The organism is Desulfosporosinus acididurans (assembly GCF_001029285.1).
Classification (GTDB): Bacteria; Bacillota; Desulfitobacteriia; order Desulfitobacteriales; family Desulfitobacteriaceae; genus Desulfosporosinus; species Desulfosporosinus acididurans.
This window is the reverse complement of sequence record NZ_LDZY01000003.1, coordinates 288358-374767: the sequence shown is the minus strand read 5'-3', so window position 1 is coordinate 374767 and position 86410 is coordinate 288358. Positions and strand designations below refer to the sequence as shown.

82 protein-coding genes, 5 tRNA genes, 1 rRNA gene and 1 other RNA gene (1 of these 89 cut by a window edge) are annotated in these 86410 nt (G+C 41.9%); 4 read left to right on the top strand and 85 right to left on the bottom strand.

The window, feature by feature from the left end:
• From DEAC_RS05655 to pth, 34 genes are all read right to left on the bottom strand, one after another.
• Nucleotides 1-744 (bottom strand): 16S ribosomal RNA (locus tag DEAC_RS05655); the annotation flags it as partial.
• A gap of 584 nt (nt 745-1328) precedes the next feature.
• The gene (gene lysS, locus DEAC_RS05650; protein WP_047809078.1) at nt 1329-2819 is read right to left on the bottom strand and encodes a lysine--tRNA ligase; all 1491 of its coding nucleotides are present in this window, start codon (nt 2817-2819) and stop codon (nt 1329-1331) included.
• A gap of 249 nt (nt 2820-3068) precedes the next feature.
• On the bottom strand, nt 3069-3539 hold the full coding sequence (gene greA, locus DEAC_RS05645; protein ID WP_047809039.1) for a transcription elongation factor GreA: 471 nt from the start codon (nt 3537-3539) through the stop codon (nt 3069-3071).
• 218 nt (nt 3540-3757) lie between these two features.
• The gene (gene dusB / locus DEAC_RS05640; protein WP_047809038.1) at nt 3758-4723 is read right to left on the bottom strand and encodes a tRNA dihydrouridine synthase DusB; all 966 of its coding nucleotides are present in this window, start codon (nt 4721-4723) and stop codon (nt 3758-3760) included.
• 17 nt (nt 4724-4740) lie between these two features.
• A complete protein-coding gene (locus DEAC_RS05635; RefSeq protein WP_047809037.1) occupies nt 4741-5508 on the bottom strand; it encodes a type III pantothenate kinase in 768 nt (255 codons plus the stop codon).
• Between the two features lie 35 nt (nt 5509-5543).
• The gene (locus DEAC_RS05630; protein ID WP_047809036.1) at nt 5544-6077 is read right to left on the bottom strand and encodes a biotin transporter BioY; all 534 of its coding nucleotides are present in this window, start codon (nt 6075-6077) and stop codon (nt 5544-5546) included.
• A gap of 97 nt (nt 6078-6174) precedes the next feature.
• Nucleotides 6175-7155, bottom strand: a complete 981-nt coding sequence (locus tag DEAC_RS05625; RefSeq protein WP_047809035.1) for a biotin--[acetyl-CoA-carboxylase] ligase — start codon at nt 7153-7155, stop codon at nt 6175-6177.
• A 26-nt stretch (nt 7156-7181) separates the two neighbouring features.
• Complete coding sequence (gene panD / locus DEAC_RS05620) at nt 7182-7565, bottom strand: aspartate 1-decarboxylase (RefSeq protein ID WP_047809034.1); 384 nt, start codon at nt 7563-7565, stop codon at nt 7182-7184.
• A complete protein-coding gene (panC, locus tag DEAC_RS05615; protein WP_047809033.1) occupies nt 7558-8415 on the bottom strand; it encodes a pantoate--beta-alanine ligase in 858 nt (285 codons plus the stop codon). The genes panD and panC overlap by 8 nt, the downstream gene beginning before the upstream one ends.
• Before the next feature lie 111 nt (nt 8416-8526).
• Nucleotides 8527-9396: a Rossmann-like and DUF2520 domain-containing protein gene (locus DEAC_RS05610; RefSeq protein ID WP_047809032.1), complete on the bottom strand. Its 870-nt coding sequence runs from the start codon at nt 9394-9396 to the stop codon at nt 8527-8529.
• A 253-nt stretch (nt 9397-9649) separates the two neighbouring features.
• On the bottom strand, nt 9650-10141 hold the full coding sequence (gene folK, locus DEAC_RS05605; protein WP_047809031.1) for a 2-amino-4-hydroxy-6-hydroxymethyldihydropteridine diphosphokinase: 492 nt from the start codon (nt 10139-10141) through the stop codon (nt 9650-9652).
• A complete protein-coding gene (gene folB / locus DEAC_RS05600) occupies nt 10138-10515 on the bottom strand; it encodes a dihydroneopterin aldolase (RefSeq protein WP_047809030.1) in 378 nt (125 codons plus the stop codon). Before folB ends, folK begins: the two co-directional genes overlap by 4 nt.
• Nucleotides 10502-11716, bottom strand: a complete 1215-nt coding sequence (gene folP, locus DEAC_RS05595) for a dihydropteroate synthase (RefSeq protein WP_047809029.1) — start codon at nt 11714-11716, stop codon at nt 10502-10504. Before folP ends, folB begins: the two co-directional genes overlap by 14 nt.
• A 17-nt stretch (nt 11717-11733) precedes the next feature.
• A complete protein-coding gene (locus DEAC_RS05590) occupies nt 11734-12216 on the bottom strand; it encodes an HD domain-containing protein (protein WP_047809028.1) in 483 nt (160 codons plus the stop codon).
• 212 nt (nt 12217-12428) lie between these two features.
• Nucleotides 12429-13130: a DUF881 domain-containing protein gene (locus DEAC_RS05585; RefSeq protein ID WP_047809027.1), complete on the bottom strand. Its 702-nt coding sequence runs from the start codon at nt 13128-13130 to the stop codon at nt 12429-12431.
• On the bottom strand, nt 13130-13840 hold the full coding sequence (locus DEAC_RS05580) for a DUF881 domain-containing protein (protein WP_047809026.1): 711 nt from the start codon (nt 13838-13840) through the stop codon (nt 13130-13132). The genes DEAC_RS05585 and DEAC_RS05580 overlap by 1 nt, the downstream gene beginning before the upstream one ends.
• A gap of 92 nt (nt 13841-13932) precedes the next feature.
• Nucleotides 13933-14382 carry a nucleoside-diphosphate kinase gene (gene ndk, locus DEAC_RS05575; RefSeq protein WP_047809077.1) on the bottom strand — a complete coding sequence of 150 codons (450 nt, stop codon included), beginning with the start codon at nt 14380-14382 and terminating at the stop codon, nt 13933-13935.
• A 32-nt stretch (nt 14383-14414) separates the two neighbouring features.
• Nucleotides 14415-16319 carry an ATP-dependent zinc metalloprotease FtsH gene (ftsH, locus tag DEAC_RS05570; protein WP_047809025.1) on the bottom strand — a complete coding sequence of 635 codons (1905 nt, stop codon included), beginning with the start codon at nt 16317-16319 and terminating at the stop codon, nt 14415-14417.
• A 95-nt stretch (nt 16320-16414) separates the two neighbouring features.
• On the bottom strand, nt 16415-17827 hold the full coding sequence (tilS, locus tag DEAC_RS05565) for a tRNA lysidine(34) synthetase TilS (protein WP_047809024.1): 1413 nt from the start codon (nt 17825-17827) through the stop codon (nt 16415-16417).
• 239 nt (nt 17828-18066) lie between these two features.
• Nucleotides 18067-19827 carry a formate--tetrahydrofolate ligase gene (locus DEAC_RS05560; protein ID WP_047809023.1) on the bottom strand — a complete coding sequence of 587 codons (1761 nt, stop codon included), beginning with the start codon at nt 19825-19827 and terminating at the stop codon, nt 18067-18069.
• 159 nt (nt 19828-19986) lie between these two features.
• Nucleotides 19987-22086, bottom strand: coding sequence for a SpoIIE family protein phosphatase (locus DEAC_RS05555; protein WP_047809022.1), 2100 nt, complete (start codon nt 22084-22086; stop codon nt 19987-19989).
• A gap of 324 nt (nt 22087-22410) precedes the next feature.
• A complete protein-coding gene (locus tag DEAC_RS05550; RefSeq protein WP_047809021.1) occupies nt 22411-22800 on the bottom strand; it encodes a S1 RNA-binding domain-containing protein in 390 nt (129 codons plus the stop codon).
• A 99-nt stretch (nt 22801-22899) separates the two neighbouring features.
• Nucleotides 22900-23211, bottom strand: coding sequence for an FtsB family cell division protein (locus tag DEAC_RS05545; protein WP_047809020.1), 312 nt, complete (start codon nt 23209-23211; stop codon nt 22900-22902).
• A complete protein-coding gene (locus DEAC_RS05540) occupies nt 23186-23428 on the bottom strand; it encodes a sigma factor-like helix-turn-helix DNA-binding protein (RefSeq protein ID WP_047809019.1) in 243 nt (80 codons plus the stop codon). Before DEAC_RS05540 ends, DEAC_RS05545 begins: the two co-directional genes overlap by 26 nt.
• 148 nt (nt 23429-23576) lie before the next feature.
• Complete coding sequence (gene yabQ, locus DEAC_RS05535) at nt 23577-24071, bottom strand: spore cortex biosynthesis protein YabQ (RefSeq protein WP_047809018.1); 495 nt, start codon at nt 24069-24071, stop codon at nt 23577-23579.
• A gap of 64 nt (nt 24072-24135) precedes the next feature.
• Nucleotides 24136-24414, bottom strand: coding sequence for a sporulation protein YabP (yabP, locus tag DEAC_RS05530; protein ID WP_047809017.1), 279 nt, complete (start codon nt 24412-24414; stop codon nt 24136-24138).
• A gap of 100 nt (nt 24415-24514) precedes the next feature.
• Nucleotides 24515-24781, bottom strand: a complete 267-nt coding sequence (locus DEAC_RS05525; RefSeq protein ID WP_047809016.1) for an RNA-binding S4 domain-containing protein — start codon at nt 24779-24781, stop codon at nt 24515-24517.
• A gap of 285 nt (nt 24782-25066) precedes the next feature.
• Nucleotides 25067-25342: an HU family DNA-binding protein gene (locus DEAC_RS05520; protein WP_047809015.1), complete on the bottom strand. Its 276-nt coding sequence runs from the start codon at nt 25340-25342 to the stop codon at nt 25067-25069.
• An 83-nt stretch (nt 25343-25425) separates the two neighbouring features.
• A complete protein-coding gene (gene yabN, locus DEAC_RS05515; RefSeq protein ID WP_047809014.1) occupies nt 25426-26883 on the bottom strand; it encodes a bifunctional methyltransferase/pyrophosphohydrolase YabN in 1458 nt (485 codons plus the stop codon).
• Between the two features lie 133 nt (nt 26884-27016).
• Complete coding sequence (gene spoVT, locus DEAC_RS05510) at nt 27017-27583, bottom strand: stage V sporulation protein T (RefSeq protein ID WP_047809013.1); 567 nt, start codon at nt 27581-27583, stop codon at nt 27017-27019.
• A 158-nt stretch (nt 27584-27741) separates the two neighbouring features.
• Nucleotides 27742-28710, bottom strand: coding sequence for a peptidyl-prolyl cis-trans isomerase (locus DEAC_RS05505; protein WP_047809012.1), 969 nt, complete (start codon nt 28708-28710; stop codon nt 27742-27744).
• Between the two features lie 36 nt (nt 28711-28746).
• Complete coding sequence (mfd, locus tag DEAC_RS05500) at nt 28747-32286, bottom strand: transcription-repair coupling factor (RefSeq protein WP_047809076.1); 3540 nt, start codon at nt 32284-32286, stop codon at nt 28747-28749.
• A gap of 146 nt (nt 32287-32432) precedes the next feature.
• Nucleotides 32433-32609, bottom strand: a complete 177-nt coding sequence (locus DEAC_RS23810; protein WP_172408304.1) for a hypothetical protein — start codon at nt 32607-32609, stop codon at nt 32433-32435.
• Nucleotides 32610-32664: 55 nt separating this feature from the next.
• A complete protein-coding gene (gene pth, locus DEAC_RS05495; RefSeq protein WP_047809011.1) occupies nt 32665-33222 on the bottom strand; it encodes an aminoacyl-tRNA hydrolase in 558 nt (185 codons plus the stop codon).
• Nucleotides 33223-33315: 93 nt separating this feature from the next.
• On the opposite strand from pth, the gene DEAC_RS05490 reads away from it, so the two are divergent.
• Nucleotides 33316-34044 (top strand): PRC-barrel domain-containing protein, encoded by a 729-nt coding sequence (locus tag DEAC_RS05490; protein ID WP_047809010.1) that lies wholly within the window; start codon nt 33316-33318, stop codon nt 34042-34044.
• A gap of 20 nt (nt 34045-34064) precedes the next feature.
• Here the strand turns inward: DEAC_RS05490 and DEAC_RS05485 are convergent, their stop codons facing one another.
• From DEAC_RS05485 to DEAC_RS05450, 8 genes are all read right to left on the bottom strand, one after another.
• Nucleotides 34065-35006: a ribose-phosphate diphosphokinase gene (locus DEAC_RS05485; RefSeq protein ID WP_047809009.1), complete on the bottom strand. Its 942-nt coding sequence runs from the start codon at nt 35004-35006 to the stop codon at nt 34065-34067.
• A gap of 2 nt (nt 35007-35008) precedes the next feature.
• The gene (gene glmU, locus DEAC_RS05480; RefSeq protein WP_047809008.1) at nt 35009-36382 is read right to left on the bottom strand and encodes a bifunctional UDP-N-acetylglucosamine diphosphorylase/glucosamine-1-phosphate N-acetyltransferase GlmU; all 1374 of its coding nucleotides are present in this window, start codon (nt 36380-36382) and stop codon (nt 35009-35011) included.
• A 209-nt stretch (nt 36383-36591) separates the two neighbouring features.
• Nucleotides 36592-36846, bottom strand: coding sequence for a septation regulator SpoVG (gene spoVG / locus DEAC_RS05475; RefSeq protein WP_009617236.1), 255 nt, complete (start codon nt 36844-36846; stop codon nt 36592-36594).
• Between the two features lie 97 nt (nt 36847-36943).
• The gene (gene purR, locus DEAC_RS05470; protein ID WP_047809007.1) at nt 36944-37792 is read right to left on the bottom strand and encodes a pur operon repressor; all 849 of its coding nucleotides are present in this window, start codon (nt 37790-37792) and stop codon (nt 36944-36946) included.
• A 2-nt stretch (nt 37793-37794) separates the two neighbouring features.
• Nucleotides 37795-38490 (bottom strand): GntR family transcriptional regulator, encoded by a 696-nt coding sequence (locus tag DEAC_RS05465; RefSeq protein WP_047809006.1) that lies wholly within the window; start codon nt 38488-38490, stop codon nt 37795-37797.
• A gap of 20 nt (nt 38491-38510) precedes the next feature.
• Nucleotides 38511-39377 (bottom strand): 4-(cytidine 5'-diphospho)-2-C-methyl-D-erythritol kinase, encoded by an 867-nt coding sequence (ispE, locus tag DEAC_RS05460; protein WP_047809005.1) that lies wholly within the window; start codon nt 39375-39377, stop codon nt 38511-38513.
• 207 nt (nt 39378-39584) lie between these two features.
• The gene (gene cphA / locus DEAC_RS05455) at nt 39585-42233 is read right to left on the bottom strand and encodes a cyanophycin synthetase (protein ID WP_047809004.1); all 2649 of its coding nucleotides are present in this window, start codon (nt 42231-42233) and stop codon (nt 39585-39587) included.
• A 91-nt stretch (nt 42234-42324) separates the two neighbouring features.
• Complete coding sequence (locus DEAC_RS05450; RefSeq protein ID WP_047809003.1) at nt 42325-43125, bottom strand: cyanophycinase; 801 nt, start codon at nt 43123-43125, stop codon at nt 42325-42327.
• Nucleotides 43126-43237: 112 nt separating this feature from the next.
• Here DEAC_RS05450 and DEAC_RS05445 point away from each other — a divergent pair, with 112 nt between their 5' ends.
• Nucleotides 43238-43585: a L,D-transpeptidase gene (locus DEAC_RS05445; protein ID WP_047809002.1), complete on the top strand. Its 348-nt coding sequence runs from the start codon at nt 43238-43240 to the stop codon at nt 43583-43585.
• Between the two features lie 91 nt (nt 43586-43676).
• Here DEAC_RS05445 and yabG read toward each other — a convergent pair whose 3' ends face one another.
• Entirely contained in the window at nt 43677-44513 is an 837-nt protein-coding gene (yabG, locus tag DEAC_RS05440; RefSeq protein ID WP_047809001.1) for a sporulation peptidase YabG, read from the bottom strand.
• A 93-nt stretch (nt 44514-44606) separates the two neighbouring features.
• On the opposite strand from yabG, the gene DEAC_RS05435 reads away from it, so the two are divergent.
• On the top strand, nt 44607-45485 hold the full coding sequence (locus tag DEAC_RS05435; protein ID WP_047809000.1) for a glycosyltransferase family 2 protein: 879 nt from the start codon (nt 44607-44609) through the stop codon (nt 45483-45485).
• A gap of 10 nt (nt 45486-45495) precedes the next feature.
• Here DEAC_RS05435 and DEAC_RS05430 read toward each other — a convergent pair whose 3' ends face one another.
• The 9 genes from DEAC_RS05430 to metG form a co-directional block, all read right to left on the bottom strand.
• The gene (locus tag DEAC_RS05430; RefSeq protein ID WP_047809075.1) at nt 45496-46062 is read right to left on the bottom strand and encodes a hypothetical protein; all 567 of its coding nucleotides are present in this window, start codon (nt 46060-46062) and stop codon (nt 45496-45498) included.
• Nucleotides 46063-46359: 297 nt separating this feature from the next.
• Nucleotides 46360-47187, bottom strand: coding sequence for a 16S rRNA (adenine(1518)-N(6)/adenine(1519)-N(6))-dimethyltransferase RsmA (gene rsmA / locus DEAC_RS05425; RefSeq protein ID WP_047808999.1), 828 nt, complete (start codon nt 47185-47187; stop codon nt 46360-46362).
• Entirely contained in the window at nt 47171-47722 is a 552-nt protein-coding gene (gene rnmV / locus DEAC_RS05420; protein WP_047809074.1) for a ribonuclease M5, read from the bottom strand. The genes rsmA and rnmV overlap by 17 nt, the downstream gene beginning before the upstream one ends.
• Before the next feature lie 171 nt (nt 47723-47893).
• Entirely contained in the window at nt 47894-49066 is a 1173-nt protein-coding gene (locus tag DEAC_RS05415) for a glycosyl hydrolase family 18 protein (RefSeq protein WP_047808998.1), read from the bottom strand.
• A 110-nt stretch (nt 49067-49176) separates the two neighbouring features.
• A complete protein-coding gene (locus DEAC_RS05410) occupies nt 49177-49884 on the bottom strand; it encodes an N-acetylmuramoyl-L-alanine amidase family protein (RefSeq protein ID WP_047808997.1) in 708 nt (235 codons plus the stop codon).
• Nucleotides 49885-50102: 218 nt separating this feature from the next.
• Complete coding sequence (locus DEAC_RS05405) at nt 50103-51275, bottom strand: resuscitation-promoting factor (RefSeq protein WP_047808996.1); 1173 nt, start codon at nt 51273-51275, stop codon at nt 50103-50105.
• Between the two features lie 80 nt (nt 51276-51355).
• Entirely contained in the window at nt 51356-52354 is a 999-nt protein-coding gene (locus DEAC_RS05400) for a G5 and 3D domain-containing protein (protein ID WP_047808995.1), read from the bottom strand.
• 77 nt (nt 52355-52431) lie between these two features.
• Nucleotides 52432-53196 (bottom strand): TatD family hydrolase, encoded by a 765-nt coding sequence (locus DEAC_RS05395; RefSeq protein ID WP_047808994.1) that lies wholly within the window; start codon nt 53194-53196, stop codon nt 52432-52434.
• Nucleotides 53193-55124 carry a methionine--tRNA ligase gene (gene metG, locus DEAC_RS05390; RefSeq protein ID WP_047808993.1) on the bottom strand — a complete coding sequence of 644 codons (1932 nt, stop codon included), beginning with the start codon at nt 55122-55124 and terminating at the stop codon, nt 53193-53195. Before metG ends, DEAC_RS05395 begins: the two co-directional genes overlap by 4 nt.
• Nucleotides 55125-55338: 214 nt before the next feature.
• Here metG and DEAC_RS05385 point away from each other — a divergent pair, with 214 nt between their 5' ends.
• Nucleotides 55339-55617 carry an AbrB/MazE/SpoVT family DNA-binding domain-containing protein gene (locus DEAC_RS05385; protein WP_041276183.1) on the top strand — a complete coding sequence of 93 codons (279 nt, stop codon included), beginning with the start codon at nt 55339-55341 and terminating at the stop codon, nt 55615-55617.
• A gap of 84 nt (nt 55618-55701) precedes the next feature.
• Here DEAC_RS05385 and rsmI read toward each other — a convergent pair whose 3' ends face one another.
• From rsmI to dnaA, 33 genes are all read right to left on the bottom strand, one after another.
• Nucleotides 55702-56538 (bottom strand): 16S rRNA (cytidine(1402)-2'-O)-methyltransferase, encoded by an 837-nt coding sequence (gene rsmI, locus DEAC_RS05380; RefSeq protein ID WP_047808992.1) that lies wholly within the window; start codon nt 56536-56538, stop codon nt 55702-55704.
• Nucleotides 56539-56574: 36 nt separating this feature from the next.
• Nucleotides 56575-56880, bottom strand: a complete 306-nt coding sequence (locus tag DEAC_RS05375; protein WP_047808991.1) for an initiation-control protein YabA — start codon at nt 56878-56880, stop codon at nt 56575-56577.
• Nucleotides 56877-57689: a PSP1 domain-containing protein gene (locus tag DEAC_RS05370; RefSeq protein ID WP_047808990.1), complete on the bottom strand. Its 813-nt coding sequence runs from the start codon at nt 57687-57689 to the stop codon at nt 56877-56879. Before DEAC_RS05370 ends, DEAC_RS05375 begins: the two co-directional genes overlap by 4 nt.
• A complete protein-coding gene (locus DEAC_RS05365) occupies nt 57682-58560 on the bottom strand; it encodes a DNA polymerase (RefSeq protein ID WP_047808989.1) in 879 nt (292 codons plus the stop codon). The genes DEAC_RS05370 and DEAC_RS05365 overlap by 8 nt, the downstream gene beginning before the upstream one ends.
• A complete protein-coding gene (locus tag DEAC_RS05360; RefSeq protein ID WP_047808988.1) occupies nt 58557-59996 on the bottom strand; it encodes an aminotransferase class I/II-fold pyridoxal phosphate-dependent enzyme in 1440 nt (479 codons plus the stop codon). The genes DEAC_RS05365 and DEAC_RS05360 overlap by 4 nt, the downstream gene beginning before the upstream one ends.
• A gap of 141 nt (nt 59997-60137) precedes the next feature.
• Nucleotides 60138-60401 (bottom strand): sigma factor G inhibitor Gin, encoded by a 264-nt coding sequence (locus DEAC_RS05355; RefSeq protein WP_047808987.1) that lies wholly within the window; start codon nt 60399-60401, stop codon nt 60138-60140.
• A gap of 58 nt (nt 60402-60459) precedes the next feature.
• Complete coding sequence (locus DEAC_RS05350) at nt 60460-61668, bottom strand: Ger(x)C family spore germination protein (protein ID WP_047808986.1); 1209 nt, start codon at nt 61666-61668, stop codon at nt 60460-60462.
• Entirely contained in the window at nt 61658-62758 is a 1101-nt protein-coding gene (locus tag DEAC_RS05345; RefSeq protein WP_047808985.1) for a GerAB/ArcD/ProY family transporter, read from the bottom strand. Before DEAC_RS05345 ends, DEAC_RS05350 begins: the two co-directional genes overlap by 11 nt.
• 2 nt (nt 62759-62760) lie before the next feature.
• Complete coding sequence (locus DEAC_RS05340) at nt 62761-64335, bottom strand: spore germination protein (protein ID WP_083995913.1); 1575 nt, start codon at nt 64333-64335, stop codon at nt 62761-62763.
• Nucleotides 64336-64405: 70 nt separating this feature from the next.
• The gene (locus DEAC_RS05335; protein ID WP_047808984.1) at nt 64406-64900 is read right to left on the bottom strand and encodes a CBO0543 family protein; all 495 of its coding nucleotides are present in this window, start codon (nt 64898-64900) and stop codon (nt 64406-64408) included.
• A gap of 158 nt (nt 64901-65058) precedes the next feature.
• Nucleotides 65059-66006: a DUF2935 domain-containing protein gene (locus DEAC_RS05330; protein ID WP_047808983.1), complete on the bottom strand. Its 948-nt coding sequence runs from the start codon at nt 66004-66006 to the stop codon at nt 65059-65061.
• 151 nt (nt 66007-66157) lie between these two features.
• Nucleotides 66158-69685, bottom strand: coding sequence for a pyruvate:ferredoxin (flavodoxin) oxidoreductase (nifJ, locus tag DEAC_RS05325; RefSeq protein ID WP_047808982.1), 3528 nt, complete (start codon nt 69683-69685; stop codon nt 66158-66160).
• Between the two features lie 262 nt (nt 69686-69947).
• Nucleotides 69948-70202 carry a pro-sigmaK processing inhibitor BofA family protein gene (locus DEAC_RS05320; protein WP_047808981.1) on the bottom strand — a complete coding sequence of 85 codons (255 nt, stop codon included), beginning with the start codon at nt 70200-70202 and terminating at the stop codon, nt 69948-69950.
• Nucleotides 70203-70446: 244 nt separating this feature from the next.
• Nucleotides 70447-71043 carry a recombination mediator RecR gene (recR, locus tag DEAC_RS05315; protein ID WP_047808980.1) on the bottom strand — a complete coding sequence of 199 codons (597 nt, stop codon included), beginning with the start codon at nt 71041-71043 and terminating at the stop codon, nt 70447-70449.
• A 7-nt stretch (nt 71044-71050) separates the two neighbouring features.
• The gene (locus DEAC_RS05310; protein WP_047808979.1) at nt 71051-71395 is read right to left on the bottom strand and encodes a YbaB/EbfC family nucleoid-associated protein; all 345 of its coding nucleotides are present in this window, start codon (nt 71393-71395) and stop codon (nt 71051-71053) included.
• 42 nt (nt 71396-71437) lie between these two features.
• On the bottom strand, nt 71438-73114 hold the full coding sequence (dnaX, locus tag DEAC_RS05305) for a DNA polymerase III subunit gamma/tau (RefSeq protein WP_047808978.1): 1677 nt from the start codon (nt 73112-73114) through the stop codon (nt 71438-71440).
• Nucleotides 73115-73259: 145 nt separating this feature from the next.
• An RNA gene (gene ffs, locus DEAC_RS22600) (signal recognition particle sRNA large type) lies at nt 73260-73525 on the bottom strand.
• Between the two features lie 60 nt (nt 73526-73585).
• A tRNA-Ser gene (locus DEAC_RS05300) sits at nt 73586-73677 on the bottom strand.
• A gap of 231 nt (nt 73678-73908) precedes the next feature.
• Nucleotides 73909-74658: a stage II sporulation protein R gene (gene spoIIR / locus DEAC_RS05295; RefSeq protein WP_047809072.1), complete on the bottom strand. Its 750-nt coding sequence runs from the start codon at nt 74656-74658 to the stop codon at nt 73909-73911.
• Nucleotides 74659-74917: 259 nt separating this feature from the next.
• A tRNA-Ser gene (locus tag DEAC_RS05290) sits at nt 74918-75008 on the bottom strand.
• 102 nt (nt 75009-75110) lie between these two features.
• Complete coding sequence (gene tadA / locus DEAC_RS05285; protein ID WP_047808977.1) at nt 75111-75557, bottom strand: tRNA adenosine(34) deaminase TadA; 447 nt, start codon at nt 75555-75557, stop codon at nt 75111-75113.
• 13 nt (nt 75558-75570) lie between these two features.
• Nucleotides 75571-75648 (bottom strand) — tRNA-Arg (locus tag DEAC_RS05280).
• 118 nt (nt 75649-75766) lie between these two features.
• Nucleotides 75767-75843: transfer RNA gene (locus DEAC_RS05275), tRNA-Arg, on the bottom strand.
• Between the two features lie 78 nt (nt 75844-75921).
• Nucleotides 75922-76011, bottom strand: a tRNA-Ser gene (locus DEAC_RS05270).
• A 109-nt stretch (nt 76012-76120) separates the two neighbouring features.
• Nucleotides 76121-77386 carry a serine--tRNA ligase gene (gene serS / locus DEAC_RS05265; protein ID WP_047808976.1) on the bottom strand — a complete coding sequence of 422 codons (1266 nt, stop codon included), beginning with the start codon at nt 77384-77386 and terminating at the stop codon, nt 76121-76123.
• Nucleotides 77387-77414: 28 nt separating this feature from the next.
• Entirely contained in the window at nt 77415-78002 is a 588-nt protein-coding gene (pdxT, locus tag DEAC_RS05260; RefSeq protein ID WP_047808975.1) for a pyridoxal 5'-phosphate synthase glutaminase subunit PdxT, read from the bottom strand.
• Between the two features lie 2 nt (nt 78003-78004).
• On the bottom strand, nt 78005-78889 hold the full coding sequence (pdxS, locus tag DEAC_RS05255) for a pyridoxal 5'-phosphate synthase lyase subunit PdxS (RefSeq protein ID WP_047808974.1): 885 nt from the start codon (nt 78887-78889) through the stop codon (nt 78005-78007).
• 111 nt (nt 78890-79000) lie between these two features.
• The gene (gene gyrA, locus DEAC_RS05250; RefSeq protein WP_047808973.1) at nt 79001-81469 is read right to left on the bottom strand and encodes a DNA gyrase subunit A; all 2469 of its coding nucleotides are present in this window, start codon (nt 81467-81469) and stop codon (nt 79001-79003) included.
• A gap of 14 nt (nt 81470-81483) precedes the next feature.
• Entirely contained in the window at nt 81484-83418 is a 1935-nt protein-coding gene (gene gyrB / locus DEAC_RS05245) for a DNA topoisomerase (ATP-hydrolyzing) subunit B (RefSeq protein WP_047808972.1), read from the bottom strand.
• 148 nt (nt 83419-83566) lie between these two features.
• A complete protein-coding gene (gene remB / locus DEAC_RS05240) occupies nt 83567-83821 on the bottom strand; it encodes an extracellular matrix regulator RemB (RefSeq protein ID WP_047808971.1) in 255 nt (84 codons plus the stop codon).
• The gene (recF, locus tag DEAC_RS05235; protein ID WP_047808970.1) at nt 83822-84916 is read right to left on the bottom strand and encodes a DNA replication/repair protein RecF; all 1095 of its coding nucleotides are present in this window, start codon (nt 84914-84916) and stop codon (nt 83822-83824) included.
• 7 nt (nt 84917-84923) lie between these two features.
• Nucleotides 84924-86027, bottom strand: coding sequence for a DNA polymerase III subunit beta (dnaN, locus tag DEAC_RS05230; RefSeq protein ID WP_047808969.1), 1104 nt, complete (start codon nt 86025-86027; stop codon nt 84924-84926).
• A 253-nt stretch (nt 86028-86280) separates the two neighbouring features.
• A protein-coding gene (gene dnaA, locus DEAC_RS05225) for a chromosomal replication initiator protein DnaA (RefSeq protein WP_047808968.1) crosses the window boundary here: on the bottom strand, nt 86281-86410 show its 3' end. 1232 nt of this gene lie beyond the right edge of the window; 130 of the gene's 1362 nt are visible here — the last part of the coding sequence; its start codon lies beyond the right edge, outside the window; it ends in the stop codon at nt 86281-86283.

Here is an 86410-nt window from a genome sequence, read left to right as displayed (position 1 = left end):
GCCACTGGTGTTCCTCCACATATCTACGCATTTCACCGCTACACGTGGAATTCCACTTTCCTCTCCTGTCCTCAAGATACCCAGTTTCCGATGCACTCTCAGGGTTGAGCCCTGATCTTTCACACCGGACTTAAATACCCGCCTACGCGCCCTTTACGCCCAATAATTCCGGACAACGCTCGCCCCCTACGTATTACCGCGGCTGCTGGCACGTAGTTAGCCGGGGCTTCCTCCTTAGGTACCGTCATGTCTCCTCCATATTCCTGAAGAAACCGTTCTTCCCTAAAAACAGTACTTTACAATCCGAAGACCTTCATCATACACGCGGCGTTGCTCCGTCAGACTTTCGTCCATTGCGGAAGATTCCCCACTGCTGCCTCCCGTAGGAGTCTGGGCCGTGTCTCAGTCCCAGTGTGGCCGTTCACCCTCTCAGGCCGGCTACTGATCGTCGCCTTGGTAGGCCTTTACCCCACCAACTAGCTAATCAGACGCGGGTCCATCCATCATCGGCAGCATATTCAGAGGCCGCCTTTCCTTATACGTTGATGCCAACCTATAAGCGTATCCGGTATTAGCCCTCGTTTCCAAGGGTTGTCCCGGTTTGTTGGGTAGGTTACCCACGCGTTACTCACCCGTCCGCCACTAAGATCCTTCTAAGTAAACTTAGAATTCTCTCCGTTCGACTTGCATGTGTTAAGCACGCCGCCAGCGTTCGTCCTGAGCCAGGATCAAACTCTCCAAAAAAGTTATTTCAACTTCCTTAAAGAAGATGATGACTTGCTCATGATTCCATGATTCTTTTGAAACTCTTCCGAGTTTCTCTCATTGGCTGTCCTTGTTGTTTAGTTTTCAAAGACCAGTGTTGTAAACGAATTAGTTGTTAAAAAACATATCCCTTATCAAGCTAGATTTCAATCATACCATTAATGACTGTTAAAGTCAATATCTATTTTTAATCCATTTAGCTTGAATTTGTATTGTTTCGCTCTCTCTAATATATTGCCGAGCGAACAATGACTAATATACCATATTTGTATTAACGTTTTCAACCATAATAATTCAGTGTTTATAAGGGTTTATAGTGCTATTTATTAAATATGCTTTCATATTCTCGCAATAGGTAAGACAATCATCTTTATATGTTTCTTGCTTCTATAACCCGGATAACAATGTATCCCATGGAAAAAGAGTCCAACTTATTAGTCAGACTCTCAATCCTAACCAAGCAAAATAACTCTATGACAACGCCCATAATATGCTCTTAATAATTTGGCTTAATTCAGATACCTAACCAATTCCAGGCATCTAGAGATATCAGCAAAGGCAAATTATTCATCGCTATCCGCATCTTGAACATTCTCGTCTCGCGGACGCATGGTTGGGAAGAGGATTACATCTCGAATGGACGCAGAATCCGTTAATAACATTACTAACCGGTCAATACCAATCCCCAAACCTCCTGTCGGCGGAAGACCATATTCCAAAGCTTGCACGAAATCTTCATCCAAAATATGCGCCTCGTCATCTCCCTTGGCTCTTTCCGCAGCCTGGGCTTCAAAACGCTGCCTCTGATCGATAGGATCATTAAGCTCTGAAAAAGCATTAGCAAGCTCACGCCCAAATATAAACGCTTCAAAACGATCCGTATATTCCGGATGTATGGCATTACGCTTAGCTAAAGGAGAAATTTCAACAGGATGTCCGGTAATGAATGTTGGTTGAATCAAATTAGGTTCGACAAAGGCTTCGAAAAACTCGTTAATAATTTTTCCACGTGATGTTCCCTCGTCAACTTGAATTCCCTTTTCCTTAGCAATCTCTTGTGCCTGATCATCTGTTACGATCTCACGAAAATCAACGCCTGAATACTCAAGAATCCCCTCCAACATGGGTAGTCTGCGCCAAGGTGCTTTAAACTCAATAGCTTGCCCTTGATAAGTTATCATCGTCGTTCCATGAACCTTTTTTACAATGTAGGAGATCATCTCCTCAGTTAGTTCCATAATATCTTCAAAATTTGCATAGGCCTGGTAGAGTTCCATCATAGTAAATTCAGGATTATGTTTGATCGAAATTCCTTCATTACGAAAAGTTCGGCCAATTTCAAAGACTTTTTCAAATCCCCCGACAATAAGACGCTTTAAAGGAAGCTCCAGAGCAATTCGCAAATAAAGATCAATATCAAGGGTATTGTGATGGGTAATAAAAGGACGAGCCGCCGCTCCCCCTGGTATGCTGTGCAGAGTTGGTGTCTCAACTTCAAGAAACTCTTTCGCTTCAAGATATTCTCGCATGCAGCGAATAATTTTGCTCCGTGTCACAAAAACTTGACGAACCTCAGGATTCATGACTAAATCCAAATACCGCTGGCGGTAGCGTGTTTCTACATTAGTCAGCCCATGGAATTTTTCCGGCAGAGGCCTCATTGCCTTGGAAAGCAACTTGACATCTCGTGCATGGATCGAGATCTCCCCGCGTTTGGTGCGAAAAACCTCTCCTTCAACTCCGATAATATCCCCGACATCGAATTTGGAGATCAAATCAAAGAGATCCTGGCCTAGATCATCCTTACGCATATAAATCTGAATCCGCCCACTTAAATCTTGACTGTGGACAAAAATAACCTTTCCTTGATCTCGTTTACTCATAATTCTGCCGGCAATGCTAACCTTCTGACCTTCCAGATTTTCAAAATCATCCAGTATCTCTTGAGCTTTATGAGAACGAATATAGCGGTCTGCATAAGGTTCTAGACCTGCTTGGCGGAAAAGATCAAGCTTATCTAAACGTATTCGCCAAAGGTCGTTAGTATTATCCATCTTAATTCCTCCATCATTTACTCTTATCTTATCAATTTTACCAAATATGGACGCAGATAAACAAGAAGAATCAAGATTTTGAACGTAAAACCAACGATCATTCATCATTTTGGCCGCGTTTCCCATAATATGGCTATCTCAAGATCAACAAACAAAGTGCAGGATCTGTATTTGATTAACCATACAGAAACACTGCACTCTGAAAAAAGCCTATTTTTTCTGTCCTAATTTGCTAATGGGATTCTAATCTTACTTGATGTCGAGGATTTGATAGTGAAGAATCCCCGCAGGTACATTAACTTCCACGATAGATCCTTTTGTTTGACCCAAAACGGCTTTACCTACCGGAGACTCGTTAGAAATCTTATTCGTACCCGGATCTGCTTCTGCTGAACCAACAATATAGTACTCTTCGTCGTCTCCATAATCAACGTCTTTCAAACGTACCTTTGCACCTAAGGTTACAACATCTGTTCCTTCAACCTCATCAATAACCCGTGCATTCCTGAGCATCTTTTCCAGGGTAATAATTCGACCTTCGATAAAAGCTTGATCATTCTTAGCATCGTCGTATTCAGAGTTTTCACTAATATCACCAAAGTCAATGGCCTGCTTGATCCGCAAGGCAACTTCTCGACGCTTTACTGTTTTTGTTAGTTCTAACTCTTCCTCAAGTTTTTTGAGGCCTTCTAAGGTCAGAATGACTTCTTTTTCAGGCATAGTTTCTCGCTCCCTTTTCTCGTCCTACGCATTGTGCCATTTATAGTACCTTGCACTTTCTAACAGCTTTAGCGTACTTCATTTAAACCAGGAACTGTAAAAAATAATTCCTCAATTACATTACTCGTTATTATAAGGACCTTGCAAAATATTGTCAAGGATACCACATTCCCTCTTACCGAGCAATGTTCCCATAGTTTTTCTCTCTTCGACAAAATCTATTCCCCATTTTGTAATATTCGACTCAAGACGGTTCTCATTTCATCAGCGGATCTTGTTTGCATAATAATATCTCTGAATTGTGCCGCATTTCGTACTCCTTTGATATACCAAACAGCATGTTTTCTCATTTCGTTAAGACCAATATGTTCGCCCTTATAGCGCAACACTCGCTCAAAATGCTGCGTGGCGACCATAAGACGTTCTTCAAGGAGTGGTTCAGGTACTATTGTGCCGTGTTCAAGGAAATGCTGGGTTCGGGAAATAAGCCAGGGGTTTCCCAAAGCTCCACGGCCGATCATGACACCGTCACATCCCGTTTCCTCAATCATTTTACGCGCATCTTCCGGACAAAATATATCCCCGTTGCCAATAACAGGGATTTTAACTTCACGCTTAACGTTTTGGATCCAGGACCAATCAGCTCGTCCCGAATAGAATTGTTCTCGAGTTCGGGCGTGAAGAGTTAACATCTGAACTCCCACTGCCTCAAGACGACGAGCCATCTCCAAAGCCACAATTTCATCGTGATTCCAGCCAAGGCGAATCTTTACCGTAACCGGAATACTAACAACCTTTACGACAGCGGCCGCAATAGCTTGTGCCCGCGGCAAATCTCTTAGCAGAGCCGAGCCCTCGCCATTTTTAATGATTTTAGGAGCAGGGCATCCCATGTTTATATCAATAACATTTGCACCGGCATCTAGAGCCAAAAGAGCTGCCCGAGACATTGTTTCCGGATCTGAACCGAAAAGCTGAACAATCCTGGGCTCTGGCTCATCTCTTAAATCTAACATGCTCAACGTTTTTGAATTACGATAATTCAATGCTTTGTCGCTGATCATTTCTGTCCATACAGTTCTTCCGCCTAAGGCACATACCGTTTCGCGAAAGGCCTTATCCGTTACTCCTGCTAAAGGTGCTAAAAATACAGGAACTCCAAGGTTATAATTTCCTAGATTCATATTCATTCCTCGATAAATTATTTCTGATTCCGTTCATAAATGATTAGTAGCCCTTCGAGGGTCAGAAAAGGATCCACTGTTTCGATGGTTTCAGATTCTTGAGAAATCATCTTCGCCAACCCGCCAGTTGCTACAACTTTAGTCTCTGATCCTAATTCCTCTTTTATCCGTTTAACAATCCCATCAACTTGGCCAGTAAAACCGTAGTATATCCCTGATTGCATTCCGGAAACAGTATTTTTAGCAATTACCGAAGTGGGTTTTACCATCTCGACCCTTGGTAATTTGGATGCACGCAAGAAGAGGGCTTCAGTTGAGATTCCAATCCCCGGCGCAATAGCCCCTCCTAAATATTCACCCCGTTTGGAAACAACACAGAACGTTGTTGCTGTGCCAAAATCTACAATGACTAGGGGACCGCCATATTTGGCATAAGCTGCAACAGCGTTTACAATCCGATCAGCTCCAACTTCCCTTGGGTTATCATAAATAATCGGCATGCCTGTCTTAATCCCCGGCCCCACTACAAGCGGTTCTACGCCAAAATATTTTCGAGCAAGCGTTTCCAAGGTAGGCATAACAGGCGGGACAACGGAAGAAATGACAACAGCATTTATCTCCCTAAAGCTTAATCCACTAAAGTCAAAAAGATTTTTAATCACAACCGCATACTCATCAACAGTTCGAGATTTTTCGGTTGAAACTCTCCAATGATGCGTCAATGTCCTTTCATCATAGACCCCTAAAACAATATTTGTATTTCCTACATCGAATAGAAGAATCACACTACCACTCCTTTTCCCTAACGATTTGAGGCAGTTTAGCGCCGACGAACGATCTCTTGACCAACCCAGACTGCGAGTCCGGCCTTAATCAAATCTCCCATAAAAAGTAAAGGGACAAATCCGATCGCCAGAACACCCGCAATACTTGTTGTTTGATGCAAAACCCAATGTAAAATTACGTAAAGATAACTTAAACCAAATAAATATAAAACAATAAGACCGAAGAACACACCAGTAATCGCCCGCCAAAGACTTCCTTCACGATAAAAACGCCCCACAACATAAGCTGCCGCAACATAACCTAACAGAAAGCCAAATGTCGGTTTTAAGATATAACCTAAGCCCCCGAACGGTGCAGAAGCAAAAACGGGCAGTCCAAACAGCCCCAATACCAGATAAACGAGCATTGCCATGGCACCATATTCCGCTCCGAGAATAAGCCCCGAAAGATACACAAAAACCGGAAGTATACTAAAAGGAATCAAGGCAGGTGCCCAATGTATCAGCATACCTGTTAAGCACATTAATGCAGCAAAAACCGATGACATAGCTAATTTCCGAACATTCATAAATCTAGCCCTCCATTGTAAACTTATTTTTTATTTTGAGTTTACAATAAGAGCCGATAACTTGCAATATCTTTCTAAGTATCCGTAAGGAATCTCTCTAAAAATATGATCCCTGCTTAGACCTCAACCTAACTTCTCCGGCAGAAAACCGCTCTTCGCCCTGTTCTGTGCTCAGGAGCAATTCACCATCTTGAGAAATTCCTTTAAACACGCCCCTAAAGACCTCTTCACCACGCAAAACCCTTACTTCTTCTCCAAGACCAACCGCTCGAGCCATCCAATTAGAACGTAGGTCTTCAAAAAGATTTTCTTCCAGGGCTGTAACCTGTTTTTCTAAGTACTCTAAAATCGTGGCCGCCAACCTATTCAAATCTACCTCGTACCCTAAAATTTCCTTTAATGTTGCAGCCGTTAAAATAGAACCTAATTTTTCACTTGAAAAATTAGCATTAATGCCAATTCCTAATATTAAGGTCTGAACTCTGTTCCATTCTCCAACAACTTCCCCGAGTATTCCGGCAATCTTTTGGCCATTATAGAGAAGATCGTTGGGCCACTTAATTCCGACCCGCAATTGATATAATTCTTCTATAGCATCTACAATCGCCACACTTGCAGCAAGGGTTAGCTTTGAAGCATTGGCTAAAGTCAAATTTGGCCGGATAATTACCGACATCCATAATCCTCCCAGCGGAGACTGCCATTCCCTCTGCATTCTTCCACGTCCTGCATATTGCGACTTTGCTATAACAACCTGACCATGAATTCCTCCCTCACGTGCTAATTCCCTAGCCTTAGCATTTGTTGATTTCAGTTTGTCCTCGATAGATAGTACATGCCCAAAGGACTTGGTTTCTACCATTTGCTCAATAACCCAAGCATTTAATGAATTGGGAGTTTTACGGAGACAATATCCTTTTTTGGTATGGGCCTCTATATCAAATCCTTCTTCTTTTAGCTGTTTAATCTGCTTCCAAACTGAAGCTCTAGTGACATTAAGTTGTTGGCTGATTCTTTCACCCGATACAAACTCTCCGGGAAGAGAGACGAGAAGCTGAAGAATATCGTGACTTGCCATTCGCTTTTGCTCCCTGCTTGATCCAATTATGATTTTTGTCCATGAATTTCTTCGGACTCAATTTTAGTTGGCCGATTATTCTCATCCACAAAAACAACGTTTGGTTTGTAATTATGGGCTGTCTCATCCGTAAGTAAACAATAGGAAATAATAATTACCTGATCTCCGACCTGCACCTGTCGAGCTGCGGCACCATTGAGACAGATCACACCGGAATGCGGCTCTCCGGGAATGACATAGGTTTCAAACCTGGCACCATTATTATTATTGACAATCTGAACCTTCTCATTAGGTAAAATATTCGCTTTTTGCATCAATTCTGAGTCTATCGTCACGCTCCCCACATATTGAAGGTTAGCTTCTGTCACGATTGCTCTGTGAATTTTCGATTTCATCATCGTTCTAAACATTAGTTTCAACCTCCACGACTATATTATCAATTAAGCGCGTTGGGCCAAACTTCACCGCTAGCGCAATTAGTACTTGCCGATTGATTTCTGTAACTTCCGACAGATCCTCGGCGTCCCTGACCTCTACATAATCGATAACCCCTTGGCTGTCACGCCTAATGGCAGTGCGAATAAAATCTTCAATGTCTCGGGCTGATTGCTTTCCTCGTCGAATCAATTCTGCCGCTTCTTGAAGACTACGAGACAGTACTAAGGCTTCCTGGCGTTGTTCAGCCGATAAGAAGACATTACGCGAGCTGAGAGCTAGACCATCTTTTTCTCGAACAATAGGTACACCTCGAACTTCAATTGGAAGATTTAAATCACTAACCATTCGTCGGATAATCAAGTATTGTTGATAATCCTTTTGACCAAAAAAGGCTATATCCGGCTGGACAATATGAAACAATTTGCTGACAACAGTGGTAACTCCTCGGAAATGCCCGGGGCGATTCGCACCGCATAATACCTTATCCAATTGACCTACCTCAACAAAAGTTACCATGGGTCTGGGATACATTTCCTCCACAGATGGGTGAAAGAGTAGATCAACGCCGCACTCTTCCACTAATTGTGCATCTCTTTCTAAATCCCTCGGATAACGTGCATAATCTTCATTAGGTCCAAATTGCAGGGGATTAACAAAAATACTTACAACAACAAAAGCCCCTGTTTCTTTAGCCTTTTCAATTAAGGTTAAATGTCCTCTATGCAAGTAACCCATTGAAGGAACAAGAACGATGGTTTTCCCCCTTTGTTTTTCCTCTTTAATGATTTTACGAAGTTCTGAAATATTAGCAGTTCTAAGCATACCTATGTCCGCCTTTCCTACCTTTATAGTAAATTCGATGTGCAGTGAATTTTCAAGGAAATCTTAGCTCTGTCAATAGAGTACCAACAATTTTGGCAGTTCATATCAATTTTAATTAAATAAATGGCCTAACATTGATTTCAGCTTATTTAAATCTTCCGGAGAATAAGTCAATCCTTGTAGAGCCTTTTTGTCTTCTCCGAGCTCCAGAGCTTTTAACCCTAATTCCCTGTATATTCCCTTGAGCTTCGAGGGCATATGGTCTAAATGGCCTTGTACCACTTTAACATCGCCTCGCGCCACCGGCCCTGTCAAGGCTTGGGGGAGTCCAACCTGCTCCAGATTATAGAGAGTCCCTCGCATCAAAGGAATTAATGATGCCAAGGCTTCATTCTCTTGGAATCCGGCCTCAGCAAAAAGTTCCACAGCCAAAGAAGCCAATACTACCAGATAATTTGAAGCAACTACGGCACCTGCATGATACATAGATTTCTGGGACGCTAAGATGCGATGAGGAATCCCCCCCAGATCGTTGACAAGACCCTCACCAAACTCTTCATCATCACCTTCTATTCCAAAATGAGTCCCGGTTAAGATCTCCAAAGCCTTTTCTATGCTGGCAAAAGCCTGAAGAGGATGCAGAGAAAGACAGCGTACAGACAAATCCTCTTTGACCCTCAGAACAGTCGAAGGGAGTGAACCTGAACAGTGAACCCAAAGTTGTTCTGATTTAATCGAAGGTCTAATACTAAGGTTTTCAGCCACCGTGCGGATTAAATCATCTTGGGTAGTTATAAACAGTCCATCCGCAGTTGAGGCGAGTTCATCCAACGTAAGATGGTTTTTAGGCAAATACCGGCAGAAGCGTTCATAAGAGCTGCGACTTCGCGTGTGAACACCAATACAATAGTGACCCTTCTCCTCTAAGCGAAGTGCCAACGCAGTCCCGACAATCCCTGTTCCGATAATCCCAAACTTCATTCTTTCCCCTCCCTACTCCATTTAGACCTACTCTCTAAACTGGTTTAGCAACAATCTGTGGTGCCGCTTTACGGCGTGGGAATTTGATAGTGAAAAAAAATACCCTCACCAAGGTGAAGGCACTTTAATCTACCCTCCGTCTCGGTCCAATGATCCAAGCGGTGTTTATGCAATAGTATTAGTTTGGTAGGCATGATTCATTCGTTGACACCAAAACCACCGTACAACTCTTTCGATGTCGTCGGCTCACAGTTTAGTCTTGTTGGAGCTCCGAGTATTGCTCTTTTGGAAACACCTTTCCCTCTCCAAAAACCTTACTAATTGGTCTTCCCGAAGGTAAAATAAGATTTGGCGCGATTTCACGCAGGGGAGCCAGTACAAACTCCCGAACCTCCAGATAGGGATGAGGTAATGTTAATTCCTTCGAATCGCTAACCACATTATCATAAATTAGAAGATCAATGTCAATCGTTCTGGACCCCCAATGTTCCTTACGCACTCGTCCGAATTGCTGTTCAATTTCTTGACAGACATGGAGCAGATCCAAGGGAGGAAGAGTGGTATCCACCTCTACCACCTGATTCCAATACAGAGGCTGCTGCTCCTGGACTCCCCAAGGTTCGGTTTCATAGATTCGTGACAGTGACAGAATAGCTATGGCGGGACGCTTTAAAGCCGAAAGAGCCTCGCTAAGATAGTAGCCTCTGTCCCCAAGATTACTGCCCAATCCTAAAAATGCTCTCATGCTGTTCCTCCTGCCGGTCGCCAAATCTCCACGGAAACGTCTCGGAAAATGCCGGCAACCGGTGCTTGGGGCTTATGTACTTCTACCCGAACAGATTTGCAGTTGAACTGGGCCAAAACTGTTTGGGCAATTTTTTCAGCCAAATATTCTATCAACTGATGTTTATCATCCATCACACAAGTTTTAATAACATTGTAAACTTCACCATAATGAATAGTGTCCTGAACTTGATCTGAACTTCCTGACCGACTGAGATCCACAAAAAGATCAATGTCTATTATGAATTTCTGCCCAAGAATCTGTTCCTCAGGCAGAGCCCCATGATAGGCATAGAACTCAAGGCCTCGAAGGTGAATAGCATCATGCCCCGACATAATTAACTCCTCTCTGCCCTCGAACTATGGCATCTGCCATTTCTACAGCTCTGCGATTCTCTTGAACATCATGAACTCGTACAATGTCTACTCCGGCAGCCACTCCAAGAATGCTTGTCGCCAGCGTCCCTTCCAAACGTTCATCAACTGCTAGATCCAACGTTTTTCCGATCATGGATTTGCGAGATGTTCCCAATAGTACGGGATGACCTAAGGCCTTGAATTCTGCTAAGCGGGACATGACCTCAAGATTTTGCTCCAGGGTTTTGCCAAAGCCGATTCCCGGGTCTACGATAATTTGGTCTCCCGTTAAACCATAGGCTTCGGCTAGTCCAATACTCTGTTTTAAAAATGTCAGAATATCCCCCATTAAATGATGATAAGTTGTTTCCGTCTGATTATGCATAACAATCACAGGAGCTCTATATTCACCAACAACTCTTGCCATTTCAGGATCTTTTTGCAGGCCCCAAATATCATTAATTATATGGGCCCCGGCTTCAAGGGCCTTAGCCGCCACACTTGCTTTATAGGTATCAATGGAAAGCGGTAAATCAACACGTTCCGCTAAAGTTTTCAAAATAGGTTCCAAGCGCTTCCATTCATCTTCCTCACTAACTTCAAGATGTCCTGGCCGGGTGGATTCTGCCCCGATATCCAGAATATCCGCCCCTTCAGCGGCCATTCGTTCTGCTTGAGCGATCGCATCCTCAAGATTATTATATCTCCCCCCATCGGAAAAAGAGTCAGGCGTTATATTTAAAATTCCCATAATTAAGGTTCGTTCACCAAGTCTTAATTCTTTGCCACGGCAGTTTAATATTCTGGATTTAGGAGGTTCTAAATTGCCCAGCAATTTCCTCAAATCAGAGCCGATTTGCTTCAATCCGAAGGGTTGAGATAAAACTTTTGTCGAAAGCCTCTCAAGCTGCCGAACTGTTCCAAGCAGCATAATATCTGTCATTTCAATTTGGTTTACAATCACATTGCGATGGACCGCTGCATCTCCGCCCAAAGAGAGCATCTCTTGCTTTAGAATATGAGCCACACGCAAGGGCACTTGCTCAAGTTTAATTCCTCGTCCCAATCCTTTTCCGGCCATATGAGCAATTCCCGCAGAATCTGTGCCAATTTCTTTTAAGGCCATTTTGGCCTCTTCCAGATCATCCATGCTAACCCATCTCATGCCATAACTTTGCATATGTTGAACCCTCCAAATTAATACGTAATAAGTCTCATTACTTGATTATATTTGTGACATTCTTTTTGAGCTGGGCAATGACGGCAGTCCCTTGCCCAATTGTCAGCCAAAGCCAGAGCATTACCTAATATACTTAGACCAACTGCGCTGTGTTGGCGATGTTCACGTATCCCCTTAAGAATAATCGTAATTTCCTCTTGCTTAAACTCACAATCTTCAAGTATCGGCAATGCTAGTTCAGCACTCGCTTCGGCGTGGTCTTCTCCGCTCTGATACTCCATCCATCGTCCTATATCATGAAGAAAGGCAGCGGCATAAACTACTTCTTTAGAAAGAGCACGACTGCCTTGCTCTAAAATATAGGTATAAGCTATACGAGCAACACTTATCCCGTGATCAAAACCATGTTTACAGAACTGCCGATTTTTCTCTAACTGATCGATTGTCTCCTGATAGGTAACATAATCTCGATGATCTAAGAGCCGATTTAGGCGAGCCATCGAATGTTTTATTTTGACCCACTCCCAACCTGCAATCAAGGCAAGTGGTTATAAAGAAGGTAAGCCTTGGGAATTCACCCAAGGCCTGCTTTCACTTACTTCTATCGCCAGTAACTCACCTTGATCGAATTATTCCAATAATATTTTAAATTCGATAAACTAAGTGAATTCCCTTCTCTATAATGCCATTATTTCTCATAATACGGAAATCCTTAAGGGACTATCGGTTTTGCATATTTGAAGGTGTATGAACCTTTAAAGGAGGGAATCGTCAAGGTTTTTCGCGTAATACTTACTATCAGTCCGTTCTGTTTCAAAGTAGGTGCCTCTACTTTAGAGAAATAATCTAGAAGAGTGTCTGGATCTCCAATGGCATCCAATTCATAAGGAACTCCTTCGGCTCGGTTAATTGGAACTTGGTTGATGAGAATTGTCGAACTTCCACTGAGAACGATAGCTGTTGTACTCACAATGCGTTGTCCGTTCACACTAATTGCTTCAGCTCCGGCAAATTTCAATGTATTGACCATCCTGGTAATATCCTCAGTACTTACAGGAAAGATCGTGTTTTTGCCACGATCATCGATGCTTATTTGTATGCCTGGACCCTCAACAGCTTGTGTCCCCTCAAGAATCTGTAATTGCTTCAGTCGATCTAGCACCTGAGGATCAGTTCCTACTTTTTTGCGCGCCGTATCCAACTCTGTTAATAAATTCTGATGTTCCTTCTGAAGTTGGGCATTTTGGGCCTGGGAATTAGCTAATACTGATTTCATTTGAGTTAAACGCTCAGCACTTATTTGTTCCGCCGCAGAAACATTTTTTTGAGTGTGAGCCTGTAACGAGACGAGAAAACCTAAAGCAATAGCTACCATCGTAACAGGGAGGGCTAAACTTCTTTTCCAACGATGCATTATGTTCCCTCCTTAACTGGTTGAGCAAAGCGATACGGCTTCAGTTTTCCGGCTGGCAAAATTAAATTTTGTTCGATCTCAAGTTTACGTGTAATCCCATACTGTTGTTGAAAATCCCCCAGCCTATCCCATCCATAAAACTTGAGAGCCGCAGTGAGGTTAGTCTTATCACCAATTGCTTCAATAACATAGGGCGGCATTTGACGCGTGCCATTAATTTGAATAAAAGAGCCCCCGCAAAAGACCTCAGTATTCGTGGTTACACGCTGCCCGTTAACTGCAATAGCCTCTGCTCCACCATTCCATAGAGCATTAAAAATCTCCCGAATATACTGCTCATGAATATAATAATTGTTTAAATCATCTTGACCCTGAACTGTTCGCTTTGAATCATCAAGGGTAATTCGTAACCCCGGTCCCGAAACAGCTATTAACCCGCTATTCATTTCAGCGTCTTGAAGTTGTTGATTCGCTAAAGTCGAGGCACTTTGGCCTTGAGCATACTTCGCAAGTTCTTGCCGCAGCTTATCATTTTCCACAGAAATCTGCTGATTTTCGAGTTCGGTTTGAACTAAATTTGGTACTGCCGTTTCTTGCCCTAAAGGATCATTGCCAGCAATCCCATGCGCCTTGAGCAGCATTACAAACAGAAAACCAATCAATACAGACCCTAAACCTAGTAAGGATCGTTCCCTAATCTCCAACTGCATCTCATTGCCACCTCCAAAAAGAGAGCAAATTTTTAAAAAGGACACCCATCAGGGCGTCCCTAGTTGTATACCAAAAAGGATAAATCAAATTTTTACTCGCTTAACCAATCTTCCCCGGCTTTAGTATAGTCGACAAGCTCTTCAGGTTTAAAATAAAGGGCAATTTCACGTTCGGCACTCGCCACAGAATCCGAACCATGGATTACATTGCGGCTAATGTCCATTCCATATTTACCCCGAATTGACCCTGGATTAGCATTCGCGGGGTTTGTGGCTCCCATCAGCTCTCTTGCCAAAGCCACAACATTCTTTCCTTGCCAAACCATAGCAACAACGGGCGATGACATTATATAAGCCACGGTTGGTTCGAAAAACCCTTTGCCCTTATGTTCAGCATAATGAGCTTCAGCCAATGCACGATCTACCTGGATGAACTTCATTCCGACGAGCTTGAAGCCCTTGTCTTCTAACTTAGCAACAATTCTCCCGACCAGCCCACGTTGAACGGCATCCGGCTTCAACATCAAGAATGTTCTTTCCATACACATAATCTCCCTCCACTAATAATCTTTATTCACTCAATCTTATTTAACTCTTCTTCAAGGGTTTGTGATGGCAGATCTTCCGGTTTCTTTTCCAAATCGACCGTTGTTTCCTTTTGACCTTCAACTGCAGGCTTGTCAAATTGAGCCATTATTGCAGCAAAACTGTTTACATCTAAAGTTTCTTTTTCCATCAAAGCTTGGGCAATAGCATGAAGCTTGTCAATATTTTCCCGTATTAAAGTTTGAGCCTTCTGATAACAGTCATCAATAATACGACGAGCCTCTTTGTCTATAGCATAGGCTACTGCATCGCTGTAACTGCGATCACGAGAAATATCTCTTCCCAGAAAAACTTGTTCTTCTTTATGTCCGAAGGTTAGAGGTCCTAGTTCCTCAGACATCCCAAGTTCAGTAATCATTTTGCGGACAATACCTGTTGCGCGCTCCAAGTCGTTAGAAGCTCCCGTACTTATTTCATGCAGGATCACAGATTCAGCCACACGTCCGCCTAATAACATTGTAACCTGATCAAGCAGCTGAGATTTTGTCATATAATTGCGATCTTCTTTAGGAAGCAGGAGTGTATATCCACCGGCTCTCCCACGTGGGATTATGGACACTTTATGCAAAGGATCAGTATGAGTAAGCAGCTCTCCAAGCAATGCATGTCCGGCCTCATGATAGGAAACAAGTTTCCTTTCAAAAGCACTCATGACTCGAGTTTTCTTCTCCGGACCGGCAATAACTCGTTCGATCGACTCTTCGATCGTTTGTTGGCGAATTTGGTTTTCGCCTCTTCGTGCGGAAAGAAGAGCAGCTTCGTTAAGGAGATTTGATATATCTGCACCGGTGAAACCCGCAGTTCGACGCGCAATAACTTCCAAATCAACTTCTGTAGTAATAGGCTTGCCTTTGGCATGAACTTTTAAGATTTCTTCACGTCCTTTTACGTCTGGAGCATCGACAACAATTTGCCGATCAAAACGGCCAGGGCGTAAAAGGGCTGGGTCTAGTACATCAGCTCTATTCGTTGCCGCAATAATGATAACACCGTCATTTCCGTTAAAACCGTCCATTTCAACGAGAAGTTGGTTCAAAGTTTGTTCTCTCTCATCATGGCCGCCGCCTAAACCAGCGCCCCGCTGCCGCCCAACAGCATCTATTTCATCGATAAAAACAATGCACGGTGCACTTTTTTTAGCCTGTTCAAATAAATCACGAACTCTCGAAGCGCCGACTCCGACAAACATCTCTACAAAATCGGAACCACTTATGCTGAAAAACGGGACACCGGCTTCTCCGGAAACAGCACGAGCCAGTAATGTTTTACCAGTCCCAGGAGGGCCGAATAATAATACTCCTGTAGGAATCTTAGCCCCTAATTCGTTAAACTTCTTAGGGAACTTTAGAAACTCAACCACTTCTTGTAGTTCTTCTTTAACTTCATCAGCACCCGCTACATCAGCAAAAGTTACTTTCTTCTTGTCTTCACCGACAAGGCGAGCCTTACTTTTCCCAAACTGCATGACGCGATTACCACCGCCCTGGCTTTGCTGCATCATAAAGAAGAACAGGCCCACGATAGCGAGAGTTGGCAGAAGCGTGGATAATAGCCCGACCCACCAAGGTGACTCAGTCGGTTCGGATAAGTTAAGCGGAACTCCATGGGATAACAAATCGGAGGCAAGCTGCGGATCATCGGCGTAGCCAACCACATCATGCTTCGTCTCGTCTTTTAATGTAACCGTATACTTAATGGTATTGTTTTCAATGATACCTGAAACATCTTTAACCTGGTTATTTACTACATCTCTTTTAAATGTAGTATAGTCCATTCCCACGTCTTTGTTCACGGGAGGGGCCGACCATTTAATTAATACAATTGCCATAAGAATTATGAGCACATAAATTGTTGCGTTCTTAAAGACCTTCAAATATGGTCCTCCTCTCTAGTTGGCAAACCGCCTAATCTTACAAAGCAATTCCACATATTATACCATGCTGAATTTCCTTTTACAATGAATTCAAATTAGAACTCCCAGTTTGTGGCTATAATCATACAATATACTTTTGAAGATTGTTTCTGCGGCGGCCACAAGCCGCTCTGACGAAGACCCGGAATCCAGAGCACCTCGTCTCCAACCGCAACAAGCGGTAATTTGCTCCTCCTAAAGGCAGAAATTTTACCTTCCTGAAATACCTTTTTTAAAGCCTTGTGCCCGACACCCGGGAACCACATTTTATCGCCTTGTCGCCGTGTTCGACACATAAGCCGGCCCTGTGTTTGAATCAATAACTCTTGATCAAAGATTGCCACTTCATTATCGGAGTCTCTCAATCCTTCCTCCGCTAATTTGAACTCCTTTTCTGTTAACAGCGTAATTTCAGCCTCATAACCAGGAATTTTGATCCGCTTTCCCAATTCTAAGGAAATATCCGAAAACGAAGGTTTAGAGTCCTTCTCTATAGCCTGGACTTTATTGCAAAACCATATACCCTCTTCATTAATTTTTACAGTTAAACCCGGCAGATCTTGTTTCCATCCTGACTTGCCTTGAGAGGACATAATTCTGGTTATGTAAGCATAACTTAACCCTCTGCGTTCCCCAGTGACCATCGTCGCCGCGTATCGCAGCAGGCGCGAAAGAATCGCAGCCGGTTCATTAAAGACCGCCGGCTTTAATCCAATCGCTTGCTGTCCATTTAAAGCATATACATTCCAAGCCTTTTCCACTTGCTGAGCTAAATAATCCTCATCCCAGCGCAGAAGTTCTCCCATCCTTCCCAAGGCTTCCTGAAGCCTTGGATTATAATCTCGCTCCAATAACGGTATTAGTTCCAAGCGAATTCGATTTCGGACATAAATCGGCTGCCGATTTGTCTGATCGATGGCATAAGGTAACCCCTCTTGATCACAGTATCTAAAAATATCTGCCTTTGTAAATGTCAGCAAGGGACGAATTATGGAGTCTCTTGACGGATATATACCTGTTAAGCCAGCAGCTCCGCTTCCTCTCAGTAAGCGATAAAGAATAGTCTCAGCTTGATCGCCTAAATGATGTGCTGTTGCTAAAAGAGTGCACCCATCTTCTCGCATATCCTCCCGCCAACGAGCATACCTCCACTCTCTCGCGGCTTCTTCAAAGGATTTCCCCATGGCTTGAGCATAGCCGATAGAGTCGAAACGATGAATCCGGCAAGGAACTTCCCATCGCTCTGCCATTTCTCGAACAAGTTCCAATTCCTGGTCCGATTCTTTCCGAACCCCATGATGGATATGGGAAATAACGAGTGAAATTCCCTGAGCAGGGTCTTCCCGCATGTATCGCCAAAGTATATGCCCTAATGCCATAGAATCAGGGCCTCCTGACACAGCGACCAGCAATTTGGAATTTCTCGGAATCAGATTAGGCAATATGTAAGTACGCAATTCTTCGAACATCGTCGATTCTCCGCTCTGATCAAAAACTCCTATTAAACATTATAACCTTAACATTCTCTCCGAATAAACACAACGCCATACTTCCATAAAACGTTCATTTGACAAAAAAATATTTAATAATTATTAAGGTTTATCTCTCTACAACTTTCTGGCAGACAGATTGCAGGATGTCGAAGGAAAAGACCCCGATTTCTCGGGGCCAAATAAGTTTCAAATCTATTGAGTTATTCCCCTTTGCTTTAGAATAAACCGCTGACTTTACCTGTTTTGGTATCAACATCGATTCTTCTGTAAGCGGGGTCAGAACCTGTACCGGGCATTAAAGTGATTGTTCCTGCCATTGGGCAGAGGAATTTTGCACCGCCATATACTAAAACGTCACGAATTGGCAGCCTCCAGCCCTTGGGAACTCCTTTTAAGGCAGGATCATGGGACAAACTTAAATGAGTTTTGACCATCATCGTGGAAAAATCGGCATAGTGGGGATCCGATTCAAACTTTTTAGCCTTGGCTTCCGCTTCCGGAGACCAGTCTACACCATCGGCACCATAAACTTCCTTGGCAATAAGCTCGACACGTTGACGCAGCGGCATTTCAAGAGGATAGAGACATTTGAAATCTGACTTTTCTTGACAAGCCTCCATGACCGCGTCTGCTAATTCCAGAGCGCCATCGCCGCCTTCGAGCCAATGGTTGGAATAGGCGCAGCGTGCTCCGGCTTCTTTCACGATCTTCTTAACCAGATTGATTTCAGCTTCCGTATCCGTATAGAAGCCATTGACACAGACAACTGGCACTATGCCCGATTTTTTAACAGTCTTAAGATGATGAAGTAAATTAGCACACCCTTTTTCGACAAGTTCAAGATTTTCTTGTACATATTCTTCCGGAAGCGGGCGTCCAGGTATAACAGCAGGCCCTCCTCCATGCATTTTTAAGGCACGGATTGTCGCCACAAGGACGGAAACATTAGGTTTCAGGCCGCCCAAACGAGCCTTGACGTTCCAGAACTTTTCAAATCCAATGTCTGCTGCAAATCCACTCTCCGTAACGTGATAGTCAAACATCTTGAGACCTAAACGGTCTGCAATAATCGAAGACTGCCCAATGGCAATATTAGCAAAGGGACCGGCATGAACCATAACTGGCTGCCCCTCAGCGGAATAGCAAATCGTCGGATTTATCGTATTGCGCATCCAAGCAGTCATTGCACCGTCGACTTCCAGATCCTTAGTAGTTACAGGTTCACCCTTCTTGTTATAGGCTACAATAATATTACCAATCCGTTCTCTTAGGTCTGGAAGATCCTTGGCAATTGCTAAAATGGCCATTAACTCCGAACTTACTGCAATTCCGAATTTTGACTGCATTTGAAAGCCGTCTTTTTTCCCGCCAATCCCTATAATAATATTTCGTAACCCTTGAGCTGCGAAGTCAATAATCCAGCCCATTTCAACATTTTTGGGATCTATGTCCAGACGTTTTAAGCCTCTTTTGGCAAGTTCTTCGTCAGTGTAGTTGGCCTCATGCTGCATGCGGGCATTAAGAGCAACCATCGCCAGATTATGGGCATTCATAATATCATTTATATCACCGGTTAAACCGAGAGAAAATTCCGTCATAGGAATCAACAGGGCATTGCCGCCACCAGCAGCAGTGCCTTTAATGTTCATGGTCGGTCCTCCGGATGGTTGACGAATTGCGCCCCCAACCTTAACTCCTCGTTTCGCAAGCCCCTCAATTAACCCTAATGATGTCGTTGTCTTTCCTTCGCCAAGAGGCGTAGGAGTAATTGCTGTGACTTCAATATAATAACCATCGGACTTGTTTTTGAGACGTTCCATTACCTTCAAAAAATCAACCTTTGGCGTTTTCCCATAAGGAATTAATTCGTCCTTTTCAAGGGATAATTTTTCTACCAATTGATCAATAGTGGGCATGGTCTTTTCGGCTTCTTCGGCAATTTGCCAATCTTTGAGTTTTGTTGCATCCCAAGCCATAATAAATCCGCTCCCTTATTATAATTTTTCTTTCTGAATGACAGGCACAGAAAGCTTTACCAACTGGTATAAATCCGTTTAGCGAAATATCACAATAGTTTGATTCGACATACATTTCTGATTTCCTGCTGCACAAATAATTATACATGTAAATAATTCTCATTCATTCCAGTAATTTTTGCGGATGACAAGTACTATTCCATCATCCTCTAATTCTCCCTCAGAAAGCCGTCTAGCCTCATTACAAATCAAATCAGCCAGATCCTGGGATTTTAACGAAACAGATTGTTTCAAAATTTCCTGAATCCAGTCCGGTCCTTCTTTCAAAACATCTTGCATTCCGTCGGTGATCATCACAAGGGTTTCTCCGCCTTGCATCTCTTCATCTATGATTGGAATTTCAATTTGATTCAATATTCCCACCGGAAGGCTCGAAGAAACGAGTCTTTTTACCTCTTCAGAGGTAATGAGATAAGAAGACGCAGCTCCCGCTTTAATTAATTTTAAGTTCGATGATTCCAAATCGAGAATTGCCATATCAATAGTTACAAAACTTTCTTCAGGTGAACGCAATACCAGGATAGAGTTTAAGGCTTGAATTGAGCCTATCGGATCAAAGCCTGTAGTAAGCAACTGTTCTAGGAGAGCCAGCGCTGTTGCGCTCATTTTCGCTGCCTTCTCCCCCACTCCCATTCCATCACTTAAAATAAAAGCATGCTGGGTTCTGGAGAAAGCAATTGAAGCATAATTATCTCCGCTTAGTCCGTTGCCTGATTTTGTGAAAGAAGCAACTCCGACATCAAGAAAATTACGCCGCCGGCGTGCTAAATTCGAAGGTTTAACTACTTCCCAATTACGCTGTGTATGAAGTTCCTTAGCGAGATTCCCGATAACCTGAGAGACATTCAAAAATTGCCGCGATAAAGCCTCCTGATTGAGGACCAGACGCCGCCGCCAGGTCTCTTGGTTCTTTTGTTGTTCCAGAATAAATTGAACCCCTAACAACATTTCTTTGAGCCGGCCGCAATGACGCTTCCACTCAACCGGTAAAGATTGCAGCTTAACGTCAGGCTCATTTTCAACGAGTCCAAAGAGTTCAAAGAAAATATGATAGGTTTTATAAAATTCTCTCTTCCAGCAGACGTCAACCGTTGGACAATTGTAACAAACACGTTCAACCAAAACATTCATAAGTTCGGGGACTTCCTGCCGTGTCTCAAAAGATTCCGTTTCTGCGGCCTGATAACTTAAAGCAATTTGATCAAAGATCTCTGCCATAGCTTTTACCTTCGAAACTGTTGTTTCAACTTCAGGTATAACCTTAGGTTTCAAAAAATCCCTTTGCTGCGAAATGCCAGGCCAGAGAAAAAAAAGAAATAAGCCGACAACAGAAGAGATTAACTGGGAATAAACCGCATCCTGGCGCAGGAAGACGGTTAGCATCAACATTACAGCAATAAATGCTGTTCCAAGTCCAATTTTCCCGAACCTTCGAAAGGCTCCTGTACAGAAACCTGCCAGTCCATAAATACCGGCAGCCATTAAATTTTCATTGCTTACGGTCAGCTGTGGCAAAAAACCAAGGATAGCGCCAACACCCGCTGAAGTACCAGCTCCGTAACGTTCAGATACAAATAAGGTGAAAAAGCTCATCAACACAATGGAAAAGTTTATCTCCCTTACTTGAACCCCCTGAAGCCCACTAATAATACCAACAAGAATGATCAGCCAAGCTATTCCTTGCTCACGCTGAAATTCTCCCCTCCAAATTGCCTCTTTATGCTTCATGGCAAACCAAATAATAATTGCAAAGCCACCTGCTAAAATACTCTGAAGGGCCACTAGAAATAGGGCATAAGTGTCCGATTTGGAAAAACTTACGGTCAAAGAAGTAACTATTGCCACCATTAAACCTGTAATAAGAATCAAGTAGGTTCCCTCATGTCTTTTCTTACGAATGAAAGGCAGCAGCACGTACATAGCTGCTAAAATAACAATGATTTGAACCACAAAGGATACGTCGTTTAGTGAGGTTATACCGAGAGAAACTGTCCCCAGTACAATCCCTAATAAACCGAACAAGGACCCGCGCTCGCCAAGTAAAATGACAGCAGCACCGAAGGCAATCCCGAAGGGATGGAGGCCTAAGATAGTGCCCCGAGCTAAGCATCCGCCAAAAATAATAGGCAGAAATGTGCTTTCCAGAGAAATCCCGCTGCGCAGCCCTTGGTTAACTTTTAAGGTTGCCCACTCAGCCATAATATCACCTCTTACCTTTTTATGGTAATATTATAGCTTAAAGGATTAGCAAAGCTTGTCTACTATAGTCAGGCTTGGAAAACAACTTTCGACGTCATTCATAGATAATCTCTTCACGACTCCGCCATATGCCCACGGCCTCTTTAAAACGCCAGCATTTTCATATCTTCTTGCTGTCCCTGACTTCTAAATATAAAGAAAACTTGGCTGGCGCCAAGCCTCTGGCGCAGGCGGCAGGTTAGTTGCACTTATGCAGGAGGAAAGTATGCAACGAAGTTATACTTTCTGACAGTATAAGAAAAACCGCCTTACGGCGGTTAATTCCTAGTATCTGCTTGAGCCTCTTCCACCACGTTTGGATTCTGTGGCGCGGCGAAATTCTGTCTGACGTTCATCACTATCTTTAATAAACTTGGCCAATTTATCCTCAAAGGACACCGTTGGCGGAACTCGGCGTTCACGACTAGTATTACGAACAGTAGGATTAGCTTGTTTAATCGAGAGACCGATTTTACCCTTTTCGTCGACATGAATGACCTTTACCTTAACATGATCTTGTTCTTTTAAATAATCCCGAACATCCTTGACATAAGCATCAGCAACTTCCGAGATATGTACAAGTCCGGTTACTCTATCCGGCAATTCAATAAATGCTCCAAAGTTCGTGATCCCGGTAACGACTCCTTCAACAATACTGCCAACGTCAATGGCCATACGAAGTAAACTCCTCCTTGTGATGATCTATCTATACATAATTATATTATATGCAGTAAATTTCGTAACTGTCAAGGTTTTTAAAATCAATGTTACTTACTAATTCTTGGGAGAAATAAGGATTTCGCCATGTTTAACAAGACCTAGTTGTTCCCGGGCCAATTGTTCAACATAACTGGGAGTATTTAATTCGGCAATCTCTTCATGAAGTGACTTTTCTTGTTGCATTAGTCCTTCTTTTTGTTGAGTCAATTGATTAATCTGCTGCTCAACCGAAACATGAAGTTTCCAAAGCTGCCAGGCAGAACTGCCGACCCCCAGAAAAACAAGAAGCAAAAGGGCGATTGTTCCTAGCCGAAGATGAGGCTTTTGTCGTTTTTGCGGTTTAATCTTCTGATAAGATTTCTTCATCCCAATCTGCTCCTTCCAAACCAAGCTCTCCACTTGGTATAATGCATACGATTTCATACCCTTTACTCCGGGCACGATTTAGTAACGTGGCTACAGAGCTTGAACTAAGCTGAAGCTGCTTGGCGATGGCCTCCAAAGATTTCCCGCTTTCTTTAAGGATCACTGCTTGACGTTCACGAAAGCTAAGTTTTTCCAAGCCTCTGATTTCAATCTGCACTGCGGCACACCCTTGCTCAATAGTTATACACAGTTTGTGGATAACTTTGTGGACAAATTAATTACAAAAAAACTACAAAGGACCTACAATCAGTTACACAAATTATTATAACTACTCCTTAGAAGCGAATCAACCCCTTTGGTAATTTTTACCCATTAGTCCTAGGCGGCCATAATTGTCTCCACCACTCCTTTATAGTTATTTCCAGATTTACTAGGGGCCGATAAATAATATGTTCTCCAATACGAAAGCAAAGCAAACTAAACCAACATAAAATCGCATAGGGCGGGCGCATAAGAAGAACGAGCCCTCGAACCGGAATCATAACCCCTCCGGCGAAAAGCTTTAAAAGGGCGGCAACCAATTGGAATAGTTTGAAATATCCTTTTTTTAGAGAGTAGCTGAAAATCCTCAAATATAAGACAAGGCCCAAGAGACTGCCCCAAACATTATAAAACCTAAAGGCCAGTGCATTTGCTTTAAAAAACAATCGATAGAGGATAACCAAAGCAATAAGAGAAAAGAGGATATCTCCTGCGAACGTTACGACAGGCCCCCATTTCTGCCAACGCCTAAACGTTCGAAAAAAATCAAAGACTACACCCACCATTAATCCTGCTGCAACGACCCAAAAAAAAGCCATAAATTCCGAGATAGTCTTTCCCCTCCTCTCCTTAATCTGAGGAAAACTTTTCAAGAACCTTTACCTACCGAAAAATTTTATGCATTATACCTTGCCGAGAGTTCCCTCCGGTACTCCGATGATAAATGAGAGCACTAACATATCCTTGAATGTCGACCATACTTTCTTCAAGGTTAAGCTGTTTAATTCCCAACTGCTCCCCTTTAATGCTAAGTATCCCTAATTCCGTTTCAAGAATAATTTCTTTCGGATCAAAGGACTGAACCTTTTTCACTCCTGTCAATGCAATCATTTCTCGGTTTTCCATGACAAGGCGATGTCCCTTACCAAAACTGTCTGCCATGCCCCATCCCCCCAACACTTTTTTCTTCTTAAACCCTATTCAGTTTGACTGTCCTTTAGACATACCGAAACACTTTTAAAAACTAAAAGACAGAGCCTTTTTAACAAGACTCTGTCCTTCGTTCATCTCTGATTAATTCATAGAGGGTGTGGGCTTCGTTAGCCTTAACGCTATTGGGGGTAGCCAAAACTTTTACTTCTACGACATGATTAGCCATTTCCAGAATGATCTGGTCTCCCGGTTTAACTTCCGCAGAGGGTTTAACAATTCGTCCATTGATACTGATTTTTTCTCCTGCACAAACATCTTTGGCAACTGTGCGTCGTTTAATCAGGCGAGAAACTTTTAAGTATTTGTCAATACGCATAAGTTACTGTCAATAACCCTCCCTTTTCAAAACTCGGACCCAGTTTTCATCCAATCGTAAGACTCCCACTTCTTTAAGTGGGAGTGGGTCCCCGTACTCTGCTTCGGTGGGGGTAAAGTCCATCCTTTAGCGCGATAGCATTTGTTACGGGCTAGGCGCTTTCGGCGAAAGTGTCCACAGGACACTTTCGTCACCGAAGTCTCGATGTTCAGCTTTAGCTGAACGAGTTCACTAAAAATCAGGTTCCAGTATAACCGGAACCTGATTTCTCAAAAGTCCAAATCCTTACTTTTGGACTGCATCCTTTAGAGCTTTTCCCGCTTTAAAACCAGGCACCTTAGCGGCAGGAATGACAATTGTCTCCTTAGTTTGCGGGTTTCTTCCCGTTCTTTCAGCACGTTCTTTGACTTCAAAAGTCCCAAAGCCCACTAATTGGACTTTTTCGTTTTGTGCTAAAGATTCTTCGATCGTAGCGAAAACGGCACTTACTGCCTTTTCTGCGTCCTTCTTGGACATTTCTGCCTTCTCAGCAACTGCACTTACTAACTCAGCCTTATTCAAACTAGTCCCTCCTAAATAACTGATCTTATCTCGTAAACTATATTTCGCGATAAATAATCAATCTCCTGCTTATTCGCGTAAGATTACATTAATTTGCCGCCTTTTTCTTGTAATTTTGCCTTTTCCCAATAGGCATCCATTTCGTTAAGGGATAGTTGCTCAATTTTTTGACCTTCTTCGCGGCTTAATTCCACCATTTTAAGGAAACGCGCCTGAAACTTATGTACTGCTTCCCTTAGAACTTCCTCTGCGTCCAATTTAAGGAATCTCGATACATTGACCATTGCAAACAACAAATCCCCAAATTCCTCCCGAATACCTACTCCGGTTTTTAAGGCATTCTGCAGCTCAAGTAATTCTTCCTGAACCTTCTGGCATGGTCCCTCCAGATCACTCCAATCGAACCCTATTTTAGCCGCCCGGCGCTGCGTTGAGGAAGCCAGCATAAGAGCAGGCAACCCTTTAGGGTCACTGAAAAAGCCTCTTTCTTCCTTTGTGTCAGCCTTTTCCTCTTGTTTAATTCTATCCCATGAACGAATCACATCGTCAGCAGTTTCAAGCACTTCTTCACCGAATACGTGAGGATGCCTGCGAAGCAGTTTTTGAATAATCCCTTGTAAAACATCCTGACTTTCAAATATCTTGTTCTCTGAGGCAATTTGAGCATGAAATACAACTTGCAGTAATAAGTCTCCCAACTCTTCACATAAATTATACATATCCTCTTTTTCGATCGCCTCTAATACCTCATAGCTCTCTTCAATCAGACAAGGTTTTAAGGTTTGATGATTTTGTTCGCGATCCCAAGCACAACCATCTGGCGAACGCAAAATTTCCATGATTTGAAGTAATTTTGTCCAAGAAATAACCTCCGAACAAGGTGGCAAGACGATTGTCGTTAGGTGATCAAAGGAACCATGATCCATTTCGAAAAGAGGATGCTTGTCCACCCGCTCATTGTAAGTGCCCAGTCCCTGTACAATAAAGACATCTGCCTCATCGGGATAGGAACTCATGAGATCAAGTTTAACCTCAGAAGCAATGAGTTGATTATAAACCTGAGGAATAATGAGCCACTCTCTCCCTGTTAGTCCCGCATCTTTGAGCGCATCATAATTTCGAATAAGCATCCCTTCAATGGGATCAAAATTCAGTACCCGGAAAATCTCATCAACAAAGCTCATAGCAGGATGAACAATTACTTCATATTCTGGTCTTAAATTTTTCCAGAGCAGCTGAATAGTTTTCTCAGCTACCATAGGATGACCTGGCACGGCATAAATAACTTCCGAGTCCTTTCCTAACTCTGTTCTTAATCGTTCCGTTATCTTTTGATACACCTCTTCAAAGGTATCCTCCGAATCATAAACTTCATCAAAGGATTCTAACTGAACGCCTTCCGCCATTAATTCCTGAACACAGGGATGATGCAAAGTTCTTACAAAAACCTTCTTGGCGTTACAAAGACGGCGATAGTTTCCTAACGTTAATTGTTCAAGCCCCGAAGGGCCAAGACCAATGACATGAAGACACGAAGACATTCTTTCACCTCCTAAAGCTAGTGTAGCATAAAGTAAAATAAAGCGGGAGTACCGCTTTATTCCTACGACCAGAAATTCAATTAATATATAATTACATTCCGGAAGTATAAGAGTAACTAATTTATAGTAACGCCTATTGCTCCATTTGTTTGGCCAAAAATACTGCTGCCGTCTCTACCAATTTAATTTCTAAATCCCCCATCTTGGCATTTGGCTCTTTCGATATGATAATAACCGCTCCGATAGGGTCCCCTTGGGATATTATGGGGGCGATGACTTCACAGACTATTTTTGCTTTATCGTCTTCGTCATCGTCGCTAATTTTAGGTACATTGGTCTCACCGGAGTTCGTCAACCCGATTTGAATAGTTCTCCTTTCCTCCATGGCCTGTTCCACTGGATGATCAATTGGTTTATTTAAATACTCTTTCTTCGAAGCGCCTGCCACTGCAATAATAGTATCTCTATCCGAAATGCAAGTAATGTGTCCGGTTGCTTCAAACAACGAATCAGCATACTCCTTGGCAAACTCCCCTAATTCTCTTATCGGGGAGTATTTTTTTAGGATAACTTCCCCTTCACGATCTACAAAAATCTCTAACGGATCTCCTTCCCGGATACGAAGAGTCCGACGAATTTCCTTTGGAATAACGACACGACCGAGGTCATCAATTCTTCTTACAATGCCTGTTGCTTTCATAGGCGCACATTCCTCCTTTGTTCCCGAAGACTCATTTCGTCCTTTCTATTACTATTTCAGATCAATGATAGTATATATCTAGAGATTGCCAATTATTCATTATTTTCCAATGCACAAAAAAAGAAGGCAATAAATTTTGCCTTCTTTTTTTATCACCCTTAACTTGCCGGTTGATATCCTTTAGCATATTCAATCTTAGCTTTTTTACGCAGGTCATCAAAAAACGTCTGAAATTTGGTGTCCTTAGCCGCATTAAAAGCATCCTGGGTTACTTGAGTCTTTACTTTCGCAAAATCCGGAGTAGTAGCAGGCGTATGCGCTTGAACGTAAATTACATGATAACCGAACTGCGTTTTAACCGGAGTTGTGGAAAATGTCCCTACCTTCTGAGCAAAGGCCGCCGCTTCAAACTCCGGCACCATTTTCCCTTTCGTAAAGGTGCCAAGATCTCCTCCCGACTGCTTGGCTCCCGGTTCAATAGATTTTTCTTTCGCTAATTGTTCGAACAAAGGAAGAATCTGAACGTTATTTTTTTGGGCCTGTTCTAACTGGGCAATAATTGCTTTGGCCTCAGCTTCAGTCTTGAGCAAAATATGATGAGCAGTAACACTCTCAGGCTGGCCATAATTGGCTTTGTTTTTCTCAAAATAGGCTTGAACTTCGCTCTCTGTCGGCTGTTTCACATCCGTGGTTATCTTGGTATAAACCGCTAAGAAGTTCTTTAATTCCGATTCGCTCATTCCTTGTTGGTTTAGCATATCCTGAAATTTAGCATCTGTTCCCATATTCTTTTTTATAGTGTCTTCCTGACTCTTAATAGCAGGATCCTCTGTCTTCAACTTAAGGTTCTTAACCTCTTGGTCAAGAATTTTACCTTCAATCATTCGCTCTAGGACTTGACTTTTAATTTGGGTCAACGCTTGTTTTCCTTGGTCTGTATCAAACTTCATGCCTTGATTCTCGTAGGTTTTTTGAGCCTCTGCCACACGAGCATCATAGTCCTTAACTGAGATAGATTCTCCGTTAACTTTGGCTGCCCATTTGCCGTCAACCAGCGAGGAACACCCCACAGTGATCAGCGTCACCATAAGAATACTCACTAGTATCCCCAGCCGGGATTTTTTCATTCCGACACACCCTTTCAATTCACTTAGTCCAGTATATCAGGGAGTTCCCCTCGAAGCAATGTTCCCAAAAATTATAAGGACACGCCGCACTGCCCCAATCACCTCTTCTTGATCAAGCGTACGAGTGCGAACCTTACATTCCAGATTTCCATTAGGCAGAGAATTAAACGACAGGGGCAAGGGAGAAGCTGAAGCGATGGCCATTAACCTCTCTCCGGACATCCCAAGATCTGCTCCAAAGCGAAGGCTGATATTTTGTTTTGTTTGTTGAATTTGTTCTATGCGAATCGGACCGGCTAAAAGCTTGATACGGATAATTTCAATTAAATGTTCCACCTCACGAGGCGGCGCTCCAAAACGATCTATTAATTCATCAACCATTTCTCCAAGTTCTGCCTCGTCGGCAACCTTGGCCAGCCGCTGATACAAAGAAGCCTTAGTTTGCTTATCAGCGACATAAGAATCAGGCAAATAGGCATCGATTTGCAGCTCAATACTTGGCTCTGCAGCTTCTTCAACCTTTTCTCCCCGCAATTCCTGAACTGCTTCCTTGAGCATCTGACTATAAAGTTCGAAGCCGACAGCTGCTAAATGGCCATGCTGTTGAGCCCCGATCAAATTCCCTGCACCGCGAATTTCCAAATCCCGCATAGCAATCTTAAAACCTGCTCCAAATTCGGTAAACTCACGAATGGCAGCCAGCCGTTTCTCAGCTATTTCTGTAAGAACTTTCTGAGGTTTATACAGAAGATAAGCATAGGCTTTGCGGTTTGACCTTCCAACTCTGCCGCGAAGCTGATATAACTGGGACAAACCCATGCGGTCAGCTTCATCAATAATCAGTGTATTGACGTTGGGCATATCAAGACCTGTTTCAATAATCGTAGTTGAAACTAGGACATCCGTTTGCTGTTCCAAAAAATCAAGCATAACCCGTTCCAGCATGGATTCCCGCATCTGTCCATGAGCCACACCAAAACGAGCCTCCGGAACTAATTGACCTAAAAAGTTAGTAACCTTGTCCATATCCTCAACTCGATTGTGAACAAAAAACACCTGTCCTCCCCGTTGAAGTTCCCGTCTTATAGCATCCCGCACTACGTCAGGCCGAAACTCCGTGACATAGGTTTGTACGGGATATCTGCCTTCCGGCGGAGTTTCTATTACGCTCATGTCCCTGACTCCGACTAGGGACATATGAAGAGTTCGGGGAATCGGTGTTGCCGACAAGGTGAGCACATCAACATTACCCTTAATGGTTTTCAGTTTTTCTTTATGGGCAACTCCGAAACGTTGTTCCTCGTCGATAATCAAAAGCCCTAAATCCTTAAATTTAACAGCATCCGCTAAAATGCGATGGGTTCCTACAATAACATCAATCCGTCCTTCTTTTAGGCCCTGGATGATTTCTTTCTGCTCCTTAGGCGAACGAAACCGGCTCAACATATCAATCGTTATGGGATACCCTGTAAATCGTTCGCGCAAAGTGTTGAAATGTTGTTGTGCCAGGATGGTGGTCGGAACTAAGAAGGCTACCTGCTTGCTGTCCATAACCGCCTTAAATACTGCTCTGAGAGCAACCTCTGTTTTCCCATAACCTACATCTCCGCAAAGAAGCCGGTCCATAGGACGAGAAAGCATCATATCCCGTTTAATATCGGCAATACACTGTAGTTGATCGTCTGTTTCAACATAAGGAAATTTCTCTTCGAATTCTATCTGCCAAACATTGTCCGGTGAAAAGGCATATCCCGAAGTAGCCTCCCGCTGGGCATAGAGCTTTAGTAAATCAAAAGCCATTTCTTTAACCGCGGAGCGGGTTTTGCTTTTTACTTTATGCCACTCAGTTCCTCCGAGCTTGTAGAGCTTGGGCAAACTCTCCGCAGCACTTCCTAAATACTTTTGTAAAAGATGAAGTTGGTCCAAAGGAACGTAAAGGCGATCCTCACCGGCATAGCGAATTCCAAAGTAATCCTTTTCTATTCCGGCAACCTCTAAGCGTTCAATCCCGGTAAATTGCCCAATTCCATGATGAACGTGAACTACATAATCCCCGGGTTTTAGGTCCGAGACATAAATATTTTTTGTCGAAGCAGGACTCGGTTTCTTTCCGGCGACCTTACTCTCGCGTTTGTAAATTTCAGCTTCCGTAAGCACCACGAGTTTTCCCAGAGGCAGTTCAAAGCCTTGATCCAAGGAATACGGATAGACATATACATGTCCATCTTCAATTGTATCTTCGAGATTTTTGCGGCTGGCTGTGACCCCCCTGTCCTTAAGACCTTGGAGCAAACGCTCAGTATGTTCCTCATCTCCCGCGAAGAGAGCAACAATATTTCCTGCATCCCTATAATGTTCGATTTCATCCACTAACTTGCTTGTTTTTCCCATAAAACCGGTCAGAGAACGGGCGTTGAGATTAAAAACCCGTTTAGGAGTCAGACCCGGCGTCTGCCTTATTAACGTAGAGAGACCAATGAAAGGATTTTTTTGGCCGTGCCTCAGCAAATCTTCATACCTGATAAACAGAGTCTCAGGGTGGACAAAGCCTTCACCCTGTTCTAATTGCTGTGTAAATTCCATCAAGCGTTCATTAGCCTGAAACTCTAACTGTTCTTTTAAGCGCAGCGGCTCATCTAAGATGACATAATGATTTTCGGCCAAATATGAGAAAAAGGGAACGAGAGGCGTATTAACCAAACTTAGGAATGGATAGACATTCTCATCGAGGATTCCCTGCTGCAAACGTTCTTCGAGGAAAATCACCCTGCTGCGCAAACGCTCCGCTGCTTCTGTTCTGCCTGCTCGCTGCAGGCGGCCTGTCGCTTTGCGGGCTTCTGCCCGAATAGTAAAGCGCAGTTCTTCAAGTTCTTCCCTTGTTACTACATATTCCATTGCCGGAGAGATTAAAACTCTCTCTTGAGACGAAATCGATTTCTGGGTTTCAAGATTAAAAGTTCGAATAGAATCCACTTCTTCATCGAAAAATTCTATACGCAGGGCTTCTCCATCAAGAGGGGCAATATCTAAAATCCCCCCTCTCAGGGCAAACTGACCCTTTCCTTCAACCGTTTCGACACGCTCATATCCTCCAGAAATCAGGATTGAAAGAATATCATTGAGCATATACCCTTTTCCCACTTCTAAGGTCAGGGAATAATCCTTCCAGCGCCGAAGTGGAAACACGCGCCGCTCTAATGCTAATACAGAGGCAACAACCGTGCAGTCTTGATCCAATGACAGACGATTAAAAACACGAATTCTCTCCGCCGTCGTTTCTTTGCTTTTTCCCAGAACTTCAAAGGGGAGCCACTCAGTAGCGGGAAAATGTAAGATCGTTTTTTGAGGGCACCATGTTTTTAAATCCGCAGTCCACTTTTGAGCCTGTTCTTCAGAATAGGTCAACACTAATCCCGGGGTTGAATTCTGCAATAGTTGGGAGATCAGAGCTGCCTTTTGACTGCCGCTTAAATCATAAATCATTTGAGGCCATTCTCCTGACCTTAGGGACCCCTCAATCTTGTCAATATCCAGCCCCCGGCAGAGGTAATCACGAATTATTTTCAAAACACCCATCCTTTCGGGCGGCAAAAAAGATGAACGTCCATCATGGGACCCCCACTTGCCTACTCCTCTAAACTGATAATAAGGCATGGCGTCAAGCGACATGCCTACATTTAACAAATTATTGTCCGCCCTAAACTCTTAGTACTGAAATATCTTTAATGAAAAACATTTCCAGACTCTGTTTTCAGTTCATTCAGACAATCTGGACAAAGGGTATAAGAGACATTTCCAACGATATCCATTATAGAGTCCGAATCGGCGCTGGTCAAGTCATCAAGCTCAATCTCTCCTAGGATCCTGTCACAGGCATGACATACTTTCATAACCCTCATCCCGTTTCACCTCCCTAGCACTAGAATTACCCCTAGTGCGAAAGGTTATACCAGGTTAACGATGGTATAAATTCATGGCCCGGTTTGTATCTCCCTTAATCCAAAGACCTGCCACTTTTTCTGCCCTCTCTAATAAGTCTTCAATAATAGGCAGCTCACTTTCTCCGAAAGTCGAAAGGACATAGCGTGCAGGATCCCACTCTTTTGGCGGCCGGCCTATACCTAACTTGAGTCTCCAGAAGGCTTCTGTGCCTAACTCGCCTAAAATTGATTTAATTCCGTTATGCCCTCCGGCGCTCCCGTGATCGCGCAAACGCAGTTTGCCCAAGGGCAAATCCATATCATCGTGGACAATCAGGACATCCTCTGCAGCAATTTTGTAGAAGTTAACAAGTTCTTTAACTGAATGTCCGCTTAAATTCATAAAGGTTTGAGGCTTCAAGAACAACAAGCGCTCCCCTTGCAGGAAACCTTCTGCCCATAATCCCTGAAATTTGGCTCGAAACTGAAGCCCTAAGACTTCGGCTAGACCGTCAAGAAACAGAAAGCCAACATTATGACGTGTCTCTGCATATTGAGCTCCCGGATTGCCCAGGCCGACAATAACCTTCATTTAAATACCCTCCTAAGCATATTCATCTTCTTTTCCGAATACATTCATTATGGATAAGCAACGAATAAATCTTCACCATAAGGGGGTGAGCTTTTGAAGCCAAGTAGAAAATTTTTATCCTTACCCATTATCTCCCTTCAAGAAGGACAGCAAATAGGATTTGTAAAAAGTCTGGTCCTCGATGCCGGAACAAAATCGCTCGCTGCAATTATTGTGGACCCCAAAGGATTTTTTAAAGATCAACGCATTATACCCTATGCCAAAGTCATCAGTGTCGGCGATGACGCAATCACCATTGATAAAGAAACCCACGTGGAAAAAACCTCAAATCTTCCCGAACTGTTAGAATTAGTTAAAGAAAAGCTGGCAATTATCGGCACAAAGATAATCACCGAATCCGGAAAAACCCTCGGAACAGCTGATGAATATTATATTGATCCAAATTCAGGGAAAATAACCCAAATTGAAATCTCGTCCGGAAAACTCAATGGGTTCCTGAACGGCAAGGCTTGGATGTCCGCAGACTATATTACAACCCTGGGACATGATGTCATTGTTACTCAGCGGGGAAGCGAAAATTATCTGTCCGTTGCCGACAAGGGACTTAGTGAATCCTTTAAAAATCTTTTACATTCAACGTCCCATCGTGCCTCCGAAACAACCCATGCAGTTAGCAATTACTTCAAAAAGCAAAAACATGACAACAATAATTTGGAGACTCCGGAAGAAAAACCTCCCGTAATTGTAACCGAACTGGACATAACACCGACAGAAGATCAAGATCCGCCGGAAACTCCTCAAACCAAAGAACCCCTGGGGTAAATACCCCAGGGGTCTTCTTTTTAACTAAAAAGTTTACTCACTGAGAGATCTTCGTGAATACGAACAATTGCTTCTCCTAAAAGCGGAGCCACTGAAAGCACCTTAATTCGAGGAATTGTTTTCTCTTGACCGAGAGGAATTGTATTCGTAACCACAACTTCCTGCAGCACTGAGTTCTCGAGACGTTCGATAGCCGGCCCGGATAGGACAGCATGCGTACAACAGGCGTATACTTCTTTAGCACCACGCTCAAGGAGCGCTTGAGCGCCTTGAGTAATCGTTCCGGCGGTATCAATGATATCATCAATCATGATTACTGTTTTTCCTTTTAATTCGCCGATGACATTCATGATTTCGGAAACATTTGGTTCAGGCCGTCGTTTATCGATAATGGCAAGGGAAGCGCCAATGCGTTCCGCAAGGTTTCGCGCCCTGGTAACTCCGCCCAAATCCGGCGAAACAACACAGAGATTTCCCAAACCCTTTTCGCGGAAGTACTCTGCAAGAATCGGAACACCGGGTAAGTGATCAAGAGGGATATCAAAGAAACCCTGGATTGCAGGGGCGTGCAAATCCATGGTTACAACACGGTCAGCACCTGCGGTGGTTATTAGATTAGCCATAAGTTTGGCAGTAATTGGGTCTCTGGCCCTTGATTTACGTTCTTGGCGAGCATAGCCGTAATAAGGCATTACAGCAGTAATTCGGCGTGCCGAAGCCCGGCGCATCGCATCAATCATAATAAGCAATTCCATAATGTTGTCATTGGTTGGAAAACAGGTCGGCTGAACCACATAAATATCTGATCCCCGGACACTTTCATCAATGACAATAGAGATTTCTCCGTCTCGGAAACGTTTAATTTTAGCGTCCCCAAGTGGAACTCCCAGATAATCAACAATTTCCTGTGCTAACGGTCGATTGGCATTTCCACAGAAAATCTTAAATTCTTTTGCTGCCATGCCTATTTTTGCCCCCTATTTCTCTTTTCGCGATGCCATTGTTCCTTAATTATTTGTTGACTCCGTTCCACTGCCAAGGCCTTTGCAGGAACATTTTTAGTAATCGTTGAACCTGCACCTGTTACAGCATAGTCTCCCACTTCAACGGGAGCCACTAAATTCGTATTACTGCCAATAAAAGTATGGTCTCCAATTTTCGTAGGATGTTTACTGCTGCCGTCATAATTGCAGGTAATCGTACCTGCTCCAATATTTGCAGCCTTTCCAATCTGCGCATCACCTATATAACTCAAGTGAGGGACTTTAGCCCCCGCTTCTATTTTACTATTTTTAATTTCGACAAAATCCCCAACCTTTACATCTGCCTCTAGGCTTGTACCAGGCCGCAAATACGCAAAAGGCCCAATATGACAGCGCTCGCCAATTTTCGTATTTTTGGCAACCGTATAGGTTACTTCAGAACCACTTCCTACCTCACAGTTTTCCAACGTTGTCTGAGGACCAATTACAGCATCCTCCTGGACCTTGGTTTTCCCCAAAAGCCGGGTGAAAGGCAGGATCGTGACATCCTGGGACAGCCTTACTTCAGTATCAATAAAGGTTGAAGCAGGGTCAACAATCGTTACTCCCTCTGCCATCCAATGTTCAAGAATGCGCTCGCGCAGAATTCCCTCTGCCTCTGCCAGCTGGCTCCTGCTATTAATCCCCAGCGCTTCATAAGAATCTTCGGTGCAATAGGTCAGTATTCGTTCTCCTTGCTTTAAAAAGATATCAAAAACATCGGTAAGATAATATTCTCCTTGAGCATTTTGAGGACTAATTTTTGCTAAAGCATCTTTGAGCGCTGATCCTCTAAAACAATAGGTACCAGTGTTAATTTCTTTAATTAAGCGTTCATCAGAAGTTGCGTCTTTTTCCTCGACAATCCTTACAAGTTGATCACCATCTTTAAGGACCCGCCCATAACCAAACGGCTCATCTAAATAAGCCGTTAAGACAGTAGCACAGGCTTCTCCATCTTGATGCAGTTTTAAGAGAGCTTGAAGTGACTCAGGTTTAAGTAACGGCTGATCCCCGCTCAGAACAAGTACCGTTTGAGCGCCTTCCAAATAGGGCAAAGCTTGCATGATAGCGTGTCCTGTTCCCATTTGTTCAGTTTGAACTACTATCTCTGCGCGTTCTTGAACTTTGGCCGCAACAGCCTCACGTCCATGTCCGACAATCACGAAAGGTCGTTCAATCCCAACTTGGTTGGCCACGTCCAAGACATGTTCAATGAGCGGTTTCCCTGCTAATGAATGCATAACCTTTGGCAATTTTGATCGCATTCTTGTTCCTTTTCCAGCAGCCATGATCACCGCTACCAAATCAGGCATTTCTATTCGCCTCCAATTTAGTTTAACCTCTACAGATTTTTACATTCCAAAAGTTCTTTATTCGTCAAATATGCCCAAAATCCTTTTTTAGTACAACGATATATCAAAAAGAAAACGTATAACTAGAGTATACAGACTTTTCAAAAACCTGCTTATTTTTGCCCACAAAAAAAGAAGACCTCAAAGGTCTCCTTAATCTTTTAAATTAATTAGATCGCTTCTTGATACGCTTTTAAAACAGCAGTCTGAATGACTTCCCGTGCTGCAGCGGAAATAGGGTGAGCGATATCACGAAATTCTCCCTCAGGTGTTTTTCGGCTGGGCATCGCAACAAAGATGCCATTCATCCCTTCGACTACTTTGACATCATGCACAACAAATGCATTATCAAAGGTCACAGAAACCACTGCCTTCATCTTACCTTCCGTGTTAATCTTTCGAACCCTCACATCAGTAATATTCATTATGAATCACCACCCTTCCCTTTGCTTTCCAGGTCTGTCCATAATGTTATTCTCTGCATGGTAAAAAAATCCTGCCTGCAATTCGGGAAAATTTTGATTAGGTTGAATAATTGCCTAATATTTTAGCGAATAGCAAATCATCGGGGACTATAGTTGACTTTCCGCAATTAAGATCGAGTTCACGCAGCTTCAAAAGTGATAGATACCCATCTACAAGCTTTGCCTCAGAGGTTATTTGAGTTTCTACCAGAACTCCGATACCGATAACATCTGCTTCAAATTCGTGCATTAAATTCTTAATACCTAAGGCAGTACCTCCTGCCTTCATAAAATCGTCAATCACCAGAACTTTACGCCTGGGATCCAGAGCCCTTCGTGACAGAGACATGGTCTGAATACGACGAGATGATCCAGAAACATAATTAATACTTACTGAAGAACCCTCAGTTACTTTATTTCCTGTACGAATAACCACCATGGGCAAGCCGAGGGCTTCTGCGGTAACCAAAGCCAAAGGAATTCCCTTTGTTTCAATGGTAACAACAACTTCAGGTTCCTTCTCTCTGAAAGCACTTGCAAAAATCAGTCCCAGTGGACGAAGAACTGCCGGATCATAAAGCAGATCAGTCATATAAAGAAAGCCGCCCGCTAAAATTCTTTCTTTCTCGCTGAGCCGCTGTGCCAGGCTGCTTAAAAAGTGAGCCGCTTCTTTATCTGAAATTTCGGGAATATAACGCACCCCACCTGCTGCTCCAGAAATAGTTTCCAAACGTCCTTGTCCGGAAAGCTGTAAACTCCCTTTAACTGCCATTAGATCCTCACTAATAGTAGATTTTGCAGTACCAAATCGTTCTGCAAAAAAGGTCAGTGGAGTCAGAATATTCGGGTTTGCCATTAATAATTGGGTGATAGCCACCATACGTTCCGCCCGTTTCATCTTTTCCACGATTATTTGTCCGCCTTACCGGGATCGTTCTTCATTCTTAAAGTCTCAAACATAACATTCTCGGCAGTCACGATATGAGCCATAGCCAGTGCTTGAGCCTCTTCACTGTTGTGATTTCTTAAGGCTTCTACAATCATGCGATGTTCTTCGATAGCATCCTTGTTCCGACCGGGAACCGCTAAAGAAGTTGATCGAAAGCGTTGAATTTGTTCCCGCAAATTCGCCAGGATTTGAATTAAGCGTTCGTTGCGGCTTGCTTTATAAACAAGGGCATGGAAATCTGTGTCAGATTTAACAATTTGCTCTAAATCCATTTCGCCTTCATGCACCCGGTAAAATAATGCCTGCTCCATTTGTTCTAATTCTTCATCTGTGACCCGCTCCGCAGCCAAGCCTGCAGCCAGGCCCTCCAGGGCTGAGCGTATTTCAAAAACATCCGCAACGTCTTTGAGAGAAACTCCCGCTACATAAGCACCTTTACGAGGAATCATAACGACAAAATTTTCCAGTTCCAATTTGCGTATAGCTTCGCGTACAGGAGTTCTGCTGACACCCATTTCTTCGGCCAGCTGAATTTCCATTAATCTCTCCCCGGGTTCAAGAACTCCATTAAGAATTGCCTCTCGCATGGATTCAAAAACTATCTCCCGCAAAGGTTTATAACCATCAAGCACTACCGGTAATAATCGTTTTTCCATTTAACAGCTCCCCTTTCACACTATATTGCTTCACTACCTACAGTTTTGGTAACCCAAACGTTTTTACAGCCTCTTTTTCTCAATTTTTCGGCAACACTTCGTGCATGTTCATTGTCTTTAGCAATCCCAAAAACGCTCGATCCGCTGCCTGACATTAAAGTCCCATAACAGTTCTCTTCCAACAATTGTTGCTTAAGTTCGAAAATCTTCGGGACCATTAGAATTGAAGCAATCTCTAAATCATTGGATAACAACGCTGCAATCTGCTGTGGCGACGATTCCTTTAATGCTTTCTCCCAATCCGATCTCGAGAGATATCCGGGTTTACCCTCTCTATCAAACCTTCGATAAGCTTCCCCAGTATTTACGCCTAATGTTGGTTTAACCAAGACCAGATCAATATTAGGAACGTTTGGCAATAATTCCAGCCGTTCTCCGCGTCCCGTAGCCCACATGGTCCCCCCCCTCAAACAGAAGGCCACATCGGCGCCACACTCCCCTGCGAGGTCTAACAGCTTTTCCGCTGTCAAAGGTTTGTCATAAAGTTGATTTAATAGCCGCAGTGTCGCGGCCGCATCGCTGCTCCCGCCGGCTAAACCGGCCTGAATTGGGATTTTCTTGTCAATATCAATTTCTACGCCATCAGAAATCCCAAGCTCCCTGAAAAATAATTCGGCCGCTATATACGCAAGATTTCCTCTGCCGCTTAGCTCTCCACAGTGACACGTTATAGTCTCACCACTACGCCTCACCCGTACAATGTCATGTAAGTCAATTGATTGCATTACACTTTGAAGTTCATGATATCCATCATCCCTAATTCCTAGAACCGCTAAGGCAAAATTTATCTTAGCATAAGCGAACGTTGTAAGGAAAGGATGTTTCATTACTATAACCATCTCCGAACGTTAGGATTGCATTTCTTTTTATTATACATGTTTTTCCGAAGGATTCCAGCGTTCTCTCATGAAATGAAACAAAACAAAAAGAAAAGAAGCGAAGGAATTCCATCGCTTCATAATTCACAAATTTATCCAACCGTAAAACTCCCACTTCTACAAGTGGGAGTGCTGAACGAGTTCACTAAATTAGTATTAACCTCCGACCGCCAATTCATGGGGGATAGATTTTTTACTTTCGGTTTGCAGCTCCAATCTCCGCTGAATTTCTTCTTCAATCGGTTCGAGATGTTCATAAAACATGACAAAGGTATCTCCGGATTTACAACTATTGAGACCTTGCTTAAATGCTTCTATTTCGGAAAGAACTATTATAATCTTATTTTTATCCATTCCGGAACGGACCGCTTCATCATAAAGGATATTGGCAATTTCTCCGCGTTTTCGTCCCCGTAAGTCTGTATCCTCACGAATCACAAGCCGGTTAAAACCTTGAGCGGAAACCCTGCCAACTTCGCGCACCAGCTCATCGGGACGATCACCCGGGACGGTAATGCACCCTACTAAGGATTTACAGCTAAGTTGTTTTAAGGTCTTACATACTTCCCCAATTCCAGCAGCATTATGTCCATAATCAACAACAACTTGAATCCCATTTAATTCATAAAGATTTAAACGTCCCCGGTTACAATTTACGTCTGAAGAGAAAGCTTTCAAAGAATTTCGTATCGTTACAGCGCTTAACCCTAAAGCCCACCCTGCAGCAACAGCCGCTAACGCGTTTTGGAGGTTATGTTTTGCCTTTCCGTCCCATGTAACCGGAAGCTGTTTTACTGAACAGATTCGAGAACTTTCTGAGCCCTGACAAAGTACAATCATTCCGCGTATGACGAAGACAGCTGTTCCGCCTAAACCCAGGTGTTTTCGAACATGAATATTATCCTTCTCTGTACTGAATAAAATAACTCGTCCCTGTGTGCGTTTAGCCATAGCAACAACCTGGGGGTCATCAGCATTTAATACAACATAACTATGAGGTTTAACAACCTCCGCGACAAGGCTCTTGACATGGGCAATATCCTCAAGGGTTTCGATTCCATACTGCCCGAGATGATCTATTGAAACATTGGTGATGACCGCGACATCAGCATAGTCGTAACCTAAACCTGCTCGCAGTATCCCTCCCCGTGCGGTTTCAAGAACTGCCACCTGGACATCCGGATGCCTTAAAACAATTTTGGCACTTTCCGGTCCTGTCATATCTCCTTTGAGCCATAATTTCTGGTTAAAATAAATGCCATCAGTTGAGGTCATACCTACCTGAAGCTGTTGGTCACTCAGCATTTTGCTGATCATCCGAGTTGTTGTGGTTTTCCCATTGGTACCTGTAATGGCGATTATAGGAATCCTCCCGTTTCCTGTTGGCATGATATGATCAAGAATAGCCTTTCCAACGTCCCGCGATTGACCAATGCTTGGAAAATGGTGCATGCGTATACCTGGTGCTGCGTTAACTTCAATAATATGCCCATTATTGTTTCGATAGGACTCTGCAATATCTTCGATAACTATGTCTACCCCTGCAACATCTAACCCAATTAATCGAGCAGCATATACGGCTAACTCGACATTATCAGGATGGACCTGATCCGTCACATCCAGCGCGATACCTCCGGTACTCAGATTGGCACTATCCCGCAAATAAACAATCTCTCCCAAGGATGGAATGGTGGAAGTCGTCATTCTTTTTTGGGAAAGTGTCAGAAGCACCACTGGATCAATCTTAATTTTCGTTAAAGCTTTCTCATGATCATCCCCGCGCTGTGGATCCTTGTTAATCTTGTCTACTAATTCAGCAATAGTTGATACCCCATCGCCTACCACATGTGCCGGAATTCTTTGGGCTGCAGCTATCAAACGCCCTCCCACAACGACCAAGCGATAATGTTGTCCGGAAATGTATTCTTCAACGATAGCCCATTCTCCATAAGTTTGAGCAACCTTAAAAGCAGATTTAACTTCACTGGCATCTGAGAGCTGTAAAGTAACCCCCTTTCCCTGATTACCTCGCAAAGGTTTAATCACTACGGTGGTATTCATTTCAAGAAAGGCCTCTACAGCATCTTCTTCCGTGTTAACGATTACTCCCCAGGGAACCGGAATTCCTCCTTCACTAAGGATCTTCTTCGTTAATTCTTTATCACAGGCAATATCTACCCCAATACTTGAAGTTTCTCCGGTAACGGTCGCCTGAATCCGTCGTTGACTGCGGCCATAACCTAATTGGAGCAAGCTGCCGCCATTTAACCGGCATACAGGGATACCCCGTTCTTGGCATGCATCAACAATCATTTGCGTTGAAACTCCAAGTTTATAATCATTCATTACATTTTCGATTCTCCGAATTGCCTCTGAAACGTTATAGTTTCCGTTCTTCAAAAGAGCCTTAACTAAAGCGAATCCTTGGCGAAACGCTTCAATTGCCCCCTCTTTTGCTTCATAGTTAAAGATAATTTCATAACAGCCCGGTTCTTCAAGGATAGCCATTGTTTTGCCGTATTTAACCGTCTGCCCCGCCTGGGTCAGCAATTCAATAGTTACGTGCTCAATCACATGTCCTATTAAAGTGCCTTCATGCAAACGCTCTAAAAAACCTCCCGGTTTCCCTTTGGAACAATAGTGCTCACCTAATGATGGCAACGTTTGGATAAGACGAGAAGAAAAATCTCCTAACTCATTACTGAAGCGTTCCGTCCATTCTTGGAGATCCACAATCGCTCGAATAATTGGCCGATGGCAATAAACATTAGCCCCTTCGATCGCTTGGATTTCTCTTATCTCCATTATGTTGTTTTTCTCCCTTCAATAGCATGGATCATACTACAATAGTTTTAACCTTTTTTCCGTTTGGTATTCCTCCCTCTAAATCAGTCCTTTATAGTAAGGATTCCCTTCGTTTAAGGTCAAAGCCATAACCATCGGATAGAACATGCAGCAAAATCGGACTTAACACTAAGGACTGGCCCGGACTTGTTTCAGAAACATTAGTGGTAGTGGAGGAAGATGCATCTGCCACCGTTACTGTATTACTGCCCACTACAGTAAACCTTGCATCATCTTGAACTAAAATTGCCGTATCTTCATCGATGCCAACTCCAAGAACATAAGGGTTGTGAGATATTGCTGATAAGAGACGACCTATCCGTCCCCGTTGAGCAAAATGCTGATCAATAACTACAGAACGCAAAAGGCCGAGTCCCGGCGCCATGGTTAAAGAATCTTTTTTAGCAGTCCCTGCTTCGCCGCCTACGATCATCGTATCCGACATCACAGAAGCCCCTGCGCTGGTCCCTGCAATAATAACTCCACGTTCATATAATTGTTGGAGTGTACTTCCCAAGATAGTTCCGCCCAACAAACCGGTAATTCTTAATTGATCTCCGCCGGTAAAGAAAACCCCTGTTGAGTTTTCAAACTCCTTACCAATCCCTCTCCTGTTGGCCTGTATACGATCAGAAACATCGAGAACCTGTACCTCTCGCGCCCCTAATTCAAGAAATAAGGAATGATACTCATTTCCCACTTGCAAAGGTAATTCTGTTGCGGCTGTCAAAACCGTAATCCGGCTCTCCTTTCCCCCTGCTTCTTGAACAAAGCGTTTGAGAATTTTACACTCATTCTTTTTATCTTCAGCGCCGCCAATGATGAGCAGCCTTCCTTCCACATGTTCTGTCAAAAAAATCCCTCCAGTCCCTTTTATTTTCCGCCTAAAGAAGGGGTATTATGCAACGAACATTCAAGAATTCCTTACATACCATGAAATATACCCTTTAGTGAAGAAAGGAGGCATGAAATCAATGTCCAGTTCTTCTCTTGTTGTTCATACTCAACGCCGCCAACTTGAGCTTTACGAAGACAACCGCCTAATATATCGTTTTCCAATTGCCGTTGGCAAAAACGAAACTCCCACGCCCCATGGTTTCTTCTACATCGCAGCCAAAGCTATGTATCCCGGAGGAGTTTTTGGCAGCCGCTGGATGGGCCTTTCTCTTCCTCAATATGGAATTCATGGCACAAATAACCCAGCCAGTATTGGTCAAGCTGTATCGAAAGGCTGTATCCGCATGTATAACCAGGACGCGGAATTTGTTTACCAACATGTAGAAATAGGCACACCTGTTAAAATTCAATCGTAGATAGCAAGGAACCATCCATTGATACAAGTGGATAAAAATGAGATTAAGAGAAACGAGAGCGGTCTGTTAAACACAACCGCTCTCTAACACATCAATAAGGGCTTCTCGGATAACCTCGCCGCATTTGCCCCCGTGTCTCGATCCCGCCAACCCCGTCCGTTCCTGTGATTGTATGCATTAAAATGTCTTTGACTGAGACAATTTGATCCATGGGAGTAAAAGCGATTCTTTCGACTATAAACACCGGATCAAAAGCATGAATCAACATCCTCTTCGGTGATGAAGCGAAATTTGCTCCCGCTTCCAGAATAGCCTCATAGTTAGATTGACAGGCCCCGGCAAAAATAACCAGGCCATCTCGATTAGGCTGAAAGCGGCGGGCCTCTAAAACTGACTCTACAAAATACCTCGAACTCCGATAACTGTCTAGACTATGAAAATCCTTTTTCCCTCGCAGAAATCCATCATGCCCAGTTAACACTAAAATATCCGTTGGATTTTCTTGCAAAATTTTACGAATTACTTTTGGTTGTTCTACCTCACTTTTACAAATCCCCTTGGCTTCAATTCCCATTTGACGATAGGTCCTTATACATTGATTTAAATACTCTTGATCCCCATCTAACTGCAGAACCCGGCCGGGGATTTCAAAATATTCCTTTAAGTCGTCCTGTACTGCCTTTCTCTGACTTGTAAGCTTGTGTAACTTTTTATAGATCATTTTATTATCTTCTCGTTCATAGTTCATTACTTCGACTGGACTTTTAAACACAAGATCCGAAAACGGAGCATCAGCTAATAGCCTTAAATTAAGCCCTTTGATGATCGCCGAACGCTCTTCAGGATTACCATCAATGACATTGACGATGTGAAAATAAATATCCTGCTGATGAGAACGTCTGGCTACGATATCCCCGACTCGAAACATGGACTCCCCTCCTTCCCCTTTTCGCTATATCTTATGTCGCATACCAGCAAACGACATATACTATAACTAGTAAATCCCAAAGGAGGAGCAAGAATGTTCTCAGCGATCATACCCGCCAAAAATGAGGAGAAGAGCATTTTGGCAGTTTTAACAACGGTTTTGCGTCTTCCCGTAGATTATATTATTTTAGTTCTCAATGGCTGCACAGATCAGACTTTAGAACTTGCTCGTTCCATTCCTGATTCCCGTATCCATATATTGTTCTTTTCTGACCCTTTAGGCATTGATATACCACGAGCGGTAGGGTCCCTTTATGCTCGCTCTTTAGGCGTAGATGGAACCCTTTTTATTGACGGCGATATGTCCGGGGATATCTATCAAAACCTGCTTTCTCTCATCACAACAGTGAACTCTGGAGTTGATGTCGCTCTAACAAATTGTTATCCCTATATAACCAACCGCCAAAAGCTGGCCAATCTTGTTCTGAAATTTCGTGCCAAGCTCAATCGCGAACTCGATTTATTTAAAAGTCTTGGCCTATCTACCCCAACACACGGACCTCATGCCCTTTCCAAGCGGGCTTTGTTAAATATCCCTTCTGAGGCTATTGCGATTCCGCCTCTCACCTTATTTTGGGCCAAAAGATTGGATCTCGCGATAAAAGTAGCAACATCCATTCCCCATCAAAGACTTCACTCTCCCAGAAAACATCGGGGCCATGCCCGCTTAATTGCCGAAACCATTATCGGCGATTGCCTTATGGGAATGGCGCTGAGCCAAGATCTTCCTTCAACTCGTTCACTCGGCAAGCATCAGTTACTTGGTTATCATCCGGAAAGACGTTTTGATCTGCTCCAAACTTGGGAACAATCGTTAAAATCTCGAGACATATTTTACGAACAACATGTTATTCTTCCCAGAACCCCTGTCTTAGCTTGCAGTTCAATATCATCAGACGAAACTAATGTTTAACCAGAAACTATCAACTCCTCTCTTTGAGGTCTATCCCGTGTTTCTGAAAGTATTGTAATACTTTCGTCTTCTCATCGACCCGAACGTGAACCGTTGGCTGAACTTTGCCTTTTTCGATGCCATTCCATTTCATATAAATAGTTTGGTTATATGATTTATTTAAAATTGGATCTCCATATTGTAAGTCAACAACAACATAATGAGGCTTGATATCACTTTGCTGATAATTAGGCTTCTCACTTGGAAGTATCATTACCAGACTTGACAGAGCATCTTTGGGAATTTCGTTGACAATGGCTGATTCGTCATGGTGAATCGGTTCTCCCGATAATGTTTCATCAAAGACAATAGTTTCACTTGATAAATTTACTGCCGGATGAACTCCAACATTATTAAATTTTAATTCTAAACTCAGCTCATTCCCTAAAACCACTTGAGGTGATTCCTTCAAAACAAAGTATGGCCGCGCTGTTTCTTGCTGTACTTTCCAGGCGGCAACCGTCAAATAAACAGTAATTAAAGCAGTTATTGCCAATACAGTTGTCGCCAGTGTGGCAATAATATTTGACCACTTCATTAACCAATGGTTACTTTCTTTACTCAAACCTATCCTCCCTTTAATTTAATCCTTATATTGAAACAAAAAATACGCTTCCATAGAATTCGGAAATTTCTCCAATTTTATGCTTGCTCCTGAAAAGATAGACATTTCTAAAATGTTGTTGTATAAAAAAGAAAGCCTAATTAATACAATAAGGCTTTCCTTTTATAAGATATTTCTCTAACTTATCCAATTCGTAAGACTCTCACTTCTTCTAAAAGTGGGAGTGGTTCACCATACCTTGCTTCAAAAACTTTCTACTTCTGTAGTTAACTATGAGTAAAATAACTTCGTTACAATCTGAAATTCCTCAATGCTTAATGACTCTGCCCGTCGTCCATCTGAGATTCCAGCCATATTCAATTCTTTAACAACAACTTCCTTATCCAGGGCTAAACCTGCAGAAAGAGAGTTTCCCAGGGTTTTACGACGCTGGCTGAAAGCAGCTTTTACAACTCGAAAAAACTTTGTTTTATCGACTTCGAGACCTGGATAAGGGCGAAGATCTAATCGTAACACAGAAGATGTTACTTTCGGGGCCGGCCAAAAATCCCTGGGCATGACATCCATTACTTTTGTAACCTGGGCCGAAACTTGAACAGCTATGGATAAAACCCCATAAGTTCTACTCCCCGGACGGGCAGCTATCCTGTCAGCTACCTCTTTTTGAACCATGATTGTCATCCCGCTCAAAATGTCTTCTTGATCTAAAAAATGCATGATGAGAGGACTTGTAATATAATAGGGCAAATTGCCGACCAAATATCCCTTTTGATCTCCCCAAAGTTCTTTTAAATTAAGTTCAAGTGCATCCATATGTACAAATTCGATGGGAAGTCCCTGCAGCTCTTTCTTCAAAGTATCAATTTTCTGGGAGTCTAATTCAACAGCCCACATCTTTTCGACTTTGGGGGCCAAAGCTCGTGTTAAGACGCCCAGACCAGGGCCAATTTCCACCAGGGGCACATCCGGTCTAAAAGTGCTTGCTTTAACAATCCCCTCAATTGCCTGATCGCTGACCAGAAAAACTTGTCCCAGGGATTTATAAGCACGTGAACCACTTCGGATGAGACGTCTGACATATTCAGCAGTACTCTCCATGCCTAGCCTCCTCAACTACCTTAAAAAATAATTCTCGAGATATCCCAAACCGGTTCAAGCGGTGAAGAAATTGTTTAGCATTATTGTCACCTATTCCTAATCGTCTCCCTAAGGCCAAGCGAAAATCACTTGCCCGGCTCGAACCCGCAAGGCCTGCCGACCATAAATCGTCCATGGTAAATGTCTCAACTGAACTCTCTTGCTCCTGTTGAATATGAGCGAAAGCACGGCGAATTTCTTCGAGGTTGGCATTCTCCACCCCAATGTCTCCCCGTTTCGTCGCAGCCTTTTTACTAAGATAAGCATGCTTAACCTGAGGAACATAGTTACCTATACGCTTTCGAATCTGCTCTCCAACGGTATCAGGGTCTGTAAAAACAATGACACCTTGGCGAACTGCCATTTCAGCAATATATTCTAGTTTTTCCTTTGTTAGTCCAAAGCCTTCAGTCCAAAGAATATCAACATTTCCCAGGGCTAGACGAACTGCATGGGCGTCATTTTTCCCTTCTACCACTATAAGTTCCTTGATCACTACAATATTCCCTCCGTTTCCAACTCCTTTTATCTTACCTGAGATTCGGCAAAGACTCAAATTTTGATTTAATTTATCCAATGTAAAACTCCCACTTCAACAAGTGGGAGTTTTAAGCGATAGCATTTGTTATGGGCTGGGCTAGGCGTTCAGCTTAGCTGAACGAGTTCACTACTTAGCTGTTGTTTTATTTGTTCCAAAGGTACTCGACACAGAATTCCAAATTGAGGGATCCTCCATTCCAAGACGCCAAATAGCGACACCATGCAGCTTGTGTTGTAATGTATACTTCATTTTTGTTTTTAAACTTGCTGCATTTTCAAAAAATACTTCGTGTCGAACTCCATTTACCGTATAGGTAAACTGTGGAACTTTAGCACTGGGATCAGTTAAAATTTGAACGCCATGTTTTTTGGCTCGTGCAACAGCTTGAGCATAGGATAAATAATCCGGCATTAATGGCTTATTTGAACCCCAGTCATAAGCATATACGGGAAGTCCCATTACGATCTTATTGCTGGGGATCTTGCCAACTGCAAAGGTAATAACACGATCAACCCAACCCTGTGAAGCAATAGGTCCTTGCGTTGTTCCCATACCATGTTCATCATAAGTCATAAGAACAACTTGATCGGCTGCTTTACCAATTGCCGCGTAATCATAAGCACCAGACCACAAATCAGAAGGATAATCCACAAACTTTGCAGGAATAGAGATATTGAGGACTTTATCCTTGGCCTTCAATGCTTTGCCTAATTGCGCCACAAAGGCCGAAAAATTGTTGCGGTCAGCAGGTGGTGTTTTCTCGATATCAACAGAAATTCCATCCCAGTTATCTTTCATTGCGAGATTTACCAAATTTGTGACGAAATTGGAACGTGCTCCGGCGTTTGCTAAAACACGATGCGCTAAATTGGCATCAAACCCTACACTTCCGCTCATATTCATGTTATGAACCAAGGCATAGACTTTCGAACCATTTTTTTTCGCCGTATTTTTGGCGCTCATATCAACATTTCCTGCTGGAATCACTTTTCCTGAACCATCAAAGGAATACCAGAAAAAGGCAACTTCATCAAGCATCTTTCCATTCTTGGTCATAGATGCCTTTGAACCGGGAGTCGGCCCTTCTGGGTCTGTGTAAAATCCCATAACAACTCGTTTGTCTGATCCCAAAACAGAATCCCGAGTGGCTCCAGCCTCAGCTTTCGGGGGTTGTGTACTCTTTGAAGTTTGCTGTTGTTGATTTGATGGCGTGTTAGGAGTCGGTACATTCGAACATCCTGTTAAGGCAAGTCCCAGAATCAGGGTACTGCTCATCATAAAAGTCAGAAACCGTTTCATGCTGCGCTTCAACTCCTTCGAATAGATTCGGTTACTGACTTTATTCTCCCCGCTTCAAACAACGTTATGTATGATAGTTCTAAGAGTATAATTTATCCTATAGTTATTAATTATGGTATTTCAAAATATCGGGCAATCCCTTTAGCAATTGCTCTGGATAATTGTTCTTGATACCATGATTGTTGAAGCTTTTTTTGTTCTTTAGCACTGGATAAATACCCTACTTCAACAATAACTGCCGGCATACTTGTATTATTGATGATATAAAAATCTCCCGGTTTGGCAATTCTTCGATTCATTGCTGGTATTTTTATCAGTTCTTGTTGGATTAATTCAGCTAATTCTTTGCCTGATTTTGATTTATAATGATAAAATGTCTCAGCTCCGGAATTCCGTCCCTGAGGTGTAGCATTGACATGAAGGCTGACAAACACATCGGCTTTTGCTCGACTGGCCATTGCTATACGGCGGTTTAGATCAATTTGCTTTTTCGTAATTTTCCCTTTAACTCCGGCAGGCACATAGTCAATATCTTCCTCTCTCGTTAAAAAAACCTCAATACCGGAGGGCCTAAGCATTTCCTTAACTTTTTGAGCAATTTGCAGGTTGATCGATTTTTCATAAACTCCCTGAGATGAAATTGCTCCCGGATCGTACCCACCATGCCCGGGATCGAGCATTACCGTATAATGTTCTGCGAAATGACTAACGACTGCTGTGGAGCCCTGCCAAAGTACTGAAAAAATTAACAAACTCATAACCCCAAGAACAAAACCAATTGCCATTTTCTTTCCCGGTACTCCCAAAAGCAGACGCATTCAAATTCCCCCGTTTCTTAGGTTACCCTAAAGACTATGACCCTAAGTTAAAAGTTATAACTTCTCGCCTTAGGTATTATCCGAAGGTTTAGCACGAAGATGTCCGGTGGAGCTGCCCGGGGCATAGATGTTTGATGATCATAGGAAAAGCCCCTGAATAAACTTTTCAGGAGCCTTTTGAAAACATTTCCACTTCAACAAGAGAATGGTCACCATAATTACTGAAGGTAAATTAATACATAACGAACGCCCCAAGACATTGCAGCCGCTTGAGAATCCATATATAGGTCAATTCGATTGCCTTGTATCAGGCCTCCTGTATCCAAAGCACGTCCGCTCCCATAACCATCTACATAAACCTTCGAGCCTAAAGGAATAACCCTCGGATCAACAGCAACTACTCCCCATTGAACCGGCGCTCCAGTTTTCGTTATACCGCCGGGAATACAGTAAGCCGTTGCTCTCATAATATAGGCCTTTTTAAAATTAATCGTCTGCCCGCCGCGAGAAACAGATGTTTGCGCTCCCCGAGAAACGAGTTCATTGATAGGAGCGGCAACCACACGCTGCTCAAGAATTTGCCGATCGACTTCTTTTCCATCTTCGAGGGTTAAACGTATAGTCTGTTCCTGAATACCATTAGAACCGCGGCTAATGACTTTATCAGGTAATCCAACAGGATAATCCCCAGGCTGAGTTACCATCTGATAGGGAATTTCACTTTTCTCAGTTTCCACCTTTTCAGCCACTCTTACTACCTTAACCTTTTCATTAGCCGTCAATATGTGGTTAAGCGCCAGAGAAACCTTATCCTTTGCTCCCAAAACAATATTCAACTTCTTTAAGACCTCAGCTACTGTGCGGGGCGCTAAAAAAGTATTGATTGTCTTTCCATCCGCTTGCACAACAACCGGAACAGACCTTCGCACTTTAATATCCATTTGCTCTTTAAGGTCTTCGGAACGTGGTTCATTAACTTCATCGACGTCTTTAATTTGAAGGCCATAGCGTTCTGACAAATCATTAATTGCTTCACCGACCGTCTTAGCCGTAGTCCTCACTGAGAGAGTCTGTTTATCTACAGTAAGGTGAATCGGTATGCTTCTTGTAACAACGACCCTCATACCTTTGGTAATTCTTGAATTTCGAGGAGGATCCACTACATCCTCAGGGTTAAACTCTAAGTTGGAATTTGCAAGGGCTTGCCCGACAGTATTAAAAATCGTTGTCACAGGTATTACTTTGTTATCAACTTCAATCTTAATTGTTTTCATATTGAAGGCCAGAATTCCGCAGGCAAGCAGGAAAAAAATCACGAGGGCAACTGCAGCTTTACCTAAGCGACCTCTGCGAACTAACGCCAAAACCGTAGTTCGAGAATTCTGAAACATTGAATCCCTCCAAAACCCATAGCAATCAACCAACCTCATTTTAATTGATAAGTAGTTGGTTGTCAAAAACTTTTTTTCCATTATATGGATTTTAGGATGTGTATGCGTACAGGCTTTCTTCCCCAATCCAAGCATTGTCTAAGGTTTGTAAAAAACAAATCAATCCTATTGCCTTTGATATCTCCGCCCGTATCAGCTGCTATAGCATACCCATACCCTTCTACATATACTTTACTTCCCATAGCGATGACTCTGGGGTCTACGGCTATAATGCCTTGTCTTGGCGTTAGTCCCGTTGCCGTTTTGTTGCCTGTATAAGTATAAGCCGTTGACTCCATTGTTAACGTTTTACTAATATTCAATTTGTCAATGTCAAAGTGTTCTCCGACAACCGGCTTTGAGTTTTGAATTACAACTTTTTTCTTAGGCCTTTTTAATTCAAAGGAAAGTTGTATTTGTTGATTCAATGGTTGTCCATCTACCTTATAGGTCTTAACCACCTGTCTCAAAACACCAGTTTCCCCTTCTTCCTGAACCTTGCTCATTCCGGGAAGAAGCTGATCCGATTCTATAACCTGCGTATCATAGGCAATTTCTTTGTCTACAACTTGAATATCGCTCGTCATCATGCTTCCTGAACCCTTGATAGACCTATCTTCACTTAAATGTTCCTTTTGCGACGTTTCCCCTAAATCGTTCTGATTTGAATCCTTAACCTGATTTAGCGTTTCAGCTGTGTAAAGTTTACCTGCATCATTTACAACTTCCAGGCTGCTTGGCTCTGAAATACGCGATTTTAAATTACTGCCGCCTAAGGCAGGAGCTCCGCGACTAATATTTCCGACACGTAGTAATTTCCTGCGTGAGTCTAAAAGGCCTATCTCAAGTTTCGGTTTTTGAATAGTCTGTGGTTGTTTTACTTGTTGATAAGGAACAGACATGGTCTGAGATATATCTGGAGCTTTCAGTGCTGAATATCTTGTACCAGCTGCAAACACTGCTAAACCGCCCAGATACGAACTCCAAGTCTTGGTTGCCCGCCAATAATCGGAATACGTGGTGATCGGTAGCGAATACATCCTATCCCTCCTTAATCAGAAGGTATGAAGCAAATTCAAAAAAAAGAACCTTCTCCTGAAGGTCCTTTTTAACCAGTTTAAACAAGCTTAAATATTGTTTCTGCGTTATGCATCGTCTGGAGAGCCATTTCTTCAATGCTCAGTTCTTTGATTTCAGCGAGTTTCCTGACTACTTCCCTTACATAAGCAGGTTCGTTGCGTTTGCCTCGTCGCGGTTCCGGGGTTAAATAGGGAGAATCTGTCTCCGCAAGAATACGGTCGATGGGGGCATTTCTTGCCACCTCAACAGTATGGCGGGCATTTTTAAACGTTAAAGGGCCGGCAAAAGAAAGATAGAACCCAAGCTTTAAAAGAACTTTCGCCATTTCCCAGGAACCTGAATAACAGTGGAAGACTCCTCCATGTTTCGGCGGGTGGGCTTTGACAATTTCTAAAACATCCTGATGGGCGTCCCGGTCATGAATTACAATCGGCAGGCCAACTTTGTTGGCCAAGTCAATCTGTTGAACAAAAACCTCTTGTTGAATAGTTCGTGGAGATAAATCCCGATAATAATCAAGGCCAATTTCCCCCCAGGCCAGAACCTTGGGCTGTTGAGCCAAAGCTTGCAGTTGAGCCATAACGTCATCACTAAACTCTTCTGCATTGTGAGGATGGATACCGATAGCTGCATAGATGAAATCGTAATTCTGGGCAAGCTGCACTGACCTTTTAGAAGAAGGAAGGTCATAGCCAACATTCGTAACTCGAGAAATTCCTGAAGACTTAATTCTTTCTAAGACATCTTGAAAATCTTCTTCATATACCTCGTCATCAAGATGCGCATGCGTATCCCAAATCATTTCACTTGTGCTCCGCCAGGAAGTTCTTTGTCAAGCGTAAGTACTTCAAGAACTTCTCCCTGTGATGCTGCCAAAATCATACCCTGAGACGTTATTCCTCTTAACTTTGCCGGCTTTAGATTGGCAACAACTACTACAGATTTATTAATCAAGTCTTCCGGAGCATAATGTTGAGCAATACCGGAAACAACCGTACGCACTTGTCCAGAGATTTCGATTTCTAATTTCAGGAGTTTATCCGTCTTGGCAACCTTCTCGGCACTCAGAACTTTTCCAACTCTTAAATCAAGTTTCGCAAAATCCTCAATACTAATTTCTTCCTTCATTGGTTCAAGTTCCACATGTTTAGTTTCTTGCTTAGGTTCAGATTCCACTGGTTTCGCCACCTCTTCAGCGTATTGAGAAATATCAATTCGCGGGAAGAGTTGTTCACCCTTTTGGACGCTGGCACCCGAATTTATGATTCCCCATTGATCCGCCTCTTCCCAGCGAATAAGATGCTCATCGCTGCTAAGGAGTGAACATATTCGAGGAGTAATTCCCGGCATAAAGGGAGCGGTCAAAATCGCCATAATTCGAATAGATTCTACAAAAGTATAAAGAACAGTATCAAGACGCTCCTGTTGATCCTCCTGCTTCGCTAAGGACCAAGGAGCAGTTTCATCAACGTACTTATTGCAGCGGGCTATAAAACGCCAAATTTGTTCCAGGGCACTTGCCAGGTCACAACGTCCAAGGCTTTCGTCTACGCCCTTTTTAACTTCCGAACTTAAGGTTTTTAATTCCATCTCTAAAGGACCATCTTGAACTGGTCGAGGAACAACTCCTCCTCGATACTTAACGACCATAGCCAAACTTCGAGAAACAAAATTACCGAAATCATTAGCCAAATCACTATTAATTCGTTCCACTAAATTATCCTCAGAGTATGTTCCATCAGTTCCAACCTGCATTTCACGCAACAGAAAATAACGGATAGCATCTGAACCATACCTTTTAATTAGTTCAAAGGAATCTTGAACATTCCCACGTGATTTCGAGATTTTTCCTCCATCTTTCGACAAATACCACCCATGCCCATAAACAAGACGCGGAAGAGGGAGGTCAAGAGCCATCAAAATAATAGGCCAAATAATCGCATGGAAGCGAACGATATCTTTCCCCATAATTTGAACGTTAGCCGGCCAGTACTTTTGATAATTTTCTCCGTCTGGGTAACCTAAAGCAGAAATATAGTTGATTAAGGCGTCAAGCCAAACATAAACCACATGCTTGGGATCGAAAGGCACCTTAATTCCCCACTTAAATGTCGTTCTGGAAACACAAAGATCTTCTAAGCCGCTTTCAATAAAACGAATCATTTCATTGCGCCGGGAAAGGGGCTGAATAAAATCAGGATGTTCTTCAATGTATTGAAGGAGTGCATTTTGATATTTTGACAAACGGAAAAAATAGCTCTCTTCTTTTAACAATTCTACACTGCGCAAGCAATCTGGGTTGGGACATTTTCCATCAATCAGCTTACTTTCAGTCCAGAATGTTTCACAAGGTGTACAATACCAGCCTGAATACTCTGATTTGTAAATATCACCTTGTTCATATAATTTGGCGAAAATTTGTTGAACCACTTTTCCGTGACGTTCCTCTGTCGTCCGAATAAAATCGTTATTGGAAATATCCAATGATTTCCACAACTCTTTGAAGCGCTCTACAACACCATCTACATAAGTTTGCGGTTCAAGATGATGGGCTTCCGCAGTACGAACAATCTTTTGCGCATTTTCATCGGTACCCGTTAAAAAATAAACCTGATCTCCCAGCATTCTATGATAACGAGCCAAGACATCTGCAGCAACCGTGGTATAGGCAGTGCCAATATGGGGACTCGAATTAGGATAAAAAATTGGGGTTGTAATGTAATAGTTCACGTTAGATCTCCTCTCAATCTATGAATTATCGACACATTAACTCATATTTGTCAAGTATATCCATAATAAAAAATTAATATGTAAATGCTATTTTTTATTTAAGAAATTTAATTCCTAATCATGTTTAAAAGTGGTTGACTTTAATTGGAACCATTGGTATCATAAGGTTGTAGTTTTCTGTCGAAAGTTGTAGTAAAGGGAGTGAGTGAAGATGATGAAATCAACAGGAATCGTGAGAAAAGTTGATGAACTTGGCCGCATTGTTTTACCTATCGAACTTCGCCGTACTTTGGGAATTGACGAAAAAGACGCTCTGGAAATTTATGTGGACCAAGAAAGAATTATTCTTAAAAAGTATGAGCCGGCTTGTGTATTTTGTGGTAATGCCAGTGACAATCAACTTTTCCATGGTAAAAATGTTTGCCGTGAATGTGCTGTTGCAATGGGAGAAGCTATCCTTGGCAACGTAGATACCGGTTCTAAAGCTGTCTAAGCTTAACAGTTTTACATAGATAGAAGTTTGTGTATAGAGATATTAAAAACTCTCCTTGAAGGCCGGATCGGCCTTCTTTTTATTCTACTTTAATTCTTCGATTAAGGCTTGATATACCTCCGACTTTTTCACTCCATAACGCTTAGCTACTTCTTTCATGGCTTCTTTTTTGGTTAACCCCCGCTGTATTCCCTCATTGACTTCAATACACCAGTCTTGAGGCCCGCCTGCTAATTTTTCTGGCACAAATGGAGCAATGACTATGCAGCATTCTCCCCGCGGAGGGGTCTTTTCAAACTCTTCTCTTAGCTTAAAAAGATAATTCTTATGAACTTGCTGATGCACTTTTGTTAACTCACGAACAACTGCAGCTTCACGGTCACCGAAGGATTCCGACAATCCTTGTAAGGTGCTTAATAATCGATGGGGAGCCTCATAAAAGATCAAAGTTTCTTGACGATTTGCCAGGCCTTCTAAACTACGTTTTCTCTCCCCTGCTGAAATTGGCAAAAAACCATAAAACGTAAAATGTTCGGCCGGCATACCCGATAAAATCAAAGCCGTCAGAGCCGCATTCGGTCCAGGCAGAACATCCACCGGAATATTTTCTTCAAGACACAGCCGAACAACCTCACCTCCCGGATCAGAAATTCCAGGTAGTCCCGCATCACTAATAAGAGCGACTGTTTGGCCTGCTTTAAGTCGTTCTACGAGTTCTAACGATTTCTTCTTCTCGTTGTGCTCATGATAACTTGTCAAATGGGTACTTATCTGATAGTGCTGTAAAAGCTTACGTGAATGACGTGTATCTTCAGCGGCTATTAAATCAACATTCCGCAATGTATCTAAGACACGCAGCGTTATATCTGCCAAATTGCCAATTGGGGTCCCACATACATATAATGTACCTTTAACTAACATGTCTAAAGACTCCCGACCTTAAAATATCCTTTAATTCTAGTCTTTCCGTAAAAAGCCCATACAAAACAGACAATCCCCTTCTAAAGGCTGCCCGAAATGAAGATGACAAACGTGAAATCCTTCATGATAGAGTCGCTCTAAGTTATCATGGGCAACACCTTGGATATGTTCGGCATTGGCAATAACCCGCTCCGTCTCCTTTTCCGGAAGAGTACACTCACGCTTTAGTTTGATATTTTCTTCTTCTAAAGCCTTGACGTAAGGTATCAATTGGTTAACTTCCTCCAGCAGGGAACGCAATTTTTCTTCCACTTCTGTAAGGGCTTGAGTTAACTGACTCATACCTTATCACTCTTTCCTTTGGGCTTTTCCCCTTTCCTATTACAACGCTGTTTGCCATTCATTTTACTAGCATTGGCGACAGGGTTATCGACAAGAAGATTCGATTCCTCCAGAATTTCCAGCATCTTAATGTCTTCTAAGTCTTGGGCATACATTTCCTTATCATTAGGTCTATAACAGCCATTTTCATACTTCAGGCAACACATAAGCCGCCCGCAAATTCCAGAGATCTTTGTTGGGTTTAGAGATAATTTTTGGTCCTTTGCCATACGGATGGAAACCGGTTCAAAATCCCCCAAAAATGATGTGCAGCAAAGTATTCTGCCGCAGGAACCGACTCCTCCCAGCATCTTAGCTTCATCTCTAACTCCTATTTGCCTTAACTCAATACGCGTACGGAAAATGGCCGCCAAATCTTTCACTAATTCCCGAAAGTCAACTCTTCCTTCAGCTGTAAACGAAAAAATAATCTTATTTCCGTCAAAAGTATACTCAACGTCAACTAATTTCATTGGCAGCTGATGCTCGGATATTTTCTTTAAGCAAATTTGAAAAGCATCTTTTTCCTTTATTCTATTTTGCTCTACAAACTGTTCATCAGCTGGTGTGGCTTTTCTAATAACCTGCTTTAAAGGAAGTACCACTTCCTCATCAGCTACCATTCGAGGAGGGATCACCAATTCACCGAATTCAATACCTCTTGCGGTTTCAACAATCACCCGGTCCGAGGCCTCAAGCTTAAGATCTCCCGGAGAGAAATAGTATATTTTACCCGCATTTTTAAAGCGAACACCGACAACCTCAATCACAGAGAACCCCTCCTTGTTGAAATAGTTCTAAAGCCAATACTTCTATAACCAATCTCGGATTTACTTGTTGTCTTAACGCTTCATTAGCTTTACCAATTGCCAGAAGTTCAAAAGGTTGGTTCGCGCCATTACGGATGCCTTCCTGTATCCTAACAGCTAAAACCTGCAGATAGATACTTACTTGGTTTTTGTCTAAGGGGAAAAGAGAAAAAAGCGCCAGAAAATCCTTATCCTTAACAACCTGAAAAAATCTAGAAACCCATTCTTGAAGAGAGGAAACACCCTGCTCCATTATTGCAGTCGCCAGGGTTTGGTTTTCCCCGCTTAACTCCAGAGCTAATCTGGCTTCCTGCTGATTTTCCGCTCCCAATTCCCTTAGCCACTCGTCTTCGGGAGGATCAGAAAAATAAATTAATTGAGCACGACTTTGTATTGTAGGCAATATTCCTTCCGCATTTCCGGCACTAAGGATAATAACACAATGCTCCGGAGGTTCTTCAATAACTTTTAAAAGTGCATTCGCCGCAGGCAGCGTTAACGTGTCTGCCTGTTCGATTATAGAAACTTTATAGTTTCCTTCGTAATGTTTTAAATAAACCTTTTCATGCCAGGCAAGAACTTGTTCGATTCCAATCGTTGTCTTAAGCGGTTTCAGCCACAGTACATCCGGATGGTTAAAACCGGAAATTTTATGGCAGGCTATACAATTTTGACACGGTCTTTCTAATTTTGGCGAAAAACAATTTAAAATCTGGGCGATCCGAAGAGCCTCTTCCCGCCGATGTAATTCACTTCCCCCATGGAAGAGTAAAAGATGTGCCAATTGTTCTTCTCGAGCCGCCTTTTCTAAAAGAGCCTGTGCTAGATTCATGACATTCCTTTTTCCTCCTCCGCAATCCAAATTGTTCGGCTTTCACAGCCTTCCCACCCTTGCCAACGTCCTTCTTCAACAACAAGCAGTGTCTCGAGAACTTCCGGGGTCATTTGTTCTCCCATGACAACGATTGGAATACCCGGCGGATATGGAGAAATAGTTTCCCCGACAATATGGCCTAAACTCTCTTTCAGAGGAACTCTCCTTTTTTTAGCAAAAAAGGCCTCTCGTGGTGTGAGAATCTGGGGCGGTAAAAGAAAACCGTCGCTTCTGTCATCTCTAGCGTTTTTTCTAAAATGTTCAGATCCTAAAGACAATAGCTGAGTACAATCAGCCAATCTTTCTAACCCCCTCGTGAGTCGCCGAATGTCCTCAGGGGTATTGCCGATTCCCAGCAAAAACAAAATATTCTCTTCGTCCCATAATTCAGGTTCCAGGCCAAATTCCCCACGCAAAAATTCAACACAGCGAGAAGCAGGCAATCCCAGCGGCCGCGTATTAATCAGAATTTTTGACCAATCCAAAGCATCTATACCATAAGTCCCAACATCGTTCTGAGAGAGTATGCGGAATTTCTCCCCAACCCTTTGCTGAAGATTTTCGACTTCTTCTTTAAGGTACTCCCAGCGCCATAGATCCAAAGCATATTCCCCGGCTCGTTCCAGAGACGCTAACAATAGGTAGCTGGGGCTTGATGATTGAAGCAGTTCCAAGCTTTGTCTTAATCGAATACGGGAAACTCTCGAGCCTTGAACATGGAGCATAGCTGACTGAGTTAAAGCAGCAAGCGTCTTATGAGTACTATGTAAGACAAGATCTGCACCCAATGTTAAGGCACTCGCAGGAAACAAGAATCCCATAAAATGAGAGCCGTGCGCTTGATCGACAAACACCGGCACATCCGGTGCTAAATTTGTCCTTTTATTTAAAAGGTCTCGCAGCTCTATACACGTTCCATAATAACTAGGATAAGTAACATGACAGGCAGCGATATTTGACCAAGGAAATCGCTCAGGACGTAAGTCCAAACCCAAGGGAAGGTTAAAATCCGGATGAATAATAGGTTTTAGATAGTCCGGTTTTAATCCGCTGAGAACCAAAGCCGACATTACAGAGCGATGGGAACTCCTTTCAATAATAACCTGATTCACCGTATTCGTAAGGGACATAAACATGGCCTGATTGCCGACAGTCCCCCCGCCGACCAAAAAAAATGTTTCATCCGCTCCAAATATTTCGGCCGAACGTTTCTGTGCTTGATCTATAATTCCCTTCGGTGAATGGAGCATATCGAGTCCCGGAAGTTCTGTTAAATCAAATCCGCAGAAATCAAAGTCATGAAAAAACTCCTGTTGCCCTTTATGGCCAGGAGTATGGAAAGAGCAAAACCCCTGTTTCTGATATTGGCTCAATCCCTCTCCCAGATCACCCACCAATGAACCTCCATTAAATGGTTTATAACGCTTTATATCAATACATCATATTCAAACTATTTTATCACATCTAAGCCAATATTTCATCTACATTTCATAACCCGAGATTTGAATCAATATCCCGGGTTATGATAATAAGTATTAAAATAAAAGTCCTTGGATTAAAACTAAGAATTCTCGATATTCTGGAGTATCCTGGTCGGCAGAGTACAACTCCCGTTGACAATCAGAGCAGAAAAACATTCCTCTTATTCTAAATCCGTCATATAATCCATTTTTAGGAACTTGAGCACAGCGATAACAAACCGGATAGACCTTTCCTTTATTGATAACCGTTTTCTGATCCTTTATCGAGTCGGTTCCCTCACTTGGGCCTCTTGACTGAATAGTATCTGATTTTATCATAGTTACGTTCCCCCTTAGTACTTCCTCCTGCACCTATTCTTCCCCTTCTCGTACTGAATTAATCGTTAGTCGTAGAACTGCTGCTTGACATCCCTGAATGATGAACAGAAACCTGCACATTCAGGTTAAGAGGAAAATCTGCAATCTTCTCTTCCCATTGGTCTTTTATGGTCTTCCAATACGAAGGGTCTCTCTCGTCAATCAGCCGCCCAATCCCTAAAAAATCAAGACTCAAATCCCTCTCTTTTTTGATTGACATCTCACATTCTTCTTGAATGACTTTGGCATAACTAGTTTCTGCCTGATTCATAAGATCGACCCATTCCGGTTCCGAAAGTTGTTGCTTTACACCCATTACCTCATCGACGGAAATACTTGCTTGAATCTGGTACTGAAGACCGATTACTCCGTTATTGTCGAATAATTTATATCTAGTCTTAGATTTCAAAACTTGTCCGCCAAAACTAACCTTGTCTTTATCATCCATTGTATTTATTAAACAATTTTGAACATTGTTTTCAAGCCACATGTACCCTTTAGTTTCCTTATCTGTAAGGTAATCCACTAAGTGATCTCCGCGCAAAACACCTGAACCTTGTATATGTAGTTCCTTTCCCTCCTTTGCGTTATTATATTCAATGCCATCCTCTCCTGACTTTATAGTTTCAACGACGGGAAGAATTGGAGCCGTACTCTGTGAGCCAATAATTGTTAAGTAATGTCCCAGCCGAACTGTAGGAAAGGTAGAAAGATTATTGCCTTGCTCCATATGATTCTTAATGCTCATAGCCGGAAGTTCTCCATCGCGCAATTTTATATTTAAAAGAGTTTGAGCCTTTCCTTTTGTCAAAACAAGGTACATTGTCCGCCGAAACTCTGAAAACCGCTGAGCGAAATCAATGATATCGGTAAAACCGGCTTTGGCCGCACCTTCCCCTATAACTATGACCTTTAAAGAGCCCATAAAGGGTATACGGCTGGAAATCTTATACACCATTTCTGTTGCTTCGCGAGCGCTGGCAACTTCTACACTAAAGGTTCGATCTTCGATTTTGGCCGCGGATTCTCCTCCGCCTTGTTTAGGTTTGGCTAATTGCATGGTTATCAGAAATGTTCCCGGCTTCTTTCCAAGATCAAACCCCACGCCGATCAGAGGTGCCAATTCTTCAACTTCCCGTTTTCCCCAACATCCCGGCAAGAATAAGAGACATACTATTAAAATTAAGGCCGCAATTCTATTAACTTTTTGATGTCTTCTAGTTTCCACGGATGTTTTTCCCCTTCTTCCAGCGCGCTGTTCCCCAAAGTCCTAGTATCCAAATAGTGGTGAATGGCAAAATAAGATAGTTATCAACGAACGATATTTCAGAAATCAATACAGATCCCCTTACAAAACCAAAGGCAATCCCCATAAAGACCGCACAAACCGCAATTTCCCATTTTAGACCTTTAAGGTTCATTACAGTCTCCAGGCCCCAAACTACAGTGAATAAAAAAGCGCTAATCTTTATGACCAAGGCCCCAAGCCAAACCCCCAAAAATAATGATTCAACACCTGCCACTGTGCGGCTTACTTCTACCATTTTCCCTAAAACTAATAAACCATACACAATCCGAGTCGTTTCGAAGGGCCCAAATACAAGGATTTGCGTGAATGCCACAAACATGTCTAAGATCCCCACCAAAAATACTGCCCGCCAAACTTCTCTCCTTAATTGTCCAATCTCCTTCATATCAGTAGGCAGGAATGCTAAAATCCCGGCCATGAAAAGTATATATTCCATAACGAAGGGAGCTACTTTAAGACCTCCCCAGAAAAGCGGCATTACCCCTTCACTGAGAATTGGCAGCAGCACGCCCGGCTCGATTCGCGAGATTGAAAGCGTTAAGTTCAAGATTAATGCTAAGATAATCAAAGGAAAAATAACTTCTGAGAACCGGGCGAATACTTCAATTCCGGACTTACACAAATAAAAGACAAGAATTATTGTCCCTAAATAAAACAGACTTATGGGAGTCAAGGGCATAATTGAACGTTCATAAATATCTCCTACTTGTCCCAGAAGCAAACCGCCAAAATAACCTGTGATTAGGATATAAAGAACACCGATAAGTTTTCCTATTCCTTTGCCAAAGACTATCTCCGAAACCTGTAATAAATTTTTATTAGGAAATTGAGACAGTAATGAAAGTACCATTAAGCCATAAGGTATCCCCAAGATAAAGGCGGGTAAAACAATCATCCAGCCGTCTCGGCCGCCGGCACTGCTGACGATAGACGCAACCGGGAGAAATGTCGTACCCATGAGTACAGCTCCCCCTAAGGTCATGAACTGATGTGGAGAGATTCTTTCCATAGTTATTCTTTTCCCTTCCCTCCTGATTGAGGGTTCTCTATTTCCAAAAGCTGCGGTCTTCGTTTCATCGCCCACCATGGAGCTCGTACAAATGTATCCTGTAACAATGACCGAATGCGCATTGGGGCAATAGGGCTCATGTACGGTACCCCAAAAGAACGAAGGCTTAAGAGGTGAATTAAACCTGCATAAAACCCGACAGCGACACCGAAAAAGCCAAGACTTCCGGCTAAAATCATAAGTGGAAAACGTGTAAGCCGTACCGCCAAGCTCAAATCGTAGTAGGGGATAGCATAGCTCGATACGGCAGTTATTCCTATGACAATAACCATCAACGGACTTACTAAGCTAGCCTTTACTGCAGCATCTCCTATGATTAAAGCACCGACAATACCAATAGTTTGACCAATCGGTCTCGGCAAACGAAGCCCGGCCTCTTGTAAGATCTCCAAGACTATTGTCATAAGTAAAGCCTCTAAAAGAGCTGGAAAAGGCACTCCTTCTCGTCCTGCTGAAATGCTCATCAAGAGATCAGTCGGAATAATTTCCTGATGAAAAGTAGTCACTGCAATATAAACACTTGGAGCCGTCACAGCAATAAAGGCTCCAATATAGCGAACAAAGCGAAACAATACTGCTGTCATAGCGCGTTGATAGTAATCTTCATTAACATTTAAAAATTGCGTTAAAATGGCTGGGACAACTAAAACTATTGGAGTTCCATCAACCATGATACCCACTTTTCCTTCCAAAAGCTTACCTGCCAGTACATCGGGCCTTTCTGTATAAGCAATTTGAGGAAAAGGCGAATAGGGAAAGTCCTCAATCATTTCTTCGATATAGCCGCTTTCTAATACCCCGTCCATTTTAATGGTGCTCAGCCTTTTCAATACTTCGGAAACAATATCAGGACTAGCGACCTTGTCCACATAGGTGACAACTATATCAGTATTAGTTAACTCACCAAGCTTTAATGATATCAGCCTCAAGGAGGGATGTTTGATTTTTCGCCGTAACAGAGATGTATTTATTCTTAGTGTTTCTGTAAATCCCTCGTGAGGGCCTTTAATTACTGACTCAGCTACAGGTTCGTTAATCCCGGCATTAGCCCACCCTCTAGCTCCGATAACAATTGCTTCCTTGGACTCACCAAAAAAAATTACCGCATCACCGGACAAAATTGCGTTAATGGCGTCACTCAATTTCGAGATTTTTTTGATTTCAAGACCGGGCAGAAGATATTGAATAGTGCTGTCAACTACATTAGACAACGTCAGCTGAGCTAATTCCCGACGCCCCGGCAAATCAACCATAAGAGGCTTTAATACAAATTGATCCAAAAGGTTTTTATCAACTAGGCCATCAACCCCTGCCATTAGGCAGGGAATAGATTCTTTTCCTTGAAGATAGAATTCCCGAAAAACAATATCACTGCTCTTAGACAAAATTTCTTTTGCTTTTTGCCCCGAAACCGGCTTAGCAAGGTCTTCATCAAAGGAATAGGCAGGGGACTTTCTAACCTGATGAACCTTAGGACGAAGGGTAAGTTCTTTGAGCATTTTCATCCAGCTGCGCAACGCTTTCTCCTCCTTATCCGCTTATTTTCTCCCGCACTACATTGATTATGCACAACAACTAACAATGTCATCAGAAAGGTATTTCAAAATAAGCCATTATAAAGACGCCTGCAGCTATTGAAATCAGCCATGCCCAGCGCGGATTCTCATAATGTATTTTAAGAAGAATAAACATGCCAAAATTAAAAATCACAGAATATGTTAAGGTCCAACCGTTAAAATGAGTAAAGCGGTGCATTCGTAATGCCCACCATTCAATCAATGAAAAAATGAATGTCCAGAAGCAGACATACATTAATTGCTTAAAAAAATTCTTTCTCGGAAAATAAGGGAGAAATAATAAAGCAACACACGGAAAAATAACAACAGTCATAAGAATGTTGGCAATTGATTCAGGAATAATCGTCGTAAACTTCCACAAAGGCTTTTTGAACGTAAGATAACAATAAATCATATTACCCAAGGCCCAAAATATAATTGTAGAATAATACTGTCTCCACTGTTTCCAATCACCCCAAAACCAAGCAACTAGAACAAAACTAAACGTAAGTATAGCGTCTTCCATGAATTCCTCCACCATTGAAGCTTCTCAACTAGGATTCTGCCAAATTCTTATAATTTATTCGAAAATAATTGGTTAATTTAAGCAAAGCCAAAAAAGCGAACTTTGAAACCTTAACGTTTCTTTTCGCTCGCTTTAGGAAAGTATGACCTTCTGCCTTACTAACCCCGCCCAAGATAAACTAGCTTTAAAGTCTTCAAAATTCTTAAATAATAATAAGCTTCTCGCAAAGTATGATCAGTCAATAAAGGAGTAAGCATAGATCGTATTTGACAGCCCAGAAGAAGATCTGTACTTATGGCTTTAAAATTTGCGATTGCCGTCGTGGCCTGAATATTCTCCTGTCTCAATTGTTCGAGCTGTGTTGCTCGTGCCCTCTCACCTTTTAATTTTTGCTCTAATCGCTTAAACAGACGATCAAAATCTTTTGCCTTACTGATAAGATTCTTCTCAGAAGGATCTAGGTAATGACTAATAACCTGAGCATGCTCTCCCATGATATCGTCCCAAAATACCTTCTGCTCATATAATTCAACTCGAGAATTTACAAATTGGTTGTTTTGTAAACGGTTGATCAGTTTTAGATAAAAAAGGGCCTCCTTATGAATGTGGAAGTACTGAGATGGCAAGAGATTTGTAAACAAACAACACTTCGTCACTTGGTCTAAAATCATAGCTTTGAACTCAGCAAAAGAGGTCGTTAAAATTTTTGCCTTTTCATTTAAGGCCTGAACGTTAGGAATAATCTCTTGGGGAATTGTCCCCGGATCGGAACTGAATTTTAACTCCTCGACCGTTAGTGAACATTCAATATAGATCCCTGTCAATTCTTGAGTTTTTTGCTCTGCCCCAAGTGTTTTATCCGTTACTAATTCTCCCGATTGCAGCACACGTTCTGATGCCGTACAATCACTAAGCATTATAGCTTCCTTAAGGATTTCATCATACTGACATTTAAACTCCTCTGCTTGAGCGGTGTAAGTAACATCTTTGGGCAGAAATCCTATTTGCATAAACGTTGCATGTTCTTTCATAATTCGAGCCATAAATAAGTGTAAATCCAGCGATTCCCTTACGAAATCTCCAACCATTGGTATACTGCTCGTCATAAAACACCTCCCTCTTCCTTTTGAACATATTATTCCTAAGTTTATAGTTTTGTTCACACAAACAGACCTTCCTGACAGCATAAAAAAAGAGAGCAGAAATTCTGCTCTCAAAACTGGTGACTAAATTACATTTAGAACAAACTTGGCTGAATTACTCTTCCCACTTTTGCCCTGCTAAGCGTTTATAAGAATCGTAACGTACCTTAGCATATTTTTCTGCTCCGCTGAAGAGTTCTTCTGCCGTTTCAGGGAAAGTATTCAGCAAAGATGTATAGCGAACTTCGCCCATGATAAAGTCACGGAAAGGCAGAGTTGGTTCCTTGGATTCCAGGCTAAATGGGTTCTTTCCTTCTTCCGCCAAATCAGGATTAAAGCGATAGAGATGCCAGTACCCAGAATCAACGGCCTTCTTAGCTTCTTGAACGCTCTTCGTCATACTTGCTTTTAGACCATGGTTAATGCATGGTGCATAAGCAATAATTAATGAAGGTCCTTTATAAGCTTCGGCTTCCTTAATAACTTTGATGGCTTGGCTCATATTAGCACCAAGAGCAATTTGAGCGACATAAACGTAGCCGTAACTCATAGCCATCATACCAAGGTCTTTCTTACGAATCTTCTTACCTGCTGCAGCAAACTTAGCAACAGCTGCACGAGGCGTTGATTTTGAAGATTGACCACCGGTATTGGAATATACTTCAGTATCGAGAACGAGGACATTGACATCGTCGCCGGATGCTAAAACATGATCTAAACCGCCATAGCCGATATCATAAGCCCATCCGTCTCCCCCGATAATCCATTGGGATTTCTTGATAAGATGGTCTTTCCTGCGGAGGATCTCAGCCAATACTTTATTGTCGCCATTATAGCCTTCAAGAGATGCCTTAATTTTTGCTGCGGCTGCTTTTGAAGCATCTGCATCATTCCAACCTGCAAGCCACTCTTCAAAGGCACCTTTAAGCTCAGCACTAATTTCCATTTCGAGTGCTTGCGTCATTAATTCAGCTAATTTTTCACGTTGCTGACGGACTCCCAAATACATGCCATAACCAAATTCAGCATTATCCTCAAATAAAGAGTTAGCCCAAGTCGGTCCTTTACCTTCTTGATTCGTGGTGTATGGAACCGCAGGAGCACTTCCGCCCCAGATTGAACTACAACCGGTGGCGTTAGCGATCATCATACGATCACCATAGAGTTGAGTTAGAAGCTTAACATAAGCGGTTTCTCCGCAACCTGGGCAAGCACCGTTAAACTCGAGTAAAGGCTGCGCAAATTGGCTTCCTTTAACAGTCGTAACATCAAAGAGATTCGATTTATTTTTAAGGGAAAGGGCAAATTCCCAGTTTGCCGTTTGTTGCTCAAATTGTTCAGCAGCAGGTTTCATTACCAGCGCTTTTTCTTTAGCCGGGCAAACTTCCGCACAGTTTCCACAACCGGTGCAATCCAAACTACTTACTTGGATACGGAATTGCAGACCTGCAGCTTCTTTACCAATAGCCTTCTTACCAACAAAGGATTCCGGAGCATTTTTTTCCTCTTCTTCATTCATAAGGAAAGGACGGATTGCAGCGTGAGGGCAAACATAGGAACATTGGTTACATTGAATGCAATTGTTCATTTGCCATTCTGGAACTGTAACTCCAATACCACGTTTTTCGTAAGCCGTGGTACCAACCGGGAAGGTACCATCTTCACGACCATTGAAAGCACTGACGGGAAGATCATCTCCCTCCATGGCATTCATAGGACGAAGAATATTTTTAACGAAATCGGGTTCATCAGAAGCAGCGGCGACTTCTCCGTCTTGAGCGTTAGCCCAGGATGCAGGAATTTCCACTTTGACGAGAGCCGAAACACCTTGATCTATGGCTGCATTGTTCATGTCAACAATGTTTTGGCCTTTTTTACCATAGGTCTTTAAGACGGAAGCTTTCAAATAATCAATTGCCTCTTCAACAGGAATAACATTAGCAAGTTTGAAGAAAGCAGCCTGCATGACCATGTTAATCCGTGAACCAAGACCAATTTTACGGGCAATAGAAACCGCATCAATAATATAGAAGTTAACTTCATTACGAGCAAGTGCCTGTTTCATTGCTGCCGGAAGTTTCTCATCCAATTCTTCAGGCGTCCATTGGCAATTCAACACAAAATTACCCTTTTTCTTTAAGCCCTTTAAAAGGTCATATTGGTAAACATAGGTTTGGTTATGACATGCAATATAGTTTGCACCTGTCACATAGTAAGGAGATTTGATCGGCTTCTTGCCAAAGCGAACGTGCGAAATGGTAATACCACCGGATTTCTTACTGTCATATTGGAAGTAAGCTTGAGCATAAAGAGAAGTATGATCCCCGATAATCTTGATAGCTTGCTTGTTGGCACCAACAGTCCCGTCTGCGCCAAGGCCCCAGAATTTACAAGCAATAGTTCCCTCTGGAGCGGTATCAATGATTTCATCTTCAGGTAGAGACTTAAAGGTTACATCATCAACGATTCCAATGGTAAATCCATTGACCGGCTTTTCGGCCTTTAGATTTTTATAAACAGCCAATATTTGAGAAGGCGTTGTATCTTTGGATCCTAAGCCGTAACGACCTCCCACAATAACGGGTTTTTGCTCATGATTATAGAAAACTTCTTTAATATCTAAATAGAGAGGTTCACCTAAAGAACCAGGCTCTTTTGTTCTTTCCAGAACTGCGATCTTTTTAACAGTTTTGGGTAATACGTTGAAGAAATATTTGCTGGAGAAAGGATTGAAGAGGTGAATTTTGACAACTCCAACTTTTTCTCCTTTGGCCATGAGATAGTCGATGGTTTCTTCAATCGTATCACAGACTGAACCCATAGCAACAATTACATATTCGGCATCTTCCGCACCGTAATATTGGAAAGGATGATATTCACGACCGGTCAGTTTTTTATACTCTTGCATATAGTGCTCAACAATATCAGGAATCTCAGCATAAAACTTATTAGACGCTTCACGGCCTTGGAAATAAACATCAGGATTTTGAGCTGTTCCGCGCAGAACAGGATGTTCTGGGTTTAAACCACGGTCGCGGAATGCTTGAACCGCATCCATGTCTATTAATTTGCCAACTTCATCATATTCCGGTATCTCGATCTTTTGAATTTCATGAGACGTACGGAATCCATCGAAGAAATGTATAAAAGGAACTCTTGCCTTAACTGTCGCTAAATGAGCAATAAAGCCCAAGTCTAACGCTTCTTGGACGCTATGTGAAGAAAGCATTGCAAATCCCGTTGCACGAACAGACATTACGTCTTGATGATCACCAAAAATTGAAAGAGCATGGGTTGCTAAAGCCCGAGCACTTACATGGAATACACTTGGAAGCAGCTCACCGGCAATCTTATACATGTTAGGAATCATCAAAAGTAAGCCTTGTGAAGCTGTATACGTAGAGGTTAATGCACCAGCCTGGAGTGAACCGTGTACTGCACCTGCGGCACCTGCTTCAGATTGCATCTCAACGACTTTAACAGTTTGCCCATAAATGTTTTTCCTTCCATGAGCAGCCCATTCATCAACCAATTCGGCCATTGTCGAAGAGGGGGTGATGGGAAAGATGGTAGCGACTTCAGTAAATGCATACGATGCATGAGCCGCAGCTTCATTACCATCCATGGTTTTCATTTTAGCCATTTTTTGTTTCCTCCTAATCATGTGATAAATTTAATTTTCCGGGAGTTAATGAAAATACCTTTTCTATTCGTCCTCATATTTTTCAGAAAATGAACTATTAAACTTGAGGAAGAAATAGAATTTTCGTAAAACGCCCGTAAAAACAGACGTAGGGAACTACTTCGCATTTACGTCGAATAGTTCCCTTTAGCAATTTTTAGTATACCTCCAACTTGTCGAACGAGTCAAGGACTTAATTTAAAAAATCTTTGAGTAAAAAGATTTAAATTCCTAATAACTGTAGGATTGATAAGGTTAATACTCCAGGAAATCCTAAAATTCCGACAATAATTACTGTAAAAAAATTAATTGGAATTGAAAAGCCAAGAATACTTAAAAGAAAATTAAATAACCAAAGTCCGACAATTCCGCCCAAGCTATGAATTGTGATTTTTAGAACAATATTTGGTTTTCCGAGAATTGAACGAACCGTTAATCCTATTAATATTATAAAAAATCCTAGAAAGACCAGTGTCATATAGTTTTCCCCCTCGTCCGATGCTAGTCCATAGATATGCACTTCACGGATAAAGAAGAACAGAATTATAAATAAAAACTGTGCTCAACCTAAGGTCAAAGTCACAGTTTAAGCAGCGTAATTAATTTTTACTATTCTATATTAATAATAGCTCTCCATTATCTTAACTATTCTATCCACTCATAAGACTCTCCACTTGTAGAAGTGGAAGTGGTTGAATATTATGAGTTTACTTTAAAGTGAACTAAAGCTGGCGTCTCCCTTCCAAAGCTCGTGCGATGGTCACTTCATCAGCATATTCCAAATCTCCGCCAACAGGTAACCCATGAGCTATACGGGTCACTTTAATCCCTAACGGTTTTAGTAAACGAGCTAAATATAAAGCAGTTGCTTCGCCTTCTACCGTTGGATTGAGAGCCATAACAACTTCTTGAACACCTTTTAAACGTTTTAACAGAAGGTTAATAGTTAATTGCTCCGGCCCAATTCCTTCCATAGGTGAGAGTACACCGTGCAATACATGATACCGGCCTTTAAATTCTTTGGTTTTTTCTAACGATACCACATCTCTTGGATGTTCCACGACACAAAGTTCTGTGGAGTCTCTTTGTGGGTTCTGACAGAGTGCGCATGGATCTTGGTCCGTAAAGTTGGAGCAAATTGAACATTTTTTAAGCGAATGATTTGCTGTCAGAATTGCCTGAGCCAAATCTTGCGAAATTTGTGGCTGCTGAAGAAGGTAAAATGCCAATCTTCCTGCTGTTTTAGGACCAATCCCCGGTAAACGTGCCAATGAGCTGATAAGATCTGCCAAAGGCTGAGGATAATTCAAAAAATCCATAGTTCACCTAGAACAAGCCGGGGATCTTTAAACCACCGGTTAATTTCCCCATTTCATTACTAGCCATTTCCTGAGCTTTTCTCAGCCCTTCATTCACTGCGGCCTTAACAAGGTCTTCCAGCATTTCTACATCCTCAGGATCAACAGCTTCAGGATTAATTTTCATTTCGACTAATTCCATTTTTCCACTGACAACAACTTGAACCATACCGCCCCCAGAAGAGGCATCCACAGTTTTATTTTGCAATTCCTCTTGTGCTCTAGCCATGTCTTCTTGAAGCTTTTGGGCTTGCTTCAACATTTGATTCATATTTCCACCCATACCGCCGCCCATTCCTTTAAAACCTGCCATATTAACACTTCCAATCCTAATTTTATCACCTATATTTGATGTTTACTCCCGAATGGTAACAAGGTCTTCGCCAAACATATCCTTTGCTTTATCGACAAGAGCCTGTTCTTCAAGTTCTTTATTTTCCGGCTCTGAAGGATCTTTCTTTTGAAATTCGTTTTCCATAACATTGTTTAAGGCAATAGTTATTCCAAATAGTTGCTGCAAAGCCTCTTCAATTGTCTGGCGATTTTCCTGCTGATTAACTTTATCTTTATGAAAAGAACACCCTTGGCGAAAAGCAATGGTTAAAACGTTTCCTTCAAGATAAACCGGTTTGCCTTCTAACAAAAAAGCTTGTGTAGATTTTTTTCGGCGTTTAACCTGATCTAAAATCTCGTTCCAGCGTTCTTGAACGGTCTCTATTGCTAAAGATTCCGTTTTTACTGTTAATTTCCCTTCAGAAGAGGCATTTGATTCAATTCCCAAGTCAGTTGTTTTTGCCTGATTTTTATTATTTTCTTGTCCAACATACTCTGCTGAAGCTGAATTTTTTGACGGATTTTTCCTAGGCAGCAGATCTTGACCTGTCACAAGATTTTGCAATTGAAGTTCGAGCAATGTCAAACGTTTAACAATCTCTTCCTGATCATTAATAACGCTTTGCCCTTCATGAATTGTCTGAACTATTAAAAGTTCGGCTGCTAAGCGAGCATTAGATGCATATTTCAATTGTCCTTCGCCTTGCATTAAAAGCGAAATCCAATGTAATAAACGAGATATGGGAATTTTTCTACTTTGTTCAACTAATCGCTCTTGAATTTCGGGAGCCACAAGCGGAGTAACGCCTGTAGTTAAGTTCAAGAGCATTTGACGAAGATACTCTAAAAGCTCTCGAATAATTTGCCTCGGATCTCGACCTTGCTGTATTCCTCCCGTCAGAGTTTCTAAACTCTTTCCATAATCAAGGGCAATTAATCCATCGACTAATTCCGAACTAAAAGTTTCACCTACCATTCCTAAAACCTGATAGACTTCCTTAACACCAATGGGATCATCTTGAAGCAGACATTGATCTAAGATACTTAAGGCATCGCGAAGACCGCCTTCAGATTTTTGGGCAATTACCAATAAGGCACTTTGCTGAACCTGGCGCCCTAATGATTCACAAACAACAGTTAATCGTTTTGTAATATTCTCAACCGAAATACGGTGAAATTCAAAACGTTGAACCCGAGAAAGAATCGTTAGAGGTATTTTCTGAACCTCAGTTGTCGCTAAAATAAAAACTACTTGTGAGGGCGGCTCTTCCAAAGTTTTAAGCAGGGCATTAAAAGCCTCTGTTGTCAGCATATGCACTTCATCAATAATATAAACTTTAAATTTGCCTTTTATCGAGCTTAGCTTGATGTTTTCTCGTAAATCTCGAATCTCATCAATTCCTCGATTAGACGCGGCATCAATTTCAAAAACTTCAATAGCAGAACCATGATCAATACTTGAACATGAGGAACATTGATTACAAGGTTCAACCCCATTGCGGTGTTCGCAATTCAGGGCCTTGGCTAAAATTTTGGCAGCAGTTGTCTTACCTGTACCTCTCGGCCCGCTAAACAAGTACGCATGAGCAATTTTATTTTGTTTAAGAGCATTCATCAATGTCTGGGTAATATGTTCCTGTCCTACAATACTTTGGAAAGTTTTTGGTCTCCATTCACGGTACAATGCCAGATAAGCCATAAATTCACCCTCATAATTCGAGCGTTTTGAAAAGTAGACACTGTCTTCGCAGGTATTAACTCTTCTTGCAGTATTTAAACGAAGGTTATACTTTATGATAGTACAAAAAAGATGGTACCAATACCACCTTTATCTTAAATAATAGCCGTACACCTTAGATCGATCCTTCACCTCCGAACGTTACCTTGGTCGAACAGTTCGATTCAGGCAACCTTACGGCACACAAAACATCCTCCTTAGTGCTGCTTCCGTCAAGACCTGACACGGTTCGGAGTGTTCTGTTGCGTAAGACCAAAATCTCATCACCATCTACCAAAGACAGCTTCACAGATGTGGACCTTTCGCAGGAATTCCACCTTGCTAGAGCGGACTGCAAGTTACAAGGAACCGCTACCTCCCCGTCTAGTACGGCTAAATCAATTATAACAAAATAAAAAGCCGAAGTCGAATACTTTGGCTCTCTTTTCAATATGGCGGAGAGAGAGGGATTTGAACCCTCGACACCAGTTACCCAGTGTACCCGCTTTCCAGGCGGGCGCCTTCGACCACTCAGCCACCTCTCCGTGCTCTCTAACCCTACAAACATATTAATCTGCAAGAATTTTAGTGAACAAAAAGAATTATAGCTTATCTTAGCAAAGGAGTCAAGGATAAAGTTCTGTAAATATTTGTAATACATTTCTCGCTATTGTTTTACGCTAAGTGAGGGTGGATCCTTCGTTAACTTCAGGTGGGGCAGAGTCCTCCTTCGCCGCTAAGTATTCCTATTGGGAAAGGCGGATCGGCAATAAAGTTCACTTTCTACTTATTAGCCTTTCTACAAGTTCCCAAAAATAAAATTTAACCTGAAGTGAATTCCCAGGAACAGAACTCCCAATTTTATTATTCGCCGATTTATTGCCTGAATTGACAACTCCCTTATCATTAACTTGTTTAGTTTGGTGATTTACGGTTTGTTGATTTACTGAATAAAGGGGAGCTTTATCATTAATTGGTATCCCTGGTTTTCCATCCACTTGGACGGCTGTTGAATGCTCAATATCAATAAAACATAACGGAGGAAAAAGAACACACCACCAGTTAGATCCTTTGCCCTCACCAATAACAACTCTTAATGCTTCATAATCTCCTGCGGGCAGTATCAAAGTACCATATGATTTCGTTGGAAAGCTAAAATGACCGTACTCCGTATGAACACTGTAATTCTTACCCCAAGCTTTAACTACCGCGCGTCCAATCTTCTCCATTTCCGGACGAAGCTCCGCAAGTATTTGCCGAGATTCTTGCAAAGATCTCGAAGATGCCAGTTTTGGGGAAACTTCTTTTAAGATAGCATCTCTGACAGCTCTTTTTAATGCTTGGTCTTGCTCGCTGTCTGAATTGGCAAGGACATGAAATCGAATCAATTGATCAGGAGTTTGCGCCAATTTTCCCTCATCATAGATGACATTTTCAGATACTTTTGTGGGTATATACAGATTTCCTCTCCAAATCAAAGCACTAAGAGATCCATAACCTAAAATTCCAAAAATACAGAACACCATTAATACTCCGATTGTTTTTTTCCATTTGATGCTTCTGGTTTGAAGCCATAATTGAAGGCCTTGGCAGCCATTTAGCAGATTGTTTATATTTTTCCCGGCTCTTTTTATTATATGATCCATTCTTGTTAAAACCTCTTTCTGAACACAGTACATGTTTATCTCTATTTCCTATACTTTGCCCAGAATGTGAAATTTTAAACAAACAGTCACAAAAAGATAAAAGAGCCCTTTTAGAGAAAGGCTCTTGTTTTTATAAGTATGGCGGAGGAGGTGGGATTCGAACCCACGGACGGCTTACACCGTCAAACGATTTCGAGTCGCTCTCGTTATGACCACTTCGATACTCCTCCGTATAATATAACTGGTAAGACACCTATAAACTTCCATCACGATATAAACATATCACAGAATTTCGCAGGTGCTTAGAGGTTAACCATTTTTAGAATTTTATCCTACCTTAGAGATTTAAAAAAACGCTTTAAGATATCCGTACATTCGTCCTCTAAAATTCCAGCTAAGATATCTACTTTATGATTCCACAAGGTAAAATCAAGCACATTAATTACTGAACCAGCAGCCCCGCCTTTTAAGTCCATCGATCCATATATGATATTTTTCAGGCGAGACTGGAGTATAGCGCCTGCACACATGGGGCATGGTTCTAAGGTTACATACAAAGATGCCTCACTTAATCTCCAAGATCCTAACGTTTCAGCAGCACGTTGAATTGCTAAAATCTCAGCATGGGCTGTAGGATCATGGCGAAGTTCCCTTTCGTTGTGTGCTTCTGCTATAACAGTGCCATTTTGAACGATTACAGCACCGATTGGTACTTCTCCCTGTTCAAAAGCCATTTGTGCTTGTAAAAGCGCTAAACGCATCCAATCTTGGTGGCGCATAAACACCTCAAAGTGGTGACCCCGGGAGGAGTCGAACCTCCGCAAGACAGGGTTTAGGAAACCCCCGCTCTATCCACTGAGCTACGAGGCCTCAGTTTTTTATTAACCACTGAATCTAAGGTAATTGTTAATTAAGCAATGACCCGTATTATTCAGTGAATAAATGTGCAATATTCGAATATCGATTATCGCACTAAAATGGTCAATAATGGTGCGCTCGGAGGGATTCGAACCCCCGACATCCTGATTCGAAGTCAGACGCTCTATCCAGCTGAACTACGAGCGCAAAGAAAACACTTGAATCTCAAACTACCTATGCTGTTCACTTACTCGAACATCGAGCTTCGAACATCGACATTCGATCTGGCGGAGGGGGTGGGATTCGAACCCACGGACCCCTCACGAAGTCACCGGTTTTCAAGACCGGCTCCTTAAACCGCTCGGACACCCCTCCATGTAAGACGAACAATATATACAATAGCACAATTAGGGATGATTGGCAACTAAAAATTTCTGTAAATCTCTAAACTATTTACCATGTATTTACTGATTTATACCCAATCTTAACCAATATATTCTACACCCATATATGGCTGCAAGGCCTTTGGAATATAAATTCTGCCCTTCGAATCCTGACAATTTTCCATAATAGCAGCGACTGTTCGCCCGATTGCCAAACCACTGCCATTTAGGGTATGAACAAACTCAGGTTTTTCCTTCGGTCCTCTGCGGAAGCGGATGTTTGCTCTTCGTGCCTGAAAATCTTCAAAATTACTGCATGAAGAAATTTCCCGGTATGTATTAAAGCTCGGCAGCCAAACTTCTAAATCATAAGTTTTAGCAGAAGAAAATCCAAGATCCCCAGTCGATAACGTCATTACCCGATAAGGAAGCTCTAATTCCTGAAGAATACTCTCGGCATCGTTCGTTAATAACTCCAACTCCTGGTAAGAATTCTCCGGAAGTGAAAATTTAACAAGCTCAACCTTATTAAATTGATGCTGCCGAATCAAGCCCCGAGTATCACGGCCCGCTGAGCCTGCTTCTGAGCGAAAACATGCACTGTATGCGCAATGTCGAATAGGCAGGCTGCTGCCATCTAAAATTTCATCTCGATAGAGATTCGTAACGGGTACTTCAGCAGTAGGAATCAAAAAATAATCGGTACCCATGACTTTAAAGGCATCATCTTCAAATTTTGGCAGTTGACCAGTTCCAAACATCGAAGTACGACTTACCATATAAGGCGGTAAAATCTCTGTATACCCCTTTGCTGTATGCTTATCAAGCATAAAGGAGATGAGAGAGCGTTCCAGCCTGGCACCTAAACCTTTATAAAAGGTAAAACGTGCACCAGTTACTTTTCCGGCCCGCGTAAAATCGAAAATATCTAAGTTTTCCCCGAGCTCATAATGTGCCTTTGGCTCAAAATCAAAGGACCTCGGAGTTCCCCAACTTCGAACTTCAATATTCGCACTTTCATCTGTGCCTACTGGCACCGAAGGATGGGGTATATTTGGAATTTCATAAAGAACTTTTTCCATCTCTTGAACAATTTCCGAAGATTTTTGTTCTAAGCTTTTCACAGTTTGGCCGACTTCACGCATTTCCAAAACGAGTGCTTCGGCGTCTTCTCCCTTTTTCTTAAGTCGTCCGACTTCTTCTGATACGGCATTACGTCGTGCCTTTAAGGTTTCGATTTCAAAAAGAAGACGACGTCTTTCTTCTTCTTGTTCTAAAAAATGATCTAAGCTAATAGAAACCTGACGTTTTTGCAAAGCTTCTTTTACCAAATCAGGGTTGCTGCGGACAAACTTCAGATCTAACATACTAAATCCTCCCATACCATGAACGCTTTTACTTTACCCAATGTTCATCAATCATACCCAAAAAGTATTGATGGACCCTATGATCCGGGGTAAGCTCAGGATGAAAGGCACTGGCCAATAAATTTCCTTGTCGGGCAAAGACAATCTTTCCCTCAAACTCAGCTAAAATACCTACATTAGGAGCAACTTCCCGAAGATAAGGTGCTCTAATAAAGACAGCGCGCAAAGGATGAGTGCCCATAGCAGGCACCTGAAGATCTGTTTCAAAACTAGCTATTTGCCTGCCAAAAGCATTGCGTTCTACTGTTGTATCCATTAAATTTAATCGATACTGATCACTGTCTATAATTGTTTTACTGAGCAGAATCATACCGGCACAAGTCCCAAAGATTGGTAAGTCTTTTGCGCCCAGCTCTTTTATCTTTTCACCGAGATCATTAATCTGCAATTGTTTACCCATTGCTGTACTTTCACCACCGGGAATAATCAAGCCATGGATTCCCTCAAGGTCACTTGTTTTACGCACTTCAACAACATCGCAGCCTAATTGCTTCAAAACCTGCCGGTGCTCGCGAAATGCACCTTGTAAGGCTAAAACGCCGACACGTTTTTCCATGTTTACCAACCCCGATCTTGCATACGCTGAGCATCTGTCAGAGTTGAAATTTCAATACCTGTCATAGGTTGTCCAAGGTCCTTAGACACTTCAGCTAAAATCTTGGCATCATTATAATGGGTTGTTGCCATAACAATAGCTTTAGCTCTTGCTTTAGGATTATCTGATTTAAAAATTCCGGAACCAACAAAAACTCCATCTACTCCGAGCTGCATCATGAGAGCTGCATCCGCCGGTGTTGCTATTCCGCCCGCAGCAAAGTTAACTACAGGAAGTTTTCCATGTTCTGCTACGTAAAGTACCAGCTCATAAGGTGCCCCCATAGTTTTAGCTGCCGTCATAAGCTCCTCTTTAGGCATAACCGATAAGGCGCGCATATCACTCATGACAGTTCTCATATGTCGTACAGCTTCCACAACATTTCCCGTTCCTGGTTCACCCTTGGTACGAATCATAGCTGCACCTTCGCCAATTCTGCGCAATGCTTCGCCAAGATTACGACAGCCGCAAACAAAAGGAACTTTAAAGTCATGTTTATTAATGTGAAAGGCGTCGTCGGCTGGAGTCAGAACTTCTGATTCATCAATATAATCAACACCCAAGGATTCGAGAATTTGAGCTTCCACAAAATGACCAATTCTTGCTTTAGCCATCACTGGAATAGAAACAACTTCCATAATGCTTTGAATAATAGTGGGATCTGCCATACGCGCAACCCCACCTTCTGCACGAATATCCGAAGGAACACGTTCTAAAGCCATAACGGCACATGCTCCTGCTTCTTCAGCAATAATAGCCTGTTCAGGAGTCGTCACATCCATGATGACGCCGCCTTTTAACATCTCTGCGAGCCCAGTCTTAACTTTTAATGATCCGAATTCTGCCATCTGATAATTCCTCCTAAAATTTATGTTAGTACCAGTATCATCTCTTATCTGGCTTCTAAACCCTGACTTCTGATTCCAGACATGGTAACACCTTGCAATAGTTTTGTCAATTTAATCCTCAGATTCTGTCTCCTCAGAGCTGTCTTCCTCTCTCACGACAATCTTAGCCATGGCAACAACTTTACTGTCATCACCAGTTCTCATAGCCATAACCCCGTGGGCCGTCCGGCCTTGATTGGAAATACCTGAAACTTGGAGACGCAGCATAATTCCATTATTTGTAATTACCATAAGTTCATCTTCCGCTTTAACAACTTTTACACCAATGAGCAAACCGGTTTTAGTATTTAACTTCATAACAATAATCCCTTTGCCGCCCCGGCCTTGAACCCTAAATTCCTTAAGGTCTGTACGTTTAGCAAAGCCATTTTCGCTCATGGTCAAAAGTTCGCCTTCATCTCCGATGACTTCCATTCCTACAACTTCATCAGTATCTTCAAGTTTTATTCCTTTCACGCCTCGTGCTGTGCGACCCATATATCTTACTTCATCTTCCGGGAAGCGAATCGCAATTCCTTGACGTGTCGCCAGCAAAATATTGTCTAAACCTTGGGTCAATTTTACTCCTATTAATTCGTCACCTTCATCAAGGGTTAAAGCTATTAAGCCTTCACGCCGCGATGAATCGTATTCTTGCAGAGCTGTTTTTTTCATAATACCCTTTTTCGTGGCGGTAATTAAGAAATAATCCGGACTATAATCTTTAATAGCCATCACGGCCGTAATCATTTCATTTGGGCTTAAACTTAAGAGATTGATGATAGCCGTTCCTTTTCCTGTGCGACTGGCTTCTGGTATTTCATGAGCTTTCAGACGATAAACTTTACCTTGTGACGTGAAAAAGAGAATATAATGATGAGTTGAAGTAATAAAAAGGTGTTCGACAAAATCTTCCTCTTTGGTAGCCATTCCATGAACACCTTTTCCACCACGATTTTGACTCTTATAGGTGTTTAAAGGCAAACGTTTTATATAGCCGTAATGGGTAACTGTTACAACGACTTCCTCTTCAGCAATAAGATCCTCAATATCCATCCTGCTGACATCAACAGTTATAGAAGTTCTTCGTGGATCGCCATACTTTTGCTGAATTTCCTTGATTTCGTTTTTAATAATTTCAATAACCATACTAGGTGAAGCAAGAACTGACTTAAGATAGGCTATCGTTGTCATAAGTTCATGATACTGACTTTCTAATTTGTCACGTTCTAAACCTGTTAAACGTTTCAAACGCATATCAACAATCGCTTGGGCTTGTTTCTCACTTAAACCAAAACGATTCGATAGATTTTCTCGAGCCTCAGACTCGTCAGAGGAGGAACGAATCGTTGCTATAACCTCATCAATATGATCAAGGGCAATTCTTAATCCTTCGACGATATGTGCCTCAGCTTCAGCTTTATTAAGTTCAAACCGCGTTCTGCGAACAATAACATCCTTTTGGTGTTCGATGAAGTAGTGAATCATATCTTTAAGAGTCAGAACTCTTGGCTGATTATTGACAAGTGCTAACAAATTAACTCCAAAAGTTTCTTCCATTTGAGTATGTTTATAAAGCTGATTCAATATAATTTGAGGATTAACGTCCCGTCTAAGCTCAATGATAATATGCATCCCTGTACGATCAGACTCATCCCGCAGATCGGTAATACCATCAAGACGTTTATCCCGGACAAGTTCAGCAATTTTTTCAATGAGTCTTGCTTTATTAACTAAAAAGGGAATTTCAGTAACAACAATTCTTGTCTTACCTGATTTCTCCATATCCTCAATATCAGCTTTAGCCCTGATTTTAATTGAACCTTTTCCTGTTGAATAGGCTGCCTTAATCCCTTCATGCCCCATAATCATTCCGCCGGTTGGAAAATCAGGACCTTTAACATAATTCATTAAATCCACAGTTGTCAGATCAGGATTATCCAACAAAGCAACCGTAGCATCAATAACTTCACTTAAATTATGGGGAGGGATATTCGTTGCCATACCTACAGCAATTCCCGAAGAACCGTTAACTAAAAGGTTGGGGAATTTAGCAGGTAAGACTGTGGGTTCGTCCTGCTTTTCATCATAGTTTGGTGTAAAATCAATAGTATCTTTATCAATATCCGCCAGCATATACGTAGCCATTTTAGCCATACGAAGTTCTGTATAACGCATAGCAGCAGCAGAATCTCCATCAATGGATCCAAAGTTTCCATGGCCGTCAATTAGGGGATAACGACTGGCAAAATCTTGAGCCATGCGCACGACGGCATCATAGATTGAACTATCTCCATGAGGATGAAATTTAGCCATACAATCCCCGACAAGCCTTGCAGATTTGCTGTATGGTTTCGTTGGGGTCATACCTAATTCATGAAGTGTGTATAAAATTCGGCGATGAACCGGTTTAAGTCCGTCTCGAACATCCGGCAAAGCCCGGCTGACAATAACACTCATAGAATAATCGATAAAGGACTTTTTCATTTCATCTGCAATTTCAACAGGAAGAACTTTTCCCCCTTGGATTTCATCCGACATGAACGAGCACTCCTTTAAGTATCCAAATTACGTACATCTTTAGCGTGCCGATGAATAAAATCTCGGCGTGGTTCCACTTTATCGCCCATTAAGATTGAAAACATATCTTCAGATCTGATGGCATCTTCGATGGTCACCTGTAAAATTGTACGTTTTGCTGGATCCATCGTGGTTTCCCATAATTGTTCAGGATTCATCTCTCCTAAACCTTTGTATCGTTGAATCTCTACTTTATCCCGGCCTATGGTATCTAAGATTTTGGTAAGTTCATCATCTGAATAAGCATATTGTATTTCTCTCCCTTTTTTGACTTTAAAAAGAGGAGGCTGCGCAATATATACATAGTGATTTTCAATTAACGGTTTCATATAGCGATAAAAAAATGTTAATAAAAGAGTCCGAATATGAGCGCCATCGACATCAGCATCTGTCATAATAATCAGCTTATTATAACGTGCTTTGCTAATATCAAAATCATCCGATATACCGGTTCCCATCGCCGTAATCATAGCTCGAATTTCAGCATTTGCTAATATTTTATCCAACCTTGCTTTTTCAACATTTAAGATTTTTCCACGCAAGGGCAAAATTGCTTGAAAACGCCGGTCTCGACCTTGTTTAGCCGAACCTCCTGCACTGTCTCCCTCAACGAGATACATTTCACATAAATCAGGTTCCTTCCATGAACAGTCCGCTAATTTACCCGGCAAAGATGTCCCCTCAAGAGCGCTTTTACGGCGAGTAAGCTCTCGCGCTTTACGGGCTGCATCCCGTGCCCGAGCAGCTTGAAGTGATTTTTCGATGAATTTCTTGCCTAGGACTGGATTTTCCTCCAGAAAAATACTAAGCCCTTCGCCTGTCGCAGAATCCACAATTCCCCGAATTTCACTGTTGCCAAGTTTTGTCTTTGTCTGCCCTTCAAACTGGGGATCAGGTACTTTCACAGAGATAACTGCTGTCAAACCTTCCCGGATATCATCTCCGGAAAGATTAGAATCGGATGATTTTAAGATATTATTTTTCCGGGCATAATCATTAATTACCCGAGTCAACGCCGATTTAAAGCCTGCTTCATGAGTTCCGCCTTCTTGGGTATTAATATTATTAGCATAGGAATATAGATTTTCGGTATAGCTGTCATTATACTGCATAGAAACTTCTACTTGGACTCCATCTTTACTGGTTTCAATAAAGATAGGTTGGGGATGTAAACAATCTTTTGTCTTGTTAAGATAAATGACAAAATCTTGAATACCTCCTGTATGAAAGAAAGTTTCTTGACTATCCGTTCGCTCATCCGTTAAATTTATTTTTACACTTTTATTCAAAAACGATAATTCTCTCAGCCTATGAGCCAAGACATCATAATCATAAACTGTATCTTCAAAAATTTCCGGATCTGGCATAAAAGTTATTTGTGTGCCAGTCTTTTCTGTTTCCCCTAAATTTAGAAGTTCTGTAGTTGGCTTACCTTGAGCATATTCCTGATGATAAACATGCCCGCCTTTAAAAACTTCTACAGTCAGCCATTTAGACAGAGCATTAACAACACTAAGACCGACACCATGTAAACCGCCGGATACTTTATAGGCGCTTTCGCTGCCTCCAAATTTTCCTCCGGCATGTAATACCGTTAAACATACTTCGACAGTAGGTTTACCCATTTTCGGGTGAATATCAACAGGAATTCCCCGTCCATTATCAATAACAGTGATACTATTATCCTTTCGAATAATAACATCAATTAGATCACAGACACCAGCTAATGCTTCATCGATACTATTGTCAACAATTTCGTAAACAAGATGATGAAGGCCACGGCTGCTTGTTGATCCGATATACATTCCAGGGCGCTTACGTACAGCTTCAAGTCCTTCTAGAACTTCAATTTGCCCTGCATTATAATTATCACCTGTATCCGGAATATTAATATCTGTATTATCTTGCAAAGCTGTTTCCTCCCAAATAATACCTTCAAATTATTATTGTACACTAAATAAAACTTTGTTTCAATTTTGACTATGAACAATTGCCACTAAACGTCTTTTTTGAGATGTCATTTAGTGGCTAATTAGTTTTATTGCACCAATTTAAAAATTATTTTTCATCTAGAGCAAAAAAGGATCTTTTAAATAACGTTGTTGATGAAATCGGAGATAGAAAGTAATTTTCTGTTGTAATAATAAGTGACTTTTCTTTACCCGGTTCAGAAATATAAATAATTTTATTATTGTCTTTTATATTAGTTAAAAACCTGTTATTCCCTTTACCTTCAGAAGCTATTTCAAGATCTATAATTGCCACAACTTTATCTTTTTTTATTAACATATCACCGCCAAGATGCAAATACATTTATCGTTCCCTCCTTATATGCCCCTGTTCAACTTGGAATAATGCCCCAGAACCAAGTTGACTCTCAGCACTTGTCATGGTAATTATCGTTTGAATATGTGAGGATTCAATAAACTCTATTAAATAGTTTCTCCTAAAACTATCCAGTTCAGACAATACATCATCTAATAAAAGAAGAGGATACTCCCCTTTTTCTTGACGTATTAACTCTAATTCACCAAGTTTCAAACTTAAAACCAAAGAACGCTGTTGCCCTTGTGAAGCATATAGACGCGCAGGTTTATCATCTAAAAGTATCTGTAAATCATCACGGTGAGGACCAATAAGAACCATCTGTCGTTCAATTTCTTGGTCCATTTTCTGGTTTAACAAATCAGGAAATTCTAACAAAGCATCCTGAATATTTTTTTTTCCTAAGGCATAATAACTAATATCAAGTTTTTCTTTTTGCGAGGTTAGATTCATGTAGATCTGATCAGCAACCTTTTGTATTTGCTTCGTTAATTCATCGCGTTGAAGAATAATTTTTGTTCCAAGTTCAATAATTTGTGCATTCCAAAGCTGTAATTGAGAATTCTTTAGAGATTTATCGTTATACGTTTTAAGAAGAGCATTCTTTTGTTGAATTACTTTGTTATAAGCATTTAACAAACTTACATAACCAGGCCGTATCTGAGCAATATGCAAATCTATGAATCTCCGGCGTTCGGATGGCCCGCCTTTGACCATAATAAGATCATCGGGTGAAAAAAAAACCACATTTATGGTACCTACAAAATCAGATAAACGTTGACAGGGAACTTGATTGACTTTTACTCTTTTTTTATTGTTTTGGTAGTGGCTCTCTAAGAATATTTTATGGTGCTTTACAATAAAATCACCATAAAGATGAAAATCAGTTTTATCCCATTTTAAGAGTTCATGCTCTCTTTTTACTCTATACGACTTGCCGGTTAAAAGATAGTATATGCCTTCGATAATGTTAGTTTTCCCTTGTCCGTTATTTCCAATCAAGGTATTAATTCCGGGAATAAATGTCACAACTTCTTTGTCATAGTTACGGAAATTTTGCAAATGAAAATCAATTATATTCATAGGGCATTTATGATATTCTGACAGGCAAAACAAGATAAAGGTAATTTGGATTATCTAAAGGACGCATCACTCCTGGACTATAAGGGCCGGAAAGTTCAAAAATTATTTGATCTGTATCAATAACTTTTAAGGCATCAATTAAAAATTTGGCATTAAAGGCAATCATTACATCATTTCCTTGAGTAGTTACCTCAATTTGTTCAGATATTTTGCCTAATTCCGTTGTTTGATCAATTTTTAATTGCGTACTTTCGACCTTAATTCTAATAATATTTGCTCCTGATTTATCATGAGATAATAACGATGCTCTTTCTACAGCTTCTAAAAAATTCTTTACTGACAAATTAATTTTTGTTTCACAAGTTTGGGGAATTACTTGTTTATAGTTCGGAAACATTCCGTCAATTAATCTTGATACTAAATATATTAAACCAAATTGGAAAACGACTTGTGTCTTATTAAAACTAATTTGAATCGATTCATCTTCATCTTTTAATAAACGATATATTTCCGCTAATGTCTTAGCCGGTATGATACCATTAAAACTTGCATTTTTAGGATTTTCTACTTCTGAAATACTATAAGCCAAGCGATGGGTATCGGTTGCTACTAGTCTGAGATTTGAACCTTCAATTTGCATAAGAGTTCCATTAAAAACAGGTCTGTTTTCTTCAACTGCACAAGAAAATATAGTTTGTCTTATCATATTTTTAAAAATTAGTGTAGGGATAGTATATGACATCGGGTCAATTAAATCAGGAAGTAAAGGATATTCTTCCGGATCGTAACCTCTTAAGGTTATTTCTGATTGGTAATAATAAATAGTAATTGCTAAATTTTCTTCTTTAATAGTTATCATTGTATCTGGTAGTTTTCGAACGACCTCTGCAAATAATTTGGCTGGAACTACTATTGTTCCTTCCTCCTCAATCTGAGCAGGTATTTCACATCGTATTCCTAATTCAAGGTCAGTTGCTGCAAAACGTAAACTCTGTTTCTCAGCACTTATCAAGATTCCTGAAAGAACGGGCAGTGTATTCTTGACAGATACCGCGCGTTGTACAGCATTCACTCCAGAAATTAATGAATCCTTTGAACAGAAGATTTTCATCTTGGATCCTCCTATGCTATTTCCCGGTTCTAAACGACGATTATTAATAATAAGATAATATTTAGTAGTTATAGTAGTATTCCTTGTCAATGTGTGGATAACTAATGTAATTCGCTATAGTTCCTTAAGTTTAGGGTGTTGAAAAATTGGTGGACAAGAGATACTGTTTGTCCACATGTCCACATTCGATAATTTTGCTTTAGGTTATCAAGATACTATTAACAGGTTATCAACATTTAAAACTGTTAGTTTACTAATCATTTTGAATGCGTTGTATCAATTCATTAATTTTCTTTTCCAAAATAGGATCATCTTGAATTGCTTGAGAAATCTTTTCATGGGCATGCATAACCGTAGTATGGTCTCGCCCTCCAAATTCATCG

Coding starts and splice junctions, on each gene's coding strand:
- lysS (WP_047809078.1), bottom strand. CDS start 2,819: ATGGATAATACTAACGACCTTTGGCGAATACGTTTAGATAAGCTTGAT.
- greA (WP_047809039.1), bottom strand. CDS start 3,539: ATGCCTGAAAAAGAAGTCATTCTGACCTTAGAAGGCCTCAAAAAACTT.
- dusB (WP_047809038.1), bottom strand. CDS start 4,723: ATGAATCTAGGAAATTATAACCTTGGAGTTCCTGTATTTTTAGCACCT.
- DEAC_RS05630 (WP_047809036.1), bottom strand. CDS start 6,077: ATGAATGTTCGGAAATTAGCTATGTCATCGGTTTTTGCTGCATTAATG.
- DEAC_RS05625 (WP_047809035.1), bottom strand. CDS start 7,155: ATGGCAAGTCACGATATTCTTCAGCTTCTCGTCTCTCTTCCCGGAGAG.
- panD (WP_047809034.1), bottom strand. CDS start 7,565: ATGTTTAGAACGATGATGAAATCGAAAATTCACAGAGCAATCGTGACA.
- panC (WP_047809033.1), bottom strand. CDS start 8,415: ATGCTTAGAACTGCTAATATTTCAGAACTTCGTAAAATCATTAAAGAG.
- DEAC_RS05610 (WP_047809032.1), bottom strand. CDS start 9,396: ATGAAGTTTGGGATTATCGGAACAGGGATTGTCGGGACTGCGTTGGCA.
- folK (WP_047809031.1), bottom strand. CDS start 10,141: ATGAGAGCATTTTTAGGATTGGGCAGTAATCTTGGGGACAGAGGCTAC.
- folB (WP_047809030.1), bottom strand. CDS start 10,515: ATGTCGGGGCATGATGCTATTCACCTTCGAGGCCTTGAGTTCTATGCC.
- folP (WP_047809029.1), bottom strand. CDS start 11,716: ATGCAAAGTTATGGCATGAGATGGGTTAGCATGGATGATCTGGAAGAG.
- DEAC_RS05590 (WP_047809028.1), bottom strand. CDS start 12,216: ATGGCTCGCCTAAATCGGCTCTTAGATCATCGAGATTATGTTACCTAT.
- DEAC_RS05585 (WP_047809027.1), bottom strand. CDS start 13,130: ATGCATCGTTGGAAAAGAAGTTTAGCCCTCCCTGTTACGATGGTAGCT.
- DEAC_RS05580 (WP_047809026.1), bottom strand. CDS start 13,840: ATGCAGTTGGAGATTAGGGAACGATCCTTACTAGGTTTAGGGTCTGTA.
- ndk (WP_047809077.1), bottom strand. CDS start 14,382: ATGGAAAGAACATTCTTGATGTTGAAGCCGGATGCCGTTCAACGTGGG.
- tilS (WP_047809024.1), bottom strand. CDS start 17,827: ATGTTCGAAGAATTGCGTACTTACATATTGCCTAATCTGATTCCGAGA.
- DEAC_RS05560 (WP_047809023.1), bottom strand. CDS start 19,827: ATGGCTTGGGATGCAACAAAACTCAAAGATTGGCAAATTGCCGAAGAA.
- DEAC_RS05555 (WP_047809022.1), bottom strand. CDS start 22,086: ATGGCTGAGTGGGCAACCTTAAAAGTTAACCAAGGGCTGCGCAGCGGG.
- DEAC_RS05550 (WP_047809021.1), bottom strand. CDS start 22,800: ATGGCCATTGACGTTGGCAGTATTGTTGAAGGAGTCGTTACCGGGATC.
- DEAC_RS05545 (WP_047809020.1), bottom strand. CDS start 23,211: ATGAAGAAATCTTATCAGAAGATTAAACCGCAAAAACGACAAAAGCCT.
- yabQ (WP_047809018.1), bottom strand. CDS start 24,071: ATGGCTTTTTTTTGGGTCGTTGCAGCAGGATTAATGGTGGGTGTAGTC.
- yabP (WP_047809017.1), bottom strand. CDS start 24,414: ATGGCAGACAGTTTTGGTAAGGGACATCGCCTTGTCATGGAAAACCGA.
- DEAC_RS05525 (WP_047809016.1), bottom strand. CDS start 24,781: ATGCGTATTGACAAATACTTAAAAGTTTCTCGCCTGATTAAACGACGC.
- yabN (WP_047809014.1), bottom strand. CDS start 26,883: ATGTCTTCGTGTCTTCATGTCATTGGTCTTGGCCCTTCGGGGCTTGAA.
- spoVT (WP_047809013.1), bottom strand. CDS start 27,583: ATGAAAGCAACAGGCATTGTAAGAAGAATTGATGACCTCGGTCGTGTC.
- DEAC_RS05505 (WP_047809012.1), bottom strand. CDS start 28,710: ATGAAAAAATCCCGGCTGGGGATACTAGTGAGTATTCTTATGGTGACG.
- mfd (WP_047809076.1), bottom strand. CDS start 32,286: ATGGGTGTTTTGAAAATAATTCGTGATTACCTCTGCCGGGGGCTGGAT.
- DEAC_RS23810 (WP_172408304.1), bottom strand. CDS start 32,609: ATGAGGGTTATGAAAGTATGTCATGCCTGTGACAGGATCCTAGGAGAG.
- pth (WP_047809011.1), bottom strand. CDS start 33,222: ATGAAGGTTATTGTCGGCCTGGGCAATCCGGGAGCTCAATATGCAGAG.
- DEAC_RS05485 (WP_047809009.1), bottom strand. CDS start 35,006: ATGGCAGCAAAAGAATTTAAGATTTTCTGTGGAAATGCCAATCGACCG.
- glmU (WP_047809008.1), bottom strand. CDS start 36,382: ATGCCTGATTTGGTAGCGGTGATCATGGCTGCTGGAAAAGGAACAAGA.
- spoVG (WP_009617236.1), bottom strand. CDS start 36,846: ATGAATATTACTGATGTGAGGGTTCGAAAGATTAACACGGAAGGTAAG.
- DEAC_RS05465 (WP_047809006.1), bottom strand. CDS start 38,490: ATGGAAAAACGATTATTACCGGTAGTGCTTGATGGTTATAAACCTTTG.
- ispE (WP_047809005.1), bottom strand. CDS start 39,377: ATGAAACATCCTTTCCTTACAACGTTCGCTTATGCTAAGATAAATTTT.
- cphA (WP_047809004.1), bottom strand. CDS start 42,233: ATGGAGATAAGAGAAATCCAAGCGATCGAAGGGGCTAATGTTTATTGC.
- DEAC_RS05445 (WP_047809002.1), top strand. CDS start 43,238: ATGAAATCAATGTCCAGTTCTTCTCTTGTTGTTCATACTCAACGCCGC.
- yabG (WP_047809001.1), bottom strand. CDS start 44,513: ATGTTTCGAGTCGGGGATATCGTAGCCAGACGTTCTCATCAGCAGGAT.
- DEAC_RS05435 (WP_047809000.1), top strand. CDS start 44,607: ATGTTCTCAGCGATCATACCCGCCAAAAATGAGGAGAAGAGCATTTTG.
- DEAC_RS05430 (WP_047809075.1), bottom strand. CDS start 46,062: ATGAAGTGGTCAAATATTATTGCCACACTGGCGACAACTGTATTGGCA.
- rsmA (WP_047808999.1), bottom strand. CDS start 47,187: ATGGAGAGTACTGCTGAATATGTCAGACGTCTCATCCGAAGTGGTTCA.
- DEAC_RS05415 (WP_047808998.1), bottom strand. CDS start 49,066: ATGAAACGGTTTCTGACTTTTATGATGAGCAGTACCCTGATTCTGGGA.
- DEAC_RS05410 (WP_047808997.1), bottom strand. CDS start 49,884: ATGCGTCTGCTTTTGGGAGTACCGGGAAAGAAAATGGCAATTGGTTTT.
- DEAC_RS05405 (WP_047808996.1), bottom strand. CDS start 51,275: ATGTTTCAGAATTCTCGAACTACGGTTTTGGCGTTAGTTCGCAGAGGT.
- DEAC_RS05400 (WP_047808995.1), bottom strand. CDS start 52,354: ATGTATTCGCTACCGATCACCACGTATTCCGATTATTGGCGGGCAACC.
- DEAC_RS05395 (WP_047808994.1), bottom strand. CDS start 53,196: ATGATTTGGGATACGCATGCGCATCTTGATGACGAGGTATATGAAGAA.
- DEAC_RS05385 (WP_041276183.1), top strand. CDS start 55,339: ATGAAATCAACAGGAATCGTGAGAAAAGTTGATGAACTTGGCCGCATT.
- rsmI (WP_047808992.1), bottom strand. CDS start 56,538: ATGTTAGTTAAAGGTACATTATATGTATGTGGGACCCCAATTGGCAAT.
- DEAC_RS05375 (WP_047808991.1), bottom strand. CDS start 56,880: ATGAGTCAGTTAACTCAAGCCCTTACAGAAGTGGAAGAAAAATTGCGT.
- DEAC_RS05365 (WP_047808989.1), bottom strand. CDS start 58,560: ATGAATCTAGCACAGGCTCTTTTAGAAAAGGCGGCTCGAGAAGAACAA.
- DEAC_RS05355 (WP_047808987.1), bottom strand. CDS start 60,401: ATGATAAAATCAGATACTATTCAGTCAAGAGGCCCAAGTGAGGGAACC.
- DEAC_RS05345 (WP_047808985.1), bottom strand. CDS start 62,758: ATGGAAAGAATCTCTCCACATCAGTTCATGACCTTAGGGGGAGCTGTA.
- DEAC_RS05335 (WP_047808984.1), bottom strand. CDS start 64,900: ATGGAAGACGCTATACTTACGTTTAGTTTTGTTCTAGTTGCTTGGTTT.
- DEAC_RS05330 (WP_047808983.1), bottom strand. CDS start 66,006: ATGACGAGCAGTATACCAATGGTTGGAGATTTCGTAAGGGAATCGCTG.
- nifJ (WP_047808982.1), bottom strand. CDS start 69,685: ATGGCTAAAATGAAAACCATGGATGGTAATGAAGCTGCGGCTCATGCA.
- DEAC_RS05320 (WP_047808981.1), bottom strand. CDS start 70,202: ATGACACTGGTCTTTCTAGGATTTTTTATAATATTAATAGGATTAACG.
- recR (WP_047808980.1), bottom strand. CDS start 71,043: ATGGATTTTTTGAATTATCCTCAGCCTTTGGCAGATCTTATCAGCTCA.
- DEAC_RS05310 (WP_047808979.1), bottom strand. CDS start 71,395: ATGGCAGGTTTTAAAGGAATGGGCGGCGGTATGGGTGGAAATATGAAT.
- dnaX (WP_047808978.1), bottom strand. CDS start 73,114: ATGGCTTATCTGGCATTGTACCGTGAATGGAGACCAAAAACTTTCCAA.
- spoIIR (WP_047809072.1), bottom strand. CDS start 74,658: ATGGTGTTCTGTATTTTTGGAATTTTAGGTTATGGATCTCTTAGTGCT.
- tadA (WP_047808977.1), bottom strand. CDS start 75,557: ATGCGCCACCAAGATTGGATGCGTTTAGCGCTTTTACAAGCACAAATG.
- serS (WP_047808976.1), bottom strand. CDS start 77,386: ATGTTAGATCTGAAGTTTGTCCGCAGCAACCCTGATTTGGTAAAAGAA.
- pdxT (WP_047808975.1), bottom strand. CDS start 78,002: ATGGAAAAACGTGTCGGCGTTTTAGCCTTACAAGGTGCATTTCGCGAG.
- pdxS (WP_047808974.1), bottom strand. CDS start 78,889: ATGGCAGAATTCGGATCATTAAAAGTTAAGACTGGGCTCGCAGAGATG.
- gyrA (WP_047808973.1), bottom strand. CDS start 81,469: ATGTCGGATGAAATCCAAGGGGGAAAAGTTCTTCCTGTTGAAATTGCA.
- remB (WP_047808971.1), bottom strand. CDS start 83,821: ATGTATTTGCATCTTGGCGGTGATATGTTAATAAAAAAAGATAAAGTT.
- recF (WP_047808970.1), bottom strand. CDS start 84,916: ATGAATATAATTGATTTTCATTTGCAAAATTTCCGTAACTATGACAAA.
- dnaN (WP_047808969.1), bottom strand. CDS start 86,027: ATGAAAATCTTCTGTTCAAAGGATTCATTAATTTCTGGAGTGAATGCT.